Source organism: Paraburkholderia jirisanensis (assembly GCF_054782355.1).
The window spans coordinates 562,425-676,505 of the sequence record NZ_BAAGSQ010000026.1 but is presented as its reverse complement, the minus strand read 5'-3'; the positions used below and the strand labels follow the sequence as shown (position 1 = coordinate 676,505).

General features: G+C 63.3%; 103 protein-coding genes (2 of these 103 running past the window's edge). 58 read left to right on the top strand and 45 right to left on the bottom strand.

The genetic code is table 11. From position 1 onward, the window contains the following. The 3 genes in view from ACYVNQ_RS19405 to ACYVNQ_RS19395 are tightly spaced (at most 35 nt apart) and all read left to right on the top strand, a layout consistent with a single transcriptional unit that may run on beyond the window. On the top strand, nt 1–1,452 hold the 3' portion of the coding sequence (locus ACYVNQ_RS19405) for a nitrite/sulfite reductase (protein ID WP_460904185.1). It extends 348 nt beyond the left edge of the window; the window shows 1,452 of its 1,800 coding nt (coding positions 349–1,800); the start codon falls outside the window, past its left edge; it ends in the stop codon at nt 1,450–1,452. Next, nucleotides 1,449–1,859, top strand: a complete 411-nt coding sequence (locus ACYVNQ_RS19400; RefSeq protein ID WP_460904184.1) for a DUF934 domain-containing protein — start codon at nt 1,449–1,451, stop codon at nt 1,857–1,859. Before ACYVNQ_RS19405 ends, ACYVNQ_RS19400 begins: the two co-directional genes overlap by 4 nt. Nucleotides 1,860–1,894: 35 nt before the next feature. After that, nucleotides 1,895–2,389 (top strand): GAF domain-containing protein, encoded by a 495-nt coding sequence (locus ACYVNQ_RS19395; protein WP_460904183.1) that lies wholly within the window; start codon nt 1,895–1,897, stop codon nt 2,387–2,389. Nucleotides 2,390–2,475: 86 nt separating this feature from the next. Here the strand turns inward: ACYVNQ_RS19395 and ACYVNQ_RS19390 are convergent, their stop codons facing one another. From ACYVNQ_RS19390 to ACYVNQ_RS19380, 3 genes are all read right to left on the bottom strand, one after another. Next, entirely contained in the window at nt 2,476–2,850 is a 375-nt protein-coding gene (locus tag ACYVNQ_RS19390; protein ID WP_460904182.1) for a DUF4148 domain-containing protein, read from the bottom strand. 71 nt (nt 2,851–2,921) lie between these two features. Beyond that, nucleotides 2,922–3,200 (bottom strand): DUF4148 domain-containing protein, encoded by a 279-nt coding sequence (locus tag ACYVNQ_RS19385; protein WP_460904181.1) that lies wholly within the window; start codon nt 3,198–3,200, stop codon nt 2,922–2,924. 211 nt (nt 3,201–3,411) lie between these two features. After that, on the bottom strand, nt 3,412–4,281 hold the full coding sequence (locus ACYVNQ_RS19380; RefSeq protein ID WP_460904179.1) for a LysR family transcriptional regulator: 870 nt from the start codon (nt 4,279–4,281) through the stop codon (nt 3,412–3,414). Nucleotides 4,282–4,387: 106 nt separating this feature from the next. On the opposite strand from ACYVNQ_RS19380, the gene ACYVNQ_RS19375 reads away from it, so the two are divergent. Beyond that, nucleotides 4,388–5,374, top strand: coding sequence for a zinc-dependent alcohol dehydrogenase family protein (locus ACYVNQ_RS19375; RefSeq protein ID WP_460904178.1), 987 nt, complete (start codon nt 4,388–4,390; stop codon nt 5,372–5,374). Between the two features lie 66 nt (nt 5,375–5,440). Here the strand turns inward: ACYVNQ_RS19375 and ACYVNQ_RS19370 are convergent, their stop codons facing one another. Beyond that, complete coding sequence (locus ACYVNQ_RS19370) at nt 5,441–6,838, bottom strand: discoidin domain-containing protein (protein ID WP_460904962.1); 1,398 nt, start codon at nt 6,836–6,838, stop codon at nt 5,441–5,443. Nucleotides 6,839–7,369: 531 nt separating this feature from the next. On the opposite strand from ACYVNQ_RS19370, the gene ACYVNQ_RS19365 reads away from it, so the two are divergent. Next, nucleotides 7,370–8,173, top strand: coding sequence for a hypothetical protein (locus ACYVNQ_RS19365; protein ID WP_460904177.1), 804 nt, complete (start codon nt 7,370–7,372; stop codon nt 8,171–8,173). A gap of 9 nt (nt 8,174–8,182) precedes the next feature. On the opposite strand, the gene ACYVNQ_RS19360 is transcribed toward ACYVNQ_RS19365, so the two are convergent. Together ACYVNQ_RS19360 and ACYVNQ_RS19355 are read right to left on the bottom strand one after the other, a co-directional pair. Next, nucleotides 8,183–9,475 carry a hypothetical protein gene (locus tag ACYVNQ_RS19360; protein WP_460904176.1) on the bottom strand — a complete coding sequence of 431 codons (1,293 nt, stop codon included), beginning with the start codon at nt 9,473–9,475 and terminating at the stop codon, nt 8,183–8,185. Next, nucleotides 9,472–10,860 (bottom strand): sigma-54 dependent transcriptional regulator, encoded by a 1,389-nt coding sequence (locus ACYVNQ_RS19355; protein WP_460904175.1) that lies wholly within the window; start codon nt 10,858–10,860, stop codon nt 9,472–9,474. Before ACYVNQ_RS19355 ends, ACYVNQ_RS19360 begins: the two co-directional genes overlap by 4 nt. Nucleotides 10,861–11,071: 211 nt before the next feature. Between ACYVNQ_RS19355 and ACYVNQ_RS19350 the strand changes: the two genes are divergently transcribed. Further along, entirely contained in the window at nt 11,072–11,857 is a 786-nt protein-coding gene (locus ACYVNQ_RS19350; protein WP_460904174.1) for a Crp/Fnr family transcriptional regulator, read from the top strand. On the opposite strand, the gene ACYVNQ_RS19345 is transcribed toward ACYVNQ_RS19350, so the two are convergent. The 4 genes from ACYVNQ_RS19345 to pgaA are packed head-to-tail and all read right to left on the bottom strand — an operon-like array spanning nt 11,805 to nt 18,311. Beyond that, nucleotides 11,805–12,446 (bottom strand): Biofilm PGA synthesis auxiliary protein PgaD, encoded by a 642-nt coding sequence (locus ACYVNQ_RS19345; protein WP_460904173.1) that lies wholly within the window; start codon nt 12,444–12,446, stop codon nt 11,805–11,807. The genes ACYVNQ_RS19350 and ACYVNQ_RS19345 overlap by 53 nt on opposite strands. Continuing rightward, nucleotides 12,439–13,695, bottom strand: coding sequence for a poly-beta-1,6-N-acetyl-D-glucosamine synthase (gene pgaC, locus ACYVNQ_RS19340; RefSeq protein WP_460904961.1), 1,257 nt, complete (start codon nt 13,693–13,695; stop codon nt 12,439–12,441). Before pgaC ends, ACYVNQ_RS19345 begins: the two co-directional genes overlap by 8 nt. Next, complete coding sequence (pgaB, locus tag ACYVNQ_RS19335) at nt 13,692–15,776, bottom strand: poly-beta-1,6-N-acetyl-D-glucosamine N-deacetylase PgaB (RefSeq protein WP_460904172.1); 2,085 nt, start codon at nt 15,774–15,776, stop codon at nt 13,692–13,694. Before pgaB ends, pgaC begins: the two co-directional genes overlap by 4 nt. Nucleotides 15,777–15,794: 18 nt before the next feature. After that, nucleotides 15,795–18,311 (bottom strand): poly-beta-1,6 N-acetyl-D-glucosamine export porin PgaA, encoded by a 2,517-nt coding sequence (gene pgaA / locus ACYVNQ_RS19330; protein WP_460904171.1) that lies wholly within the window; start codon nt 18,309–18,311, stop codon nt 15,795–15,797. A 150-nt stretch (nt 18,312–18,461) separates the two neighbouring features. Between pgaA and ACYVNQ_RS19325 the strand changes: the two genes are divergently transcribed. The 4 genes from ACYVNQ_RS19325 (at nt 18,462) to grxC (ending at nt 21,767) form a co-directional block, all read left to right on the top strand. After that, nucleotides 18,462–19,286, top strand: coding sequence for a hypothetical protein (locus ACYVNQ_RS19325; RefSeq protein WP_460904170.1), 825 nt, complete (start codon nt 18,462–18,464; stop codon nt 19,284–19,286). 207 nt (nt 19,287–19,493) lie between these two features. Beyond that, nucleotides 19,494–20,129, top strand: coding sequence for a hypothetical protein (locus ACYVNQ_RS19320; RefSeq protein ID WP_460904169.1), 636 nt, complete (start codon nt 19,494–19,496; stop codon nt 20,127–20,129). 209 nt (nt 20,130–20,338) lie between these two features. Beyond that, the gene (locus tag ACYVNQ_RS19315) at nt 20,339–21,343 is read left to right on the top strand and encodes an AraC family transcriptional regulator (protein ID WP_460904168.1); all 1,005 of its coding nucleotides are present in this window, start codon (nt 20,339–20,341) and stop codon (nt 21,341–21,343) included. Between the two features lie 157 nt (nt 21,344–21,500). Continuing rightward, the gene (gene grxC, locus ACYVNQ_RS19310; protein ID WP_460904167.1) at nt 21,501–21,767 is read left to right on the top strand and encodes a glutaredoxin 3; all 267 of its coding nucleotides are present in this window, start codon (nt 21,501–21,503) and stop codon (nt 21,765–21,767) included. A gap of 47 nt (nt 21,768–21,814) precedes the next feature. On the opposite strand, the gene ACYVNQ_RS19305 is transcribed toward grxC, so the two are convergent. The 8 genes from ACYVNQ_RS19305 to ACYVNQ_RS19270 form a co-directional block, all read right to left on the bottom strand. Continuing rightward, entirely contained in the window at nt 21,815–22,834 is a 1,020-nt protein-coding gene (locus ACYVNQ_RS19305; RefSeq protein ID WP_460904166.1) for a S1C family serine protease, read from the bottom strand. A 164-nt stretch (nt 22,835–22,998) separates the two neighbouring features. After that, complete coding sequence (gene folE / locus ACYVNQ_RS19300; RefSeq protein ID WP_460904165.1) at nt 22,999–23,649, bottom strand: GTP cyclohydrolase I FolE; 651 nt, start codon at nt 23,647–23,649, stop codon at nt 22,999–23,001. A 142-nt stretch (nt 23,650–23,791) separates the two neighbouring features. Further along, nucleotides 23,792–24,820: an ABC transporter ATP-binding protein gene (locus ACYVNQ_RS19295; protein ID WP_460904164.1), complete on the bottom strand. Its 1,029-nt coding sequence runs from the start codon at nt 24,818–24,820 to the stop codon at nt 23,792–23,794. Continuing rightward, nucleotides 24,817–25,812, bottom strand: a complete 996-nt coding sequence (locus ACYVNQ_RS19290; RefSeq protein ID WP_460904163.1) for an ABC transporter ATP-binding protein — start codon at nt 25,810–25,812, stop codon at nt 24,817–24,819. Before ACYVNQ_RS19290 ends, ACYVNQ_RS19295 begins: the two co-directional genes overlap by 4 nt. A gap of 1 nt (nt 25,813) precedes the next feature. Continuing rightward, on the bottom strand, nt 25,814–26,722 hold the full coding sequence (locus ACYVNQ_RS19285; RefSeq protein ID WP_460904162.1) for an ABC transporter permease: 909 nt from the start codon (nt 26,720–26,722) through the stop codon (nt 25,814–25,816). A 4-nt stretch (nt 26,723–26,726) separates the two neighbouring features. Continuing rightward, on the bottom strand, nt 26,727–27,665 hold the full coding sequence (locus ACYVNQ_RS19280) for an ABC transporter permease subunit (RefSeq protein ID WP_460904161.1): 939 nt from the start codon (nt 27,663–27,665) through the stop codon (nt 26,727–26,729). 16 nt (nt 27,666–27,681) lie between these two features. Beyond that, a complete protein-coding gene (locus tag ACYVNQ_RS19275; protein ID WP_460904160.1) occupies nt 27,682–29,316 on the bottom strand; it encodes a peptide ABC transporter substrate-binding protein in 1,635 nt (544 codons plus the stop codon). A gap of 122 nt (nt 29,317–29,438) precedes the next feature. Then, entirely contained in the window at nt 29,439–32,096 is a 2,658-nt protein-coding gene (locus ACYVNQ_RS19270) for a TonB-dependent receptor plug domain-containing protein (protein WP_460904159.1), read from the bottom strand. 1,068 nt (nt 32,097–33,164) lie between these two features. Between ACYVNQ_RS19270 and ACYVNQ_RS19265 the strand changes: the two genes are divergently transcribed. The 8 genes from ACYVNQ_RS19265 (at nt 33,165) to ACYVNQ_RS19230 (ending at nt 44,345) form a co-directional block, all read left to right on the top strand. After that, nucleotides 33,165–33,776: a MotA/TolQ/ExbB proton channel family protein gene (locus tag ACYVNQ_RS19265; RefSeq protein WP_460904158.1), complete on the top strand. Its 612-nt coding sequence runs from the start codon at nt 33,165–33,167 to the stop codon at nt 33,774–33,776. A gap of 24 nt (nt 33,777–33,800) precedes the next feature. Beyond that, nucleotides 33,801–34,220 (top strand): ExbD/TolR family protein, encoded by a 420-nt coding sequence (locus ACYVNQ_RS19260; RefSeq protein ID WP_460904157.1) that lies wholly within the window; start codon nt 33,801–33,803, stop codon nt 34,218–34,220. Further along, a complete protein-coding gene (locus tag ACYVNQ_RS19255; RefSeq protein WP_460904156.1) occupies nt 34,217–34,987 on the top strand; it encodes an energy transducer TonB in 771 nt (256 codons plus the stop codon). The genes ACYVNQ_RS19260 and ACYVNQ_RS19255 overlap by 4 nt, the downstream gene beginning before the upstream one ends. A gap of 103 nt (nt 34,988–35,090) precedes the next feature. Beyond that, nucleotides 35,091–36,995: an extracellular solute-binding protein gene (locus tag ACYVNQ_RS19250; protein WP_460904155.1), complete on the top strand. Its 1,905-nt coding sequence runs from the start codon at nt 35,091–35,093 to the stop codon at nt 36,993–36,995. Nucleotides 36,996–36,999: 4 nt separating this feature from the next. Further along, nucleotides 37,000–38,052, top strand: a complete 1,053-nt coding sequence (locus ACYVNQ_RS19245; protein ID WP_460904154.1) for a microcin C ABC transporter permease YejB — start codon at nt 37,000–37,002, stop codon at nt 38,050–38,052. Further along, complete coding sequence (locus ACYVNQ_RS19240) at nt 38,006–39,136, top strand: ABC transporter permease (protein ID WP_460904153.1); 1,131 nt, start codon at nt 38,006–38,008, stop codon at nt 39,134–39,136. Before ACYVNQ_RS19245 ends, ACYVNQ_RS19240 begins: the two co-directional genes overlap by 47 nt. After that, nucleotides 39,133–40,797, top strand: a complete 1,665-nt coding sequence (locus ACYVNQ_RS19235; protein WP_460904152.1) for an ABC transporter ATP-binding protein — start codon at nt 39,133–39,135, stop codon at nt 40,795–40,797. Before ACYVNQ_RS19240 ends, ACYVNQ_RS19235 begins: the two co-directional genes overlap by 4 nt. Before the next feature lie 368 nt (nt 40,798–41,165). Further along, nucleotides 41,166–44,345: an enterotoxin A family protein gene (locus ACYVNQ_RS19230; protein ID WP_460904151.1), complete on the top strand. Its 3,180-nt coding sequence runs from the start codon at nt 41,166–41,168 to the stop codon at nt 44,343–44,345. 75 nt (nt 44,346–44,420) lie between these two features. On the opposite strand, the gene ACYVNQ_RS19225 is transcribed toward ACYVNQ_RS19230, so the two are convergent. The 5 genes from ACYVNQ_RS19225 to ACYVNQ_RS19205 form a co-directional block, all read right to left on the bottom strand. Continuing rightward, nucleotides 44,421–46,007 carry a methyl-accepting chemotaxis protein gene (locus ACYVNQ_RS19225; protein WP_460904960.1) on the bottom strand — a complete coding sequence of 529 codons (1,587 nt, stop codon included), beginning with the start codon at nt 46,005–46,007 and terminating at the stop codon, nt 44,421–44,423. Between the two features lie 231 nt (nt 46,008–46,238). Next, nucleotides 46,239–47,528, bottom strand: a complete 1,290-nt coding sequence (locus ACYVNQ_RS19220; protein WP_460904150.1) for an MFS transporter — start codon at nt 47,526–47,528, stop codon at nt 46,239–46,241. Between the two features lie 249 nt (nt 47,529–47,777). Next, on the bottom strand, nt 47,778–50,819 hold the full coding sequence (locus ACYVNQ_RS19215) for an FAD-binding and (Fe-S)-binding domain-containing protein (RefSeq protein ID WP_460904149.1): 3,042 nt from the start codon (nt 50,817–50,819) through the stop codon (nt 47,778–47,780). A gap of 39 nt (nt 50,820–50,858) precedes the next feature. Then, entirely contained in the window at nt 50,859–51,635 is a 777-nt protein-coding gene (locus ACYVNQ_RS19210; protein WP_460904148.1) for a 2-keto-4-pentenoate hydratase, read from the bottom strand. Continuing rightward, a complete protein-coding gene (locus ACYVNQ_RS19205; RefSeq protein ID WP_460904147.1) occupies nt 51,632–52,852 on the bottom strand; it encodes a pyridoxal-phosphate-dependent aminotransferase family protein in 1,221 nt (406 codons plus the stop codon). The genes ACYVNQ_RS19210 and ACYVNQ_RS19205 overlap by 4 nt, the downstream gene beginning before the upstream one ends. Nucleotides 52,853–53,014: 162 nt before the next feature. Here ACYVNQ_RS19205 and ACYVNQ_RS19200 point away from each other — a divergent pair, with 162 nt between their 5' ends. Next, entirely contained in the window at nt 53,015–53,755 is a 741-nt protein-coding gene (locus ACYVNQ_RS19200) for a GntR family transcriptional regulator (protein WP_460904146.1), read from the top strand. Between the two features lie 189 nt (nt 53,756–53,944). Then, nucleotides 53,945–54,229, top strand: coding sequence for a hypothetical protein (locus ACYVNQ_RS19195; protein WP_460904145.1), 285 nt, complete (start codon nt 53,945–53,947; stop codon nt 54,227–54,229). Nucleotides 54,230–54,393: 164 nt separating this feature from the next. Here ACYVNQ_RS19195 and ACYVNQ_RS19190 read toward each other — a convergent pair whose 3' ends face one another. Beyond that, nucleotides 54,394–55,701 (bottom strand): MFS transporter, encoded by a 1,308-nt coding sequence (locus tag ACYVNQ_RS19190; protein WP_460904144.1) that lies wholly within the window; start codon nt 55,699–55,701, stop codon nt 54,394–54,396. Between the two features lie 279 nt (nt 55,702–55,980). On the opposite strand from ACYVNQ_RS19190, the gene ACYVNQ_RS19185 reads away from it, so the two are divergent. The 5 genes from ACYVNQ_RS19185 (at nt 55,981) to otnI (ending at nt 60,755) form a co-directional block, all read left to right on the top strand. Continuing rightward, on the top strand, nt 55,981–56,811 hold the full coding sequence (locus tag ACYVNQ_RS19185) for a FadR/GntR family transcriptional regulator (protein WP_460904143.1): 831 nt from the start codon (nt 55,981–55,983) through the stop codon (nt 56,809–56,811). A gap of 141 nt (nt 56,812–56,952) precedes the next feature. Next, nucleotides 56,953–57,933 (top strand): D-erythronate dehydrogenase, encoded by a 981-nt coding sequence (denD, locus tag ACYVNQ_RS19180; RefSeq protein WP_460904142.1) that lies wholly within the window; start codon nt 56,953–56,955, stop codon nt 57,931–57,933. Nucleotides 57,934–57,958: 25 nt separating this feature from the next. Further along, a complete protein-coding gene (gene otnK / locus ACYVNQ_RS19175) occupies nt 57,959–59,263 on the top strand; it encodes a 3-oxo-tetronate kinase (RefSeq protein WP_460904141.1) in 1,305 nt (434 codons plus the stop codon). Then, entirely contained in the window at nt 59,260–59,922 is a 663-nt protein-coding gene (gene otnC, locus ACYVNQ_RS19170; RefSeq protein ID WP_460904140.1) for a 3-oxo-tetronate 4-phosphate decarboxylase, read from the top strand. The genes otnK and otnC overlap by 4 nt, the downstream gene beginning before the upstream one ends. 53 nt (nt 59,923–59,975) lie before the next feature. Next, nucleotides 59,976–60,755: a 2-oxo-tetronate isomerase gene (otnI, locus tag ACYVNQ_RS19165; RefSeq protein ID WP_460904139.1), complete on the top strand. Its 780-nt coding sequence runs from the start codon at nt 59,976–59,978 to the stop codon at nt 60,753–60,755. Nucleotides 60,756–60,846: 91 nt separating this feature from the next. On the opposite strand, the gene ACYVNQ_RS19160 is transcribed toward otnI, so the two are convergent. Both ACYVNQ_RS19160 and ACYVNQ_RS19155 read right to left on the bottom strand, forming a co-directional pair. Next, entirely contained in the window at nt 60,847–61,647 is an 801-nt protein-coding gene (locus ACYVNQ_RS19160; protein WP_460904138.1) for a class I SAM-dependent methyltransferase, read from the bottom strand. A 38-nt stretch (nt 61,648–61,685) separates the two neighbouring features. Then, complete coding sequence (locus ACYVNQ_RS19155) at nt 61,686–61,934, bottom strand: hypothetical protein (RefSeq protein WP_460904137.1); 249 nt, start codon at nt 61,932–61,934, stop codon at nt 61,686–61,688. On the opposite strand from ACYVNQ_RS19155, the gene ACYVNQ_RS19150 reads away from it, so the two are divergent. From ACYVNQ_RS19150 to ACYVNQ_RS19140, 3 genes are all read left to right on the top strand, one after another. After that, the gene (locus ACYVNQ_RS19150) at nt 61,929–63,284 is read left to right on the top strand and encodes an NAD(P)/FAD-dependent oxidoreductase (protein WP_460904136.1); all 1,356 of its coding nucleotides are present in this window, start codon (nt 61,929–61,931) and stop codon (nt 63,282–63,284) included. The two genes, ACYVNQ_RS19155 and ACYVNQ_RS19150, sit on opposite strands and share 6 nt — an antisense overlap. A gap of 530 nt (nt 63,285–63,814) precedes the next feature. After that, entirely contained in the window at nt 63,815–65,083 is a 1,269-nt protein-coding gene (locus ACYVNQ_RS19145) for a PQQ-dependent sugar dehydrogenase (protein ID WP_460904135.1), read from the top strand. A gap of 35 nt (nt 65,084–65,118) precedes the next feature. Then, the gene (locus ACYVNQ_RS19140; protein ID WP_460904134.1) at nt 65,119–65,406 is read left to right on the top strand and encodes a c-type cytochrome; all 288 of its coding nucleotides are present in this window, start codon (nt 65,119–65,121) and stop codon (nt 65,404–65,406) included. A 97-nt stretch (nt 65,407–65,503) separates the two neighbouring features. On the opposite strand, the gene ACYVNQ_RS19135 is transcribed toward ACYVNQ_RS19140, so the two are convergent. Further along, complete coding sequence (locus ACYVNQ_RS19135; protein WP_460904133.1) at nt 65,504–66,223, bottom strand: dienelactone hydrolase family protein; 720 nt, start codon at nt 66,221–66,223, stop codon at nt 65,504–65,506. Between the two features lie 247 nt (nt 66,224–66,470). Between ACYVNQ_RS19135 and ACYVNQ_RS19130 the strand changes: the two genes are divergently transcribed. From ACYVNQ_RS19130 to ACYVNQ_RS19115, 4 genes are all read left to right on the top strand, one after another. Then, nucleotides 66,471–67,262 carry a COG4705 family protein gene (locus tag ACYVNQ_RS19130; RefSeq protein ID WP_460904132.1) on the top strand — a complete coding sequence of 264 codons (792 nt, stop codon included), beginning with the start codon at nt 66,471–66,473 and terminating at the stop codon, nt 67,260–67,262. 130 nt (nt 67,263–67,392) lie between these two features. Further along, nucleotides 67,393–67,680, top strand: a complete 288-nt coding sequence (locus tag ACYVNQ_RS19125) for a DUF4148 domain-containing protein (protein WP_460904131.1) — start codon at nt 67,393–67,395, stop codon at nt 67,678–67,680. Nucleotides 67,681–67,831: 151 nt separating this feature from the next. Further along, on the top strand, nt 67,832–68,494 hold the full coding sequence (locus tag ACYVNQ_RS19120) for a response regulator (protein ID WP_460904130.1): 663 nt from the start codon (nt 67,832–67,834) through the stop codon (nt 68,492–68,494). Next, nucleotides 68,491–69,855, top strand: a complete 1,365-nt coding sequence (locus ACYVNQ_RS19115) for an ATP-binding protein (protein WP_460904129.1) — start codon at nt 68,491–68,493, stop codon at nt 69,853–69,855. The genes ACYVNQ_RS19120 and ACYVNQ_RS19115 overlap by 4 nt, the downstream gene beginning before the upstream one ends. 108 nt (nt 69,856–69,963) lie before the next feature. On the opposite strand, the gene ACYVNQ_RS19110 is transcribed toward ACYVNQ_RS19115, so the two are convergent. The 8 genes from ACYVNQ_RS19110 to ACYVNQ_RS19075 all read right to left on the bottom strand — a co-directional run bounded on the left by ACYVNQ_RS19110 (nt 69,964) and on the right by ACYVNQ_RS19075 (nt 78,408). Then, nucleotides 69,964–70,989, bottom strand: coding sequence for an MBL fold metallo-hydrolase (locus ACYVNQ_RS19110; protein ID WP_460904128.1), 1,026 nt, complete (start codon nt 70,987–70,989; stop codon nt 69,964–69,966). Nucleotides 70,990–71,006: 17 nt separating this feature from the next. Further along, on the bottom strand, nt 71,007–71,873 hold the full coding sequence (locus ACYVNQ_RS19105; RefSeq protein WP_460904127.1) for a quinoprotein dehydrogenase-associated SoxYZ-like carrier: 867 nt from the start codon (nt 71,871–71,873) through the stop codon (nt 71,007–71,009). A gap of 70 nt (nt 71,874–71,943) precedes the next feature. Continuing rightward, entirely contained in the window at nt 71,944–72,843 is a 900-nt protein-coding gene (locus ACYVNQ_RS19100) for a quinoprotein relay system zinc metallohydrolase 2 (RefSeq protein WP_460904126.1), read from the bottom strand. A 182-nt stretch (nt 72,844–73,025) separates the two neighbouring features. Then, a complete protein-coding gene (locus tag ACYVNQ_RS19095) occupies nt 73,026–74,039 on the bottom strand; it encodes a LysR family transcriptional regulator (RefSeq protein ID WP_460904125.1) in 1,014 nt (337 codons plus the stop codon). Nucleotides 74,040–74,157: 118 nt separating this feature from the next. After that, the gene (locus tag ACYVNQ_RS19090; protein WP_460904959.1) at nt 74,158–74,958 is read right to left on the bottom strand and encodes a hypothetical protein; all 801 of its coding nucleotides are present in this window, start codon (nt 74,956–74,958) and stop codon (nt 74,158–74,160) included. A gap of 14 nt (nt 74,959–74,972) precedes the next feature. Continuing rightward, nucleotides 74,973–75,890 (bottom strand): substrate-binding domain-containing protein, encoded by a 918-nt coding sequence (locus ACYVNQ_RS19085; protein ID WP_460904124.1) that lies wholly within the window; start codon nt 75,888–75,890, stop codon nt 74,973–74,975. A 120-nt stretch (nt 75,891–76,010) separates the two neighbouring features. Beyond that, nucleotides 76,011–76,424 (bottom strand): c-type cytochrome, encoded by a 414-nt coding sequence (locus ACYVNQ_RS19080; protein WP_460904123.1) that lies wholly within the window; start codon nt 76,422–76,424, stop codon nt 76,011–76,013. A gap of 175 nt (nt 76,425–76,599) precedes the next feature. Next, nucleotides 76,600–78,408, bottom strand: coding sequence for a methanol/ethanol family PQQ-dependent dehydrogenase (locus tag ACYVNQ_RS19075; RefSeq protein WP_460904122.1), 1,809 nt, complete (start codon nt 78,406–78,408; stop codon nt 76,600–76,602). Between the two features lie 395 nt (nt 78,409–78,803). Here ACYVNQ_RS19075 and ACYVNQ_RS19070 point away from each other — a divergent pair, with 395 nt between their 5' ends. From ACYVNQ_RS19070 to ACYVNQ_RS19030, 9 genes are all read left to right on the top strand, one after another. Then, entirely contained in the window at nt 78,804–79,190 is a 387-nt protein-coding gene (locus ACYVNQ_RS19070) for a 4a-hydroxytetrahydrobiopterin dehydratase (RefSeq protein ID WP_460904121.1), read from the top strand. 185 nt (nt 79,191–79,375) lie between these two features. Further along, complete coding sequence (locus ACYVNQ_RS19065; protein ID WP_460904120.1) at nt 79,376–80,407, top strand: beta-ribofuranosylaminobenzene 5'-phosphate synthase family protein; 1,032 nt, start codon at nt 79,376–79,378, stop codon at nt 80,405–80,407. Nucleotides 80,408–80,545: 138 nt separating this feature from the next. Then, on the top strand, nt 80,546–81,472 hold the full coding sequence (locus ACYVNQ_RS19060) for an NAD(P)-dependent methylenetetrahydromethanopterin dehydrogenase (protein WP_460904119.1): 927 nt from the start codon (nt 80,546–80,548) through the stop codon (nt 81,470–81,472). Nucleotides 81,473–81,511: 39 nt separating this feature from the next. After that, a complete protein-coding gene (locus ACYVNQ_RS19055; RefSeq protein ID WP_460904118.1) occupies nt 81,512–82,702 on the top strand; it encodes an ATP-grasp domain-containing protein in 1,191 nt (396 codons plus the stop codon). Next, nucleotides 82,686–83,801, top strand: a complete 1,116-nt coding sequence (gene mch / locus ACYVNQ_RS19050) for a methenyltetrahydromethanopterin cyclohydrolase (RefSeq protein WP_460904117.1) — start codon at nt 82,686–82,688, stop codon at nt 83,799–83,801. Before ACYVNQ_RS19055 ends, mch begins: the two co-directional genes overlap by 17 nt. Beyond that, a complete protein-coding gene (locus ACYVNQ_RS19045; protein ID WP_460904116.1) occupies nt 83,798–84,829 on the top strand; it encodes an ATP-grasp domain-containing protein in 1,032 nt (343 codons plus the stop codon). The genes mch and ACYVNQ_RS19045 overlap by 4 nt, the downstream gene beginning before the upstream one ends. Further along, complete coding sequence (locus ACYVNQ_RS19040) at nt 84,816–85,685, top strand: triphosphoribosyl-dephospho-CoA synthase (RefSeq protein ID WP_460904115.1); 870 nt, start codon at nt 84,816–84,818, stop codon at nt 85,683–85,685. The genes ACYVNQ_RS19045 and ACYVNQ_RS19040 overlap by 14 nt, the downstream gene beginning before the upstream one ends. A 134-nt stretch (nt 85,686–85,819) precedes the next feature. Then, nucleotides 85,820–86,329: a formaldehyde-activating enzyme gene (fae, locus tag ACYVNQ_RS19035; RefSeq protein WP_460904114.1), complete on the top strand. Its 510-nt coding sequence runs from the start codon at nt 85,820–85,822 to the stop codon at nt 86,327–86,329. Between the two features lie 169 nt (nt 86,330–86,498). Further along, entirely contained in the window at nt 86,499–86,924 is a 426-nt protein-coding gene (locus tag ACYVNQ_RS19030; protein WP_460904113.1) for a hypothetical protein, read from the top strand. Between the two features lie 158 nt (nt 86,925–87,082). Here the strand turns inward: ACYVNQ_RS19030 and ACYVNQ_RS19025 are convergent, their stop codons facing one another. Next, nucleotides 87,083–87,613 (bottom strand): dihydroneopterin aldolase, encoded by a 531-nt coding sequence (locus ACYVNQ_RS19025; protein ID WP_460904112.1) that lies wholly within the window; start codon nt 87,611–87,613, stop codon nt 87,083–87,085. Between the two features lie 379 nt (nt 87,614–87,992). Here ACYVNQ_RS19025 and ACYVNQ_RS19020 point away from each other — a divergent pair, with 379 nt between their 5' ends. From ACYVNQ_RS19020 to ACYVNQ_RS19010, 3 genes are read left to right on the top strand one after another with little or no spacing between them, the layout of a single operon-like run. Next, nucleotides 87,993–90,119 carry a sigma-54-dependent Fis family transcriptional regulator gene (locus tag ACYVNQ_RS19020; protein WP_460904111.1) on the top strand — a complete coding sequence of 709 codons (2,127 nt, stop codon included), beginning with the start codon at nt 87,993–87,995 and terminating at the stop codon, nt 90,117–90,119. Nucleotides 90,120–90,137: 18 nt separating this feature from the next. Beyond that, nucleotides 90,138–90,764, top strand: a complete 627-nt coding sequence (locus ACYVNQ_RS19015; protein ID WP_460904110.1) for a flavoprotein — start codon at nt 90,138–90,140, stop codon at nt 90,762–90,764. Next, nucleotides 90,743–92,125, top strand: coding sequence for a DUF6513 domain-containing protein (locus tag ACYVNQ_RS19010; RefSeq protein WP_460904109.1), 1,383 nt, complete (start codon nt 90,743–90,745; stop codon nt 92,123–92,125). The genes ACYVNQ_RS19015 and ACYVNQ_RS19010 overlap by 22 nt, the downstream gene beginning before the upstream one ends. 52 nt (nt 92,126–92,177) lie before the next feature. Here the strand turns inward: ACYVNQ_RS19010 and ACYVNQ_RS19005 are convergent, their stop codons facing one another. The 5 genes from ACYVNQ_RS19005 to ACYVNQ_RS18985 all read right to left on the bottom strand — a co-directional run bounded on the left by ACYVNQ_RS19005 (nt 92,178) and on the right by ACYVNQ_RS18985 (nt 97,349). Then, complete coding sequence (locus tag ACYVNQ_RS19005) at nt 92,178–93,050, bottom strand: phosphoribulokinase (protein WP_460904108.1); 873 nt, start codon at nt 93,048–93,050, stop codon at nt 92,178–92,180. Nucleotides 93,051–93,159: 109 nt separating this feature from the next. Further along, the gene (locus ACYVNQ_RS19000) at nt 93,160–94,284 is read right to left on the bottom strand and encodes a class 1 fructose-bisphosphatase (RefSeq protein WP_460904107.1); all 1,125 of its coding nucleotides are present in this window, start codon (nt 94,282–94,284) and stop codon (nt 93,160–93,162) included. Nucleotides 94,285–94,294: 10 nt separating this feature from the next. Then, entirely contained in the window at nt 94,295–95,311 is a 1,017-nt protein-coding gene (gene cbbX, locus ACYVNQ_RS18995; protein WP_460904106.1) for a CbbX protein, read from the bottom strand. A 66-nt stretch (nt 95,312–95,377) separates the two neighbouring features. Continuing rightward, nucleotides 95,378–95,794 carry a ribulose bisphosphate carboxylase small subunit gene (locus ACYVNQ_RS18990; RefSeq protein ID WP_460904105.1) on the bottom strand — a complete coding sequence of 139 codons (417 nt, stop codon included), beginning with the start codon at nt 95,792–95,794 and terminating at the stop codon, nt 95,378–95,380. 64 nt (nt 95,795–95,858) lie between these two features. Next, the gene (locus ACYVNQ_RS18985) at nt 95,859–97,349 is read right to left on the bottom strand and encodes a ribulose-1,5-bisphosphate carboxylase/oxygenase large subunit (RefSeq protein ID WP_460904104.1); all 1,491 of its coding nucleotides are present in this window, start codon (nt 97,347–97,349) and stop codon (nt 95,859–95,861) included. Between the two features lie 398 nt (nt 97,350–97,747). Between ACYVNQ_RS18985 and pqqA the strand changes: the two genes are divergently transcribed. The 3 genes from pqqA (at nt 97,748) to ACYVNQ_RS18970 (ending at nt 99,422) form a co-directional block, all read left to right on the top strand. Beyond that, complete coding sequence (gene pqqA / locus ACYVNQ_RS18980) at nt 97,748–97,822, top strand: pyrroloquinoline quinone precursor peptide PqqA (RefSeq protein ID WP_013342881.1); 75 nt, start codon at nt 97,748–97,750, stop codon at nt 97,820–97,822. A gap of 159 nt (nt 97,823–97,981) precedes the next feature. Continuing rightward, a complete protein-coding gene (locus ACYVNQ_RS18975; protein WP_460904103.1) occupies nt 97,982–98,611 on the top strand; it encodes a DUF447 domain-containing protein in 630 nt (209 codons plus the stop codon). Nucleotides 98,612–98,687: 76 nt separating this feature from the next. Beyond that, a complete protein-coding gene (locus ACYVNQ_RS18970; RefSeq protein WP_460904102.1) occupies nt 98,688–99,422 on the top strand; it encodes a (5-formylfuran-3-yl)methyl phosphate synthase in 735 nt (244 codons plus the stop codon). On the opposite strand, the gene ACYVNQ_RS18965 is transcribed toward ACYVNQ_RS18970, so the two are convergent. From ACYVNQ_RS18965 to ACYVNQ_RS18955, 3 genes are read right to left on the bottom strand one after another with little or no spacing between them, the layout of a single operon-like run. Then, complete coding sequence (locus ACYVNQ_RS18965) at nt 99,403–99,993, bottom strand: amino acid kinase family protein (RefSeq protein WP_460904101.1); 591 nt, start codon at nt 99,991–99,993, stop codon at nt 99,403–99,405. The genes ACYVNQ_RS18970 and ACYVNQ_RS18965 overlap by 20 nt on opposite strands. A gap of 25 nt (nt 99,994–100,018) precedes the next feature. Next, nucleotides 100,019–101,191 (bottom strand): hydantoinase/oxoprolinase family protein, encoded by a 1,173-nt coding sequence (locus tag ACYVNQ_RS18960; protein ID WP_460904100.1) that lies wholly within the window; start codon nt 101,189–101,191, stop codon nt 100,019–100,021. Then, complete coding sequence (locus tag ACYVNQ_RS18955) at nt 101,188–102,285, bottom strand: ATP-grasp domain-containing protein (protein ID WP_460904099.1); 1,098 nt, start codon at nt 102,283–102,285, stop codon at nt 101,188–101,190. Before ACYVNQ_RS18955 ends, ACYVNQ_RS18960 begins: the two co-directional genes overlap by 4 nt. A gap of 12 nt (nt 102,286–102,297) precedes the next feature. Between ACYVNQ_RS18955 and ACYVNQ_RS18950 the strand changes: the two genes are divergently transcribed. The 11 genes from ACYVNQ_RS18950 (at nt 102,298) to ACYVNQ_RS18900 (ending at nt 113,226) form a co-directional block, all read left to right on the top strand. Then, on the top strand, nt 102,298–103,050 hold the full coding sequence (locus ACYVNQ_RS18950; RefSeq protein ID WP_460904098.1) for a HisA/HisF-related TIM barrel protein: 753 nt from the start codon (nt 102,298–102,300) through the stop codon (nt 103,048–103,050). 313 nt (nt 103,051–103,363) lie between these two features. Next, complete coding sequence (locus tag ACYVNQ_RS18945) at nt 103,364–104,758, top strand: molybdopterin-binding domain-containing protein (RefSeq protein ID WP_460904097.1); 1,395 nt, start codon at nt 103,364–103,366, stop codon at nt 104,756–104,758. Continuing rightward, entirely contained in the window at nt 104,755–106,503 is a 1,749-nt protein-coding gene (locus ACYVNQ_RS18940; protein ID WP_460904096.1) for a formylmethanofuran dehydrogenase subunit A, read from the top strand. Before ACYVNQ_RS18945 ends, ACYVNQ_RS18940 begins: the two co-directional genes overlap by 4 nt. 16 nt (nt 106,504–106,519) lie before the next feature. After that, a complete protein-coding gene (fhcD, locus tag ACYVNQ_RS18935) occupies nt 106,520–107,503 on the top strand; it encodes a formylmethanofuran--tetrahydromethanopterin N-formyltransferase (protein ID WP_460904095.1) in 984 nt (327 codons plus the stop codon). After that, nucleotides 107,500–108,396: a formylmethanofuran dehydrogenase subunit C gene (locus ACYVNQ_RS18930; RefSeq protein ID WP_460904094.1), complete on the top strand. Its 897-nt coding sequence runs from the start codon at nt 107,500–107,502 to the stop codon at nt 108,394–108,396. The genes fhcD and ACYVNQ_RS18930 overlap by 4 nt, the downstream gene beginning before the upstream one ends. 164 nt (nt 108,397–108,560) lie before the next feature. After that, a complete protein-coding gene (locus ACYVNQ_RS18925; protein ID WP_460904093.1) occupies nt 108,561–109,127 on the top strand; it encodes a cytochrome b in 567 nt (188 codons plus the stop codon). Between the two features lie 58 nt (nt 109,128–109,185). Next, the gene (gene pqqB / locus ACYVNQ_RS18920; RefSeq protein WP_460904092.1) at nt 109,186–110,106 is read left to right on the top strand and encodes a pyrroloquinoline quinone biosynthesis protein PqqB; all 921 of its coding nucleotides are present in this window, start codon (nt 109,186–109,188) and stop codon (nt 110,104–110,106) included. A gap of 75 nt (nt 110,107–110,181) precedes the next feature. Beyond that, nucleotides 110,182–110,904 carry a pyrroloquinoline-quinone synthase PqqC gene (gene pqqC, locus ACYVNQ_RS18915; protein ID WP_460904091.1) on the top strand — a complete coding sequence of 241 codons (723 nt, stop codon included), beginning with the start codon at nt 110,182–110,184 and terminating at the stop codon, nt 110,902–110,904. Further along, on the top strand, nt 110,901–111,206 hold the full coding sequence (pqqD, locus tag ACYVNQ_RS18910; RefSeq protein WP_460904090.1) for a pyrroloquinoline quinone biosynthesis peptide chaperone PqqD: 306 nt from the start codon (nt 110,901–110,903) through the stop codon (nt 111,204–111,206). The genes pqqC and pqqD overlap by 4 nt, the downstream gene beginning before the upstream one ends. Next, complete coding sequence (gene pqqE / locus ACYVNQ_RS18905; protein ID WP_460904089.1) at nt 111,203–112,384, top strand: pyrroloquinoline quinone biosynthesis protein PqqE; 1,182 nt, start codon at nt 111,203–111,205, stop codon at nt 112,382–112,384. Before pqqD ends, pqqE begins: the two co-directional genes overlap by 4 nt. Nucleotides 112,385–112,500: 116 nt before the next feature. Next, the gene (locus tag ACYVNQ_RS18900) at nt 112,501–113,226 is read left to right on the top strand and encodes a response regulator (protein ID WP_460904088.1); all 726 of its coding nucleotides are present in this window, start codon (nt 112,501–112,503) and stop codon (nt 113,224–113,226) included. Here ACYVNQ_RS18900 and ACYVNQ_RS18895 read toward each other — a convergent pair. Further along, on the bottom strand, nt 113,133–114,081 hold the 3' portion of the coding sequence (locus ACYVNQ_RS18895) for a histidine kinase (protein ID WP_460904087.1). 110 nt of this gene lie beyond the right edge of the window; only the last 949 of its 1,059 coding nucleotides appear in the window; the start codon falls outside the window, past its right edge; its stop codon occupies nt 113,133–113,135. The two genes, ACYVNQ_RS18900 and ACYVNQ_RS18895, sit on opposite strands and share 94 nt — an antisense overlap.

Here is a 114,081-nt window from a genome sequence, read left to right as displayed (position 1 = left end):
AACTGGATTCCGCTCGCGAAAGCGGCCGACGTGATGGATCTGCTGGCGAGCGTCGACATGCATGGCATCCAGACCAGCGGCAATTGCATCCGCAACATTTCGTGCGACGAGCGTGCCGGTGTCGCCCCGGACGAAATCGCCGATCCGCGGCCGTTTGCGGAAATCATGCGGCAGTGGACCACGCTGCACCCCGAATTCGCATTCTTGCCACGCAAGTTCAAGATCGCGATTACCGGTGCGACGGAAGATCGCGCGGCAACCGACTGGCACGACGTCGGGCTGCGGCTGGTGCGCAGTGCCGATGGCGAACTGGGCTTTCGCGTCGCGGTAGGCGGCGGCATGGGGCGTACGCCACTGACGGCAACCGTGTTGCGCGAGTTCTTGCCGTGGCAGCACATCATGAACTACATCGAAGCGGTGGTACGCGTGTACAACCGCTATGGCCGGCGCGACAACAAGTACAAGGCACGCATCAAGATCCTCGTGAAAAGCGAAGGTCAGCGCTATATCGACGACGTCGAAGCGGAGTTTCGCCAGGTCGTCGAGCATGACGGCGGGCCCCATACGATTGCGCAAAGCGAACTGGACCGCGTCCGTGCGTCGTTTGTGGCGCCGCTGGTGCAGCGTGCCGAAGGCGGCGGCCATCATGACGAAGCGGCCGCGCGCGACGCACTGGCCGCACATGCCCAGGCGCATCCGCGTTTCGCCGGCTGGCTGCAGCGCAATGTAGCGCCGCACCGGGATCCGGCGCTACGCATCGTCACGCTATCGTTCAAGCGTCTGCTGCAGGCGCCCGGCGATGCATCGGCCGATCAGCTCGACGTGGTAGCGGATCTCGTCGACCGCTTTTCGGCCGGCGAGGCGCGCGTTACGCATACGCAGAACGTGGTGCTGCCCTGGGTACACGCCGACGACCTGTTTGCGCTGTGGCAAGCAGCGAACCACGCAGGGCTGGCCAGTGCGAACGTGCAGTTGCTGACCGATATGATCGCGTGCCCCGGCGGCGACTTTTGCGCGCTCGCGAACGCGCGTTCGCTGCCGATCGCCGAGGCGATCACTGCGCGCTATCAGGATCTCGACGAACTGGAAGACATCGGCGAAATCGATCTGCACATCAGCGGCTGCATCAACTCGTGCGGCCATCATCACAGCGGCCATATCGGCATTCTGGGCGTCGACAAGGATGGCAGCGAGTGGTATCAGATCACGCTCGGCGGTGCCGATGGTTCTGCGGCCAGCGGTGCTGCGCGGCCCGGCAAGGTGATCGGGCCGTCGTTTTCGGCGCACGAGGTACTGGATGTGATCGAGGCTATTTTGTCTACCTACGTGACGCTGCGCGCAAACACCGGTACGCGCGCTGAACGGTTCATCGAAACACTGCAGCGCATCGGCGCCGAACCATTCAGGAATGCGGCGAACGAGGCGCGCGCCAAACTGGAGAATGTGGCATGACGAGCACTTCAAGCACGACAGGCACGACCGGCGCTGCGAGCATCGCGTTGCTGACTGCCGCAAGCCCCACCGAAGACGTCGACACGTGCGTGGTGCAACTCGCAAACGACGACGATCCGCTCACGCTGCAGCATCGAATCGACGCGATCGATCGCATCGAGCTGCATTTCCCGAACTTTACGGATGGGCGTGCTTATAGCCAGGCTTATCTGCTGCGCCGGCGGCTGGGCTTTCGCGGCGATTTGCGCGCGACCGGCGAAGTGCTGGTCGATCAGTTGATCCAGATGCAGCGGATGGGCTTTTCGAGCGCGGTGTTGCAGAACGAATCCGACCTCGAGGACGCGCAACGCCAGCTAGAACGCTTCGCCGGGTTCTATCAGGGCGACGTCGCGCGACATATCGGATAATGATCGCCTCAGTACCCTGAAGAGAGATCATTGCGATGTTCGAAGGAACCGTTTCCGCCGCTTTACCGAAGCGCGAATTCTATGCAGAGCTGGAACAGCAGGCGCGTGCATTGCTGGCCGGCGAGCCGAACCGCGTGGCGAACGCGGCGAACTTCTCCGCGCTGCTGTTTCATGCGATGCCGCAGCTGAACTGGGCTGGCTTCTATTTTCTGGTGGACGGCGAGCTGGTGGTCGGCCCGTTCCAGGGCAAGCCCGCGTGTGTGCGCATCGCGCTTGGCCGCGGCGTTTGCGGCACGGCCGCGCAAACGCGGCAAACCCAGCTGGTGCCGGACGTGCATGCGTTCGCGGACCACATTGCATGCGATGCCGCGTCGCAGTCCGAAATCGTGATACCGTTCGTCACATCGACAGGTGAACTGATCGGCGTGCTGGACCTGGATAGTCCAGTGCTCGCGCGCTTCGATGAAGAAGATCGAGCCGGCCTTGAAGCCGTGGCAAAGGTCTTTATCGAAACGCTCGAAACTGCCTGATACAGGCGCTCGAAACAAGCGGGAGCACAGCCGGCTCCCGCTCTTCCCATCGCAATTGCAGTTGCGGTTGCACTTGCATGGTCACCTCAGCCGCCGAAGTACGGCGTGCAGAAGTCCACCGGTCCCACGCATTGAATACTACGCGCCCGACGATCGTCCATCGGCGCGCCGCTCATGCTGCTGCCCGCACGTTGGCCACCAACGGCATCCGCCGCGCTGGCCGTATTTGCCGCGGTAGCACGCGCTGCATCTTCGGCGGCGACCTTCGCTTCAGCGGCCTGAATTTCGGCCGGATAATTCGTTTCGTCACCGCTTGCGGGGTTGTAGCCAGCCTGCTCGAGACGCAGTAATTCCGCACGCACTTCGGCGCGCGTCACCGGTCCATTCGTGTTCTGTGCAAACGACAACACCGGGGTTGCGATTGCGCCGAGCGCGAGTACTGCATAAAGAAGTGCTTTCATGATGTGACTCTCCGTGTTTCATCAAGAGACAAGTTTCAAACACTGCGTGGCTCGTACGACAGGTACCGTGGCTAGCTGCCGAAATACACGTTGCAGAAGCTGACCGGGCCCGCGCACGATTGTGGGTACGCCATGTTGGAGGACGTGGTCGGGCGATGGCCGCTCATGCTCGAGCCCATCGTTGCCGGACCTTCACTGCTGTTGGTCGCTTGAGTCTGTTGAGGTGCGACCTGTTGCTGATAACTCGGCACGGCGTCCGGACGCGTCGTGTCCTGCGCAAAAGCGCTCGAGAACAGCGTGGTTGAAGCGAGAACTGCGGCGGACATCGTAAGCAATGCAAGCGTCTTCATTTTCGAACTCCTTCGGTGGTGGTTGAGTGCTGCGTTCACCTGGATGAACATCGCCAGCTCACCGCTTATTCCGGTGTCCAAAAATAAATCGCGCAATGGAACCGATTTTTTTCATCGCGCACCGCATCGGATCTGGTGCGAAAAAAAATGCAGAAAAAATTCGTTGTGTACGGGAATAAAACGAAGCGCAGAACGGTATATATCTTGCGCGTCAGTGGTTCGACAACTGTTCGAGCGTGGCGTCGAGCAGCGCGCGCAGGCGCGCAAGACGGCGCAAATCGCGGTGATAGCCGAGCCACACCTCGCGTCCCGGCGGCGCTTCCTTCAGATCGATACGACGCAACCCGGGCGTGGCGTCGCCAAGCGGGCAAGGCAGCACCGCGAAGCCGCCGCCTGCGGCACACATACGCGCCTGGGCGTCGCGATTGTTGCTGCTAAAAGCCATCTGCGCCTGCGGCAGCATGCGTTTGACCCATACGACGTCGGGCAGCGTGCCGAAGCCGCTGTCCATCGTGATCAAGCGGCAACCGGCTCCGTCGCCGGCGCGCGGCGGCTTGAGCGCGGCGTGTCCGTATAGCGCATAGTCGACCTGCATCAGCTTGCGCTGCACGACGTCGGGTTCGTCGAACGGTGTAATGCGAAACGCGAGGTCCGCTTCACGGCGTGCGAGGCTGTAGCGGCGCGCGTCGGTCACGAGTTCGATCGCGACCTGCGGATACCGTTCGTTAAAGCGCGCAAACAGCGGCGTCAACACGTGCACGCCGAACCAGTCCGACGACGCGACGCGCAGCGTGCCCGTCAGTTCCTTCGCTTCGCCCGCCAGCGTGCGCGTCAAACCCAGTGCTTCTTCTTCCATGCGCTCCGCGTACCCCAGTACGGCAGTCCCCTCGTCGGTCAGCACGAAGCCGTCGCTGGTGCGTTGAAACAATGCGTGTCCGAGCACCTCTTCCAGTGCGCGCAGGCGCCGGCCCATTGTTGGCTGGGTCTGGCCTAGCGCGCGCGCCGCAGCACCGAGTGTGCCGCTGCGGGCGATGGCCAGAAAGATCCGCACATCGCTCCATTCGAATTCGACAGTATTCATTTTTGTTTGACAGTCATGCCAAAACGTTGATGTACATTCATTTCAGCATAGACCATGATGAGTTCGTCAGCTCGATCTACTCAATCCACTCATCGGGGAATTCGCCATGTCGATGCAAGCGCTGCTGCTAAACCGGGTCGACGGCCCGCTGGAACTCGTCGAATTGGCGCAGCCGGCGCCGTCCGCTGGGCACGTGCTGGTACGCGTTGCCGCCAGCGGTCTCAATCCGCTCGACACGAAAATTCGTGCGGGCAGCGCTGCGCATGCACGCCATCCAATGCCGGCTGTGCCCGGCATCGATCTCGCAGGTATCGTCGAAGCAGTGGGAACCGGCGTCACCGCCTTCAAGGCAGGTGACGCGGTGTTTGGAATGACAGGTGGCGTCGGCGGCATTCAAGGGTCGCTCGCGCAATACGCCGCGGTCGATGCCGACCTGCTGGCGTTGTGGCCCGCCAATCTGTCGATGCGTACGGCGGCAGCACTGCCGCTCGCGTTTATCACCGCGTATTCAGGAATTGTCGACCGCGCGCATCTGCAGCCCGGGCAAACCGTGCTGGTGCATGGCGGTGCCGGCGGCGTCGGCCACGTGGCCGTGCAGCTCGCGGTGGCGTTGGGCGCGACCGTGTTTGCTACGGCAAGCGCGCGCGACCTCGATACCGTCGCGCGGTACGGCGCGACGCCAATCGACTATCGCGCGCAAAGCGTCGAGCAGTACGTCGCGGCGCACACACGCGGCAAAGGCTTCGATCTCGTGGTCGACACGGTCGGTGGTGCGACGCTCGATGCGTCGTTCGCAGCGGTCGCGCACTATGGCCACGTGGTCAGCGCGCTCGGCTGGGGCACGCATGCACTTGCGCCGCTGTCGTTTCGTGAAGCGAGCTATTCGGGCGTGTTCACGCTGTATCCGCTGCTCACCGGGCAGCGGCGCGCGCATCACGGCGAGATGCTCCGCGTGGCGGCGCGCCTCGCCGATGAAGGCAAACTCACGCTGCGCGTCGATCCGCGCCGCTTCGATCTGCGCACTGCGGAGCATGCCTATGAGGCATTGAGCGACGGCACGGCACGCGGCAAGATCGTCGTCGAAATCGAATAACGTCCCGCTACGTGCCGCGCAACGCATGGGCGCTTGCTACACGCCCGCTGCGGATTCAGGCGGACTTTACGAACCCCACACCTGCATTTCGTCCAACGAATAACCCCACGCCGTTGCGCGCTGTGTGCCGTACATGCGCACGTAACGGCCGGTGCCCTTCAGGTTCGCAAGCGACACGTGACCCGAGCCGACGCCGCTGGTCGTCGAGTAGATCGTGGTCCAGTTCGCGTTGTCGGGCGACGTCTGGATCTGGTAGGACTTCGCGCCCGCATCCCAGTACAGGTCCACGCCCGTCACGCTCTTCACCGCGCCCAGGTCCACCGTCAGCCATTGCGTGCCGGCTGCATTGCCTTCGATCGAATCCCAACGGGTGTTCGTCGTGTTGCCGTCGAACGCCTTGTCTGCGGTCAGGCTCGAGTTGTAGCTCGACGATGCGCTAGCAGGCTTGCCTTGCGACAGCAGGGTCTTGTTCGGCTGCGTGGCGCTGCTGTTGCCGCTCCAGTAGTTCGAACCGAGCTTGGCCTTGGTGGTGTCGTTGTTCACGCCGAACTGCGACAGACTCCAGCGCTTGCCGCTGCTGACGTCGGCCACATACAGCTGATAGCCACCCGCCGTGGTCGACGAGAAGAACAGGTAGTTGGTGCCGTCGACCGGCGCCGGATCCGAGTTGTTGCCCTTGCAGTCGTTGATCGAAAGCTGGTTCGGCGTGTCGCCCGGATTGACCTTCGAGTAGATCTGGTCGGCCTGGCTCGCCGCGTCCTTCCAGCGTGCATAGAACACGGTGCCGTCCTTGCGCACCATCGGGTAGTAGGTCTCGAGACCGGTGCCCGCATCGAATGCGACCTTCTGATGCGTCGCAATCGTTTCCTTGTAGATGCCGAGGTTCGCGCCGGTGCCGGTTGCGAAGTACACCGCGCTGCTATCCGGCGACGGGAACGGCATCGAGCTTTCGATCGACGGCGCCGTGTTCGTGATGTCGACGACCGACGTAAACGTCGGACCGCCGCTCGTGAACGACAGCGTCGCGCGCATCACATCGCCGGTCTGCTTGAAGAACAGCGAGTTGCCGTCGGCACTGAATTTCGGATCTTCGTTACGGGTTTGACCCGTGCTGTTGGTCATGTTGACCGGCGCATTGTTCGAGCCGACCTGCCAGATGAACACGTTCCAGGCGTTGTTGGTTTCGCCCATGAAGGCGAGCCACTTGCCGTCCGGGCTGAACACCGCATTCATCGGATCCTTGATGCCCCACGAGCTCTTCGATACCTGGGTCAACTGCTTGGCCGAAAAGTCGTAGATGAAGATCTGGCTGGTGCCATCGCCATAGCTGACGTAGCTGTGATACGCAAGCTTGCCGGTGAGCGTGCTCGGAAACGTGGAGTTGGATTGCGCGGCGGGGGAATTCACACAGGCTGCATCAACCTGGCCAGCGAAAGCGCCAACAGCGGTAGCAACTGCGAACAGGGGGGCGAGACGGGCGGAGAGAGATTTCAGACGCAAAATTCAGTATTCCTATGATAAATGGCAAAACCAATCCGAGAGGCGGTTTAGGTAGAACTTCCCGACTTCCTTTTTCAAAGGAAAAAGCTCCGCCACCTCGGGATCGAGCCGAGGAAAAAAACGCCTAGTCGTGGAAACCGGCGAAGCTGAAGGAAAGGTGTTCGGATTCGTCTGCCGAAAGTGGCGGGAGTGAATCGTCGTACCTTTCGCGCTGGAGGTCGAGTTTCGTAGCAGATGGGCTACGAAAAAGACCTAAAGACAGACGAAAGAGCCTGGAGGATACCCGGAGATATCTAAAAAATAAACCCTTGGGAATGGAAAATGCTCGTAGGCATTCTGAAATTATGACCTGCGCGAGGGTCGGAACGGAAAGGATTACGTAGCACCCCTATTATTATTTCTTTAGGGGGGAAGCCTCATAACAACACATGTTTCGTCTCGAAACCGGCTTGTGTCTGCTAGAGTGAAATGTGACAAAAACGCAGGTGCGCCGAGATGAAAATGCCCATCGCGATCCGTAGCTACCTTGCTTCTGCTAAAAAAACTTTTCGTCGTCGCAATCGCGCCCCACTTGAAAATACGCATTTCAATAGCGCCGATTGCATTGGTTTCGACGTCGATGACGTTTCACCGCAATCATCTAAAGAAAGACTTGGGTTCGCATTGCCTGGCGGTGCAAATCATCGGTTCGATCACAATCCGTTCACTAACGGCATTGGTACGAACAATGATGCGGCGGCATGGATGGCGCTAGGTGTCGCGGTCGGCGCGTTTGTGCTCGTGTTCGGTGGCTATGTCGCGATCGCGGGAATGGGAGATCCTGAACGGATGTTGAGAGAGTCCCAGGAACTCGCGAAGCGCGGCACGGTGGTCGGCATGCGATGGTTACCGGGTGACAGCGCCTCGCTGCCTGAGTTGCCGCTCGCGGTCGTGGCTCCGCCGGTCATCGCGGCGTCCGAAAGCGCGCTCGTCGCAGACTTCGGCGTAACACCGAAGCCCGCCGACAAGGTGGCCGGCGCGCCCTCCCCACGCGCGTCGCAGGCCAAGGTGGCCGCAGCTCCCGTTGTACGCCGCGACGCGCGCCTGCGGCCTGGCGACACGTGCGTCGATAAGAATCAGCGCGGCTGCTTTCGTCGCTATGCAACGAAAGCACCATCTGCCGATTCGATCAACAGCGCCCTCGCTGCACATCACTTGCTGAACGACTTCGATCAGGGTGGCTCCGCGGCTGAAGCCGAGCGGATGCAACACACGCCGTCGACTTACCTGCATCACGCCGCCACTTATCAGCACCACTGATTCGATCGGTCATTGCGCCGCGCGCGCAATGCAGCGGTCTGCCGGCGAGGCCGCAACCTCGTTGTGCGTATCGACGTCCACCTCGCGCAAGCCCTGCGGCGATAGTGAAACGAAATGCAGCTCGTCGGCACCGTTGGCAATGCCGATCGCGCCGGTGTTGCCCCATGCGAAAGGCACGCGTTGCGTGCCGCGCAGCCTGATGCGGTCATCCGCGAGCGTGAGCGCCATCAGCCGGCCATCCTGGGTCGGCACATAGACCGCGTTGCCGTCGACCGCAATACTGCTTTCGCGCACCAGTGCAGGCAGACATGCGAGCTCGGCCGTGCGACGTCCCTGCGCGTCGATCAGAAACGCGATTGCGCGGCCGGTATCCTGCGTCGCCACGAGAATGAAGCGCTGGATCGCAGGCACATAGGCCGCCGCGTACACGTAATACTCGACGCGAGATACGTCGACACTGTCCTCAGGTCGAACCAGCTTGCCGGTGGCCGGATCGAACAGCGCATATTGAAGGGACGCGATGGTGCTGCCCGGAATGTATTTCTGCCACACCAGTAACGCCTGTTTCGGTGCTCCGGCAATCACCGGCCACCATTCCCGCACACGATCCGCGACGTTGACATGCCGCAGCATACGACCGCGCCCGTCATAGACGTTCGCATAAACGCCGTTGCCGGTGCCCAGATTGTCGACGCCGCCGCCCTGCACCCAGTCCGCCGAATAGAACACCACGAACTGCTCGCCGACCGCCGCCACATGCCCGGAATGCCCACCCGACTCCACGTCGCGCGGATAAGGCCGGATCGCTTTCAGACGGTTGTTATACACACCGTAACGCTGGCTCACATTGCGCGGCGCATTCCAGCCATCCTCAAAGGTGATAAAAATATTGCCGCTGTCGTTCTGTGCAACCGAGACCGGCTCCTGCGCCTCAGGCCGCTTGATGAACGTACGCACATTCGCCACGTGTGCCTGGCCCGCGCTCCACTGTCCGACGTACACATCGTGCGGCCAGCTGCGATCGCGATCTGCGCCACGCGGCGGCAAGCCCGAACTGCTGAAAAACACCCACGTCTTGCCGTTACCCGCATCGGCCTGGCCGATGCCGTGCATGAAGCGTCGTTCGTCGCCCACGCCCGGTGCAGGCACGGCCATCACCGCATTCGGTGGCGCAATGCTTCGTGCATCGCTGGTGGTGCTCGCTAGCCAGGCAATGACGATGGCTATTGCTATCGCTGCCAACGCCGGAAACAGGCTGCGCACGATCGCGAAGATTCTGCTGTGTTCGTTCCCAGGTCTCACTTGCGCCGCTCCGTAAAGTCTTGCGACGCGAGCCCAGCAATGTTCTGCAGACCGTGCCGCACTCTCAATCGATAAAGCGTGATGCGTGAAATGTCGAGCTCTACCGCCACCTCGCTGGAGCGGTTGCCGTGCGCGAGCAGCGCTTCGATCAGGCAGCTGCGCTCGGCTTCGTCGCGCGCATCGGCGAGCGTCAACGCACGCCGCGCAGGCGGCTCGACCAGGCCGAGATCGGTCGCGCGAATATAGGCTCCATCGGCCATCACGATCGCGCGCCGCACGCGGTTCGCCAGTTCACGCACGTTGCCCGGCCAGTCGTGCAACAGCATTGCGCGCAGCGCAGAAGGCGCGAAGCCGTGAATCCGAGACTTGCGTTCGCCCGCGTACAGACCCAGCAAATGAAAAGCGAGCAAATGGATATCGGTGCTGCGTTCGTGCAAAGGCGGGACGTCGATACGCAGAACGCACAGCCGGTGGTAAAGGTCGAAGCGAAACGACTGGCTGCGCACCGCGGCTTCGAGGTCGACGTGAGTCGCCGAAACAATGCGAACGTCAAGCGGTATCACGACGTCGCTGCCGAGCCGCTGAATCGTGCTGTCCTGTGCAAAGCGCAACAGCGCTGTCTGGCATTCGAGCGGTAGATCGCCGATTTCATCGAGAAACAGCGTGCCGCCGTTGGCCGCCTCGATATGGCCGATCTTGCGGCGCTCGGCGTCGGTAAACGCGCCGCGTTCATGGCCGAACAGTTCGCTTAGCACCAGAGTTGGCGGAATCGCACAGCAGTTGATCGCGACGAACGGTCCGTTCGCGCGAGCCGATGCGTCGTGCACCGCACGGGCGGTCAGCTCCTTACCGCTGCCCGATTCGCCGGCGATAAATAGCGGTGCATCCGTATAGGCAACTTTCTGGATCTCGCGCCGCAAGGCCAGCATTGGCTCGCTGCGCCCGATCAACGTTTGACCACCGGCAACTGGCGGCATTGGCGGCACCCCGCGCATCAGCGAAGCAAAACGCAACGCGCGCCGCAATGCTGCATCGACGAGATCGAACGCGTATGGCAAGTACACGTAATCGAGGCAGTAGCAGCCGATCAACTCGCGCGTTGCGGCACGCCGCAACTGGTTCGCAGTGACGGCCGCCACCCAGTGCATCTGCAGCGCGCCGACGCAGAATTCGGCGATGCTGCCCATCGCGCCGGTGTGGTCGTCGCCGGGCTCGAGCAAGCCGACGTTCGGCGCCGATGTATGCCGCAGCGTGCGCTCCAGTTCGTGCGCGCTGCCGATCAGCTCGACCGACCAGCCGCCTTCCCGCAAACGCTCGCACAGCCGCGCATCGTGTGCGGCGGACGCATATACGAGAGCCGGCGCCTCACGTGTCCTTTTCGGCACGACGACATCCTCCTCACGGATCCATTCTTTTGAGCCACGACAAAAGAATGTGTTCAGTTCGCATCGGGTTGTTCGCGCGCACAATGACGTTGTTGCGAAGCACGCTTATCGGTATGACAAAACTCCATGCCACGGTCAGACTGCTTTAGCGTGTGCGCCTGAACATCGCCGCTTAAACATCACCGCTTGACCTTCACCTAAGCCAGGCATCATGAATCGAGACAAGCTGCTTGCCCCCGCCCAGTTGAAGCATGTGTCCGAACCTTCGGCGCCCGGTGTGCGTTTTGCCGATTACGACAGCGTGTTGAATCTGCTGTCGCGGCGACTGCATCTGATCGAACGTGTCGACGACTTCGTATGTATAGAGCTGCACGCAGGCCAGGTGGTCTGCGATTGCAACGAAGTCTTTCACCATGTCTACTTTCCGCTCACCGCACGCTTCGCGCACGAGTGCATCCTCGACGACGGCCGCTCCATCGAACTGGTCACGATAGGACGCAACGGCTTTGCAGGCTGGCCGGTCATCATGCGCACCGGCTCGATACCGTTCAGAACCATCGTCACGTCGTCGGGTACTGCATTTCGCTGCAGCGAAGCGGCCTTGCTCGCCTGCCTGAAGGAAGAGCCATGGGTCGAGGCGCGCCTGCTTCAATACGTCGAAACGATGTTTGCCGAGATGTCGCAAATGGCGGCCTGTGCACGGCTTCATTCGATCGAACAGCAGGTGTCCTGCCGTCTGCTCGCGCTACTGGACGGCAACCGCGGCGCGAGCGTTCCGACCTCGGCCGTGGCGCTCGCCCGCGCGCTCGGCGTCACCGCGCGATCGGTGCGCTCCGCGTTGCACGCGCTCGGTGCGGCACGGATCGTCACGCACGACCGGCACGGCGTAACGATCCTGCAGCGTGATGCCCTCGCGCAACGCTCGTGCGAGTGCTACCGCGTACTCAAAGCTCTGTATCGGTCACCGGACGGCTCCCCATTACATAGCGAACCCTGATCGGTACGTGCATCGGCATATGCAGCGGCTCATCGTGCGGCGCGCCGAGCGATACATCACGCCGCCGCGCAAGCGCCGGATCGGCACCGATCGGCGTGTCTTCCGGTCCTTCGTCGTCACCCTCGACTTCCGGTTCGGACATGGCCCGCAATGCTGCGATCAGGCCGTTCGCATCATGCGAGGCCACGAATATGCGCGCCACGGCGCCTCGACATTTCAATGACGCAGCGGCAAACGGTCCAGGCTCGACGGTGAGACCGGCCGTGCGCCGCACCAGCCGCTGCATGCGCGAACGCGACGCAAACGGGTGAGCCACACGCGACACGATCATCCACACGATCAGCGCCGCAGCGATCGTTGCAATCGCCGCCATGTACGACATCAGCTGCTCGAGCGGCAGCTCCGCTTCGTTGAACGGCATCAGATACCGATACGTATAGACGCCGATCGCCGCCCATAACGAACCGACCGTGGCCGGACGTATCAGGCGAAACCACACTACCTGCAGCAACCCGAGTTTGAGGCCTTTGTCGGCGATGATCTCGCTGGGCGTGCGCAGTGACAGGTCGATGACAGGGGCGTTATTCATGCTGGATTCCTCGGTCTGGGCTGGTCCATACCGCGCGCTTGCCGCGCCGGCGCAGGACGATGGAAGGCAACGCAACGACAGTGGTGATCATGTTGATCACCCAGAACGCAAGCGGGTACCACACGGTGTCCATAAAGTAGAACAGCAGTTTCTCGTCGTACTGACGATCGATCATGCAACCGATAATCAACTGCAGTACGCAGGTCGCGACCAGCAGCATGCCGTGCCAATGCGGCAGCAGCGAAATGTGCCATTCGGAGGGCAGCGGCACGAGGAGCCCGATCAACCCAAGCAGCATCACGAAGGTCATCGAGTAGGCCCAGGCAATGCCGAGCAGGTATTCGACGAACAGCGGCCACATCATCACCATCGACGGCCGGGCGATGTGCGGCGCGTATTTCATCAGCACCTGGATGCCGCCTTTGGCCCATCGCAAACGTTGACGGTATAGGCCTGTCAGTGTTTCGGGCATCAGGATCCAGCTCAGCGCGTGCGGCTCGTATGCGACGCGCCAATCGTGCGTTTGCAGTTTCCAGCTGATGTCGATGTCCTCGGTCAGCATGTCCGAGCTCCAGTAGCCGACGTCGGCGAGCGCGCTCTTGCGAAACATCGTGATCACGCCCGACACCGTGAAAATCCGGCCATACACCTGCTGGGTACGCTTGATGAGCCCGACAATCGACGAAAATTCGCCGACCTGCATCCGCCCGAGCAACGACGTGCGGGTACGGATCCGCGGATTGCCGGTCACCGCGCCGACGTTCGGATCGGAAATGAAGTGCTCGAGGGTCCATTCGATCGCATCGCGGCCGAGCAGCGAATCGCCGTCGATACACATCAGGTACGGCGCATCGCTGACGGTCGCCGCCGTCGTCAGGCCGATTGCCTTGCCTTCGTTCTTCGAATGGTGGATCACCGTCAGACGCGGAATTTCTGCGGCAAGCTCGTTGAGGATCGCGCCAGTGTTGTCCTTGCTGCCATCGTTGACCGCGATGATGTCGTAGTTTGCGTAGCCGAGATGCGCGAGATGATGAATCACCCGGCGCACATTCGACTCTTCGTTGAAGCACGGCACGATCACCGACACTTTCGGCATGCCTGCGGCCACCAGTGCGCGGTGCGACCTTGCGCGTCCTTTCTCGAGCGCCAGGTAATGTACGACTCCTCCGATCATCCAGAAATACGACATGAAAAAGGGGTAGAAGAAAATGAAATCCTGCAGGCGGCTGATCAGTTCGTGCGTCATCAGCGGGTCACTCCTTTGTTCTGGGCCTGAAGCAGCGCATTGATCGCGGTTGGATCGAGGCGCGAGCGCAGCGACATCACATCGCGCATCGCATTGAGTTGCGGCGTGTTGGTGGCAAAGCGGTCCGGGTAGTAACCAAAGTTCACGACACCGCGCTGGCGCAGATAACGCATCTCCTCGAGTAGCCGCTCAGTCGGCACCGCGATGTTGGTTTGCGGATCGACCACCGGCAGCTGGAAGATGGTTTGCCGCAAACCATTCGGTACCGACGACGCGAGATCCGCCAGCGTGTCTAGCCTGGCCGTTGCGCTGCCGTACCGTTCGCCGCTCGGCATGGCGAGCAGACCGACGAAGTCGTATGCGCGCATGAAGCCTTCGAAGCTCTGCGAAAAGCGGGCTTCCGCGTTGCGGTCGAGCAGTACGTCGGCATACAGGTCGCGCACGGTCAGCACGTCGCCGCCGTTCTGGCTGTCCAGCACGAGCTTTTCCAGTTGCGCGGAGAACTCGATCAGATACTGGGTCTTCGCTTCGGTCCAACGTTTCATCAACGCGGGATTGGCGCGAATCGTGCCGATGTCGGTCGGCAATCCCCACCCTTTGAACGTTTGCGCCGCGTTGCGGCCAGCGTCCTCGTAGTCGTCGAGCATTGCGTCCCCACCGAACAGCAGGCCGGTAAATGCCGAATACTTGCCCAGATCCTCGTACACGTCATGAACGAAGGCACGGGCTGCCGGATCGAACGGGCTCAACCGGTACATATTTGCCGCGCGCCGGTCGCCCGGTGCGCCCGGCGCCGCGCTGACCACCTCGATGCGTCCTGCCTGCGCCGGCGGCAAACGGAATGCGAGCAGCGGCATCCACGCGAAAACCTGCACACTCGCACGCGTGTTCAGCTGCCACGCAGCGCGTGAAAACAGATCGGCGCGCATCGGCATATGCCGGTTCGGGAAATACAGCGCTTCCGCTACGCCGGTCTCGTTCGGATCGGAATACGCCTGCAGATAGACCGAGCTCGGCTGCATCCGGTAGATACGCTCGATCAGATCGCCAAGCTTTTTCTCCTGCACGGCTCCGTCAGGGTCGTATACATCGTCGAGGTCCACGCGCACGATCCGTTCGACCGGGTTGATCGCACCGCGGTTGGTTGCGGGCTCACGCATCGACCGCTCGAAGCCGCCGACATCGACGTCATACGTCATCAGAATGCGGCGCAGACGGTCGAGCGGCACATCCGGCGTGTTTGGCCCCGCTTCGAGGCTGAACTGCGTGCGCATGCCGAGCTGCGTCGAAATCTTGCGCACCGGCATATTCTCCGCACCGTATGGCCAGACCATCGAACGAATCGTCACACCCGTGCGATCGTGCAGCTTACGAATGCTCTCGCTCAGGTCGTGTTGCACGCGCGCTTCGAATTCCGCATCGGTCTCGTAGCGCTTTTCGTTCTGAAGATACAGATGCGACGTCGCGGCCGGCAGCTCGTTACCCTGAGGATTGGCAATCGCGCCGTGATGCAGATCGTGCGTGTGCGACGCGAGTTCGACGTACTCGGATTTCGACAGCTTCTCGACGTCCTCCCAGTACATGAATGTGTCGCGCGGCACTTCGAGGTTGGCGGACAGCCGGATCTTGGTATCCGCCGGTACGTCGACCCACGACGTGACGATACCCATCACCGCGGGAAAGCGGAAGCGCTCGAGCAGCGGCAGCACTTTCGTGTAGTGACTGCGAAAGCCGTCGTCGAACGTCAACATCACCGCGCGCGGCGGCAGCGGCTTACCACCGCTGCGCGACGCTTCGACGTCCTTCACCGTGATCGGGTGATAGCCATTGTATTGAAGCCACGAAAATATCGATGTGAGCGTCCCTGTGTCGACGGCGAACGGGTCCATCATGTTCGTCGTTTTGAAGGAAGTCCGCAGATTGTCGCGGACGTCGTGAAAGCAAATGACCCTGAAGGTCTTGCCGTCTGCCGGATCGGACGGTGGCAGAAGATCGATCAGCTTGGCCGGCGCCAGCGCCGGGAATAACGAACAGCCCGCCATCGCTCCAAGACAACCACAAATAAAACGCCTGCGCGATTGCATCGTCGAACCCCCAAAACGTTAGAACGGTACGGTGAGCAACACATATGCAGTTTCCGATGTTTCCTGCTCTCCATCGTAGGCATGGCGACCGATGCCGATGCCGTAGGTTAACGTGATGTCGCGGCTGAAAGTCCATGCATGTTCCAGCCGCGCAGCCCAGAATCCGCTGGTGCCAAAACCTCTTTCGTTGTATGCACCGCCCGAAATGTAAAAACGTTGCAGCAATGAACGCTCCCCGCTTCTCCAGACCGACCATTGATGCATCACACCCAGTTCAGCTGAATAGTCGCGCGACGGGCTGTAATACACGACATTGTTCTCGCTATTGCTGCTGGTCCCCAAACGCACCGTGGCATTGATCAGCTGATTCGCAGAAGTAAAGATGCGTTGCGAACCGCCCGCGGCGATTTCCTGGCGGAAGTTTTCGTCGCTATAGCGGCCTGCGCTATAGCTGATGTCTGCCGAACGGCGATCGCCGTCGGTATAGCTGAACGCAACTCGCCCCGTGCGCCCGAAGATGTGAGCGACATAGGCTTTGGACGGCAGTTCATTCGAATCGCTATCGAATTCCGCCGTTGCCCTGAAGTAGTCGTTAAACGCGTATTCAACCTGACCATTACCGCCAGTGCGACCATCGCCGCCTAGCGAACGCGACACTTCACCTGCGATCGTCAGCGGCCCCCGCCGGTAGTCGCCGCCGGCGCCGCTGCGGACCCGATTGATCTTGCCGATATCAGTCGTCGCATACATGTAGAACGTATGCGCGAACACCCGGTAATTGTCGTACATCGGCGGCGAGTAAATGTACGTATCTGCGCTGAACTGATCGTCCGCTACCGCCGAAGCACCATGCTCGCCGTTCGTTTCTACCGTTACTGTCGGCGCGCGCCACGCGTTGTAATCACGTCTGAAGTTTCGCACCGAGCCATTCTCGGGGAAGGTCGTGGCGAATGCGTCGTTGATCTGCCTTGCGTTCGAATAGTCTCCGGTATTGAGCGACGTACGGCCCAGACCGGCCAGTGCCTCGATGTTGTCCGGATGGTCGTTCAGCGTTGCGACATACATGTCCCTTGCGGCGAGATTGCGCCCCTGGCTTAGCGTGGCATCCGCCTCGGCATTGCGCACTTCTGCGCTGAACGGCACCTGCTCCTCAAGGCGCTTCAGCTCGGCCATGCCCGCCTCGGGCTTACCGACGTATATCAGGTACTGTGCCCGCAGACGATTCAGTTTCAGATAATCGTCGTTTGCTATGTCGCCCGGTCGCACCTGATCGGCGGGCGGCAAGGCTGCACTGATGTCGTCGAGCACCTTGCCCGCTTCAACATACTTGTTCTGGTCGGTGTACGCATAGAACAGGCCTTCGCGCAAATCGATCGGCCGGGTACGCGAACCGTACTGATAACCACGTGTAGCCGGATCGGCGTTGGCGGCAGTGGCCTGCTCGACTGCGCGCTTGAACGCAACCTCAGCTTTGGCGGGCTCATTCATGTATGAGTAGGCATCGCCTACGGCAGCCAGCGCCTCGATGGAGACCGGCTGGCCTTGGGGAATCAACTCATACGACGAAACCGCCTTTTCCATTTCGCCACGCCCCGCATAAGCCACGGTGCGGTCGCCCGCTAGCGCATCGCGCACCTGCGCATACTCCGGCGTGTTCGGCAAACGCGCTTCAAAATCATCCGCTGCCTTAAGCGCGGTGTCGAGACCTTCGAAGCGATCGGGGCTTGTCATCGCGCGTGCCTTGTCGCGGCCGCCTCGAACCTGCTGACGAATAGAAAGTTCTTCAAGCTGTGCAAGATCTACTGGACTGAAGACATCGGGGCGAGCCTTGGCCTCTTCAAGCGCCTGCACTGCGCCACCACCTGTCGCCAGCCCAAACACTTCAGTGCGCACCGCACTCGGCGTCTGTGCTGCAGCTGACGGTTGTGTCGCGAGTGGCGTCCCTTGCGTCGGCGCAGGCTGAGCATCGGGCTGCGCCTGCTGGCTCGGTACGGCAGAAGGCATCTGTTGCGCCGGCATCGGCATCTGCGGTTCAGGCTGTCCCTGTTGCAATTGCAAAGGCTGTCCCTGTGGTTCAGGCTGCACCGCCTGAGTCGGTTCGGTTTGCTGTACGAGCTGAACGGTCTGCCCGATCGATGTATCCCGTGGTGTTTCTACCGCTTGCATCGCCGGCGCTGAAGTCGGCGTGATGGCCTGCGCTTCCGCCATTTCATTCGGGTCCCGCGCTCCGCCGTTATCGGCCTCCACTGCTGAGCACATCGACGAGAGAAATAACAACATAACGGGTGCGCAGGTCGCTAGCGAAATGCAGTTGGCCGGATGAAATTTCTTCGGCTGGGCAAGCACTGCATAAAGACGCTTATGTTGAGCGTTCACGATACGTCCTTGACGTTGATTGCTTTGTTCTGAAGGACAGCTTTTATTGGCAAGCGTACGACCGCGCTGTACAAGCGACATCCATGCCACTGCGCACCCAGCGCAGCGCAAACGAATCTGGAGGAGGTAAGTATTCAATTCGTGCTGCTTGCGTTTCATTTGCGATACAGCCCCAACGGGAGTTACGCGCACCGTGTTTTAAAGGCTGAACAATGAAAGTGCGAAGCGCACCGATAATTCGGAAACATCGAACAGACGGTCACGTCCGGTGCGTGTTAGCAAGCGTCGCGTTGTGTGGGATGCCGCGCAATGTGGGCGAACATTCACCGCGCAAGGACCGCAGACGTACTATCTTTTTCGGGTTCGCGCGCAGCAGCGAAGTTGCGAATCAAAGGAATTCGAACGGATCGGTTGTGCTTTTCCCAGCCTGCTCAAGATGTTTCATTTTTGACTCATCGTGGCAGACACATGACTGGATCGGATTCGACGCTGTTGAAAATCCGCCGCCGGGTAACCTTTCGTTACAACCGGCACGCCTTGGATAGATGCTTTAAAACCGTTGATGCTACGCATGCCTTAATAATAAGAAAGAAAATATTTCTGATCCTTTTTTGTTTGCGTTTTAGCGTGCCTATCCGTATTCTTTGTTCTCAACGATCTAGGGAGGTCGTCATGTGTACCGTGGGATGTGCCGCCAACAAAGCGGTATATGCGTTGAAGAAAGCGCGCTCGCTGGTGATTGTGGCAGTAGCGCTCGGCGGTACCGCTTTTGCAGCATCGCAAGACACACCGGCTTCCGATGCCGTCGCCGCAAACGCTGGTTCCGATGCACAGGAAATGCTCTATTACGTGTGCGGCGAAGCCGGCCTCGAGAAAACCGTGACGTCGCCAGATCCAAAGCATCCTTTCAACCTTGGCGTGTCGTTCGTTACGCAACAGAACGGCGCGCCGGCTTCCGACGTAGCAGTTCGCCTGCGGCGTCATGGGCGTGTATTGATGGACTTCGTCGCAGGTGGTCCGCGTTGCCTTTTTTCCGTGCCGTCGGCAAGCTATCGGATAGAAGGTACGTTCCACGGCGAAATGAAGTTTGAGATTGTCGAAACAGGAACTTTCGATACGCAGATCAAGTGGTAAGCAGCATCTAGCGCGCCGTCGATACCGCGCGCGTGGCGACGCCCGAAGCAACATCGGGTATTCGCCACGCCGCGGCATCCCGGCAAAAAAACGTAGCCTCTCGTTAAGTTCGCACGCGCATTCGCCTAGAAGAAGCAACCCAGGCTGCCAGACTCTGCCGGCGCCCTCCGTTGCCGCAACGATGCGTTTGCCTGCCGGAGCAATGCTGTGACAACCGACAGACTTTCTTCAGACACGCCGCCGTTGAGCACGGCAGCCGATCGACCCGCCGCCACCGTCAACCGGCCGGCGCAGGTCAGACTCAAACGTTGGATCGCATGGGGACCTGGCAGCAGCGCGGCGCTGAGTATTGCGTGCTTTGTCGTGATCCTCGCCTCCGTAATCGGCTCGCAACGCAGTGGGGCAAGCCGCAGTGCCCGTCAGGACACCTCGCAAGCCGCGCCGGATACGGTGCGCACCGAGTCGCAACCGGGTGCCGTCGCCGAAACGGTAAGTGGTGCATCGGCGGGCCTCGCCATGCCGGTGGCCGCTAAAACCACCAGCACCGCGTTGCCGGGCCCCGGGCCGGCAGTCGAAGCGACGCTTGCGCGGGCACGCGCTTGCGCAGCCGCGGAACGCTGGAACTGCGTGCTCGATGCATCGAACAGCGTACTGACGATGCAGGAAGGCAATGTGGAAGCGCAGTCACTTCTGCAAAGAGCGATCGTCCACGGTGGTTGGGCCAGCAGTACCACCGCGGCCGCCCAGCAAGCCGCGACGAATACAGGCGGTGCCGAGGCAGTACCGGTATCGCGCTCGCACAAGCCATCGCGCAGGCATTGGAATTCGGCGTCTCGCGAGTAATCCGCCTTTTCCCGGCCTCATACGCCACCGCGGTCCAGGGCTCGCCTGCACGAGCCCTGCCGCGGCGCGCTGTCTTTGAAACCCCTTGCTGCGTCGCGTCCTGCGTTCCAGTAAAATCCGGCGATGCCTTCCATCCATGCATGACGCACACGTCGTTATGTACATTGGATGCGAACTCCCAGACGACTACTACAACGCAAACGGCTCATATGGATTTGTTAAGCCGACTTCTTTCGCTGATGCCTGTCAGCGGCCGACTCGAGATACGCTGCCATTTCGGCGCGCCTTGGGCGATCGAAGAAGACACAGCCGGTGTTCGCGAGATTCCGTATCACGTGCTGCTGTCCGGCACCGCGGTCGTAGAAGACTCCAATGGCCCTCCCGAGCGGATGACGGCTGGCGATATCGTGCTGTTTCCTGCGGGCAAACCGCATCGCATCCATGACGGCAGCGGCGACGCCCCGAAGCCGTCAGTGGGACGGCAAAGCGAATCGCTGCTGATCGTCGAGAACGGCGAATCGGGTATCGCTGCCGATCTGCTGTGCGGCCGCTTTCTGATCGGCGCGGTGCCGGACAGATTGTTGCGCGATCATCTACCCGGCCGGCTGATCGTGCATAGCGCACGCCAGCATCACGACGCAGCAAACGGCAGCCAGACCGATGCAGCCGCAACCGACGCCGAGCCGGCCGCCACCCAATCGCCCAGCGCCAACACGCGCCTCACGCGCCTGATCGAGCTGATGCGCGAGGAAGCGATCGACCAGGGCCCGGGCAGCGAGACGCTGGTCAACCATTTGTCGGCCGCGCTGTTCGGCCTGACACTGCGTTTTGCCACCGAAACCTCGCAACCACCGCATGGTCTGCTGGCACTGGCCGGTCGGCCGCGCCTGCAGCCGGCCATTTCGGCGATGTTCGAAAAACCCGGCGAAGCATGGACGCTCGATCAGTTTGCCGCGCTGTGCAACATGTCGCGCGCAACCTTCGTGCGGCAGTTTCAGGAAGCGATCGGCCGCTCCGCCACCGACGTGCTGACTGAAGTGCGCATGACCATCGCCGGCCGTCTGCTGATGCAGACCACGCGCCCGGTGGCGGATATCGGCGAAAAGGTCGGATACCAGTCCGATGCCGCGTTTCAACGCATTTTCAAGCGTCATATCGGCATCACGCCGGCACGCTGGCGCGCGTCGGGCGGCAACCTGCAAGCACGGGAATAGCAGGTGCGGCGGCCAGCGTGCACGTCCGCCAGGTATTGATCCGATCGAGCATACGAATGATCCGCTGCGAGCTTCACGCCTTTGCAGCGCGTCCCTAAAGTGGAGCCATGCCGTTGAACACGGCACCCCACTTACGCCTGGACAGGGTCACGACACCATGCCTTCCATCACGATCTACACGCAGCCGGATTGTTCTTACTGCACTGAAGCCAAGGCGCTGTTGAAGCGCAAAGGCGCCCATTTCCATGAAATCAGCATTGCCGGCAGCCGCGCTTCAGCGGTGGCGCTGTGGCAGCGCGACGTGCATCGCACCGTGCCGCAGATCTATATCGGCAGCTATCACGTCGGCGGTTTCGACGATCTGCAGGCACTCGAAGACGCAGGCCGTCTCGATGCGCTGCTCGAACGCGACACGGTGCTGTAAAGCAGCAGCGACAGACGATGCGACGTGGTGCAAGTCACGCGCGCGCATCAACCAGTCTGTTCGACCGGCGTCACGGTGAGTTCGAGCCGTCGCGCGCCCCGCAGCACGGTCACACCGATGGCACGGTCGATACGCGAGAAATCGAGCATGCGCTGCAAGGTATCGACTCCGTCCACCGGCAGCGCGTCGATCGCAACGATGCGATCGTCGGTGCGAATATCTGCAAGTGCCGCAGGGCTGCCCTTCACGACTTCCATCACGTGCACCGCGCTTTCGGACGGCAGGTCGAAAAAGCGTTGCATGCGGCGCGGCAACGCGATCGAGGTGCCCGCCACGCCGATATACGCGCGCCGTACGTGGCCATACGCGAAGATCTGCATGATCACCCACTTCGCGGTGTCGATTGCCGTGGCGAAACAGATTGCCTGCGCACCCGGAATAATCGCGGTATTCACGCCGATCACCTGGCCTGCGGAATTGACCAGCGGCCCGCCGGAATTACCCGGATTCAGCGCGGCATCGGTCTGGATCACGTCGTAGATCATCCGGCCTGAACTGGCGCGCAGCGAGCGGCCTAGCGCGGACACCACGCCGGTCGTCACGGTTTGCTCGAGGCCGAGCGGGTTGCCCACGGCAATCGCAATCTGGCCGACGCGCAGCGCGCCGGAATCGCCGAGTTCGACGTGCGGCAGCGGTTCGGCCGAGCCGATGCGCAGTACGGCAAGATCAGTATGTGGGTCGTCGCCGACCAGATCGGCGTCGAATTTCGCGCCATCGGCCAACGTCACGCGAATATGCGTCGCGCCGTGCACTACGTGGCTATTGGTCAGCAGATAGCCGTCGGGCGTGAACAGAAAGCCCGAGCCGGTCCCGGCGCGCGCACTGCGGCCATCGGGCATGCGCCTTTCGACAGCGATGAACGCGACCGCCGGGCGCACCCGGTCGAGCGCGCCGATCACCGTGCGCGAGTACGAATCGAGCAGCGCATCGTCGTGCGGCGTGGTCGAAAGCGAGGCGCCCGGCGCGGCGCCCGATAAATCGTCGATGAAGCGGGGACGGCTTCCCATGGCATGACTCCCGGTTGCATGGATGCGCACATGGGGGGCCAGGCCGCAGTTTTTCAAGTGCAGCGGTGGGCGCGGGCGCGGCACCTGAAAAACCGCGCTGCAGCAGCGGCCTTTATGCCGATGCATATCGTGCCCTGGCGCCACGCCCGCGCATCGAATCCCCATCACCCCCTGATCGCGCGCAAGAATTCGGCGCGCGCGTTGTTGTCGGTCGCGAAGTCACCGGCAAACGACTGCGTCACCACCCGTTCATCGCCACGCCGCACCTCGCCAAGCAGCAGGCACAACTGTTCGGCTTCGATCACACAGGCCGCGCCGCGCGCCAAACCGTGCTCAGTCAGCGCGCGGGCGATTGCGTCGGTGGCATGCTCCTGGTAGATCAACCGGTGACACACGGTATCGACCAGCCGCGTCAGGCTGCCGAAGCCGAACAGCCGCCCACCGGGCAGATACGCGAGATGCGCTAAGCCACGAAACGGCAGCAGATGATGCGGACACATGCCGTGCACGGTAATGCCGCGCATCATTACCATATCGTGACGGTGGTCGTCGAAGCCGCTACCGAGCGCCGCGGCAGGGTCGCTCCGATAGCCATCCAGCAGACGTGTTTGCCATAGATCACGCACGCACGACGCAGCGCTCTGCAAATGCTCGTTTTCGACGTCGAAACCGGCCGCTGCGAGCATGCCGGTCACCGCTGTCTCGAACGCAACCGGATCGAAGCGCCGCACGGGTTCGATGCCGATGCCGGGTAGCGGCGCGTGCTCGTGCTCCTGCTCGCGCTCGCCGGCGGGCTGAAAAGATGGGTCAGACATAGCTTGTTCCTCCGCGCAATGACGGCGGCCGCAGCCACCGCCCCGGCTTGCTCCGGGATTACCAATAACGGGCACGGGCGGGGGATATTCCTTCTGCAAGCCATGAATGGCGGCCAACGCGATCTCGCAACGCTCCCGGCAGCTACGAAGCCCCCACGCGAATGCAAGCCACTCTGCTAGCCGGCTGCGCACGCACCACCGCACCGGGCACCTCGCCCGCGCACGCATCGATCGCTTGCGGGCAGCGTGTGCGAAACACGCAGCCCGACGGCGGATCGAGCGGCGACGGCAGTTCTCCGCGCAACAGCACATGCTCACGTGTGCGTTCGATTGCGGGGTCAGGTGTCGGCACCGCGGCCAGCAGCGCACGCGTATACGGGTGCTGTGGCTCCCCATACACCGCCTGTTTCGTACCGAACTCCATCACACGGCCGAGATACATGACGAGCACCCGATGGCTGATCGCCTTGACGACGGCCAGATCGTGCGCGACGAACAGCAACGACAGCGACAACTCGCGCTGCAGATCGCGTAGCAAATTGACGATCTGCGCCTGAATCGATACGTCGAGCGCCGACACCGGTTCATCGCAGATCACCAGTTGCGGCTCGGCAATCAGCGCGCGCGCAATGCCGACCCGCTGGCACTGCCCGCCGGAAAATTCATGCGGATAGCGCTGCAGGTGATACGCATTGAGGCCGACCCGCTCGAGCATCGCCAGCACGCGCGCGCGCAGGTCGGCCCGACCGATGCCGGATCGATGCGTACGCAACGGTTCGGCGACGATCTGCTCGATCGTCATGCGTGGATCGAGCGACGCAAGCGGATCCTGAAAGATCATCTGCACATCGCGACGCAACTGCGCGACGTCGCGGCGTGCGCCGTTTACGGTTTGCGCACCGCGCCAGCGAATGCTGCCAGACGTCACCGGCGCGAGGCCGATCAGCGCGCGCGCGAGTGTCGACTTGCCGCAGCCGGATTCACCGACGAGCCCGACCGTCTCGCCGCGCCGCACGTCGAACGACACGCGTTCGACCGCACGCACCGTCGCCTTCGGCGACCATGGCAACGCACGGCGTCCGCCGTGCGGCACGCTGAAATGCACGGTCAGATCGTCGACTGACAGCAGCGTATCGTCACCGCGCAGTGATGTTGAAACGGAAGTCGTCATGCCTGCACCTCGACGCGGAGACCCGCGATTTCGCCGGCCGGTTTATGGCACGCACGCGCACCGCCTTCATACGTTTTTAGAACCGGGCGCTCGCGCCGGCACAGATCGAGCGCATGCGCGCAGCGCGGCGCGAATGCGCAGCCCGCGCCCGCCATGCCCGGCAGCGGCGGATTACCGGCAATCGTGCGTAGCGGCGCGTCGCTCGCATCGGTTAGACGCGGCAGCGCATTGAGCAAGCCCACTGTGTACGGATGACGAGGCGCGGCAAACAGCGCGCGCGCGCTGGCCTGTTCGACGGTACGCCCCGCGTACATCACCATCACGTCGTCGCACAGTCCCGCCACCACTCCCATGTCGTGCGTAATCAGAATGATCGCCGTGCCGCGCTCGCGGTTCAGCTCGCGCAACAGTTCGATGATTTGCGCCTGCACGGTAACGTCGAGCGCGGTGGTCGGCTCATCGGCGATCAGGATGTCCGGCTCGCACAGCAGCGCCATCGCGATCATCACGCGCTGGCGCATACCGCCGGAGAACTCGTGCGGATACATGCCGATGCGCCGCGCCGCGTCCGGAATGCGCACGCGCTCGAGCGCTTCGATCGCGCGCCTGCGTGCCGCGCGGCGCGGCATTTGCCGATGCAGTTGCAAGGTTTCCGTCATCTGCCGTTCGATCGTCAGGAACGGATTGAGCGACGTCATCGGGTCCTGAAAGATCATCGCGATGCGTTCGCCGCGAATGCGGTTCAGCTCGCCGGTCCGCATCTGCAGCAGATTCTCGCCGCGATAGCTTGCCTCGCCGGTCACGGTGCCGTTCGGTGCGATCAGGCCAAGCAGCGCCATCACAGTCTGACTCTTGCCCGAACCGGATTCGCCGACAATGCCCAGCGTGCGGCCGCTCTCCAGCGCAAACGACACGTCCTGCACCGCATCCACGGGCCCTCCGTCGTGGCGCGCAAAACGCACGCCGAGCTTGCTGACTTCGAGCAGTGCCATCTCAATGCTCCTTCGGGTCGAACGCATCGCGCAGCCCGTCGCCGACGAAGCTCACGCAATACAACGTCACGCATAGCATCGTGGCGGGACACAGCAGCAGCCAGGGCATCGCTTCGAGCTTTTGCGCACCGTCCTCGATCAGCACGCCCCAACTCGTCATCGGCTCCTGCACGCCCAGGCCGAGAAACGACAACACGGATTCGGTCAACACGATCGACGGCACCGTCACGCTGGCGTACACCACCACCACGCCGAGCAGATTCGGCACGATATGGCGCGCGACGATCGTCAGCGGCTTGACGCCGGTCGCGCGCGCCGCGTCGACAAACTCGCGGGTGCGCAGCGTCAGCGTCTGGCCGCGCACCACGCGCGCCATGTCGAGCCACGAAAACGCGCTGATGGTCAGCACCACCAGATAGAACGCGCGGCCGAACAGCGTCATCATCAGGATCGCGATCAGCATGTACGGAATCGCGTACATCATGTCGACGATGCGCATCAGTACCGCATCGATACGGCCGCCGGCATACCCAGCCACCGCACCGTACGCCACGCCGATCAGCCCCGACACCAGCGTGCCGAGCAGCCCGACCTCGAGCGACACACGGCCGCCCTCCAGCGAGCGCACCAACAGGTCGCGGCCGAGTTCGTCGGTGCCGAACCAGTGCGCGCCTTGCGCGGTCGGTGCGAGGCTGATCGCAGACCAGTCGCTGTCGATCGCATTGTTCGTCAGCAACAGCGGGCCCGCGAAGCAGGCCAGCACGATCAGCAACAACAGCGCGAGTGCGGCAAGCGCCGCCCGGTTGCGCAGGAAACGCGCACCCGCTGCAGCGAACGGGCTGCGCGAACGCGGTGCGTCCGCCACTGCCGCAAGCGTGGCTGCGCGCCCGGAAAGAGAGAAGCGATTCATGGATTCAGTAGCGAATGCGCGGGTCGAGCCACGCATAAGCGAGGTCGACGAGCAGGTTGAACAGGACGGCCGCGACCGTCGTCAGCACGACGAGGCCCAGCACCAGCGTGTAATCGCGATTGATCGCACCGTTCACGATCAGCTGACCGAGGCCAGGCAGCGCGAACACCGATTCGGTGACGATCGCCGCGGTGATCGACGCAATGCATACCGAGCCGAGCAGCGACACGACCGGCATCAGCGCCGGCTTCAACGCGTGGCGCAACACGATCGTGTGCATAGGCAGCCCCTTGGCGCGCGCAGTGCGGATGAAATTGCCGCCCAGCACTTCGATCATGCTGCCGCGCATCACGCGCGCGATGGTTGCCATGTTGATCACTGTGAGCAAGGTGATCGGCAGCACCCGGTATTGCCACGCGCCATCGCCCCAACCGCCCGCGGGCAACCAGCCGTGACCATGCGCGCCGCGCAGCAGGATCGCGAAGATCCACACCAGCACCGGGCCGATCACGAACGGCGGCACCACGTTGCCGACATTGCCGAGCACCATCACGCCGTGATCGATCAGGCTGCCGCGCCGCACCGCGGCCACCGTGCCGAAACCGATTCCAAGCACGCACGCAATCGGCACGGAGATGCCGCCGATGCCGAGGCTCACCGGCAACGCCTTCCACACCAGGTCGTTGACCGACCAGTCGTTATAGCGGAACGAAGCGCCGAGGTCGCCATGCAGCAGCGCGAACAGATAGCGCAGGTACTGCCGCCACAGCGGCTCGTCGAGGTGATACTTCGCGTTCAGGTTCTGCAGCACCGCTGCCGACAGCTGTTTTTCCGTATCGAACGGGCCACCCGGCGTCAGATGCAGCAGCAGATAGCACACCGTGATCACCGCCAGCACGGTTGGAATCGCCCACAGCGTGCGGCGCAACGTATAAGCGAACATGGCCAGGCTCCGTCGCTTAATGCTTGATGATGTACAGGTCTTGCGTAGCGCGCTGGTCGACGTAGTTGGTCAACGTGTAGCCGCCCACGTAGGGTTTGACGAGCCGGTCGCCCGAGTACTGGAACAGCGGGATCAGCGGCGTATCGGCCATCGCCAGCGCCTGTGCCTGCGTGAGCAAGGCCGTGCGTTGCGCGTCGTCGAGCTGGCGGTTGCCTTCGTCGATCAACGCATCCACCTTCGGGTTGCAGTACCGCTGATCGTTCTGCACGCTGTTGCAGCGGATCAGATCGAGAAACGACGTGGCATCGTTGTAGTCGACGTACCATCCGTCGCGCGACATCTGCAGCTTGCCGTCGTGCCGCTGCTTGAGCATCACCTTGTACTCGAGGTTGTCGAGCTTCGCATTGACGCCGAGCTTGGTACGCCATTCGGAGGTGACGAACAGCGCGACTTTCTTGTGCAGGTCGTTGGTGTTGTACGTGAAGGTGAACGTGAGCGGTTTCGCGTCGGAATAACCGGCTTCCTTCAGCAGATCGCGCGCATAGTCCACGCGTTTGGCCATCGGCCACGCGGCCCACTCCGGCACATACAGCGCGGCGGCTTTGGTGCCCTGCACCGTGAGGCCGTAGATCGGTTTTTCGCCGGCTTGCGTGAGGCGCGAGGTCAGCAGGTCGCGGTCGATCACCATCGAAAGCGCTTGCCGCACGCGCTTGTCCTTGAAGGCCGGGTCGTCGTTATTCATGCTGTAGTAGTAGGTGCCGAGCACCGGGCTTGCTTTCAGCTCGGCGCCGAACTGCTTCGACAGCGATGCAAACAACCCGGATGGAATCCGGTATGTGTAGTCGAACTGCCCGCCCTGGTACATGCGCAGCGAGGTTTCGTCGCTTTCGATCGGCAGGTAGGTAACTTTCGTGATCGCGACGTCGCGCGCGTCCCAATACCTGTCGTCCTTCACCAGCACAATGTGGTTGTTCGGCTGCCAGTCGGCCAGCACGTACGCGCCGTTACCGATCAGGTTGCCCGGGCGCGTCCATGCATCGCCATACTTGGCGAGCGCGTCGCGGTTCACCGGCGCCATGTCCGCTTTCGATACCACTTCGGCGAAAAATGCGGCAGGCGTCTCGGTTTTCACTTCAAGCGTATACGGGTCCACTGCGCGCACGCCGAGCGTCGTGGGCGCTGCCTTGCCTGCAAGAATAGCTTTCGCATTCTTGACACATTCGACCAGAATTGTATATTTCGAACCGGTCTTTGGATCGACGAGTCGCTGCCACGCGTACACGAAGTCCGCGGCGGTCAACGGCTGGCCATTGCTCCAGCGCGCATCGTGGCGCAGCTTGAACACCCACGTATCGGCGGCTGGGCGCGTCCACGACTGCGCGACGCCGGGCACGACATTGCCGGCCGCGTCGATGCGCGTGAGCCCTTCGAAAATGTCGATACCGATCTGGTTGGCCATCACCGATTCGATATGCGCGGGGTCCAGCGATTCGACCTCGATATCCGCATGGCGCGTCAGCTCCTGCTGCGCGGCCAGTGTGACGTTAGCCGGCACGGCAGCCGCCGCCGGGCCGTCCATCGCAACGACAAGCGCCGCGAGTACCGCGAGTGCCGTGGCCGACAGGTGTGTCAAATTCAGCTTCAGATTCATGGGCGATTTCAACCGGAGAAAAACCGGCGGTGCGCGCAGCACCGCCGTCAAAACTCTTTCCGCGAAGCGGAAAGAGCGAGAGGAGCATCACTACCATCGTCCTGCGTGCAACGTCGCGCCGATCAGAAACGATACGTCGCGCCGATCTGGAACGTGCGTCCCATGTCGGTGTACAGCGACTGGTCGTAGCCGGTGATGTCCGGTTGCGACTGCCATTCGACGTCGAACGGCGGCGAGCGGTCGAACAGGTTGGTGATGCCGCCGTAAATCGTCCAGTGCTTGAAGCCCGTGTAGCGCGCCATCAGGTTGAACTGGCTATACGATGCGACCGCCAGCGTGCCGCCATCGCCGGACTCGGCCGCCACCGCGTTGGTGTACGGACCGGTGTACTGCCATGTCAGCGTGGTGGTGAACTTGCGGTAATCCCACGACAGGCTCGTATTGCCCTTCCAGCGCGGATTGCTCGCACCGAACGGCTGCAGGAACGCGAGGTTGTTGCCCGCGAAGTCCTGCGTCGGCTGGCCCGGCGAATTCAGCTTGAAGTGCCACACGTAGGCCCAATCGCCAGCGAGCGTAAACGTGCCGTACTTCGTGCCGACCGACTTGCGGAAGTTGAAGTCGAAGCCGTCGGTATCCAGCGAACCGAGGTTGATGTACTGCTGCGTGATGAAGCGGATCGAACCGTCCGGATTGCGCACCACGCGGGTCGGATCGTTCGCCTCCAGCACCGCATCCGGATCGTCGGTGCCGATCACACCGTCGATGTGGATCTTGTAGAAGGCCGCACCGAAGTCGGTCGAATTGTCGGGCGACAGCTCAAAGCCGATGTTGTAGTTTTTCGTGTGCTCCGGCTGCAGATTCGGATTGCCGTTCACCTGTTCGGTGGTGAAGTGCTTGGTCGGCGTGCCGCTCGGATCGTTCGGATCGGTCAGATTCTGGTGCTGCACGGTGACCGTCTGCGAGTTCTCGATCAACGTCGGTGCGCGGAAACCGCGGCTATACGATGCGTAAGTCGTCAGAGCCTGAACCGGCTGGAAACGCAGCGCGAAGTTCGGCGAGAACGCACCGCCGAAGTCGCTGTAGTGGTCGTAGCGGCCCGACTGCGTAAACGTCAGGTTGTGCAGCAGCGGAATGTCGACCTGGTAGTAGACCGCCGCGACGTTGCGATCGCCATCGACCGTCTGCACCTGGCCCGGCGTCACGATGCCCAGCGAGGACAATGTGCGCGGATTGATCAGCGTGCTTTCGTGGCGGAATTCCGAACCGAAGCCGAGACCGATGTTACCGGTGGGCAACGTGTACAGATTGCCGGTCGACATTTTCGCGGTCACGCTATCGACTTTCGAAATCGCCTGCTGGTTGTCCGTTGCAAACAGGCCTGCGGTGCCGTTAGGCGTGGCCGCCGGATTCGCAAAGTTGAATACACCGTTGGCAAGGATGTTTTCCGCGCCGGCCACCGTCAGCTCATTCGAGTAGCTCGTGTCGACCGTGCTTTGCGAATGCCCATAGTCGACTGCCCAGTCCCAGTCGCCGACCTTCGGCGTGGTGAAGGCGCCCTTCACGCCGGTCGATGCCTTCCAGAAAGTCGACACCGTATCCGCGACGATGGTGTGACCCGGGAACGTGTAGTTGATGCTGGTCGGAACGCCGAACGGGTTGAACGGGTTGGTCGCCGACACGGTGCGATCCAGCGGGGACACCGAACCGGTTGCCGGATCGAACACGTTGGACAAGCTGCTGATCGCAGCCGGCCCCTGCAACTGCACCGTCTCGTCGCGGCTCAACCACAGGTCCGCGTACGCCTGGACATCCTCGTTGACCTTGAAGGTGCCATGCAGCTTCGCGTTTAGACGCGTGGTAGCGGGAATCAGCGAGGTCTGCGAGGCCGGATTGTGCACGCACACCTGGCCGTTCGAACCCGTGTTCGGCGGACACGGATTGATCGGCGCGGTGCTGCCGTCGGGCAGCTCCCAGTTCGACTGCTGGTTCGGCCCAAGTGGCCCGGCATGGCCGCCGGGGAACTGCGAAAAGTCCTGATTCGCCGTCATCGAGCGGTCGCCAAGCGTCGAACCCGAATCGCGATACCAGCTCGCCGCGGCGGTCACGTTGAAGCGGTCCGAGTTCAGGTCGCCGAAGCCGCCGAGCACGCTGAAGCTGCCTTGCCCGTCGCCCGGATGCTGCGTCTTGCCGGCCTGGGCGTCGATCTGCAGGCCCTGGAAATTCTTCTTCGTGATGATGTTGACCACGCCCGCAATCGCGTCCGAGCCGTATTCGGACACGGCACCGGTCTTCACCACTTCGATGTGGTCGACCACGTTCAACGGAATCGCATTGACGTCGAAGAACGTATCGGTGAAGTTCACGGCCATCGCGTAGTTCGCCACGCGTTGCCCGTCCACCAGCACCAGCGTGTACTTCTCGCTGAGGCCACGCAACGCGAGACCCGCACCGCCCGGTGCCGAACTGTTCATGGTCGATTGCGACCAGCTGCTTCCGGAGTTCGCCGACATGCCGCGCAGAAAGTCGGCCACCGTCGTATAGCCGCTCTGTTCGATTTCCTTCGGGGTAATGGTTTGCACTTCGACGTTGCCGGTCTTGTCCGAGGTGCGGATCAACGATCCGGTCACTTCGACTTTCTCCAGCTTGGCTACCGGCGCCGTCGGCGCTGCTGCACTGCTTGCCGCTGTGGGTGCGGCCACGCTGTCAGGCTGGCTTTGCGCATAGGCAACCGGAACGCACGCAGCCGTCAGCATCAGCTCGGCGCCTATGATTTTCGTCATGGCCGAGACCAGTTTCTTCTTTTTCACTTGCTCTCCTGCTTGTTGTGCATTGAACGATCTGCCCGATGCGCGAGTCGCGCATCGGGCAGCCGTGCGAAGTCCGATGTGATCGGCGAGTTCGTCGCCGCCGGAATCTGTTCCCTGGTCTCGCACGTCCCGTCCAGTGCGCATTGCCGATCGTGTCGGACGCGCGCTGGCTTTTTAAAGCGAGCGCAGCAAAAGCAGAAGGCATGCCAACAGAAATTGGCTCGAGCTGCCTGAGCTCGCTTTAAAGCGCCTTAATCGCAAGGCAAAGCATTGACGGAATTGAATTTAATTAACGCTCAAAGAAAAACGTCATATGCATTGCACAGCGATCCGCGCGCGTACCATGCCGCCTCCCAGCCGGTCAGCAATTTTTCATAAATTTAGAGGGCTTGCTCTACTGTCGGCTGGTGCGCCTTTCGCACCTTTAAAAGGCGTGAATTGCCGAATCGGTGCATTTAATAAATGTTTGCATGTCGCGCGTTTATTCACCGAAAACGGGCAATAAAGCAATCGATGAAAGTATCGTAATTTATTGCGGATAGCCTTACTAAACAGGTTGTAAGCAACGGCTGACGCCCATATTTTCTGCCCATCGGCGCGTCATACATCTGAAATGTTTGTAATAATAAAACTCTCATCAAATGCTCAATTCGCACCATTACATTGCGCTTAAAAACATAAAGCACCAAATCGGTTCGATAAAAGACGACACCTGGTGTTTACCAGACTACTGATCTGCATTGCGGTGTATTCACACAGCTGGTTTGATCTTCCATTAGCGTCGACGAGAAACCCGATTTAAACCATGCACAATGCATTGGCATACCACGCATTAATCGGCTATCTCCGTAATTTAAAAGCGCTTATGGATCCCGGCGGAACGACAATAACCTCTCTCTACGCACGATACCCGCGCCGCTCGCAAGTCGCCTGGTACGGCCTTTGCATTGGTGCCCGCGCTTTTAAGCTGGCAACCCACAAGGGAGCCAACAACGAGAAACCCGCCGTTATGCAACGGCGTTGCGCAAACAGGAGTCCGCAGTGCTGAACACGCTCATCACCTACTCGATCCAGTCGCTGGGTCTGATCCCTCTGCTCGCCTTTATCTTCCTGATCGGCATCGCGATCATCATCGAACGCTTCATGTTCTTTACGCGCGCCGTGCGTGCCGGCAACACGCTGGAACACGACCTGAAGCTGGTCGACAGCAGCAACCTCGAAGACGCCGCGAAAGTCGCCGACCACTACCGCCAGACCGTGCAGGCCGAGCTCGTCAGAAGCGCGATCAAGGCCAAAGGCAAAAGCGAAGCGGCAGTGGAACGCGAAATCGAAGAAACCATCATGTTCCAGTTGCCACGCCTCGACCGTAACCTGTGGGTTCTTGACACCGCTGTCACGCTCGGGCCGCTGCTCGGCCTGCTCGGCACCATCATCGGCATGGTCGAGTCGTTCAACGTGCTGGGCTCGAGCGGCACGGCCAACCCGAACGGCGTAACCGGCGGCATCGGCCACGCGCTGACCGCCACCGCGTGTGGCCTGACCATCGCGATCATCTGCGTGGTGTTCCTCAACTACTTCAACAAGCGCATCCGCATGACGGTCAACCAGTTCGACCTGATTAAGTCGCTGCTGGTTTCGCGTTTCGCCGCCTGACGCCCGTCGAGGAAGGAGAAGATCATGCGCAACCATCGCAGCCACTATCTCGGCGGAGAAGAGAAAGCCCGCATCGAGATCATTCCGATGATCGACATCATGATGTTCCTGCTGGTGTTCTTCATGCTCGCCACCCTGAAGATGATCCAGGGCGCAGGCATCAAGCTCGACTTGCCACAGTCGAGCACCGCGGAACAATTGCAGCAGACCATCAAGGTATCGATCGGCGTCACGAAAGCTGACCAGCTCTATCTCGATGCAAAGGAAATCACACCCGAAGCGCTGACCGCGCATCTGCAGGAGCTCGTGCACGAATCGAAGAAAGTCGACGTCGCGATCGCCGGCGATGAAGGCACCAGCTACAAGAACATCGTCAAGGTGATGGATCTGGTGCGCGCGGCGGGCATCAGTTCGGTTGCGCTCGCCACGAATCCGACGACATGAATACGCCGGCCCTCGAGATGAACGATCCGCAACGCCCGCTCGCCGGCGCGCTATGGGCATCGTCGCCGCCCACGCGTCACCACGGCATGTCGATGAAGACGGCCATCGGCGCGGCCTTGCTGGTGGAAGTGCTGGTGGTGGCCGGCCTGTCGCAGGTCAGATTCCAGCAGGACGCGCCACCGCCGCCGCGGGAAATGCGCGTGCAGATCGCGCCACCGCCACCGCCGCCGCCCGAGATCAGGAAGCTGGAACCGCCGCCCGCGCCGGAGCCGCAAAAGACCGTGCCGAAGACGGTTCAGCCCAAGCCTCTGCCGACGCCTAAACCACCGCCCGCGAAGCCTGCGCCGGCGCCGAAGGAAGCTGCGATTCCAGCCGCCGCGGCACCCGCGCAAAACGCGCCCGCACTGGCCACCGCGCCGGCCACCGCTTCGCCTGCACCTGCCACCGCGGCAGTGGGCGCCGCACCGGTCGCGCCACCGGCGCTGCATGGCGTGGTCGACGGTCGCGGCCACTGCCAGTCGGTGCAGCCGCAGATTCCGCGGCGCGCGCTCGAGCAAGGCATTTCGGCGAGCGTGATCGCGCATCTGGCGATCAATCCGGACGGCAGCGTCAGCGACGTGAAGATCGTGCGCGTCACGCCACCCACCTCGGTGTTCAACGAGGCGGTGATCGCGGCAGGCCGCGCCTACAAGTGCGAGAAGAACGCGGAACCCTATGTGGGCGAAGTCGAATTTTCGTTCAAGACCACAGCATCCGAAGACGAGTAGCGCACCTCGCGACTAAGGACGCGGGGGCGGCTATCCGCTGCCCTCGCGCGACTCGGACCACGCGCGCGCCGGCTACAAGCCGGCGCGCGACCCAGGCACGGGCATGATGAGCAGAGAAGACTGGACAAGGAACGCGCAGCACGCGTTCGAACGACGTTTCGCAGCGTTTGCGACGACGGGTGCCATTGCGCTGTCGCTCGCCGCGGCAACGCTCGATGCGCCCGATGCGCTCGCACAGCCGTCGCTAGCGCAATACGACACACCGAAATACCCGGCAGATTTCAGCCATTTCGATTACGCCAATCCGAACGCACCGCTTGCCGGAACGCTGAATTTCCAGAACTACAGCGAAGCGCAAAGCTACGATTCGCTCAATCCGTTTCTGCTGCGCGGCTCGCCGGCACCGGACATCCAGCGTCTGATGTTCGACACGCTGATGCAGCGCAGCTGGGATGAACTCGCGTCCGAATATCCGCTGATCGCCGACGACGTCGAGCTTGCGCCCGACGGGCTATCGGCTGTGTTCCACATCGATGCGCGCGCACGCTTTTCGAATGGCGAGCCGATTACTGCCGCCGATGTCAAATATTCGTTCGATACGTTGACCAGCTCGCAAGTCTCACCGCTGTTCAACTCGCAATTTGCGGTGCTCAAGGAGGCCACCGTATTGGACCCTGCGCGCGTGAGATTTACGTTTCGCCGCGCCGAGCGCGCGGCCGCGCTCATCGCCGGCGACCTGCCGGTGTTCTCGCCGAAATGGGCAATGCAGGACGGCAAGCCCGCGCCATTCGATCAGTTGAGCAATGTCGAGCCGATCGCGAGCGGCCCCTACCTGATCGAACAACGCAAGAACGACAAGCAGATCACCTATCGCCGCAATCCCGCGTACTGGGCTTCGAATCTGCCGTCGCGGCGCGGCATGTATCGCTTCGCGCGCGTCACCTTCAAGCTGTTTCTCGACCACTACACGCAGCTCGAATCGCTAAAGGCCGGCGAAACCGACGTGCAGGTCGAATACAGCTCGTCGCAATGGGCGCGCAAATACGTCGGCAAGAATTTCGACAACGGCACACTGCAACGCAGTGCGTTTCCGAACCACGGTGCGCAGATGCAAGGCCTACTGTTCAACCTGCGCAAGCCAATGTTCGCCGACCCACGGGTGCGTGCCGCGCTCGTCTATACGTTCGACTATGACTGGATGAACCGGATGGCGTTTTATGGCCAATACCGGCGCCTGAACAGCTATTTCGACGACAGCCCGTTTGCCGCCAGCGGCACGCCGGGCGCGGGCGAACTCGCGCTGCTCGAACCCTATCGCGCGACGTTGCCCGTCGGCGTATTCGGCGAACAGAGCGCGCAACCCGACACGCTGCCGCCACATTCGCTGCGCGATAACCTGCGGCACGCCCGCGACCTGCTTGCACAAGCCGGCTGGCAGGTGCGCGACGGCCAGCTGCGCGATGCGCACGGCACACCGATGTCGATCGAAATCATCGACGACCAGCCCGGCATGGACCGCGTGATCCTGCCGATCGTGCGCAACATGCAAACGCTCGGCATCGACGCGCACATGCGTGAAATCGACAGTGCGCTGTATCAGAAGCGCATCGACAACTTCGATTTCGACATGACCACCTACATCTATCCGACCGTGACGATTCCCGGCGCCGAGCTCGCACGGCGTTTCGGCAGCGCCGCCGCGACGCAACCGGGCTCGGAGAATTACATCGGCATCCGCTCGCCGGCAGTCGATGCGCTGATCGGTGCGGTACAGCGCGCGGGCACGCTTGCCGAACTGGAAAACGCTACCCGTGCGCTCGATCGCGTGCTGCTGAATGCGTCCTACCTGATTCCCGAATACCGCTCGCCGGATGCGCGAATTGCATACAAACGCGCGCTCGGTTTTCCGCCGGTATTACCGCGCACCTATCAGGCCGAAGACTGGGTGCTCGGCTACTGGTACTGGAAAGACAGCGGCGGCCCGCGCGCCGCTGCGCCTGGAGGGTAATGCGATGCTCATCTACATCCTGCGCCGCGTGCTGCTGATGGTGCCCACATTGCTCGGCGTGATTACACTGACCTTCGTCGTCACCCAGTTCGTGCCGGGCGGCCCGGTTGAGCAGCTGGTCATGCAATTGCGCCACGGCACGCCGCACGGTGGCGAAGGCCGCGCCGCAGCCGGCGGGTATCACGGCAGCCAGGGCGTCGACCCGCAGCAGATTGCACAGATCAAGCAGCAATACGGCTTCGACAAACCGCCGCTCGAGCGCTACTGGACCATGCTGAAGCATTACGCGAGCTTCGATCTTGGCCAGTCGTACTATCAGCACCGCAGCGTCTGGCAGGTGATCCTGTCGAAGCTGCCGGTATCGCTGACGCTCGGCATATGGACCGTGCTGCTCACCTACGTGGTGGCGGTGCCGCTCGGCATTGCGAAAGCCGTGCGCAACGGCACACGCTTCGATACCGCGACCAGCGTGCTGGTGCTGACCGGCTACGCGATTCCCGGCTTCGTGTTCGGCGTGCTGCTGCTGATGCTGTTCGGCGGCGGCACGTTGTGGCAGCTGTTTCCGATGCGCGGCCTCACATCGGACAACTTCGACGACCTGTCGGCAGTGGGCAAGCTGCTCGACTATCTGTGGCACATCGCGCTGCCGGTAAGCGCGGCGGTGGTCGGCAACTTCGCGATCGTCACGATGCTGACGAAGAACACGTTTCTCGAGGAAATCGGCCGGCAATACGTGCTCACTGCGCGCGCAAAGGGTGTCTCGCAGCGCGGCGTGCTGTGGAAGCACGTGCTGCGCAACGCGGCGATTCCGCTGTTGACCGGCTTGCCCGCAGCCTTCGTCGGCGCTTTCCTGAACGGCAACCTGCTGATCGAGACGCTGTTCTCGCTCGACGGCATGGGCCAACTGTCGTACGACGCGGTGATCCGCCGCGACTACCCCGTGGTGCTGGGCTCGCTGTTTCTGTTCACGCTGCTTGGCCTCATCACCAAACTCATTGCTGACGTCTGCTATGCCATTGTCGACCCGCGCATCCAGTTCGATCGCCACGACCGCTGAAGTTGCGGGCGCAACCACCTTGCACGACGCCGCGGCATCACTTCCGGTGTCGCCGTGGCGCCGCACGTGGCAACGCTTTCGCCGCCAGCGGCTCGGCTACTGGAGTCTGGTGATTTTCTGCACGCTGTTTGCACTGAGCCTGTTAGGCGAAGTGCTTTCCAACGAAAGGCCGCTCGTCGTGCGCTACGACGGCCACTACTACTTCCCGATCGTGCGCGACTATCCGGAGACGCGGTTCGGCGGCGACTTCGCCGCGCGCACCAACTATCTCGATCCGTATCTTCGCGACAAGCTGGAAACCAACGGCAATTTCGCGATCTATCCGCCGAACCGCTACTACTTCGACACAGTCGACTATTTCGCCACGCGGCCGTACCCCGCGCCGCCGTCCGCGAGCAACTGGCTCGGCACCGACAAGTTCGGCCGCGACGTACTGGCGCGCCTGCTGTATGGCTTCCGCCTCTCAGTGCTGATGGCGCTGGCGCTGACCGTGTCCGGCGTCGCACTCGGCACGCTGGCCGGCGCAATACAAGGCTTTTACGGCGGCCGCACCGATCTGATCGGTCAGCGGCTGATCGAAGTGTGGAGTTCGATGCCGGACCTGTATCTACTGATCATCTTCGCTTCGATCTTCGAGCCGGGGTTGTGGCTGCTGTTTATTCTGCTGTCGATGTTCGGCTGGCTCGTGCTGTCGGACTACGTGCGCGCCGAGTTCCTGCGCAACCGCGCGCTCGATTACGTCAAGGCGGCCCGCACGATGGGACTGTCGAACTGGCAGATCATCTGGCGCCATGTGCTGCCGAACAGCCTGACGCCGGTCATCACGTTCCTGCCGTTCCGCATGAGCGCGGCGATTCTGGCGCTGACGAGCCTCGATTTTCTCGGCCTCGGTGTGCCGCCGCCGATGCCGAGCCTCGGCGAATTGCTGCAGGAAGGCAAGGACAATCTCGACGCATGGTGGATCCCCGTGTCCGCGTTCGCGGCGCTGGTGATCACGCTGCTGCTGCTCACGTTCATGGGCGACGCGCTGCGCAATGCGCTCGATACGCGCTCGCGCGGTTCGGCGTTCGGAGGCCGGCGATGACTGCAAAGATCACTGCGATGGCAACTGCGCCGCTGCTTGAAATCGAGCATCTGACGCTACATTTCGGCGATCGCCGGGTAGTCGACGACCTGAATCTGCGCATCGCACGCGGCGAACGCGTTGCGCTGGTCGGCGAATCGGGGTCCGGCAAAAGCGTGACTGCGCTATCGATACTGGGCCTGCTGGAACACGCGCATGCGAGCGGCCGCATTCTGCTGGAAGGCGACGATCTGCTGAAGAAGTCCGAACAGCAGATGTGCGGCCTGCGCGGCAAGGACATCGCGATGGTCTTCCAGGAGCCGATGACCGCGCTCAATCCGCTCTTCACGATCGGCCGGCAAATTGCGGAAAGCCTGCGGATTCACGAAGGGTTGCGTCCCAATGCGGCGCGCTCGCGCGGCATCGAGCTGCTGCGGCGCACCGGCATTGCCGAGCCGGAGCGGCGCATCGACAGCTTTGCGCATCAGTTGTCCGGCGGCCAGCGGCAGCGCGCGATGATCGCGATGGCGCTGGCGTGCCGGCCGCGCCTGTTGCTTGCGGACGAGCCCACCACCGCGCTCGACGTGACGGTACGGCAGCAGATCGTCGAGCTGCTGCTCGAACTACAGCAGCAGGAGGCGGCCGAACGCGGCATGGCCGTGCTGCTGATCACGCACGATCTGCATCTGGTGCGACGCTTCGCACAGCGCGTTGCGGTCATGGAGCGCGGCGTGCTGGTGGAGACCGGCGCGACCGATGCGCTGTTCGCCAACCCACAGCATCCGTATACGCAAAGGCTGCTAAACAGCGAACCGCATCGCGCAATCGAACCCGTTGCACCGCACGCGCGGCGCGTGCTCGATGTGCAAGGTCTCGACGTCGACTATCGAACCCATCCGAAAGGCTGGCGCGCGCTATTCGGACGCGCGTCCGCGGGGGCGTCATTCCGAGCGGTCGAAGGCGCAGAGTTATCGCTGCGGTACGGTGAAACACTCGGCATCGTCGGCGAATCCGGTTCGGGCAAGTCGACGTTGGCAGCGGCCGTACTTGGGCTGAAAGCGCCTACCGCCGGGCACATTCATATCGACGGTGCACCGCGTTCTCTGCTTTCGTCCGCCATGTCGCGGCGCGCGTTATATCGCAGGATGCAGGTCGTGTTTCAGGATCCGTTCGGCTCGCTGTCGCCGCGTCTGACGGTCGGGCAGATCGTCGGCGAAGGCATTGCCGTGCATCGGCCCGAAGTCGCGGCGCGCGACAGACGTCAACGCGTGGCCACCTTGCTGGAAGAAGTCGGCTTGAGCGCCGATGCCATGCAGCGCTATCCGCATGAGTTTTCCGGCGGGCAGCGGCAACGCATCGCGATTGCACGCGCACTCGCAGTCGAACCCGAACTGCTGATTCTCGATGAGCCCACCAGCGCACTCGACGTATCGATCCAGCAACAGGTGCTGACGCTACTGACGAAGCTGCAGAAGAAATACGCATTGAGCTATCTGTTCATCACGCACGACCTCGCCGTGATGCGCGCGATGGCGCATCGCATCGTCGTGATGAAGGCAGGGCGCATCGTCGAATCTGGCGAGACGCTGCAAGTACTGCGGCAACCGGCACATCCCTATACGCGTTCACTGGTCGAAGCGTCGATGAATCGCGAAACGATCGCGCCGGCGATATCGCAATGAGCCGTCATTACATGCAGTACGCGGATGCATGCTGAAATCGGCGGCATCGCTTGCTCGTCGATTCGACAGGTACCGCCATGCACATTCAGCCCAACAGCCCGACTGCTGCCGGTTTCGCGCAAGAACCGCTGGACGACCCACCGCTTCGACACCCACACGCACGCGCGCCCGACACGGTTCGGGAACCACCCACAGCGGTTCGACACGAGCACGCATCGCGTGCGGCCGACGAGAGCAGGCGCACCGCAGCTGTACCGACAGCCGCTGTATCGACAGACCCCACGCGCATCGCACGCGGTGGCAACCAGGGCAAACCGGAAGACCAATCGCCATTTCGCGAGCGTGGCGGCGGCGAAGCGCTCAGGCGGATGGCGTTCGCCTACTATCCGTTCGATCAGGCCAACTACTCAGAAAGAATCGCCGACGGTCGTCGTGGCTCCTGTGAAGGCTGGGTACGGGAAGCAGCACGTTTCCTCGACCGCGACCCAACCGTGTTCCCGTCTTTGCTCCAGGCCGTGTACGAAATGGAAACCGCGGCAAACACGCGCTCCACCAACACCGCACACGATCTGTTCGGCCGCATCGGAGCATTCCAGCAAAGCTCGACCTCGCTGGGATTTCGCCGCTATTCGGCAGACGGTGCACCCGTTGCGTACCAGAACCCGTTGCGAGGCACGGGCGAAACACCTGGCGTCGCGGTCACGCGCGTGCTCACGGTCCACCGGATGCTCACCGACCTGACGACGCGCCTCAGACAAGGAGACATCGCGCATATTCGTCTCGATGCGGGTCCGGTTGCGGGTCAAAGCCGACGCGTCGGACATGCGTTGCTGATAGAGCGAATGCTGGACAACCGCTACGCGTTGTTCGATCCGAACAACGGGGTGTTCGTCTTTGCCAACCCGATGAGAATGTACGACGGGCTCCGGCAGTACATCGAAGACGCCTTTGTCAGCGAAGGGCATCAGTTGACGCCCGATCAGATCCAGTTCTACAGCTTGTCGAGCCCAGGCAGCGCCGTTCCGCAACCCGGTTCGGCGCAATGGATACAGCCTGCGGATAACCGGGAAGAGCCGATACCGGCCGATCCGTTACCCGCATCGGCAACACGTGAAGCGTATCAGGTCTCGTCGGATGCGGCGAACCGTCTGTCGCGCGAAGCAATCGCCGCTGCTGCAGGCGGCTCGAACCCGCCCATTGCCGGTCCCGGGCTACCGATGTACGCGTTGAACGAAATCGCACAAGGCAGCTCCCCCGATCTCACACACGCAACCAGGCGCACCTGGCGCCAGTTCACCGACCCGATCGACAGGATAATCGCGCGCTTCGACATGACGGCCCTTCAGCAGGCCAACGAACATGGGCTGGTCGGTGAGCTGGACGGTTATTTGCGGCGCGACGGCATTGAGAACGCCGCTTCGGCAGACCGCCTGGTTCAGGACCTCGAGCGCGCCTTCAGCCGGCCGCATCGTGGCGACGTCGCACAGATTGGCTATCGGACCGACTTCGCGGTCGTCAGCCTCGGTTTTCGCCAGGCCCCGGACGATGCCGGCCTCGCCGCCGGCGAAACTCGCGCGAGCGCTGCCGAGTCTCACGCGGTGATCGTGCAGCGCCTGCAACGAACCACCGATTTCAGGACCGACCAGTACGAAATTTACGACCCGGACGTAGGTGTATTCCGATACGACAACTTTGCTGAGATGGCGTCCGCATGGCGCGGCATATTCGGCTATGGCTATGCGGATTTTGGCGGCGTCAACCGGGCCAGCACGAGTTATTACCTGAACACTGCCGCTTCAGGCAACAGTCCTGCGCCTGCCCCAGACAGCTCCGCGGAACGCACCGCGTCAGGCGGCATCGAACTGGGCGCCGTCGAACGGCTGCTCGGCAACACCGAGGTACTACCGCATTTCGCACCGCCAACCGCGCCCGCGCCATTGCCGCTGTTCCCTGAAGCAGACGACACGCGGCACGACGAAGTTCGCCGTGCGTCAAACGCCGACCATAGCCGACAACCGCCGTGTACGTTTCGGCCGTCGACCGTCAGTCCAGCGGACCTGAAAAAATCCAGTGGTTTTAGTTGCGAACGCACGAAACTCGCCAACATCAATCTGCAATTGCACAACGCCGACGTGGCCGCACATCCGTATCTGATCGACAGTGCCGGCTATCTCGGCACATTCCGTAGCGAACAGACTGCGCTCAATCGCCTACCCCGCGTGTCGCCCGAGCGCGACTGCTTCGTCTACTTCGTCGCGCCGACCCCGAACATGGTGGACGTCAACGACACGCTCGGCAGGTACTCGAAAGGCCAGGCCAATGACGAGATCGCGGCAATGGGCCGCCTCGAATACGCGCAGATTCGCGGCTGGAGCGTCGTCAGGAACGGCGTGCCTGGCCCCTATGTTGCGAACCCCGACTACCGGTGGGACATCTTCGACCAGACCTCGACGTCCGGAGCACAGCCTCAACTCGCGCGCTTTCCTATCGATAGCGATGTATGGCAGGCGCCTTCCTTTGCACCGTACGTACTGAATCCGTCCGGCCCGGTTCCGACTCGCGCATTCAGAACCGGGCCAAATTTCTCACACGCGCTGTTCTACGATCACGCATGGCAGAAGGTGCGCGATATCGCGAGCCGCCAACGGGCCAATCTCGACTACCGTGGGTTAATGAAGCTGCAGGCTTATAGCGCGTACGACTGGTCGCAAACGCAAATCTATCTGAACGGCCAGAACGACGTCTACGTGAACACGATGTACGCGCCGTCTGCACAAGCGAAGGACAACAAGCATTTCTTCGTACTGTCCGACGCCGGCCGCCTTCATGTTGCAGACGCCCCCAACAAGGTCCTGCGGGTAGACAGCAATGGCTATGTCTATGCAGGACCGCCGCCCACAGACAATGCAACGCTTAACGGCATATTCGAATATGTCCGCGGACATCTGGTGCATCAGGAAGACGGCAAATACCTGACAACCGGCTTGTCGTCGTATACACCGTTCGTGGACTACGATCGCGGGCCGCGAAGTCAATGGAGTTTCAAGAAGGCCGACGGCACCAACGTAGCGCCGCCCCGCGTCAATACACATACTTTCAGAAGCAGATCCGTGGGCAGCGCAAAACAGCTCTATGCGTTCTACACAGACCCGGATAGTGCACTGCCGCGCTCGGCGACACACTTCGTTACCGCGATACCAGGGGGCTCCATCGATCAACGCTTTCTCGACTACCTGCCGCGCTTCGCCCCTGCCGAAATGCGCAAAACCGCAGATTGGCTGCGCGCGCACAACGCGGCATGGCTATTCAAAGATGGCTTCTATGCCGTATCCGAAGCGCCCGGAACACTGGAGGTCCGCACGCTCGGCGGCACATCGGCGGTTCGGGCCGAGCGCCTGTCGCCGGACGCTGGCCAGGCGCACTTCACTCGCACGATCGCTACCTCGAACTATCGGGTGCCGGACGAGACATGGGAACTCGTGCGCAAATACGAGCAGCGCCGGGCATCGACGTTAGGCGCCTTGCAAAACCATGCGCCGCCCGCGTAGCGTCATCCCGGCACTGGGTATGTGTGCCAACGCCGGGTCAGACACAGCGCAACCGCGTACCCACCGTGCAGCCTCTCAATGCAGCGCCGGCACGTTCGCACGCGTGCCGCCCAGTTCGAAAATCGCCACCGCTGCATTCAACCGGTGCGCCTGCTCTTCCAGCGCACCGGCTGCCGCCGCGGCCTGTTCGACCAACGCCGCATTCTGTTGCGTCACCTGGTCCATCTGCGCGATCGCGACATTGATCTGACCGATGCCCGCGCTCTGCTCCGAAGACGCGGTTTCGATCTCGTTCATGATTGCGCTGACGCGCGAGATCGCGTCGAGAATCTCACGCATCGTGTCGCCCGAACGCGACACCAGCGCCGAACCCGCCTCGATGCGTCCAGTCGACGCGCCGATCAGATCCTTGATCTCCTTGGCCGCCGATGCGCTGCGCTGCGCGAGCGAACGCACTTCGCTCGCTACCACCGCGAAGCCGCGGCCGTTCTCGCCGGCGCGCGCCGCTTCGACCGCCGCGTTCAGCGCCAGAATGTTGGTCTGAAACGCGATGCCTTCGATCACACCGACGATGTCGCCCACCTTGTGGGAATCGGTGACGATATGCGCCATCGCGCCCACTACATCGCGCGTCAGTTCGCCGCCCTGGCTCGCAAGCGACGACGCCCCGGTGGCCAGCGAACTGGCGAGCTTCGCGCTGTCGGCCGTCTGCTTGAGCGTCGCACTCAACTGTTCGATGCTTGCGACTGTCTGTTCGAGCGACGCGGCCTGCTCTTCGGTGCGCTGCGACAGGTTTGCGTTGCCCGCTGCAATTTCGCTGACGCCCGTATGAATCGACTGCACACCGCTGCGCACGTCGCCGACGGTCGCGATCAGCGCTTCCTGCATGCGCTTCAATGCGGCAGTGAGCACGCCCATTTCGTTGCTGCTGGCCACCACGATCTGGCCGCCCAGATCGCCCGCGGCGATCCGCTCGAAATGCGCGACTGCCGCGTCGGCGGGTTTGACGATGGCGCGCGCCAGCACGAAGCGCATCAGCCATGCGAGTGCGAGTGCCGCCACGAGACCAGCCGCGACCAGCGTCGTGACCAGCGAGAACTGCTGCTGTGCGGTGCGGTAACGGTCCTCGCCCTGATCCATTTGCACTTTCTCGACGGCGAGCATCGCCTTTTCGAATGCGCTGTACAGCGACGGCAGCTTGTATGCCTGAATCTGCAGGAAGGTGTCTTTGTCGCCGCCGCGCAACGCTGCAAGTGCGGGTTCCACGCCTTGCTTCAACAACGTGTTGCGCGCGTCCTGCATCTGCTGGATCAGCGTGCGCGCCGCGTCGCTGTCTACCGCGACGGCAAGAAATTTCGCCAGCTTGTCGTTGGAGATTTCGAGGTATTTGTCCGAACGCTTCAGCACCGCGTCGGCACCTTTGGCATCGTGCAGGTCATTCAGCGACGAGTAGGTGGCAAGTGCAAGACGCAAACGCAGCAGTTGTCCTGCGCTGTTTTCCAGATTCGCGACCGCCGGCGTATCGACTGTGTAGGTTTGTTGAAGTGCGTGGTTCTCAGCGCGCAGCGCGGCAAGTCCGATCGCCGCGCCGATCATCAGCGTAACGGCGAATGCGACCACCATTAGCGTCAGGCATGTTCTTATCGACAGATTTCTTCGCATGGTCATCCGATGTATACGATCGATGCCGCGTACTCCGTAGTCGTCTCCGCGCGGCATACCAGCGTGTCATCGGCACGCTTACAATAAACTTTAGCGAAGTTTCAGTGCCTGAATGCGCAAGGCACGCCACTCGACACTCCACTCGTATGCTGTCCGAATAACGATGCGGGCCTCGGTGGACCCGCATCGGTCTTGAAGCATTCGTCCTGCTCAAGATCTGGGAAATTCGGCTTAGACGAACTTGCGCGCGTCGGCCGCTTCCGCTTCGCTCGGCTCGACGCCGAGCACGCGGTCAGGCCGCATCGTGAACGACAGCAGGATGCCAAGCGCCATCAGCACCATCGACACCGTGAACGGCAGGTTCCAGTTGCCGGTGCGATCGATCATCCAGCCGCCAACCACTGGGCTGATGATCGCCGCCAGCGCCGACCCCGAGTTCATGATGCCGCTCGCCGTGCCCGCATGTTTCGGTGCGATGTCCATCGGCACGGCCCACATCGGCCCGATCGTCATTTCGTTGAAGAAGAAACCGCCGGACAGGCAAACCGCGGCCAGCGTGATCGACATGTTCGACACCAGCATGATCGGTGCGAGCGACAGCAGGGTCAAAAACATGCAGACGCCCACCATCACGTTACGCGCAAGACGCACGTTGCCGCTCTTGCGCAGAATGCGGTCGGTGATCGAGCCGCCGAACCAGTCGCCGAGCACACCGGCGAAGAACACACCGGAAGCGAACAGCGCCGATTTGCCGAGCTGCATGTGATAGTTATGCAGGAAGTACTGCGGAATCCAGCCGAGGAACAGCCACAGCACCCAGCCGTAGCAGAAATACACGGCCGTGACGGGCGCCATGCGGCCGAGCAGTGCTCGCCACGGCACCGGCACGCGCTGCTTGACGCCGCTATACGAAGAGAGCGTCGCGCATTCGGTATCGGTGATACGCGGATGCTCGCGCGGGTTGTCGCGGAAGTACCAGATCCACACGACCGCCCAGAAGAAACTGATGATACCGATGATGATGAACGAGCCGCGCCAGTTGGTGGCAAGCATCAGCCAGACGATCAGCGGCGGCGCTACTGCATTGCCAATACGCGATGCGGCGTGCGTGATGCCTTGCGCGAAGCCCCGCTGGTCGGCGCGCATCCAGTTCGACATCGCGCGCGTGGCGGTCGGGAAGGTGGCGCCTTCGCCGAGACCGAGCAGCACACGGGCGAGGATCATCGAAGCGAAGCCGCCGGCGAGACCGGTCAGGATAGTTGCACCGGCCCAGATCACCGCGCACACGCCAAGCGTGCGGCGCGGCCCGAAACGATCGCCAACCCAGCCGCCGATGATCTGGAAGATCAGGTACGGATACGCAAACGCGGAAAACACAAAGCCGACCTGCGTATGATTCAAGCCCAGTTCCGCGCCGAACTGGCTCGCGGCCGTGCTGACGTTGACCCGGTCGATATAGGTGATGAAATACATCGCGCATAGAAGCAATAGCACGCGCGTCGTGGCTCGACGGAACATCATCCTCTCCTTGATAGTGTGTGCGCAGCCCCGGCACGCGACGTGCCATAACGGGCTGCGGTGAAACCGACTGCTCAGGCGGACTGCGCCGGCGCGCTGGCGCGCGGCGTGTGATGCGGCGGAATGCTACGAGCTGCTAGGAGCTGCCGATGCGGGAATAACGCGTGCGTGTCATGACTGTGTCTCCATTGCGCGGTTTATCTAGGTGTATCCGCTGTGTGTGTGGGTGCAGCGATGTTACAAGTGCGGGATTCAGTTGTCCTGCAGCGCCGCGGCCAGCACCCGTGCGACATGCATCGCTTCGGTATTGGCGCCATCGGCGATCTGATGGCGGCAGCTCGTGCCGTCGGCGACGACGATCGCGTCGCCTGCCTTGCGTACCGCGGGCAGCAGCGACAGTTCCGCCATTGCGCGCGATGCCGCATAGTGCTCTGCTTCATAGCCGAAGCTGCCGGCCATGCCGCAACACGACGATTCGACCGCTTCGACCTGCAGTTGTGGAATCCAGCCGAGCACGGTCTGCACCGGGCGCATCGCATCGAATGCCTTCTGATGACAATGGCCGTGCAGCAGCGCCTTGCCTGAAGCGAGCGGCTTGAGCGCGAGCGTCAGGCGGCCGGCTTCTTTCTCGCGCACGAGGAATTCCTCGAACAGGAACGATGCGCTTGCCAGCCGCTCGGCCGCTGCGCCATAGCCGTAGCCGAGAAACTCGTCACGCAGCGACAGCAGACACGACGGCTCCAGGCCGACGATCGCGACGCCGCGCTCGACATACGGCAGCAACGCATCGAGCGCGCGGCGCGCCTCCGCTTTCGCTTCGTCGACGAGGCCTGCGGCGAGGAAGGTACGGCCGCAGCAGAGCGGCCGTTCGCCGCGCTGCACGTTGAAATGCACCGTATAGCCCGCCGCTTCGAGCACGCGCTGCGCGGCGCGCGCGTTGTCGGGCTCCATGTAGTTGTTGAATGTGTCGACGAACAGCAGCACTTCCTTGGTGCCCGCTGCTGCTTGCGCCTTTGCGTTCGTTGCGAGGTTACCTTGAGCGGCGGACAGGAAAGGTTTCTTGAAACGCGGGAACGAGCGCTCAGGCGCGAGGCCGAGCCGCGTCTTGACCCAGCGCGCAAGTCCCGGCATCCGTTCCAGCGAGCCGGCCAGCGCCGGCATGCTGCTCGCGTAGCGTGCATAGCGCGGCAGATAGGCAATCATCCGTTCGCGCAGCGTCGTGCCGTGCCGTGCGTTCCATGCTGCGCGCGCTTCGATCTTGACGCGCGCCATGTCGACACCGGTCGGGCAGTCGCGCTTGCAGCCCTTGCACGACACGCACAGGTCCAGCACGTCCTTCACGTCGCGGCTCGCGAGACCATCGTCGCCAAGTTGCCCGGACATCGCCAGACGCAGCGTGTTGGCGCGGCCGCGCGTCACGTGCTGCTCGTCTTTGGTCACGCGGTAGCTCGGACACATCGTGCCCGCGTCGAACTTGCGGCAATGGCCGTTGTTGTTGCACATCTCGACCGCTTTCGCGAGCCCGCTTGCGCGATCGCTGCCGGAACCGCGCGCGCTTTCGACGCCCGTCAGCGGATCGCGCGTCACGTTCCATGCGGACCAGTCGAGCTGCGGCTGCCATTCCCGCTCGCGATACGTCGGCGGAAAACGGAAGTTGCTGGTGTCGTCCATCTTTGGCGGATTGACGATGCGGTCCGGGCTCATCCGGTTGTCCGGATCGAATAGCGCCTTGATGTCGCGAAACGCCTGATTGATGCGCGGGCCGTATTGCCACGCAACCCATTCGCCGCGACACAGGCCATCGCCGTGTTCGCCCGAATACGCCCCTTTATATTCGCGCACCAGCGCCGCGGCCTGCTCGGCGATCGCACGCATTTTCTGCGCGCCGTCGCGGCGCATGTCGAGAATCGGCCGCACATGCAGCGTGCCGACGCTCGCATGCGCGTACCACGTGCCTTCGGTGCCGTTCTGATGGAACACTTCGGTCAGGCGGCTCGTGTATTCGGCCAGATGCTCGAGCGGCACCGCGCAATCTTCGATGAACGACACCGGCTTGCCGTCGCCCTTCATGCTCATCATGATGTTCAGGCCGGCTTTGCGCACTTCCCACAAGGCCTTTTGCGCGGCGGCGTCCGGCATTTCAACCACCGAGCCGGGCAGGCCGAGGTCCGCCATCAGTTCGACTAGCTGAGCAAGCTTCGCGAGCTGCACGTCTTTATTCTCGCCGGCGAATTCGACCAGCAGCACCGCTTGCGGCTCGCCGACCAGCGCCTTTTCGACCACCGGCCGAAATGCCGGGTTCGACATCGCGAGATCGATCATCGTGCGGTCGACCAGTTCGACTGCGACCGGGCCGAGCTTCACGATGTGCTGCGTCATGTCCATCGCGCCGTAGAACGTCGGGAAGTTCACCACGCCGAGCGTTTTGTGCGCGGGCAGCGGCGACAGTTTCAGCGTCAGCGTGCGGCTGAAGCCGAGCGTACCCTCCGAACCCACCAGCAGATGCGCGAGATTCGGCTCGCCGTCCGCGGAAAACGGCAGCGGGCTCTGGCAATCGAACAGGTCGAGGTTGTAGCCGGCCACACGCCGCAGCACCTTCGGAATATGCTCGCGCATTTCGTCCTGCTCGCGCTGCGCGATCTTGCGGATGTCTTCGACCAGCGCGCGCGTGCGCGCATCGGCGGTCATCTTCGACAATGCTGTAAAACGTGCCTCGTGGCCGTCGGCGAGCACCGCGTCGATCGCTTCGACGTTGTGCACCATGATGCCGTATTCCATCGAGCGCGAGCCGCACGAGTTGTTGCCCGCCATGCCGCCGATCGTGCACTGCGCGCTAGTCGATACGTCTACCGGAAACCACAGGCCGTGTGGCTTCAGCCATGCATTCAGGTGATCGAGCACGATGCCCGGCTCGACCGTGATGGTGCGTGCGTCCTTGTCGAAGTGGACCACGTTGTTCAGCCACTTGCTGGTATCGATCACCAGCGCTTCGCCGATCGTCTGCCCGCATTGGCTGGTACCCGCGCCGCGCGCGAGCACGGGCGCCTTGGCATCGCGTGCGATATCGAGCGCGAGCGTCAGGTCCGCCTGATCCTTCGGCACCACCACACCGAGCGGCACGATCTGATAGATCGACGCATCGGTCGCGTAGCGGCCGCGCGCCGCGCGATCGAACAGCACGTCGCCCTTCAGCTCGGCGGCAAGACGCGCAGCCAGCGGCGTCGGTTGCGCACGCGCCGCGGCAGGCATCAGATGGATCGGCTTGACGAGTGCTTCGGGGCGAGAGTTCAGCATCGGCATCGCAACAGTGGGTAAGTGGGGAGCGGCTTGGGTTCAGCTCAGCGTCAGTTGCAGCGGCGGCAGACCTTCGATCGCGCCATGCACTGCGCCCGCCGTATCGGGAAAGTACATCCCCGTGTATGAGCCCGTGGTCAGCACGGTGCCCGGCTCGAACGTCACGCCGCGCGACGTGCCGTGATTGATCAGCCAGACCAGCAGCCGGCGCGGATCGCCGGCCGGGTTCGAAGGCTTGCCGTCGAACACCTGCGCGCCGTCGAACGTGAAGTGCAGCGACGGCGCTTCAAACGGAAAACGGCCGTCGTACGGCACGCCATCGCCGACGATCAGCGCACCATGATTTTGCAAGTCCGCGAGCTGCCACAGCTTGTCGACATTGGGCCACGCGCTGTAGCGGCTCGACACGATTTCGACGGCCGCATGCACGGATTCGATCGCGTCGAGCACCTGTTGCTCTGTGTATGGCGCATCCGCCGGCGCGAAACGGCGCCCGAGCGAGAACGCGATTTCCAGTTCGAGCCCGGCCTTGCCGAATTCGCGCCGCGCGAGTTGCGCGCCGCTGCGATGCACGCACGAAGCCGGCAGCGGCGAGCCTTGCGCCGGACCGTCCGGCGATTTGGCGCCGACCTTCCAGCCGGCCGCTGCTTCCTGCATCAGATCGAGCGTCGCGAACTGCACTGCGTACGCTTCGTCCTGGTTCGCGGGCTGTAAGTCTTCTGGCAGCGTGTCGAGCATCACGTGTTGCGTGCGCGCGTTCAGGATCAGCTGCGCGAGCGCCGCGCCCGGTGCATGCATCGGCAAACGCGACGTCATGCGGCCGCCTTCAATGCGGGCTTCGCGACATGACTCGTCAGATAGTCCATCGCCGCCGTCACGCCGCTCGCCTTCAGCGATACGCCAGCCAGTTTCAGGCCCATTTCGCAGCCGGACAGCGTCGCCATCAGCGTCAGGTCGTTGCATTCGCCGAGGTGGCCGATGCGGAACATGCGGCCCTTCGCCTTGCCGAGCCCCGTGCCGAGCGACATGTCGAAGTGTTCGTAGATCAGCTTGCGCACCGCATCGGCATCGACGCCTTCGGGCATCATCACGCCGGTCAGCACCGGCGAATACACGGCCGGGTCCGCACATTGAATCTCGAGGCCCCACGCGCTGACCGCCGCGCGGCACGCAGCCGCCAGCCGCTGATGCCGGGCGAACACCTGCTCGAGCCCCTCGCCAAGAATCATGTCGAGCGATTCGGACAGCGCGTACAGCAGGTTCGTGTTCGGCGTGTACGGCCAGTAGCCCTGCTTGTTCATCTCGACGATTTCGGTCCAGTTCCAGAACGCGCGCGGCAGCTTTGCGCTCTCGTTCGCCTTCAGCGCCTTGGGCGACAACGCATTGAAGCTGATGCCCGGCGGCAGCATCAAACCCTTTTGCGAGCCGGAGACCGTCACGTCGACGCCCCATTCATCGTGCCGGTAATCGGCCGAAGCCAGACCCGAAATCGAATCGACCATCAGCAGCGCCGGGTGGCCTGCCGCATCGATCGCGCGGCGCACTGCGGCGATATCCGACGTGACACCCGTCGAGGTTTCGTTGTGCACCACGCACACCGCCTTGATCGTATGGCCCGCGTCCGCACGCAGCCGCGCTTCGATCATGTCGGCCTGCACGCCGCGGCGCCAACCTTCCGCGCCCGGCAAACCGAGAAACTCGGGCTTCAGGCCGAGGGCCTCGGCCATCTTCTTCCACAGCGTCGCGAAGTGGCCGGTCTCGTACATCAGCAGCGCGTCGCCGGGGCTCAGCGTATTGCACAACGCCGCTTCCCACGCGCCGGTACCCGACGCCGGATAAATCACCACCGGCTGCGACGTCTTGAAGATCTTGCGAATGCCGTCGAGCACCTTCAGACCGAGCACGCCGAACTCGGGGCCACGGTGATCGATGGTCGGATAGCTCATCGCCCGCAGGATGCGATCCGGCACCGGGCTTGGCCCGGGGATCTGCAGAAAGTGGCGGCCGGCGGGATGGAAGTCGAGTTTCAGCATGGGCGCATCCTCGGTTTGGAATTTTGCATGCAAAATACTCTAGCGCACGTCGCCCGTCGATCAAAGCGAAAATCGGCCTTTTTCGCCAGGTAGAAACCCGATGACGTCTTTTACAGCCCGCCTGCGCTAAAATTGCCGCGATCCCGGATCTTGAGGTCTTGCATGCAAAATGCTGACATGCCGAAAGGCATGCTTCCCCCGTCCTTGCCCAAGGTCGAGCGGCAGCGCCTGCACGACACAGTCGTCGACCACCTGCGCGGCTTTATCGTCGAGGGGCTGCTTGCGCCTGGCATGAAGCTGAACGAGCGTCTGTTGTGCGAGACGCTCGGCATTTCGCGCACGCCATTGCGCGAGGCGCTAAAGGTGCTGGCTGCCGATGGGCTGATCGATATTTCGCCGAATAAAGGCGCCACCGTGTCGCTGATGAGCGAAGCGGAAATTCGCGAGATGTTCGAGCTGATGAGCGGGCTCGAAGCGTTTTCCGGCGAGCTGGCGTGCGAACGCATCACGCCGGTCGAGATCGCCGAGATCAAGGCGCTGCATTACGCGATGCTCGCGTGCCGTGCGCAGAACGACCTGTCCGGCTACTACAGCCGCAACCAGACGATTCACGACAAGATCAACGAAGCGGCGCGCAATTCGGCGCTGCGGCAAACCTATCTGTCGATCAACCGGCGCCTGAAGGCGCTGCGTTTTCGCTCCAATTTCCAGACACCGAAGTGGGATGCCGCGATTCGCGACCACGAGCAGATGATCGAAGCGCTCGAGTCGCGCGATGGTAAGCGCATGAGTGCGATTTTGCGTGCGCACCTGCTGGCCAAGCGCGATGCGGTGCTGGCCGAGCGCACGATGTCGACGGTCAAGCCTGCGGTGCCCGGCGCGTCGCCTTCCGCCGACGAGTGATGGGACGCGGGCTCGTGCGTCGCAGCTGGGAGCAGCGCGTCACACTTGCGGCTTCGTTGAAAGCGCGCAATGTGCGTCTTCAACGGGTGCATCGCCATTAGCAGTCGCCACAGGATCGCGGGCACGCCGCATGCGCGAACTGTAATGCGGGCGCAGCGTCAGAGCGCGCCGGCATTCTGGGAGGCGGCTATGAAGAAATTGACAGCGGTATGGTGTGTTGCTGCGCTTGTCGGCGGCATAAGCACAACGGCGATTGCTCAGACCAACTCGACCGGCGGCGCGGCAGCGGGCTCGAGCGAGCAGGGCGCAGCGCGAGGCATTCAGCCGGGCAAGGCTGCGGGCAGCATGGATCAGATGACGGATCCGGCGAACGCGGGATCCTCTGCGCAAGGCTCGCTGATGCAAAAGCGCGAGCAGGGCATGGCGAAACCGCAAGGCACGGAACAGAACAAGACGGGAGAGATGAAGCAGTAGGCCAGAGATGCAGGCGCCTTGCCGCAGTTGCGGCGGGCTCTGCTTGTGTGCGTCTCATGCAGGGGTGCTTATAGACCTGCTTGAAGACCGCTGCGACCTTTTGACAACGCGCTGCACCGCCGCTTCCCGGCGCAATGCAGCGCGTTTTACACGCTAACCGGCGATCAGCGGTTCACAACTTTAGCTGGCACCCTGAACGTCAATAGCGTGCCGACGAACAGCGCGCCCGCCATCACATACAAACCCAGGTTCGTGCTGTGCGTCGTGTCCTTGATGAAGCCGATCAGATACGGGCTGACGAACCCAGCAAGATTGCCGCACGAGTTGATCAGCGCGATACCGCCCGCCGCCGCCGAGCCGCCGAGGAAAGCGGTCGGCAGGCTCCAGAACATCGGCAGCGTGCTCAGGCCGCCCATCGCTGCGAGCGTAAGGCCGATCATCGCGAGCACCGGCTGGTGACCGAAAGCGGCCGACATAATGAGCCCCACACCGCCAAGCACCGCGGTAAATGCAAGGTGCCAGCGTCGCTCGCGCTTGCGGTCCGCGCTGCGCGACACGAGCAGCATCGTCACAACCGCCGCGCCGTACGGAATGGCCGTGAGCAGGCCGATCGTCAGCGGATCCGTGACGCCTGTCGAAGCGATCAGCGTCGGCAGCCAGAAACCCACCGTATAGAAGCCGCAGATCATGCAGAAATAGATGGCAGTCAGCAGCCACACGCGTCCATTGATGAATACCTCGCGCAGCGAGTGCTCGGCCTTGTGGGCTGAATCTTCATTGATGCGCTGGGTCAGCAGTTCGCGCTCTTCGGTGCTCAGCCACTTCGCCTTGCTGATACCGTCGGTAAGCAGAAAGAACGCCGCAATGCCCGCTGCGATCGAAGGCAGGCCTTCGATGAAAAACAGCCACTGCCAGCCCGAGTGATTCATTGCGCCACTGAACGCATGCAGCACCCAGCCGGACAACGGCCCGCCGATCAGCCCCGAAAGCGGCACGGCCGCGGCAAATGCCGCGAACATCTTGCCGCGCCGGTGCGACGGATACCAGTACGACAAATACAGGATCACGCCTGGATAAAAACCCGCTTCCGCGAGACCCAGCAGAAAGCGCATTACGTAGAACGCGGTCGGCGTGCTGACGAATGCCATGCCCGACGAAATCACGCCCCACGTAATCATGATGCGCGCCATCCACAGCCGCGCACCGACCCGATGCAGGATGATATTGCTCGGAATTTCAACGAGGAAATAGGCGATAAAGAAGATGCCGGCGCCAAGGCCGTACACCGTATCGGAGAAGTGCAGATCGGTCGACATCTGCAGCTTGGCGAAACCGACATTCACGCGGTCCAGATACGCGACCAGATAGCAGAACATCAGGAACGGCACGATCCGCCATGTAACCTTTGCGTATGTGCGCGCTTCGAAAGACTGCGCACCTTGTGTGACTATTTCGACTGCTTCGCTCTGCACCCTGCTGTCTCCTTGCGACGCGCTTTGCGCCTTCCGCTTTGAAGTCCGTTTTGAAGTTCGCTTCGGACTTCGTTTTGAACTTCGAGTTGATCTTGTAGATACCCGCTTTCAGCCCTTGCCCCCAAGGAATCTAAGGGAATGACCCGCTGGCGAAACCCGCAACCAATTTGTATGATAACCATACGTGTTATCTATGCCGCATCGATCATAGGTAGAAAGTGATACCGTGTCAAACGCGCAGCCGTTGCGCGAATCCTCCAACGTCCTACCGATACCGACATGGCCAGTTCGACCTCCTTGCCCCGCTCCGCCGCTTCGTTCGACGCGCCTGTCATCACGAATGTCGGCACGCTCGCCGACCGGGTCACGGCCGTGCTGCTCGACAAGATCAAGGGCGGCGAATTTCCGGCGGGTACTCGGCTGCCCACCGAACAGGTGATTTGCGAGCGCTTCGGCGTAAGCCGCACCGTGGTGCGCGAGGCGATCTCGCGGCTCAAGTCCGACGGGCTGGTCGAAGTGCGTCAGGGCAGCGGCACCGTGGTGCGCGAACCGAACCGCACCACCGCGTTCCGGCTCGACGTCGACCCGCAAGACTCGGTCGATGCGGTGCTGCGCGTCACCGAACTGCGCCGCGGCGTCGAAGCGGAAGCGGCGGCGCTTGCCGCGCAGCGCCGCACGCGCACGCAGCTCGCCGACATCAAGCGCGCGCTCGCGGCGATCGACGCGGCAGCCAAACAGCAACGTGACGGCGTCGATGAAGACCTCGCCTTCCATATGGCCATTTCGCGTGCGACCGGCAACCCGCTGTATCCGTCGCTGATCGAGTTCATCAGCCAGTTCATCCACGCGGCGATCCGCGTGACACGCACCAACGAAGCGCGGCGCGACGATTTCTCGACGCAGGTGCGCAACGAGCACCGCGCCATCTTCGATGCGATCGCCGCGCAAGATGCATCTGCGGCGCGGCAAGCCACGATCACGCATATCGACAATGCGGGCGCACGCATCCAGGAAGCGGATTCGTCGTTCTGGGAAGGCGTCGGCAGCGCCGCGGTACGCCCGCTGATCAACGAAGAAAAGAAGGCCGCCAGACGCGGCTCGCGCAGCTAGAGAAGGCGCTGCGAAGTACCCGCCTGGCCGCGCCGGCCGCTTTTTGAGGTTTGCTTCACCCGCCATCCTAAGATAACATCATCATACAACTTTCGCGGCATCCCACGCCGCGCATCTGGTTCGTCGAGTACGGAGACATCTATGAAAGTGTTGGTAACGGGTGCGGCAGGTTTCCTCGGCCGCCGTCTGATTGGCGCGCTGCTGGCGCGCGGCGAATTGACCGGTCCGGCCGGCACGCCGGTCGCCATCAAGCAGATCGACGCCTTCGACGTCGTGCCGCTCACCGGCATCGACGACCCGCGCGTGCGCCCCGTCACCGGCGACATTACCGATCGCGCGCAGATCGAGCGCCTGATCGACGCCGATACCCACGCGGTGTTTCACCTCGCGGCAATCGTGTCCGGCCAGGCCGAGCAGGAATTCGATCTGGGCATGAGCATCAACTTCGACGCGACGCGCATGCTGCTCGAACGCATTCGCGCGGTCGGCACGCAAGCGCGCTTCGTGATGACGAGCTCGGTCGCGGTATTCGGCGGTGCGCTGCCCGCCACCGTGCCCGACACGCAGGTGTGGGCGCCGCAAAGCTCGTACGGCACGCAAAAAGCGATGGCCGACCTGATGCTCGCCGACTATTCGCGGCGCGGCTATGTCGATGGCCGCAGCCTGCGCATGCCGACCGTCGTCGTGCGTCCGGGCAAACCGAACCGCGCGGCATCGAGCTTCGCAAGCGGCATCATTCGCGAGCCGGTGAACGGTGTCGATGCCGTGTGCCCGGTCACGCCGGAAACCATCTTGTGGCTGATGTCGCCGGACCGCGCGATCGACAACCTGCTGCACGGCTACGAACTGCCGAAAGACAAGCTGGCTAACGGCCGCGTGATCAACATGCCGGGGCTGTCGGTGTCGGTGCAGGACATGCTTGCATCGCTGCGCCGCATTGCCGGCGACGCCGTGGCGAACCGCGTGCGCGTGGAACGCGACCCGGCCATCGAGCGCATCGTCAATTCGTGGCCGGGCAATTTCTCGGCCGATTACGCACGCTCGCTCGGCTTCGTCTTCGACGCGGACTTCGACAGCGTAGTGCGCGCGTTCATCAAGGACAACGCCGCGCAAGCAGCGTAACCGTCACGATTTGCGGAATTCGACCATGACCTCTTCCACTGCCCTGCTCGGCTGCATCGCCGATGACTCCACGGGCGCCACCGATCTCGCGAACATGCTGGTGCGCGGCGGCATGCGCACGGTCCAAACCATCGGCGTGCCCGACGGCCCGCTCGAGACGCCCGCGGAAGCGGTCGTGGTTGCGCTGAAATCGCGCACCGCGCCACGCGAGCAGGCAGTGGCGGAATCGCTTGCCGCGCTCGCATGGCTGCAGAAACTCGGCTGCAAGCAGTTCTATTTCAAGTATTGCTCGACCTTCGATTCGACCGACGAGGGCAACATCGGGCCGGTTGCCGATGCGCTGATGAAGGCGCTGAACGCGCCGTTTGCAATCGCCTGCCCGGCATTCCCGGAAGCCGGGCGCACCGTGTATCGCGGCAGTCTGTTCGTCGGCGATCTGCTGCTGAACGAGTCGGGCATGCAAAACCATCCGCTCACGCCGATGACCGACGCGAACCTGGTGCGCGTGCTGCAACGGCAAACGTCGACCAAGGTCGGGCTGCTGCGCTACGACACCGTGCAGCGCGGCGTGGCTGCATTGGGCGAAGCACGCGCGGCACTGCAGCGCGACGGCGTCGGCCTTGCGATTGCCGATGCGATTTCCGATCAGGACCTGTACACGCTCGGCAGCGCGTGCGCAGACGATCTGCTGCTGACCGGCGGTTCGGGCCTCGCGCTCGGCCTGCCTGGCAATTTCGCCCGCGCGGGGTTGCTGCCGGCGGCGCAGGAAAGCGGCCAGGTGCCGCGTGTCGAAGGGCTGTCCGCGGTGCTGTCGGGCAGCTGCTCGCGCGCGACGCAGGGCCAGGTCGCGCATTGGCGCGACAGCGGTCGCCCGGCGTTCCGCATCGATCCGCTCGCGCTGGCACGCGGCGACAAGGTGGTCGATGAAGCGATGGCGTTCGTCGAACCGCGCCTCGCCGAAGGCCCGGTGCTGGTGTATGCGACCAGTGCGCCGGAAGAAGTGAGCGCAGTGCAAAAGCAGCTCGGCAGCGCGGCTTCCGGTGAACTGGTCGAGCAGGCGCTCGCCGCGATCGCGCAGCGCATGCATGCCGCAGGCGTGCGCCGCTTCGTCGTGGCCGGCGGCGAAACCTCGGGTGCCGTGGTCAATGCGTTGCAGGTCAAGGCGCTGCGCATCGGGCCGCAAATCGATCCGGGCGTGCCGTGCACCGTATCGGTCGGCGCAACACCGCTCGCGCTCGCACTGAAGTCCGGCAACTTCGGCGCGGTCGACTTCTTCAGCAAGGCGCTCGGCATGTTCGAGCAAACCACGACCACCAAGGGCCACGCATGAGCGCGACCGTTGCATCCGCGGCGGCGGCGGAAAGCCGCGCCCGCGAAGAGATCGCGCGTATCGGCGCCGATCTTTATCAGCGCGGCTATACGGTCGGCTCGGCAGGCAACATCAGTGCGCGTCTTGCGGACGGTTGGCTGATTACGCCGACCGATGCATGCCTCGGCCATCTCGACCCGGCGAAGATCGCAAAGGTCGGCAGCAACGGGGAGTGGTTGAGCGGCGACAAGCCGTCGAAAACGCTGGCGCTGCATCGCAGCGTCTACGACACCAACCCGGACATGCACGGCGTCGTGCATACGCACTCGACAAATCTGGTTGCGCTGACGCTATCCGGCGTCTGGCAGCCGAACGACGTGCTGCCGCCGATCACGCCGTACTACGTGATGAAAGTGGGCCACATTCCGCTGATTCCGTATTGCCGGCCAGGCGATGCGAGCGTCGCCGAACGGGTGCGCACGCTTGCCAGCGAAGTACGCGGCGTGCTGCTCGAGCGGCTTGGGCCTGTAGTGTGGGGTGCAAGCGTATCGCAGGCGGCATGGGCGCTCGAAGAGCTGGAAGAAACCGCAAAACTGTGGCTGATGACCGAACCGCGCCCGGCACCGTTGAGCGAAGCGCAGATCGACGAGTTGCGCACGACGTTCGGCGCGCGCTGGTAGTTCATTCACAGTCATTTCAACTCAACGCATCGACCGTATCTAGCGAACCGACCATGCCACGCTTTGCCGCCAACCTGACGATGATGTACCGGGAACACGAATTCCTCGAGCGCTTTGGCGCCGCCGCGGCGGACCGCTTCAAGGCAGTCGAATATCTGTTCCCGTACGACTACCCTGCGGCGCAGCTCGCGGGCTTGCTCAAGCAACACGGCCTCGAACAGGCCTTGTTCAACGCGCCGCCGGGCGACTGGGCAAAAGGTGAACGCGGTATTGCGTCGCTGCCGGGCCGTGAAGACGAGTTCAAGCGCGGCGTGGAAACGGCGCTGCAGTACGCGCACGCGCTCGGCAACCGCAAGATTCATGTGATGGCGGGCCTGCTCGGCGCTAACGAAGATCGCGCGCAGCATCGCGACGTCTATCTGCGCAATCTTGCCTACGCGGCGCAGCAGGCTGCGGCGCACGGCCTGATGATCGTCATCGAGCCGATCAACACGCGCGACATGCCCGGCTATTTTCTGAGCCGCCAGGGCGACGCGCAGCAGATCTGCCGCGAAATCGGCGCAGCAAACCTGAAGGTGCAGTTCGACCTGTACCACTGCCAGATCGTCGAGGGCGATCTCACCATGACGCTCAAGCAGTTGAGCGCCGATATCGGCCACATCCAGGTAGCCGGCGTGCCGGACCGGCATGAACCGGATCTCGGCGAAGTGAACTTCCCGTATCTGTTCGAGCAGATCGATGCACTCGGCTACGACGGCTGGATCGGTTGCGAATACATTCCGAAGGGCGCTACTTCGGCGGGCCTTGGCTGGGCCAAGCCCTGGCTTGGTTAAGCTCGAGCGCGTAACGGCGCACCGATACAAACGTGCAAGCTGCCGCGGCCGGCTATAGCTTTTAACCGGCCGCGACGCGAAGCTACGCGGGTCATTGCGCCCCGCTGCGCCTCGCAATCACCGTATCGAACTTCAGCATGCCCGAGCCATGCGATTGCAGCGACACGAGTTCATAGCCGTGTTTGCCCATCAACGCCAGCAATTCTTCTGGCGTACGCTGCGCAAAACGCAGGATGGTTTCCCGTTTCACGTCGCTAGCGGAATTGCGCATCGTGACGTGCGCCGTATGCCGGCGGTCTTCGTTGAACGTCCATGAATACCGGCAGTGGTAAGTGACGCCATCGTGCGTGTTTACGTAGTCGTGATCCTTCGGGCCTGCCACCACACTCGCCCAGTCGCGCAGATTGAACAACAGATGGCCCCCGGGCCGCAGCACGTGGTTCACACCCGCCAGACATTCGCCGAAGTACGCGTCATAGTCCGACACCGAATCCGGGTAGCTATAGATCGCGTAATTGATCAACACGCAATCGAAGCTGGCCGACCAGGGCTCGATCTGCTTCAGGTCCGCAAATGCGCTCTGCCGGTAGGCATCCGCCGGTATGCCGGCCTTCGCACCGGCGGCCCGGGCGCTGCGCAACATGCTCTCGCTGTAGTCCGCGCCGGATACGCGATACTGCTTGCCGGTCTGCCGCGCCGGCAAGCCGCGATGCAGTGCGATCATGTGGAACCCCATACCGCAGCCGGCATCGAGAATCGAAGCCCGATCCGGCAACGAGTTGACGATCCAGTCCGACATCACCGGGTCGTGGATGTCGCGCGCCAATACCTCTTCGGGTGAGACCATCGACAGATACAGATCGTTGATGTCGCGGTAAGCATCGTCTTTCATGTCTGTTGTGATTGCGTCTTGCTGAATGGAAAAGGCGATTACATTACGAGGCGCGTCAATTTCCCGAAAAAAGAACCGTCGAACCCGTAAAGCTTTTGCCATCGCGCGGCACGGCTCGCTTCGTTGCGGTATAAAACCTGAATCCGCTGCGACCGCTCGTCGCAGCATCGGCTGGCGCGACGAACTGTGACCTGAACCATCACGCCGGACTGTGCATACGGTCCCGCGTCTTGCACGCATAAAATCGCTTCCAGCATGATTACTTTGTCTGGAGAACGAATATGCATCGATTGCTTATCGTCGGCGGAGGTGCCGGAGGTCTGGAACTGGCAACGCGTCTCGGCGATGCATTCGGTGCAAGTAAAACGCGTCAGCGCATGGCCATCACGCTGATCGATCGCAATCCCACCCATATGTGGAAGCCGCTGCTGCACGAAGTGGCGGCCGGCAGCATCGATCCGTTTACGCATCAGCTCGAATATGCGGCTCAAGCGCACTGGCATGGCTTCGAATTCGAACAGGGCGACCTGGTCGGCATCGATCGTATCAACCGGCAAGTGATCGTCGGCGCCCTGTGCGACGAGCACGGCGATCACATCCTGCCGGCGCGCACGCTGCCGTACGACACGCTGGTGCTGGCGGTCGGCAGCACCACGCATTACTTCGACGTCAAAGGCGCAGCCGAGCATTCGCTTGCGCTCGATACCGTGCCGCAAGCGGAGCGCTTCCGGCGCCGGCTGATTGCAGCAGCCATGCGTGCCGGCCACAGCGACCTGCACTGCGGCACGCGCGCGGCGGGCGCACCAGGCGCGCCTGGTACGCACGGTGCACGCAAGCCGCGCGTCAACATCGCGATTGTCGGCGGCGGCGCAACAGGCGTCGAACTGGCTGCCGAACTGCGCAGCGCAACGGACGCCCTCGCCGCGTACGGACTACACAAGCTCGACCCGCTGCGCGACATCCGCATCGTGCTGATCGATTCGGGCCCACGTATCTTGCCCGCGCTGACCGAACGCGTATCGGCCGCTGCGTTGGAGGTCTTGCGCAAACGCGGCATCGACGTGATGGTCGACGAGCGCATCACCGAAGTAACGCGCGATGCGTTGCACACCGAAAATGGCGAGGTCATTCCCGCCGATCTGACCGTATGGGCTGCCGGTATCCGCGCGCCCGCCGTGATGGCGCGGCTTGGCTTGCCGATCAATGCGCTCGGCCAGGTGCTGGTGCGCCCGACGCTGCAAACCGACGACGAAAACATCTTCGCAATCGGCGACTGTGCCGCCTGCCCGCTGCCGAACGGCAGCCGCAACGTGCCGCCGCGCGCCCAGGCCGCACACCAGCAGGCCAGCTTTCTGGTGAAGGCGATGAAGTGCCGGCTGGATGGCGCGACGCTGCCCGCGTTCCACTATCGCGACCTTGGTTCGCTGGTGTCGCTCGGTCATACCAGCGCGGTTGGCAGCCTGATGGGCGGCCTCGCCGGCGACAGCCTGTTTATCGGCGGCATCGTCGCGCGGGTGATGTACAAGTCGCTGTACCGGATGCACGTTGCCGCGCTGCATGGCTGGAAACGGATGGTGCTGAACACCATCGCGCACCGGCTGCGGCGCGCCACCGTGCCGCGCGTCAAACTGCACTGACGCAGCGTTGCCCGCGGTGTTGCCTGCACCGTCGCAGCACCGGCACGCGCGCGCGTAGCCTTCTCAATACATAGCCTCATCAGAGGTTGCGACAGCTCGTTCGATACGGATTCGCTGCGCGCACACCATGCCGGCCGCAACGTGTCGCCGGATGTCGAGCCACATCCAAAACCCGTGCGCAAGCCCCGGGCATTCCTGACGTTGCAATTTCCATTATTTCATTTAGCCTACGCAAAGATGCGCATGAAGTTCATGCCACTGGCCGCGACATCGTCTATAACACTAATGATTTGCGCATATAGAGAACAAGAAATCGTGGAGCGAAGACATGTCCATTGCGCAGCACCTGTTGCAGGGCCAGGCGTTCCTGACGTCACCCCCTCTTTCCGCTTTCCCGCTGTTTACCTCCGCTCATCAAACCCTCGCCTGCCGCCCCCGCGCAGCGCCCGGCATCTGATCTGACCGTACCTGTTGCCGTCCACGCAGTTGCAGTTCCGTCAAGCCAAAGCAAATTCCATGGAGACACCTAGATGAACGCAATGCCCAAGCTTTTGCCGTTCGCCGTCGCCGCTGCGGTTTTCGCTACGTTGCCGTCTGTGCAGGCGGCCGACAACGTCAATACGCTTTCCAACTTCCAGCAGACCGGCAACACCACGCCGCCTGAGCAGGTACAGCAATCTGGCCAGCGTGCCGATGCGCTGCGCGAGAACCTGAAGCAGATCAAGCTGCCGCCGGGCTTCAAGATCGAGTTGTATGCGGTGGTGCCGGATGCGCGTCATATGGCGATCGAGCCGTCCACCGGCGTGGTGTTCGTCGGCACGCGCAAGGCGCGTGTCTGGCAGGTCACCGACCGCACCAAGCGTCGCGTGGCCGACGACGTCGTGTCGTTCGCGAGCTCGGTAACGTTCAAGGTGCCTAACGGCGTGTGCTTCTCGCCTGACGGCGTGCTGTACGTGGTCGAACAGAACCGCGTGCTCGCATTCCCGGCTGCACAATTCTTCGGCGAAGGCGGCCCCGACGTTGCGGCGGCCGTGGTGGTGCCGCAAGGCAAACTGATTCCGACGCAATTCGAAAGCTTCAATCACGGTGCGCGAGTCTGCCGCATCGGACCGGACAAGAAGCTTTATATCGCGCTCGGCCAGCCGTGGAACGTGCCGCCGAAAGACAAGCTGGCCGAGCTCGACAAGAATGGGCTAGCCGGCATCATCCGCATCGATCAGGACGGCAAGAACCGCGAGGTGTATGCGCACGGCGTGCGCAATTCGGTCGGCATGGATTTCAATCCGAAGGACAAGTCGCTGTGGTTCACCGACAACCAGGTGGACGGCATGGGCGACGACACGCCGCCGGGCGAGCTGAACCATGCGACCAAGGCCGGCGAGAACTTCGGCTTTCCGTGGTACGGCGGCGGCCACGTGCGCACCGAGGACTACAAGAACAGCAATCCGCCGGCGGGCGTGGTGTTCCCGCAGGTCGAATACGCTGCGCATGCGGCCGATCTGGGCATGTCGTTCTATACCGGCAAGATGTTCCCCGCAAAGTATCAGGGCGGCGTGTTCGATGCCGAGCACGGTTCGTGGAACCGCACCAAGCCGATCGGCGCACGCATCATGTTCACGCCGGTCAACGACGACGGCAGCGTCGGCACCACCGAGGTATTCGCCGAAGGCTGGCTCACGCCGACCGGCGAATACATGGGCCGCCCGGTCGACGTGCAGCAGTTGCAGGATGGCTCGCTGCTGGTGTCGGACGACTATGCCGGTGCGATCTACCGGATCTCGTACTCGGGGGCGAAATGATGCGTGCGTGGCGTGCTGGGGCAGTGGCTTGCGCGATGTTGACGGCGCTCGCGACATTGCCCGGCACGGCGCACGCCGCGGATATCGCCGCCGGGCGCGCGAAGGCCGTGCAGTGCCAGGCTTGCCATGGGCTCGACGGCATCGCGAAGATTCCTGAAGCGCCGAATCTGGCAGGGCAAAACGAGGACTATCTGGTGAAAGCGCTCAACGACTTCAAAAGCGGCGAGCGCAAGAACGACATGATGTCGCTGATCGTCAAGCCGTTATCGGATACGGACATCGCGAATCTCGCGGCGTTCTACCACAGCCTCGGGCAGAAATAGCGTCACGCCCGATGCACCACGATGGCGCGTTCGCACACGCCTCGTTATGAAAGGCGTACGCCGGTCAGCGGCGTGCGCCTTTTGTTTTGCCACCTGGTTATGCGGTTTTTTGCGCCCACAGCGTGCGGCCGAGGAACGTCAGCGAGCGGTCCCACGATTGTTGCGCCCACACCGGATCGAACTGCGTGCCGGCGATGCGCGTCGTGCCAACCGCCGTTTCGTTCGCAAAAGCATGATGTGCGAGGTAGCGATGGAAGGTGGCATCGACGTTGGCTTCGCGCAGTTTGGCTTCGAGCTTGTCGACGTTTTCGGCCGCGAAGAACGCGTCCTGGGTGCCCCAATGCGCGAGCACCGGCACCTTGATCAACGATGCATCGATATATTCGAGCGGCGGATGGCCGTACCAGATAACGCCGGCCGACAGTTCCGGCGTATGGCATAGCGCGAGCCACGCGAGCGCGCCGCCCATGCAATAACCGATCACGCCGACGCGCTCCGACTGTTGCTTCAGATACTGAACCGCGCCGCGAATGTCCTGCGACGCGGCATCGCCGAAATCGAGGCCGCTCATCAGGTGATGCGCCTCTTCTTCTTCGACCGTCGATTTGCCGCGATACAGGTCGGGCACCAGCGCAACGTAGCCAGCCAGCGCGAGACGATCCGCGACGCCGCGAATCTGGTCGTTCAAACCCCACCATTCCTGCAGCACGACGATCGCCGGTGCGCCCTGCGCTTGCGCGGGCTTCGCGAGATACCCGCTTACTTCTTTGCCGTCCGGACGGCGGTAACTGATCATGGAGCCTGCTGGCGTTTTCATCGGAAAGGTCCTTGGTGACGGGAAACGACGGGAAAGCAGTAGCATAGCGCCCGCCGCGAGCCGATGCAGCCATCTGAACAACGAAAGGCCGCAACACGAAACCGCAACGCAAACAGCAGGCCATTGCGTCGCGCCTTCGAACGTCATCGGGCAAAACTCGCCGGATAAGGAACTCTTAAGCCCGCTCGGTCAGCATCGCGGCTTTGCGAAGGCATGGTGCCCGCAAACCGCCGATGGAGGAATGACCGTGACGCGATCCACTTATGCGCCTTTGCAGCCGCAAAGCGCGCTCAGCAAGGTGCCCGAGGCGACCGCCGTATTCTGGATAGTGAAAATTCTGGCGACCACCGTCGGCGAAACCGGCGGCGACGCGCTTTCGATGACGCTCGGCCTCGGCTATGCCGTCGCAACGCTGGTGTTTCTGGCATTTTTCGCCGTGACACTGACGTTACAGGTGCGCAGCGACCGCTACCAACCGGCGATCTACTGGGCGGTAGTGGTGGCCACCACCACCGTGGGCACGACGATGTCCGACTTTCTGGACCGTACGGTCGCGCTCGGTTACGTGAGTTCCTCCGCGCTGCTGCTGCTCGCCGTGTTGCTGGTGCTCGCGAGCTGGTATGCAGTAACGGGCCGCATCGAATATCAGCACATCGTGCGCTCGCGCGACGAAGTGTTCTACTGGCTTACGATTGTCGTGTCGAACACCCTGGGCACCGCGCTCGGCGACTTTGCCGCGTCCAGCGCAGGCCTCGGCTTCGAGCGCGGCGCGCTGGTTTTCGCCGCGCTGCTTGCGGTCGTGGCACTGGCGTGGCGTGTGACGCGGCGTGTTCCGGCGAGCGTGCTGTTCTGGGCCGCGTACGTGCTGACCCGTCCGCTCGGCGCAACCTTGGGCGATACGCTGACCAAACCGTACGCGGAAGGCGGTCTCGCACTCGCGCGCATTCCCGCGTCGCTGACGATACTCGCTGTGCTCGCCGCGGTGGTTGCGCTGCAATGGCGGCATGCACGCGGCACGCGTCATGCATCTGCAAGTTAGCCGCCGACCTGACCATCAAACGATCTGACGCGCATTTTCTGCAGATGGTTAAGGGATTTATAAGGCGGTAGACCTAATCTTATGTAAGCGGGCGCCGTTCGATTGCCCGCCAACTCAAGGAGAGCAGCAGATGAAATCATTGTTACCCGCAATCCTGTCGGCATCGCTTTTGCTCGTTCCGGCCCTGTCGTTTGCGCAAACCAGTAACGGCGCAATGCCTGGCGCGCCTTCCGGCATGCAGAGTTACAACGGCCAGGACAGCACCACGCAGCCAAACAGTGCGCAACGGCCTGCCGACGTATCGTATTCGGCCCCGCGCGGAACCTCTGAATACGGCATGGGCACGCAAGGAAGCTGGCAGTCCGGCAGCAAAGGCATGTCACACACGTTGACCGAACCGGTGTTCGGCCATCACTGATCGATCTGCCGCCAGCGCGCCGCAATCGATGAACCTCCAGTCGATGAACCGCAGCGCCGCCGTGCCTGAGGGTGCGCAGGCGGCGCCGCGGTAACATTGACGGTCGCGCCGAATGGCAGGCCACTTATACCGAATCACCACGGAGCAACGCATGCGTCTATTGCTGGTCGAAGACGACGAAATGATCGGCGAGACCGTAGTCGAGGCGATGCGCCGCGCCGGCTACGCTACCGACTGGGCGCGCGACGGCCGAGCCGCGGTGTTATCGCTCGGCAACGGCGTATACGACCTGGTGCTGCTCGATCTGAGCTTGCCGAAGGCCGACGGCATCGACGTACTGAAAACGTGGCGCAACGCAGGCGGCGATGCGCCCGTCATCATCCTCACCGCGCGCGACGCGATCGAAGACCGCGTGCGCGGCCTCGACGCCGGTGCGGACGACTATCTGGTCAAGCCGTTCGATCTCGACGAACTGGCCGCGCGGGTACGTGCGCTGTCGCGGCGTCGCGCTGGCCGCACGCAGCCGGTCTTCACGCACGGCGAACTGAAACTCGATCCGGCCGCACATGAGGTAACGATGAACGGTACGCCGGTCGCGCTGATTCCGCGCGAATTCGCGCTGCTGCATGCGCTGATCGAAACGCCGACGCGCGTCTTCACGCGCGCGGAACTCGAAGAAAAGCTGTACGGCTGGGGCGAAGAAGTAGGCAGCAATACGATCGAAGTACATGTGCACAGCGTGCGTCGCAAGCTCGGTGCGGACCAGATCGTGACGGTGCGCGGCGTCGGCTATCGGCTCAAGAGACACGAATGACGTCGATCCGGCGACGCCTGCTGGGTTGGCTGATCTGCGGCTTCGGTGCGGCTTCCGCGGCGGCCGCGTATGGCATTTTTCACACTGCGCGGCTCGAGGCCGGCGAACTGTTCGACTACGAACTGCGCACCGTGGCGCTGTCGATGCCGGCCAACTTGCAGGCTGCCGGGCAGCATCCGGACGACATGCTCGGCAGCATTGCCGACGACCGCATCAATATCGAGGTATGGGACCACACGGGCCAACTCGTCTATCACTCGCCGCACGCGCCGCTGCTGCAGCGGCACGGCGAAGGTCTGCACACTGCCGAATACGACGAAGTGCATTGGCGGGTGTTCGGCGTGCAGCAGTCGTCGCGTTACGTGCAGGTTGCACAACCGCTCGTGGTTCGTAACGATCTGGCCGCGAAGCTCGCATTGCATACGTTATGGCCGCTGTTGCTGATGGTGCCGGGCGCGATCGTGCTGGTGCTGCTGGTGGTTGGGCGCGGTCTCGCGCCGATCCGGGGACTGTCGGATTCGCTGGCCAGCCGTTCGCTCGACGCGCTCGAGCCGCTGCCGATCGATGCGCACACACCGATCGAAGTACGGCCGCTGGTGCTTGCATTGAACGACCTGCTGGAACGGCTGCACACTGCGTCGCAAACGCAGCGCATGTTCGTGTCGGATGCCGCGCATGAACTGCGCTCGCCGCTTGCCGCGTTGCAGTTGCAATTGCAGGCGGCCGCGCGCGACGGCACGCTGACCGGTTCGGAGCAAACGCTCGATCGCGTGCAGGAGCGCCTGAAGCGGCTGATTCACCTGGTGCAGCAACTGCTGACGCTGGCGCGCGAAGACGCGGCCGCCGCAACGCCGCGTGCGAGCGTGAGCGTGCGGCGTGTGGGCGAACAGGTGGTCGGCGAATTGTCGCTGCTGGCCGAGGCGAAACGCGTCGACCTCGGGCTCGAAGCGAGCGCGCCGGCCGGCACAGACGATGCGTTCATTGCGTTGACCGAATCTCACGCGTTAGTGCTGCTGCTGTCCAATCTGGTCGACAACGCAATACGCTATACGTCTGCAGGCGGCACGGTCGACGTCGTGCTCGCGCGCGACGCGGGCACGATCCGCATCGAAGTGCGCGACACCGGCCCAGGCATTCCCGACGACGAACTGGAGCGCGTGTTCGATCGCTTCTACCGCGGTGCCGACGCGCAGGCACAGGGCAGCGGGCTTGGGCTCGCGATTGCCGCGCGCATCGCGAACCGGTTAGGCCTCGCGTTGACGCTGCATAACCGCAGCGATGGGCACGGGTTGTGTGCTCGCATCGACGGTTTGCAGCCGGTGATGGAAGCAGAGAACGTAACGCGTGCTGCTGCCGGATGAGGCGGCGGTCTTTCGCAGCCGCCGCATGTGGACGAGCAAAACGCTGCGGCCGGTTGCAACTGCAACGATCGGGGCTTCACATGCCGTGCGATGCGAGTACGCGTGCCGTTACTGCTGTTTTTGCTTCTCCATCTGCAGATACAGATGCTCGACGTTTTGCGGCTGCGCGGTGCGATAGAGCTTGTCGTGGCTGAATGCAGGCACTTGTACGCGATGCATCGCTTCGGTCAGCCCAACGCCTGCGTCGAATGCGCGACGCACGCCGGCTTCGAGCTCCCGTAGATAAGTCGCCAGATGCTCGAGGTCGCCACGCTTCGCGAGGCGGCCGAAGGCCGGCACCATCACCGGAACATCGAGCGCTTTCAGCTTGTCGAGTGCCGCGAGCCAGCCCGGTATCTGCTCGTTGCGCAGTTCGGGCACGCGACCGACGCTGACGAGGCCGCCCACGAATAGCGCCCCTGTCGCGACGTCACGCACGACGAGGTCGCCGGGCGTGCTGGCCGGCCCGAAATACAGCAACTCCAACGCGCGGCCGCCGCTGTCGAGTTGCGTGGTGCCTTCGACGGTGCGATCCGGCACGGTCACGCGCGAGCCGGCCATTTCATCGTCGCCGAGCGTGCGGATCAGGTTCTTCAGGCAAATCGCGCAGCGCTCGCGAATCAGTTCCGCGGCGCGCTGCTGCGCGAGAATCGGCACGCCACGGTCGCGGTAAGCTGCCGCGCCGAATACGAACTCCGGCCCCTGGTGCGTGATGATCACCAGTTGCACCGGTAGCGGTGTCACCTTGCGGATCGCATCGAGCATCGCACGGCCATAGCGGTACGACGAGCCGGTATCGACCACCGTCACGCCGCTGGTGCCGACGATGAAGCCGTTGTTGGCGACGATGCCGCGATTAGCCGGCGCGACTGCGTCGCCGTCGCCGAACATCACGTAGACGCCGGGCGCCACCTGCACCGGTGCCGGCGCGCGCAGCGGATCGTTGCTTAAGGCAACCGCGGCAGATGCAGCAGACGCAGATGCAGTTGGCGAGGCCGGCCCTGCCGCTGAAGCCGGCACGACCAGACTCGCCCACACAACGCCCGCCAGCAACAATGCAGGCAGCGCAGGCCTCCAGCGCCAGCGGACACCCACGTTTGCCACCCGCTGCCTCACAGCTTCGATGCCGCGCTTTGCTGCGCGCTCGCTTGCGAATTGACCGCGACAGCGGCATCGAACTCCTTGCTCTTCGTATCCTCGACGCGCGCCTTCAGCTCTCCGCTGCCACTCGGCACGAACCAGAAGCGGAAATTCGGATTCTCGCTGATCGAGAAATTGACGTCGGCCACCATCACTGGCTTGTCCGCATAGCTGACCGTCACCTTGCGCACGAAATAGGCGGTCGCATAGTTGCGTGTCACCTGGTTCATCGCCATACCGGTTCGGTTCGGATGTCTGACCATCAACTGTGCGAGCTGCGGCTTGCCGGGCACCGTCTGGCCTTGCAACGTGAGGCGCACGAGGCCAGCGCCCGCTTCCGCGGCTGCGTCGTCCTTGCCCGCGGGAGCCGAACAGCCGCCCGAGGCCTTCACGAAACGCACCGAGCTGTACAGGCGTCCATCATTGGTTTCCGCGATCGCGCGCATAAACGTGTAGTCCTCCACGCGCACCCGCGTTTCGATCGTCGCGAAACCCGATTCAGGTGCGAACGAAAAAGAACCGGCATACGGCTCCGGGTTCTCATCGATGAACAGGTAGATCTTCTTGATGTAACGCGTGGGCGTTTGCGCAAACTGCGCGGCAATCGCAATCGGCACCACCGCACCGTCTGCCGCGCGTGCGGGCGCATCGAGCTTGATCACCGCATCGCCGTGCGGATCGACCGCGCGACCCTTGAACATGCCGCTCTTGAAGTCGAGCCAGCGCGCCGGTGTTTCGGGGTTGTCTTCCGCATGTTCGTCGGCGCGCGCGAGTTGCGTCGCGAACATCGTGGCCAGCGTCAGCAACGCTGCACAGGTGCTTCTTGCGATCGTGTTCATGTGTCCCTCCGTCCCTCTGCAGTGGCGCCGCCTGGTGTGCGCGGCTGACATCGCCGCGCTTGCAGCACATTCACTGTTCCCACTCGAGCTCCGCATACGCGGCGGTCACGTTGCGGCGGTGATAGATGTCGTAGAGGCGCCATTTTTTACGCTCGCCAAGACCTATCGTGTCCACCGCCCGCTGCATCGTCTGGCCCTGTTTGAGCGCGGCGCGCACATCGCGTACGAGGTTTGCCAGATACTGCTCCTCGGCGGCCAGTGCCGGACGCCACGGCTGGTCGAGCGCCCCATGCCCCGGCACCATGCGCTGCGGATTCAGCGCGCGCAGCGCCGCGATGTCGTCGAGCCAGCCGAGCACGCTGCCGTCGATCACCGGAATACAGCCGACAAACAGCAGATCGCCCGTCCACAGCATGCCGCTAGCTTCATCGTAGACGGTTAGATCGTTGTTAGTATGGGCCGTTTTCCACGTTTGCAGGCGCAGCATCCGGTGGCCGATATCGAGTGTCTCGCTGCCGGACACGCTGTGCGTGGGTGAAACGATGATGCTGCCTTGCGCAAGCGGGCCCAGCTCGCGTTTCAGCACGCGCAGGTAGCTTTCCGCGTGAGACGCTTCGGCTTCGCCGAGCGTCGCGCTGCCGACGAACTGCGGATGATCCGCCGTAAATGCTGCATTGCCGAAGATGTGGTCGGGATGCATATGCGTGTTGATCACGTAACACACCGGCAATGGCGTCACCTTGCGGATCGCGGCACGCAGCGCACGCCCTTCGGCCAGCGTGCCGCCGGTATCGATCACCGCGACGCAGCGCGTGCCGACGATAAAGCCGATGTTCGCAATATCGCCGCGGTTCGCGCGTGTCGCGACGTTATCGTCGCCACGGTGCACGTATGCGCCGGCGGCGAGCCGGATCATCGGCAATGGCGTGACTGGAGGCAGCGCCACCTGCGATGCGTCGCGCTGTTGCATCGATGCAGGTTGCTGCGCCGTATCGCCGCGATTATCTGCAACTGCCTGTAACACCGGTGCCGCGCTTGTCACATCGGCCGAAGCCTGCACGTTCGCGACATGCGCGCATAACTGCAGAGCGAGCAACCCCGTACCGACGCAACGGCAAAAGACCCATGCAACGCCGCGCCGCCCGCCCTTCGTCACGGAGCCGCAGCCAGATCCGGCACGCCGGCATCGCCACGCCTGTCGCTCGCGCCGCGCCGCGCACTGCTACGCGCAGCCGCGATAAAAGGCGCGTACTCCCGCTCCAGAAACGGCTCCGCATGTTCGAGCATGAAGCGCCGGAATGCCACGCAGGTCGGCGACAGCTGTTTCGACGTCAGATGCACGATTTGCCAGGTGCGCTCGATCGGCGTGCTGTTTACGTCGAGCAGCGCGATTTCGCCGGCGCGCAATTCGAGCGCAAGCGTATGCAGCGACAACAGGCTTACGCCCATACCCGCCATCACCGCCTGCTTGATCGTTTCGTTGCTGCCCAGCGTCACGCAGCGCGCGGGCGTGAACAGATGCTGTCTGAACATATGCTCGACCACCGCGCGCGTGCCCGATCCCGGCTCGCGCAGCAGGAATGTGTCGCCGGCCAGCTCCTGCAGGTCGAAGCCTCGCGCGCCGCACAACGGATGCGTCAGCGGCGCGACGATCACATGCGGATGCCGTGCAAGCGGTTCGGTCGTGGTGCCCAGTTCCGGCGGCGGGCGGCCCATGATGGCAAGATCCGTCGCGTTGTCCTGCAGCAGACGCAGCAGCGTCTCGCGGTTGCCGACCGAGAAACGCACGTCCACCTTGGGAAACTGCTGTGAATATTGCGCGAGCAGTTTCGGCGCGAAATAGGTTGCCGAACTGACGATGCTCACCGCGATCGTGCCGCTATCGGCCTGCGCAAGCGAGGTCATCGTGTCCTCGATATCCTTGATCTCGCCGATGATGCGGCTGGCATGATGCGACAGCCGTTCGCCCGCCTCGGTCAGCGTCAGCCGCCGCGCGATGCGCTCGAACAGCGGCAGGCCCACTGCTTCTTCGAGCTGGCGGATCTGCATCGACACCGCGGGCTGCGACAGATGCAACTCTTCCGCCGCGCGCGCGAAGCTCGGCAGGCGGCTCGCGATCACGAAAATCTGCAATTGCCGCAGCGTCAGCGAGCGGATCAGGTTCACGGCGCGTTCCGCGACCACGCGGTCCACAACCGCTCACTGCGCAGCGGCACCGCTAACGCCGTCGCCGCTCGCCGCGGCGCAGCGATCATATGGCCGGCGAGCGCGGGTGCCATCGCGTTCAGCGGCTCGCCCGCGGCCCGTTCGGGGGTGGCGGTGCCGGTGTGCCCTGCGGCGACGGCAGCTTGTGCACGGCCGCCTGGAAGCTGAGCGTCTCGGCTATGCGCGGATGCGCGAAATCGTTGTTGTCGCCGGGCACCTCGGTATGGATTTGCGACACCCCGCCGGGCACCTCGTCGGCGAACAGAAACGTATAGCGCTTGGCGACATATTGCGGAAAACGCTGCGCATTCGGGTCGCCCAGATACGGCTGGATCTCGACCTTGCGCGCCTTCACCTGCTTGCCGTTCACATTGGCGTTCACCTGCACGATCGGCGGATTGGCGGCCAGTGCGATGCGCACGCGCTTCTGGAAATAGCGGCGCTGCCCGCCGGTCAGTTGTTCCATCTCCGCGATGTCGTGCTCGAGAAAATACAGCACCACCGGATTGCACGGCAGATCGCCGGCCGGCACCGGCACCTCGCCCGTGTGATCACTGACACTCGCATTGTGGCTCGCGTTGTTTGCGCTCGGTACCAGCACGCGCACCGTATCGTTGACTTTCTCGGGCGGCCCCGACGCGATCAGCGAGTAATCGAGTTCGGTTTGCGCCGCGACGCCTTGCAGATGCGGCGTCATGAACAGTAGCCGCTCGGCCGGCGCAATCGGCGCCGCGGCCGGTTCGCTGGCAGGGGCGGCGGCGCGCACGATCGACGGCGCGGTCCATAACGCAGTGGCGACAAGGCACGCGGCCGTGCTTGCCAGGATGCCAGCGCGAATCCCGGCACCAACTTCGCCACTCACGCCGGCACGCGCATTCATTGCAATCATGCGGCTCATTGCGGTGCGGTCGAGGCAACCGGTGCGCTCGCAATCGGCAGCAGCGGCACCTGATAGCTGGTCAGGATCGAATCGATCTTGTCCTGATGCGTGGCGATCCATTGATCGACCTTGTCGTGCCAGGGCTTTTCGCCATAGCGCGTGCCCATCGCGATCTCATAGTCGAAGCGGATACCCGGCTGAGGCGCGAACGGCACGACCTTCACGTCGTCGCCGGCGAGCTTCGCGTAGTAGCCCGCAATCGGGCCCCACACGAACACCATGTCGACGTTGCCCTGCTTCAGGTCGTGCTGGATCATCTCGCCGGGGAACGCCTGCGGGTCGCCGCTCTGCGCGGAATACGACACCGCCTGCTCGATCAGGTTGTTGTTGAGCAGCCAGTCCACCGCCGGCGTTTGCGCGAAAATGCCGAGCTTGAGCTTCTTCAGCTGATCGGGCGGCAGCTTCAGCAAATCGGCCGGCACATTGATGCCGGCAAACTCCGGCTTCTTGACGAACACCATCGCGTAGGTCGAATGCAGATACGAACGCGTGGTCGACGTCATGTCGTAGCCGTGCGGCACGCCGATGATCAGATCGCACTTGTAACGATCGGTATTCGGTTCCTTTTCGCGCAACGTATGTCGCACGAAGCCCATGCGCTGCGGAAAATACGTGTACTCGACCTTGTAGCCGAAATCGCTCGCCATCGCGGCGGCGATCTTGTTTTCGTAGCCTTCACCCTTGTCGTTCGACAACGGCATGTTGTTCGGGTCGGCGCACACGCGCAGTATCTTGTCAGCACCGTCATTATTCGGTAGCGCAGGTGCGGCGGCATTCTGCTGCGCCTGCACGGCATACGCTGCGCCGCCAAGGGCGACGCACGCGAGCGCGGCGCGGACAATCGGGGCGATGCGGGTTGTGCGAGCAAACATGGCTATCTCCGGGAACAGGAAACGGTTGCGGCCGTTCAGCACGGCGCGGCACACCGGTCAAACGAGTTGACGTCACTCACAGCGCAACCCGCGGCGCGAGCGGCCGCGCGGCGCCTCGCGTCATTTCGCATCCATCGACTGCAGATCGCCCGGATTGATCTTGCCGTCGGAACGCCCTTTCAGGTACGCAAACAGGTTTTCCCAATTCTTCTGCATCATCGTGCTCGTACTGAAGTCGGGCATACCCTTGTCGATGCGCCCGCCAAATACGGTGCGATGAAATTCGTTCTTGTCGAGCGTCTTGAATGCGTCGATCAGCGACGGACCGACCAGGCCTTCCTGCTTCGCGCCGTGACAACGTTCGCACGCCAGCGCACGCCACGTTTTCCATCCGAGATACGTATCGGGGTCGACCTTGTTGCCGTCCACGACCTTGTAAGCAACGGGTTTCATCTGCGCGGTATTGGTCTGTCCATAGGCGACCGGCCACGCCAGCAAAGCAATTGCAAACGACAACACCAAACGGCCTTTCATGCGTTCGTCTCCCATCCACTTTCGATGCGCGCTTGAGTGGCGCGCTGAGGTTTCCATACGGCAACTTGCCGCAAACGGGGCTTCGTCACGCGGCGCACCTGTTGCATTGCATGCGCCGCGTGCCGCGTACGGCACGACTGGAAAAATCCAGTCATGCCGTACGATTGCCACGCGTTTAGCCCGGAACAGCAAAGATGAACAGCGTGCCGCCTAGCGCGGTGTACTTCGCCAGTTCGCGGTAGCCACCCACTGCGCCCAGACCTTCAGTCGACTTCTGCAGGCCTGCTGCCATGCCGATACCGGCCCAGCCGCCAATGCCCGAGTAGACGCCGATAAACTGCTTGCCCTGGTACTGGTACGTGAACACGTTGCCGATAATCCCGGACGGCGTCTTGAACTTCCACAGTTCCTTGCCGTCCTTGATGCGCACTGCCTTGATGTAGCCTTCAAGCGTGCCGTAGAACGCCACGCCGCCAGCCGTGGTCAGCGCACCGGACCATACCGAGAATTTCTCCGGCTTGGACCAGACCACCTTGCCCTTGCTGGCATCCCACGCGATGAAATTGCCCATCGCACCGTTCTCGTTCGGCCCCGGGAACATCGACAGCGTCGCACCCACATACGGCTGGCCGGACACGTAATCGACATCGAACGGCTCGTAGTCCATACACACGTGGTTGGTCGGCACGAGGAACAGGCCCGAGTTCGGATCGAACGACGCCGGTTGCTGGTCCTTCGAACCGAGCGCGGCCGGGCAGATGCCCTTCACGTTCTTGTCGGCACCGGCAGCTTGCGTCGAGTAGGTGACGTTGCGAATCGGCAGGCCGGTCTTCACGTCGACGCGGTCGGCCCAGTTCACCGCCGGATCGTACTTGTCGGCAACCAGCAACTGGCCCGTTTCGCGGTTCAGCGTATACCCGAAGCCGTTACGGTCGAAGTGGACGATAGCGGGGACTTTCTTGCCGCCTACCGGGAGGTCGGCGAGGATCATTTCATTGACCCCGTCATAGTCCCATTCGTCGTGCGGTGTCATCTGATAGACCCACTTCGCCTTGCCGGTGTTCAGGTCACGCGCGAAGATCGACATCGACCACTTGTTGTCGCCTGGCCGCTGCGACGGGTTCCACGTGCCGGGGTTGCCGGTGCCGTAGTAGACGAGATTCAGCTTCGGATCCCATGCATACCAGCCCCACGTGGTGCCGCCACCGAGCTTCCACTGATCGCCCTTCCAGCTCTTGAGCGACGAATCGGCGCCAACCGGCTGCATCTTGCCGTCCGCCCAGGTCATGGTCGAATTCGGATCGAGCAGCATCTCGTTGTCGGGACCGGTGCTGTAGGCCTTCCAGACCTCCTTGCCAGTCTTGATGTCGTACGCGATCAGGCGGCCGCGCACGCCGAACTCGCCACCCGAGATACCGGTGAGCACCTTGTCGCCGAATACGTGCGGCGCGTTGGTGTTGGTTTCACCTGCTTTCGGATTGCCGTTCTGCGCGGTCCACACCACGTCGCCGGTCTTCGCGTTCAGCGCGACCAGTTTAGTGTCGGCCTGCTGAAGGAAGATCTTGTCGTCGCCGTACGCGAGACCGCGGTTCACGGTGTCGCAACACATCACCGAGATCACCTGCGAGTCCTGCTTCGGCTCGTATTGCCAGATGAAGGTTTGATCCTTCAGGTTGATCGCAATGACCTTGTTAGGAAATGGCGAGTGAATGTACATCGTGTCGCCGATCACGAGCGGAGAGCCTTCGTGACCGCGCAGCACGCCCGTTGACATCGTCCATGCGACCTGCAGTTTTCCTACGTTAGCTTCATTGATCTGCTTGAGCGGGCTGTAGCGGTGATTCGCATAATCGCCCGCCTGTGCCGCCCAGTTGGATGGGTTCTTGATCAGCGAATCGAGCTGCGGGTCGGCATGTGCCAGGAAAGAACTGAGTGCCGTTGCCGCAACCACCGCTAGTCCGAGAACCAGGGTGCGTACGTTCATGTCTCCTCCAGAATGGGTAAACCGTCCACCTCACGATGTGACACGCTACCGCGCTCAACCAGCCGCGCCGTCCGGATGCGGGTAACGAGCGATTGCTGCGCCGGGTTCATTGCCCGACTCATGCGTATGAAGGCTGATCGCATATTCCATGCCGACCGTGCAGTTTGTGTGTGTATGAGGGAATCGCGGCATCGGGCGGCACGCGGCGGCGTCAACGTGTGCCGCTTCGCTTCGGATCACGATACAACCTGTGTCAAAACCGCGATACATTGGTGGAACCCGTTGCGCGCACACTCACGTGCAAGCATGCGCAACGCCCGCGGCATGATGGGCCGGAATCGCGTAGCCTCGTTTGCGCGCGTCGTCATGTCGTTCACATCGAATGGAGGTTTCCGATGGCACAAGCCGAACAGGTGTATTCGGACGAAGAAGTACAGCAACGCCTCACCGGTGCGCTGCAGCACTGGTATCTGGAAGACGGCTGGCTGCGGCGCAAGTACCGCACCGAAGGCTGGAAGGGCACGCTGATGGTGGTCAACACCGTGGGGCACCTTGCGGAAGCCGCATGGCATCACCCCGATCTGACGGTGTCTTATGCGTTCGTCATCGTGAAGCTGAAAACGCATACCGCAAAGGGCATCACCGACAAAGACCTTGCGCTCGCAACCAAGATCGAGGAAGTGATCCACTGGCAGCCGGGCAAGGAAGGTGGCGCGCTCGAGGGCACGCCTGCGGACGATCAGCGATTCCGCTATCTCAAGTACGACGCGCCTAAGGGTTGACACGGTGCGCGGTCGGGCGCGCGCATGCGTGGTACGGCTCTTGCCTTGTTTGAGCGGTTCGCCGGATGCGCGCCGGGTTCGCCGGACGCGCGCCACTCACGCCACCGCGCGCGAGGCGAGCCGCCGGCGACAGCGTCGCTGCCACCGGCATACCGGCCCACGACCCGACCAAGGACGCTCCTGCAATGCGGATCCACACCGATCGCTCCGCGCCGCTGTCAGCGGTGACTGTCGACGCGCCTGCCCGTTTGCATATGGGTTTTCTCGATCCGAGCGGCTCGCTCGGCCGCTGCTTCGGCAGCATCGGCCTCGTGATCGATGGGCGCGGTACACGTGTTAGCGCGCGGCTCGCCGACGACATGCAGGTGGTGCGCGCACAGTCCGACACGCAACGCATGCGCATCGAGCAGTATCTGGAGCGTCTGCACGCCGCATGGGGTGGACCCGCGCTCGCGATCGAAGTGGAACAGGCGCCTCGTTCGCACTGCGGCCTGGGTTCCGGTACGCAGCTCGCATTGGCGCTCGGCACCGCGTATGCGCGGCTCGCCGGCGTGCCGGCCAGTACCGATGCGATCGCGCGGCTGCTGGGCCGCGGTGCGCGCTCGGGCATCGGCGCGCTGGGCTTCGATTATGGCGGGCTGATCGTCGACGCCGGCCCAGGCGGCCCGGGCGGTCGTGGCCCGGGTATGCCGCCGCTGCTGTTTCGCCAGCCCTTCCCCGATGCATGGCGCGTCGTGCTGGTCGACGACCTGTCGCGCGAAGGCCTGCACGGCGACGAGGAGCGGCGCGGGCTGGCGGCGCTGCCCGCATTTCCGCAAACGCTCGCGGCCCATCTGAGCCACCTTGTATTGATGCGCGTGTTGCCCGGCCTCGTCGAGCATGATTTCGACGCATTTGCCGAAGGCATCAGCGCAGTGCAGCAGACCATCGGCGAATACTTCGCGCCCGTGCAAGGCGGCGTGTATTCGAGCCCGGCCGTCGCGCACGCCATGCAGGCGATCGCGTCACGACAGAAGGCTGCGCTCGGCCAGACCTCGTGGGGCCCCACCGGTTTTGCGATCGTGCGCAGCGCCGAGCAGGCCGAACGGGCGCTGGCCGATGTCCGTGCGGCCACGCGCGATGCGCCGGCCATCACCTGTGCCATTACCAACGCGCGCAATCGCGGCGCCGCGCAAAGCGTCGAGCACGCGCGCAGCTGCGGCGTCGATATCGGGTGACGCCGCGCGCCGCGGTCGGCTGGTATCCGCCGCACGCGTGACAGGCTGCGCCGCGGCATGCCACAGCCCGTCGCATCGGCAGCGGGCCTTGCCACTCATTCGAACCCTTCCGCTAACGTCTTTTTATCCTTCACTGCCATGTCCGAAGCTACCGAAAGGCCATACATCCTGCATATGTTCACGGCCACGCCGCAGATGAGCCCGTTCGACGTCAACATGGCGGCCGATGCGGGTTATCAGATCGTCGTGCCGTACTGCAACGTCGACGCAGCCAGCGTCGTGCAGCTCACGCAAGACGCGATCTTCTCGCGCGGGCCGAAAGGCGTGTCGCGCACCGGCATCTTTATCGGCGGCCGCGACGTGATGCTCGCCGCCGATATGCTCGATCTCGCGCGCCAGGCGATGGTGCCGCCATTCGAGGTCTCCGTGTTCGCCGATCCGAGCGGCGCGTACACGACCTCCGCGGCGCTGGTTGCGCTGGTCGAGCGGCATCTGAAGACGGAGCATAGCGAGACGCTCGGCGGCAAGCGCGTGCTGATTCTGGGCGGCACCGGCGCGGTCGGGCGTATCTCGGCCGCGCTGGCGGCGTCGCTCGGTGCGGACGTGGTGCTGGCCAGCCACTCGAACGAAGCGCGCGCGCAGCAGGTGAGCCACGAAGTCAATCAGCGCTTTAGCGCCGCCACCACCGGTGTCGGCACCACCACGCCCGACGCGCTGCATGCGGCGCTCGCACAAGCCGACGTGGTGCTGGCGACGGCCGCCGCCGGTGTGCAGATCGTCGCTAGCGGCGATCTCGCGCATGCGCGACAGCTGCTGGTCGCGGCCGACGTCAACGCGGTGCCGCCGGAAGGCATCGCGGGCGTCAACGTGATGGATAACGGCAAACCGCTGGCTGGCGCAGCGCGGCCCGATGCAGTGGGCATCGGAGCATTGGCGATCGGCAACGTCAAGTATCAGGTCGAGCACCGGCTGTTTTTGCGCATGCGCACAAGCGGCAAACCGGTGTATCTGGGTTTCGCGGAAGCATTCGACGAAGCTCGCGCAATCGTTGCCGGCCGTGACTGACGGCGCGCGATGCTAGACCGGCCTCACGCTTGCCGTGCGATGCACGCGCCATTACACGTCGCGCCGGCACGCGCGTCGTTCGTTGCGATCGCCGGTTTGTCGGCGCGGCTTTTCACGGAATCGGCGGTACGCGGCGGCCTGAACGTCGCGGCGCTGGACGTGTTCGGCGATCGCGACACGCGACAGCGCGCGAAGCTGTGGCTCGATATCGGCGGCGCGCCGTTGACGGTCGATCGCGACAAACTCTTTGAGGCGCTCGCGCGCATCGCGCGCTTGCCGCACATGCTCGGCTTTATCGCAGGCAGCGGGCTCGAGCCGTTTGCCGCGCTGCTGCACGACAGGCCACGGCTGCCGAGGCTGATCGGCAACGATGCGCAGGCAACTGCCGCGGTGCGCACGCCACAGCGGTTCTTTGCGTTGCTCGATGAACTGGGCATTGCCCATCCGCAGGTGTCGTTCGTGCAGCCCGAGCAGCCTGCCGGCTGGCTCGGCAAGCGCGCCGATGGTTGCGGAGGCACCCATATCCGCGCGGCCGCCGATCTGAGCGCAGCGCCGGATTATTTCCAGCGCATCGGCACGGGGCGTTCGATGTCGGCGCTGTTTATTGCCGCGCGCGGCTCGGCACGCATCGTCGGCTTTGCCGAGCAGTTGACGGTTGCGCTCGGCGCGCTGCCTTTCGTCCACGCCGGGTCGCTAGGTCCGATCGATTTGCCGCCACCCGTTGCCGCGCAAATCGATGCGGCGATCCAGGCCATCGTGGCGCGCACCGGGCTCGTCGGTATGAACAGCCTCGACTTTCTGCTCGACGGCGATACCTTCAGCGTGCTCGAGATCAATGCCCGCCCCTCCTCTAGCGCGGCGCTCTACGAACTCGCTGCGCCTGCTTCATGGCCGCGCGGTTTGCTGGCCGCGCATATCGACGCGTGCCTGAAAGAGCGTTTGCCGCCGCCGGGCGCGCTGCGCGTGGAACGTTATGCGGCGCAGCGCGTCGCCTTCGCGCCGGCCAGCCTCACCGTCACTCCACGCCTGAGCGATGCGCTGTTCGCGGCACCGGGCTACCGCGACGTGCCGCTGCCAGGCGTACGCATTGCCGCCGGCGAGCCGGTCTGCACGCTCGTGGTCAGCGCCGCGAGTGCCGGCTCGCTGCGCGGCGAACTGGAACGGCAACAGGCCCGTCTTATCGAACTGATCGTCACTTGCCGCGAGTCCCACGATGACTTCATCACCTGAACGAACTGGATCTGCAGTTCAATCCGTCTATGGCACAGCAAGCGTCAATGCGCTGGCCGAACCGTTGGTCGCGCAACTCGTCGACGATGCCGCCCGTCTGCGTGTCGCGGTTTCCCGCACTGCAGCAGGCACGCAGATCATCGATGCGGGTGTGGCGACGCAAGGCAGCATCGCTGCCGGTGTGCTGATCGCGCGTATCTGCATGGGCGGCCTCGGCGACGTTGCGCAGCGCGTCAGTTTCGAACGCGAGCCGCTATGGCCTGTGCTGCTCGAAGTGCATACCGCCACGCCCGTGCTTGCATGCCTCGGCAGCCAGTACGCGGGTTGGAGCCTGTCGGCCACCAAAGAGCAGAACAACGGCAAGAAGTTTTTCTCGCTCGGCTCCGGCCCGGCCCGCGCGCTGGCCTGCAAGGAGCCGCTGTTCGCGGAGCTCGACTATCGCGACCGGCATCCGCACGGCGTGCTGGTGATGGAGGTACATCAGTTGCCGCCGCAAGCCGTAATCGACAAAGTGCTGAACGACTGCGGCCTCGCCGCCGATGCATTGACGATCATCGTTACACCCACGCATTCGCTTGCGGGCACGACTCAGGTGGTGGCGCGCGTAGTCGAAGTGGCACTGCACAAGACACATGTGATCGGCGTGCCGCTCGACGCGATTGTCGAAGCCAGCGGCATCGCACCGCTACCGCCGCCGGCGCCGGACGGCCTCGCCGCGATGGGCCGCACCAACGACGCGATCCTGTACGGCGGCCGCGTGCATCTGACCGTCACGCAAGATGCACTCGCGCGGCGGCTCGCTAGCGAACTGCCGTCATGGAATTCGCGCGATTACGGCCGGCCGTTCGCAGATGTGTTTGCGTCGTTCAATCACGATTTCTATCAGATCGACCCTGCGTTATTCGCGCCGGCGGAAGTGTGGGTCAGCAGTCTTGAAAGCGGCGCGACGCATTACGGCGGCAGGCTCGATGGGGCGTTGCTGCATCGGCAATGGGATGCGGTAGTGGATCCGCTTGCGGCGTCGACGTCGGCGTCGGCGTCGACGTCCGCGGCTGCGCCTGCGCTTGATAACCCAACCACCAATACGGACACGCAATGAGTGAAGTGCCGTTCGGCGCGGGCCTGCGCGTCGCAATCATGACCGACGAAACCGGCTGGCACACCGGGCGCCTGAAAAAAGCCTTCCGCGCGCGCGGTGTGGATGCGCGCTGCATCGACCTTGCCACTTGCCGCATCGATACGACGTGGCAACCCTATGGGCTAGCGCTGCCCGGCTTCGGCCACACATTGCCCGATGCGGTGTTCGTGCGCGGCATCGCGGGCGGCACCTTCGAACAGGTGACCTTGCGCCTGGGGATCCTGCACGCGCTGCGCGAATGCGGCGTGCCGGTCTATAACGATGCACGCGCGATCGAGCGCAGCGTCGACAAATCGATGACGAGCTTTCTGCTGCATCGCAGCGGCGTGCCGACACCGGCCACCTGGGCGAGCGAATCGGCGGCCTTCGCACAGCGCGTCGTGATGCGCGAAAGTGCGGCGGACCGTCAACTCGTGCTGAAACCGTTGTTCGGTTCGCAAGGCAAGGGGCTGCGCCGACTCGGCGCGAGCGCGCGACGCGACGGCACGCTGACACCGCTGCCGCCGTTGCGCGGCTTCGGGCAGGTTGCCTATTTACAGCGCTTTGTCGGCACGCGTCGCAGCGCGAGCGCGCGAGCCGCTCGCGCAGGCTTCGACTGGCGCGTGCTGGTGATCGGCGGGCGAGCGGTTGCTGCAATGCGGCGCATTGGCGGGCGAGGCTGGATTCACAACGTCGCGCGCGGCGCACACTGCGAGCCCGCTGAACTCGATGACGCGCTCGCGCAGACCGCGATACGCGCAACCGCAGCGTTGGGACTCGACTATGCGGGCGTCGATCTGATTCCCGCGTCCACCGACCCGCGCGACATGACTGCCTCGCCGCTGGTACTGGAAGTAAACGGCGTCGCCGCATGGCGCGGGCTGCAATCCGTCACATCGGTCGATATCGCCGCAGCCCTCGTCGACGATCTGCTCGACCGCAAACTGGCCAATGCCGCCGATGCTGCAGCGCCGCTATCTCTGGCACTAACGCTCCATGCAAGCCGCTGACGATCCGCTTGCACGCGGCCGCAACGCATTTTTGCGCGCCTGCACGCTGGATGTGGCAACCGCCAAACCGGGCAACGTCAGCGTGCATAGCGCCGGACACCGGATGGAAGCCGCCCAGTTCATCGCCAGTGCCACGGCAGCAGCGCCAGCGCTGTTCCAGCATGGCACGCCCGTCGGCGCACGCATCCTCGATGCGGTGATGCGCACGCAAGAGGCAGCCGGCTGCAATACGAATCTGGGCATCGTGCTGCTGGTAGCGCCGCTGGCAGCCGCACTCGAAGCCCCGGGCAGCCTGCACAGCGCCGCGCACTGGCGCGCGGCCTGCGAGCACGTGCTGCAGCGCCTGTCGGTAGACGATGCATGCGCGGCCTATCTGGCGATCCGCGCGGCGAACCCGGGCGGCCTTGGCAACGCGTCCGAACAATCGGTGCACACGCAACCGACCATCGACCTGCGCGCGGCGATGTCGCTCGCCGCCGCACGCGACAGCATCGCGCGTCAATACGAAAACGGCTTCGCCGACGTATTCGAGACCGGTCTCGCCGCAGTTGCATCGTTGCCGGACGCCCCCCCCGAATCCATCACGCTCGACGTGTTCCTGACGTTCCTGTCGACTTGCCCCGACTCGCACATTGTGCGCAAGCAGGGCGTGACGGTGGCGCAAAGTGTCACGAATGAAGCACGTCTGCAACACGCTCAATGGCGTGCCGCGCCGCACGTTTCCCAGTCTCCTCAGCTCGATGCATGGGATGCCGAACTAAAGAAACAGGGCGTCAATCCGGGCACGAGCGCCGACCTGACGGTCGCCACGCTGTTTGTCGCGAGCTGTCTCGCACCGCAGCGTTTTGCGGCTTAGCGCACTGCGTGCCCGATTGGCACGCTTCCTGTTACTCCCGACGGTGGTGCATTTCACGCGCTCGCCGTGCGGCCAGGCGCCGTGCGCCACGAGCACACCTACGTCGACAGATCCAACCTTCATCGGAGAACAGCATGGCCAAGATTAACCGCGTCCTGGTAGGCGAGTCGCTAGTCGGCGATGGCAACGAAGTCGCCCACATCGATCTGCTGATCGGACCGCGAGGCTCCGCAGCAGAAACCGCGTTCTGTAACGCGCTGACCAACAACAAGGACGGCTTTACGTCGCTACTCGCGGTGGTCGCACCGAACCTGCTGACCAAACCGAACACGGTGATGTTCAACAAGGTCACCATCAAGGGCGCCAAGCAGGCTGTGCAGATGTTCGGCCCGGCACAGCACGCCGTGGCGCTGGCGGTGGCGGACTGTGTCGAAGACGGCACCATCCCGAAGGACGAAGCCGACGACCTGTTCGTCTGCGTCGGTGTTTTCATCCACTGGCAGGCGGATGACGACAAGAAGATCCAGGAGTACAACTACAAGGCCACGCGCGAGGCGCTGCAGCGCGCGGTGAAGGGCGAACCGAGCGCGGCGGAGGTAGTCGCGAAGAAGGCCTCGGCGGCGCACCCGTTCGCGCCGAACTAGGCTGAGCTCAGGCAATACAGTTTGTACAGGTAGTGCAGGCGATGTGCCGCGCCGGCTTTGATGCCGCGCGCGGCACGCTTACGCGGATGCAGCTTTATGCGGCGACAGCGTGGGGCGAAACGCATCACATCGCATCGACAGTGCAGGTGTTTCGACTAAAGGGTTCGGCATGATTTCACGTTGTCGCACGCGGCTCGCGATCGTCTCTGTCGCATGTGCCGTGCTGTTGCCGGCGTTCGCGCTGGCCGCGGGGCCGTCGGATACCGCGGCAGGCAAGGCGGCGCCCGCACAAGGCTATAACTATCCAACTGAAGGGCGCGTCGAGTATGTGCTCGGCTGCATGGACGATAACGGCCACGATTTTGCCAACGTCTACAAGTGCTCCTGCACGATCGACAAGATCGCGTCGGCCGTGCCTTACGACGATTACGTCGAACAATCGACGTTTTCCAAGTACGCGACGATGGGCGGTGAAGGCGGCGCCGAGTTCCGCATGGACAAGGCGCGCGCGCAGACCAAGAAATTCCGCGCAGTGCAGCAAAGCGCTTATGAGGCGTGTGGGTTGGTGAAACCGGCGGCCTCGGCCGCGAAGTAGCGCGGCTTGCGTTGCGTTTGCGTTGTGCCGCATTGCCGCTATGCGGCGCGGTTCGCGCCGTAGAAAAACACCGGGCATGTTCGGATGCCCGGCGTTCCCCGTCGCTATGGTCCGCGTTCGCCGCTTACCGCGCAGGCCGGCTGCGCGGCCTGCCGGCCTCAATCGGGTATCAGCCCTTCTCCCAACGAGCCCCATGCGCCCCACCGGTGGCGCATTGCATCGCGCCGGCGCTCGATCAACACGCCAACCGCGGTGACGTCGTCGAATTTAGCCGGCTTGCTCAACGACACGCGCACCCAGTGCGCACCGAACTCGCCAATCATCAGCTGCGCAATCTGCTCCGCGAGCGCCTCCAGCAGTTGTACTTTGTGCGTTGCAAGAAGCGTATGCAGCGCAGTGCGCACGGCCGCGTAGTTGACCGTATCGGTGATGCAATCGGTATGGCACGCACGCAGCGAAGGCACGCCGACGGCCAGGTCCAGACGCACCGGCTGTGCGGCATGGAGCTCTTCCTTGTCGATGCCGATCACGGTGTTACCGGTAAAACCCTCGATATAAACGATATCCAGCGCCGTGCGCGCGGGCGCAAACGCGAGACCGTCGTCCGTCGCGAGCCACTGCGGGTCGCGCTCGGCATAGGGTGCGTCCATGGGTGCCCGCATCGCGCGGATTGCATCGAAACGCTCCATAAGTTCAACTCCGCTGCCAGACTTCGGCTTGATGTGAGACGGTTAGAGAATGGCGAGCTAATCGGTGCGCACGCCTGCGATTTTGTGCGCACTGCATAAAGCCTTGAAAAGACATCCTTCTATGCAAAGCAAAAACCGCGCGCAATGGCAAAACCTTATACGACTACTTATTGATGGCGAACGATAACGGAGGTAGAGTGTTTAAGGTGGACCTTATGTAGCGGATGCCTACAATGGTTTGCCTTGCATCGCTGTAGTTGCATGGCGTATGTGCGCCGCAGATGCGCGCAGCGCTGAAGGGGAACAGAGGAACATACATAAATGCGTCAGTCCGCCGCTCTAAGGCGCGGGCAGCGGAACGCAATGGAGACGCCCCCAAATGTCATCGCTCGCTGACATCAATTCGCATGTCCGTGATGTTCTGAACACTGTCCACAACCAGTCGGCTACGCGGCCGACCAGCGATTCCGTCGCTCAGTCGTGGACACGCTGCCTGAACGAGTTCGGTCTCGATCCGGGCCGCTTCATCATGCCGCCGGTGCTGACGCAGCATGAACTCACCGAGCGCCGTGAGGCCGCCAGCGATCTGATCGCGTGCTCGAAGCTCGAAATGACCACGCTCTATCAGCAGCTCGCCGACCCCGATCTCGCCGTCGTGCTAACCGATGCGGATGGCGTGATCGTGCATCAGGTGTCGTCGGTGCCGTTCGGCGAAGCGGTCGCAGCAGACGGCTTGCGTGTGGGCTCGGTATGGAGCGAGCGCACCGCCGGCACGAACGGCATGGGGACGTGTCTGGCCGAACGCGAGTGCCTCGCGGTCTATCAGCATGAGCATTTTTATCCGCGCTATACGTCGCTGACCTGCTCCGCCGCGCCGATCTTCGACGATCGCGGCACTGTAGCTGGCGTACTCGACGTGACGAGCCGCTCTCGGCTATTACAGCAGCACTCGCTGGTGCTGGTCGGCATGTCGCGGCAGATGATCGAAAACCGCCTGATCGACTCGCGCTACCGGCGTGCGAACATGATTCATTTTCACAGCCGCCCGGAATTCGTCGGCACGCTGCACGCGGGCAAGCTCGCCGTAGACGACGAAGGAACCGTGCTGGCGGCGAGCCGCAGCGCGCTATTTCAGCTCGATCTGCGCTCGCCTGACCAGCTATGCGGCAAGCGCATCGAAGAAGCCTTCAACGCAAGCCTCGAAGACATGATCGCGCGCAGCATCCGCGGCTCGTTCCACCCGGTGACGGTGTACGGCGCGCATACCAATACCCGCTTCTTTCTGGTCGCGCAGACGCCGCGCGATGCATCGACCTTTGCCAGCACGGTGACACCGTCGATCGCTACGCGCGGCATAGCGGGCACGACGGCAGCGCCCGACGCAGCGCCGGTTGCACGCAGCCGGCCCGCGCGCAACAAGGAAAGCCGCGCGTGCGCATCCGCAGCAGCGCCCGCTTCCGGCCGGCTCGACAAACTATCGCAGCTCGAATTCGGCGACCCGCGCATGGCCTCGCAGATCCAGCTCGCCGGGCGCGCCATTCAACGCAAGATTCCGATCATCCTGCGTGGGCAAACCGGCACCGGCAAGGAAGTGTTCGCCAACGCGCTGCACAGCATCAGCCCGAATAGCGCGGGCAGCTTTGTCGCGGTGAATTGCGCGTCGTTGCCGGAGAACCTGATCGAGAGCGAGCTGTTCGGCTATCGCGCGGGCGCCTTCACTGGCGCACAGCGCGAAGGCCGGCGCGGCAAGATCGTGCAGGCGAACAACGGTACGCTGTTTCTCGACGAAATCGGCGACATGCCGATGACGCTGCAAGCGCGCCTGTTACGTGTGCTCGAAGAGCACGAAGTCACCCCGCTCGGCACCGAAACCACGCAGAAGGTGGACTTCCAGCTGATCAGCGCGAGCCACCGCAATCTGCTCGAACTGGTGCAGCGCGGCCTGTTCCGTGAAGACTTGTATTACCGGCTAAGCGGCATCGAGATCAATCTGCCGGCGCTGCGCGAGCGCGCGGACATCGGCGCGCTGATCCAGCATCTGCTCGACAGCGAATCCGACGATCCGCCCACGCTCGCCGCCGAAGCGCGCCAGGCGCTGCTCAGCTATGCATGGCCCGGCAATATTCGGCAGCTGCGGCATGTGCTGCAAATGGCGGTGGCGCTATGCGACGGCGACGAAATCCGCTGTATGCATCTGCCGCCTGAGATCACGCAGACCGGCGGTAATGGTCATGCTGCCAATGCCGCGGCCGTTGCGCACGCAACCGATGCGCCCTCCGCGATGAACGGCATGCTCGCGCTACCCGACGATTGCGACATGTCGAGCCTGAACGCGATCCAGATCCGCGAGCGCGAAACGGTGCTGGCGATGCTCGACGAACACCGCTGGAACGTCAGCAACGTCGCGAAGACACTCGGCATTAGCCGCAACACCTTGTACCGGAAGATGCACAGACTGTATATCCGTCTGTCGCACGACAACACACCTCCGTTGAACGATGCGTAAGTCTGGCCGGAGCCGCCTATGAGCGCACCGGAACCAGGGCAACCGACGCACGCACCGGAACCGGCGCGCCGCCCCGGCGAATTTCGCCCCGACGCTCATTTCGCGTGGTGCGTGACCGGCTCCGGCCACATGCTCGAGGAGTCGATCGAGCTTGCGTTGCGCTTGCCGGGTGTCGATATGTTTCTGTCCGCGGCCGGCGAAGAAGTATTGCCGTTGTACGGCTGGCCGATCGCGAAGCTGCGCGAGCGCGTACGCGTATTGCGCGACAACAGCGCGAGCGGCGTGCCGGTCGGCATGCTGTACGAAGGCCTCTATCACACCGTGGTAATCGCGCCCGCCACCAGCAATACCGTCGCGAAATGCGCATTCGGCATCTCCGATACGCTACCCACCAATCTGTTCGCGCAAGCCGGCAAGCAATGCATCCCCGGCATCGTTTTCGCATGCGACACGGAGCCGAGCGTGATTACGCACAGCCCGCACGACTGGGTCGAGGTGCGTCCGCGCGCGATCGAACTGGAAAACGTCGAGCGGCTCGCGCGAATCGAATACACGACGGTGGCGCGTTCGCTCGACGAGCTGCGCGCCGCGCTGCAGGCACGGCTCTCCACTCTCGGGCTCGCATGGAACACATCGTCTTCCTGACTGGCAGGCTCGCTGAAAAGAGCCTCGTGCAGGTGCTCGAAGGCATCGATGACGCATCGTTTACGTGGGAAGTGCGTGAAATCGGCCTGCAGGTCGCAGGACTGATGACCGCCGACATGATCAGGCGGCGCGTGACACTGCCGCTCGCCGCGCAACGGATGATCGTGCCTGGCCGCTGCCGCGGCGATCTCGATGCGCTATCCGCGCATTTCGGCGTGCCCGTCGAGCGCGGCCCGGAAGAAGTGAAGGATCTGCCGCAATTCTTCGGACGAGCCGCGCGCCATATGGACCTGTCGCGTTACGCCACGCAGATTTTCGCGGAGATCGTCGACGCGCCGCGCCTCGATCTGAACGGCATCGCCGAACGTGCGAAACAGTACGCGGACCAGGGCGCCGACGTGATCGACGTCGGCTGTCTGCCCGATACGCCGTTTCCGCATCTGGAAGACGCGGTGCGCATGCTGAAACAGGCGGGCTATCGAGTCAGCGTCGATTCGATGCTCACCGACGAATTGCTGCGCGGCGGCCGCGCCGGCGCCGATTATCTGATGAGCCTGAATGTCGATACGCTGTGGATCGCCGATGAGGTGGCCGCCACACCAGTCCTCGTCGCGCGCGAACCTCGCGACATGGCATCGCTGCATCAGGCGATCGACACACTGCTCGCGCGCGGCAAACCTTTTCTCGCCGACCCGATTCTCGATCCGATTCCGTTCGGCTTTGCGGCTTCGGTCGCGCGCTATGTGGCGCTGCGCGAGCGCTACCCGCAGATTGCGCTGATGCTCGGCATCGGCAACGTCACGGAGCTGACCGAGGCCGACACCACCGGCATCAACGCGCTACTGCTCGGTATGGCGACGGAGCTGAACGTAGCGGCCGTGCTGACCACGTCGGTGAGTCTGCATGCGCGCCGCGCGGTGCGCGAAGCGGATGTCGCACGCCGCATCATGCACGCCGCGAACGAAGCCCAGATGCTGCCCAAAGGCATCTCGACCGACCTCTGCGCACTGCATGCGAAACGTCCATTCCCCTATAACTCGCGCGAAATCGCTGAAATCTCCACCGGCATACGCGACCCGAACTATCGCGTGCAGGTATCGGACGACGGCATCCACGTATACAACCGCGAGCTGCACGCGATCAGCGGCGATCCGTTCGAGCTTTACCCGCAACTCAAGGTCGAACAGGATGGCGGCCACGCGTTCTACCTGGGCGTGCAACTGGCGCGCGCCGAAATCGCATGGCAGCTCGGCAAACGCTTCGACCAGGATGCGCCGCTCGACTGGGGCTGCGCAGTCGAGCGGCCTGCCGAAGACCTGAGTGCGTGGCACGTGCCCGGCAGCACGAAGAAAAAAGGCTGACGCCCAGGAGGAGAGAGCGGAGCGCCAGCCGCGTGAAACATGTGCGCATCGCTCAGGCTCGCGCGCAGCGGTCGCGAAGTTGCAGGATCATCGGTGTGAAGATCAGCTGCATCGCGAGGCCCATCTTGCCGCCCGGCACGACGATCACGTTCGGCCGTGACATGAACGAGTCGTGCAGCATCGTCAGCAGATACGGGAAATCGATGCCCTTCGGCCGCGCAAAGCGGATTACGACGAAGCTCTCGTCAGGCTGCGGTATTTCACGCGCGGTAAATGGGTTCGACGTATCCACAGTCGGCACCCGCTGGAAATTCACATGCGTACGCGAGAACTGCGGGCAGATGTAGTTCACGTAGTCGGGCATGCGCCGCAGGATCGTATCGACCACCGCTTCATGCGAATAGCCGCGCATGTTCTGATCGCGATGCAGTTTCTGAATCCATTCGAGATTGATGATCGGCACAACGCCGACCAGCAGATCCGCATGTCGCGCGACGTCCACCGTGTCGGTCACGGCCGCGCCGTGCAGACCTTCGTAAAACAGCATGTCGGTGCGCGGTGCGATGTCCTCCCACGGCGTGAAGGTGCCGGCCTCCTGCTTGAAACTTGCCGCGTCCGCTTCGTCGTGCACGTAACGGCGGAACTTGCCGGTGCCCGATTCCGCGTAGTTCGCGAACAGCTGCTGCAATTCCTCCAGCAGATTCGCCTCGGGACCGAAGTGGCTGAAATGACGCACATTGTCCCGTTCGGCGCGCTTTAACGCCTCGCGCATGCCGAGCCGGTCGTAGCGATGGAATGCATCGCCTTCGACGATCTGCGCATTGATCTTCTCGCGCCGGAAAATATGCTGAAAACTCTTCATCACGGTGGTCGTGCCGGCACCGCTCGAGCCCGTTACCGCGATAATCGGATGTTTGACTGACATGCGCGCGTCTCCCGGGATGCCCGTTTCCGGTGCATCCATCGATGATGTAAAAGCGGATACGACGGTGCGCCTATGCAAGCACCAGGCGAGCACAGCCACTACGCACGCATCATGCCGACGCCTCGGGCAAAAACAGCGAGCGCTCGCGAAACAGCGGCGATGTAAATGGCCGGTCCGTGCCGAGATCGTGCTCGCGGTGATAGCGCTCGAGGCGTTCCACCTCGTGCTTCGAGCCGAGTATCACAGGCACACGTTGATGCAGTTCGTGCGGCAACACATCGAGAATGCGTTCGCGCCCGGTGCTCGCCGCGCCACCCGCCTGCTCGATCAGGAAACTCATCGGGTTCGCCTCATACAGCAGACGCAAGCGGCCTTGCTGCGTGGCGGGCGCGCGAAAATCGCGCGGGTACATGAACACGCCGCCGCGCATCAGGATCCGATGTACCTCGGCGACCATCGCAGCAATCCAGCGCATGTTGAAGTCTTGATCGCGGCAACCGCTGCGACCGTCCTTGCACTCCTGCACGTAACGGCGCACCGGCGGCTCCCAGAAGCGTTCGTTCGATGCGTTGATCGCGAACTCGCGGGTTTCGTCCGGAATGCGGATGGCCGAATGGGTGAGCACGAAGTTGCCGACATCGCGCTCGAGCGTAAAACCATGCGTGCCGTTGCCGATCGACAGCACGAGCATCGTCGCGGCACCGTAGATCGCGTAGCCGGCCGCGACCTGCTCGTGGCCGGGCCGCAAAAACGCGGCGGCGCCGATGGGCGCAATGGCAGCAGCGCCAGCGGCGGCGCCCTCTTCCTGCACCGGCGCACGCAGCACCGAAAAAATCGAGCCCACCGTGCCGTTGATATCGATGTTCGACGAACCGTCGAGCGGATCGAACGCGAGCAGATACTCGCCGCGCGGGTAACCCGGCGGAATCGCATACACATGCTCCATTTCCTCCGACACCATGCCGGCCAGCAAACCGTCCCACTCGCAATGCTGCAGGAAGATGTCGTTGGTCAGCACGTCGAGCTTCTTCTGATCCTCGCCATGCACGTTCGCGCTGCGCGCCGAGCCGTAATTGCCGTCGAGCGCGCCGCGCGTCAGCGCCGCCGCAATCGTCTTGATCGACGCGGCCACGTCGATCAACAGCGCCGCAAGCCCGCTCGAACCGCGCGGCGAACCTTGACGGTCGAGCGCATCGATCAGGAATTTGGAAAGCGTAGTTCGTCCGTCGCGCATCGCATGCTCCCTATGAGGCAATCGACTGGCCGGCTGCAGGATGCGTGCCGGGCGTCAGACGCTCGAACACACGGCTCGCACGGATATCGCCCGTGGTGATCAGGGTCAGCGCCGCCGGGTCGGCCGGTTGTGCGCCGTCGAGTGCCGCCGCGAACAGCCGGTTCGCCTGGCGCAGCCGCGCGCGGTCGAGCGCATTGCGCACCGAGCGCGCGTTCGCAAAGCTCGGCTGCTTGACCCGTCGCGCCAGGTAGTCTTCGAACGCGAGGCGCGAGTCGCAATCGAAGCGGTAATGCATCGTGTCGAGCATGCGTTCGGCGATGGCCAGCAGCTCTTCCGCGCCGTAATCGGGAAACGTGATGTGATGCGCGATGCGCGAGCGAAAGCCCGGATTGCTTTGGAAGAATGTGTCCATCCGCGTCGCGTAGCCGGCGAGAATCACCACCAGGTCGTCGCGCTGGTTTTCCATCGTCTGCAGCAGGATTTCGATCGACTCCTGGCCATAATCGCGCTCGTTCTCCGGGCGATACAGGTAGTACGCCTCGTCGATGAACAGCACGCCGCCCATTGCGCGCTTGAGCACCTCGCGCGTTTTCGGCGCAGTATGGCCGATGTATTGACCAACCAGATCGTCGCGCGTAACCGAAACAAGATGATTGCGCCGGATATAGCCGAGCCGGTGCAGCACGTCGGCCATGCGCAGCGCGACCGTCGTCTTGCCGGTGCCGGGGTTGCCGGAAAAGCACATATGCAGCGTCGGGGCGCCGGTTGCGATGCCGAGCTGTTCGCGCGCACGTTCCACCAGCAACTGTGCGGCGATCTCGCGAATGCGCGTTTTCACCGGAGCAAGGCCAACCAGATCGCGGTCCAGTTCGGCCAGCACGTCGGCAATGCCCGACTCGCGAAACAGCGTGAGCAGGTTCACGTGAGAGGCGTCGTGCGGGGTATTCGGCTGCGGTGGTTCGAGCTTTCCCTGCGGGCTTGCGTGCGGCGCGCTGCGCACCCGCAATTCGAGCGTATCGGCAATCATGGTCGTCTCCGATTGATGGAAATTCTGTAGAGGCGCAGTGCCGCTGCGCACGCGGCCTGGTGCGGCTCAATGCGGCGCGTCGCGCCGCGCGCCGCCGGCGCGCGACTGCAGCGCATAACGCTGCACGCGTCCGCCGCTTTCCTGACGTTCGAGCCACAAGGTCGCCTCAACCTCCGGTCGATTCACGATGAACGACAGCCGCATCGTCTCGAAGCCGCGCACCGAGTCGAACGCATTGACCTTGATGTAGTGCTGCGGATTCGCCGCGCGACAGGCGTTCACCTCTTGCATGACACCCGCCGCATCGCGCAGATCGAACAGCGGCTGGCCCCACATCTCCCAGTACGTGTTGCGTGGATGCGGGTTATCGGTGAATTCCACCGAGCACGCCCAGTCTTGCGCCAGCGCATAGTCGATCTGCAGGCGGATTTCATCGTCGGTCAGTTCGGGCAGGAAAGAAAAGGTGCCTTGAGTGATGCGCATGGCAATGCCTCGCAAATAAGGTTGAACTCGTGATTCGTGATTCGGCGTGCGCGGCGGCAATACGTCACGCGACACTCGGCGTCGCTGCAAAATCCGGCGTATCGGTGGACGCGTAATTGAACGTGACGTCGCGCCATGTATCGAGCGCCTGCTTCAGCGGCAGACAATGACGCGCCGCCGCCTCGAGCAGTTCGGGGCCTTCATGCGCGATGTCGCGGCCCTCGTTGCGTGCCTTCACGATCGCTTCGAGCGCAACCCGGTTGGCTGTCGCACCTGCCTGAATGCCGCCCGGATGGCCAATCGTGCCGCCGCCGAACTGCAGGATTGCGTCGTCGCCGAACAGATCGAGCAGTTGATGCATTTGCCCCGCGTGAATGCCGCCCGACGCCACCGGCATCACCTTGCGCAAACCTGCCCATGGCTGATCGAAGAACAATCCGCGCGACAGGTCGACCGGATTGCGCGCCTCGCGCAGCACGTTGTAATAGCCCTGTACGGACAGCGGATCGCCTTCGAGCTTGCCGACCGCCGTGCCCGCATGCGCATGATCGACACCCGCCATACGCAGCCACTTTGCGATCACGCGAAACGAAATGCCGTGATTGCGCTGCCGCGTGTACGTGCCGTGTCCGGCGCGATGCAGATGCAGGATCATGTCGTTCCTGCGCGCCCAGCGGCCCATCGACTGGATCGCGGTCCAGCCGATCACGAGGTCGATCATCACGATGCACGAGCCGAGTTCCTTGGCGAATTCGGCGCGCTCATACATGTCTTCCATCGTCGCCGCGGTCACGTTCAGGTAGTGGCCCTTCATTTCACCGGTCTCGGCTTGCGCACGATTGACCGCCTCCATCGCGAACAGATAGCGGTCGCGCCAGTGCATGAAGGCCTGCGAGTTGATGTTCTCGTCGTCCTTCAGGAAATCGAGGCCGCCTTTAAGGCCCTCGTAAACCACCCGCCCGTAATTCTTGCCCGACAGACCGAGCTTCGGCTTCACGGTCGCGCCGAGCAGCGGGCGGCCATACTTGTCGAGACGCTCACGCTCCACCACGATGCCGGTCGGCGGCCCTTGAAACGTCTTCAGATACGCGACGGGAATGCGCATGTCTTCCAGACGCAATGCCTTGAGCGGCTTGAAACCAAACACATTGCCGATGATCGACGCGGTAAGGTTTGCCACAGAGCCTTCTTCGAACAGATCCAGATCGTAGGCAATGAACGCGAAATACTGCGGCTCGACATCCCCTGCGCCGGTGCCCGGCACCGGATCGACGCGATACGCTTTGGCCCGGTACATGTCGCACGCGGTGAGCCGGTCGGTCCACACCACCGTCCACGTAGCCGTCGACGATTCGCCGGCCACCGCAGCCGCTGCTTCTTCCGGTTCGACACCGGGCTGAGGCGTGATGCGAAACAGCGCGATCACGTCCGTGTCTTTCGGCGTGTAATCCGGCTGCCAGTAGCCCATCTCGCGATACTTCATGACACCCGCGTCGTAACGGGCGCGCTTTGCCGGCACGGCGGGCTCGATGGCCGCCTTGCTGAAATCGTTCATCACCTGACCTCCGGAAAGACGGCGCGTATGAATGGGAGATACGCCGTATGGGGAATGCGCTGCGGATCACTGCTGCTGTGAGGTCAATGTAGGCGCGCTGCTGCGCGAAGGGAATTCACGATTTTCTTGCGCTGGCTTAAGCGATGCATTAACACTGATGACGGAGCGATCAATTGCGCTCACAATGAGCGTTCGGCCCGTGCAACACTTTGCTGCGATGTCGCGACAGTAAGCCGTGTAAGCCCGAAGCCGGTCGTTGCGTATGCACCAGCAGGTATTGTTCGTACGCAATGGGCGGCGGTGGGCATGCAGCTTGCGTCCTCGTAGCGGGTCGACGCGATCGGATGCCGATGGCGTCGGTGCCTTAGGCAATCGCCTTTCACTCAAGGAGGATGACTATGCAGTGGACAACCCCGAGCTACACCGATATGCGTTTTGGTTTCGAAATCACGATGTATATCGCTACTCGTTAATCGACGAGCCCGTGCGGGCCACCGTTCGCGGCGGTCCGCACTTCATGGTTTTCCCTTAATGTTTTCCCCGTAGTTTTTTCTGCACCTGTCGTTTCATCCGCCCGCGAAATGCCGGGCATCGCGCAACGCCACCTGCCGGCATAACCTGCGTTCTTCGCCATGATTCACGAAACGATCGTCACCACTGCGGCTCGCGATGGCCAGGTCCATATCGCACCGATGGGCGTGCGTTTCGAAGAAGGCTTTGCGATTCTCGCGCCATTCCGTCCGTCGACCACGCTCGACAACATCCTTGCAAGCGGTTGCGCAGTCGTCAATTTCACGACCGACGTGCGCGTGTTTGCCGGCTGTGTGACCGGCACGCAGCGCATATGGCCCACTGTTGCGGCAAGCCGCGTGGCGAGTGTGCGACTCGCGCAAGTGCTCGCTCATACCGAACTGAGCCTGGCCGAGGTGCGCGAAGACCCGCAGCGTCCGACGCTGCGCATGCAGTGCGTGCACAGCGAAACACACGCGCCGTTCGGCGGTTTCAATCGTGCCCAGGCGGCCGTCGTGGAAGGTGCGATTCTGGTGAGCCGTCTGTTCATGTTGCCGGCCGACAAGATCGATCACGAACTCGCGTATCTGCAGATTGCCATCGACAAGACCGCGGGCCCCGACGAGCAAACGGCGTGGTCGTGGATCGTTGCGGCGATCGAGCGTTATCGCGCAACACATGCCGCTAGCGGTAGCGCGCAAACAACTGGCACACCTTCTGCTGTAACACCCACGTTGCACGAAACGCGTTGACGCTCGCCTGATTCGCACGCATTGCATGCGATGGCGCAGCAGTGCGCGCCTACACTTCCTTCCCCCGGAGATCCCAATGACCGCGTTGCTCGCGAGCGTTCGCTCGGCAGATGAAGCATTCGATGCTGTAGAAGCCGGCGCCGAATTGATCGACCTCAAGGAACCGTCCGGAGGCGCGTTGGGTGGCGTGGCCCCCGGCGAGATCGTGCGGATCGCGCAGCAGTTGCGCGCGCGCTATCCGGTCAAGCCGATCAGCGCGACGATCGGCGACCTGCCCGCGCATGCGTTCGACGAGATCGCGGCACGCGTGATCGATGTCGGCGCGAGCGGCGTGGACTTCGTCAAGGTCGGCGTCAAGGCGGACGCAAGCGCACGCGCCGAAGCACAGGCGTGCCTGTCGCACCTTGCCGGCTTACCCGCTCCGGTCCTGCCGGTATTGCTCTGCGACGAAGGCATCGACGCGCAAGTGGTCGCGCATGCAATCAGTCTCGGGTTTGCGGGTTTAATTTTCGACACCGCTGTAAAAGACGGCCGCACGCTGTTCGATTGCGTCGACGCGAAGACGCTGGCCGCGCACATGGCCAACATACGCGCCAAAGGCGCGATGGTCGGCATGGCGGGTTCGCTCGGCTGGGCGCAGCTCGCGCAGATCCGCGCGCTCGCACCGGATATTGCAGGCTTTCGAAGCGCGCTGTGCAGCGGCGGTCGCACCGCGCGCCTCGACCCGCAACGCGTCGCGCAATGGGCCGACGCACTGCATCATCCGCAGGGGCAGCCGGATGCCGCGCTCGCTACGCAGCCGGCGTATTGAGTAGCCGCTCGCGCATCAGTGCAACATCGCCCTTGTTGAACAGCTCGACCACGTAGTTCGCGTCGTTCACATAGTCGACGAAGCGTGCGTCGAGCACGCCGGCGGACGCCAGCGCGTCGAGCGGTGCGTCCGCCTCCAGCTCGCAGGACTTCACGACCAGCAGCCGCTCCGCATTCAGCGACTTCGACAGCCACGCAGCGAGACTATCCGACGTGGTGTCCCAATTGGTCATGTCATTGGGCGTTGCGCTCATCAGGCCGATCGGCATCCACACGGCCACCTGGCCGTTACGCAGCGTGCGCCGGATCATGTCTTCGCTGGTGGCGAGCACAAGGTCCGGCAGCACACCCTGCATCATCAGCGCGTACTGAGTCATGGCCAGCAGACACATGTTGTGAGCGGCCAGGTCGTCGAACTTCCATTCCTTCTGATAAACGCGCACGCGGTCCGCAAAATCGCCGCCGCCCGGCACGATCACGACGCGTCCGCCGCCCACTTCCCACAGCTGCGTGAGCCAGTCGCGCAGCGACGGGTCGTGACTCAGGCTTCCCCCGATCTTCACCACCCACATGTTTGCCTCTCTCTGTTGCCTGTTGTCATGCGGCATGCGCGGTAGCGTTCGCGGGTGACGCGGCCGCCCGCAGATCGCCGGCTTGCACGGCCATCAGCAACGCTACGGCGACACTGGGTGCGCAGGTCGCAATCCATTCGGCCGAGGTGTCGCTGCCGTCGTGCGGTGTGGATGCGCAGGCGTGCTCTGCCGGCGTGTCCATCAAGGGCCCCGTCAATGCGCTGAAGTCGACGTAAGCGCGTGCCGTTTCGCGCGCCAGTGCCGCGACCAGAAAGCGGCCGCAACCCGCACCCACCAACGGCGCTGCGGCCAGTTGCGGATGGGCTTCGCTCACCTGCGCAAGGCAGGCGCCAATCGTGCGCAGCTGTTCGTGTCGCCACGTGTAGGCGAAGCTGCGCCATTCGTCGATGCTTGCATCCGATGCGTCGCGACCGATGGTCCGCGCGAGCCGCGCGCAACTCGCCCCGATGGTTTTCGCGCCGTTGTCCGCGCTCGGGTGCTGATCGTGCGGTGGCCATAGCTCGCCGGTCAGACGATAAATGTCGGCGCTCGTCGCGAACCATTCGTTCATCACGCCAGCGCTCTCGCCGCGAAACGCGATGCGATGCGCAATGCCGCACAGCGGCGTGCGCACCACGCCGTGATACGCAAGCTCGCCGGTTACGAGGCGAGTCGCGTCGTTCACGCCGCGCGCTGCGACGCGCGCGTGCACGATTGGAACGATGTCGGTGGTGGTGCTGCCGATGTCGATCAGCAGCGCATCGGGCATGCGCGCCGCGACCCATTGAGCAGTCGCCAGCCAGTTTGCCGAGGCCACCGTGCGCCAATGCGCGATCGCTTCGTCCGTAGCGAGCCAGCCGTCGCCGCCGGCAAAGAAGCGAACCGCGCCGCCCAGCCGCGCGGCAAGCGTGTGCACCAGGATTCGTACGCCTTCGGCACGGTCCGCGAACAGGTCGACCATCTCGCCGGACATCGTCACCGCATGGCGCGTATCCGGCGCCGCAGCCGATGGCCAGCGCGCCAATACTTCGTCGATTACGCGCTCGAGGTGCGCCAGCCCCTGCCAAAGCGGACACGCCCATTGCACGACGTCGGCGAGCTGTCCTTCAGCGCTTGCCGCGGAAACCTTCACATGCGCGCCGCCCACGTCCCAGCCGAATACCGCGGGCGCCGCTGCATTTGCGGTATGGTCGCTCATGACGCGGCCCTGCCTGCGAACACCGGCACGCGCAGCATATCGTCGCCCGTTGCAGGCGCAAGCTTCACGCCGTGCGCGGCCAGCACCTGGGCCGCGAGATTGCGTTTGAGCCGCGCCGACAAGCCTACGTACGCCATCGTCACGCGCGGATTGACCTCGATCACCACCGGCTCTCCGTCTGGCCGCCAGACCACGTCGATACCGACGAAGCCGCGCAGGCCCGGCAACGCGGCCGTGACGCGCTGTGCGAGCGCCGCGAGCGTGCGGCCCTGCGCGCTGCCTTGCTCGATGCAATCGACGTCGACGCCGTCGAACTCGATCACCCGCCCCGCGTGTCCTGCCGCCGGCGCATCGGCCACGCCGATCCGCTGCCGGTTGATGCTGATCAGCTCGTTGCCCGCCGCGCTGCAGATCAGCGACAGGCTCAGTGCGTCGCCATTCACCCATTGCTGCAGAACAGGCTTTCGGCCAGCCGCAAGCCGCGTAGCGAAGTCCGCACGGGCTTCGGCGAAGTCGTCGAACAGATAGGTGTCGAGGCCGCCGGCGCCGTCGTCCGGCTTGACCACCCAGGCCGCCGTGCCATCGGCATAAGCATCGCCGCGCCGCGCCGCCATGCCATCGAGCGCCATGCCCGCGGCATCGAGCGCGGGCGTCACCGCAATACCGTGCGTCGCGAGCAACGCGGCAGTCTGCCGCTTGCTCGAACACAACGCGATCGCGTCCTTCGTGCAACCGAGCCAGCGCGCAGTGCCAACTGCATCGGCAAGCTGCAGCATCAGCCCATCGCATTCAGGCGCGACGATCCACGCATAATCGTGCTCGCGCGCCGCGCGTGCGACGAACTCCATCATCGGCTCGCCGGGCGCGGCGCAGTAATGCTGCAACGGCGAACGCGACGCAGCAGCCGCCTCGAAACGCGAACTCGCAAAGCTCACGTCGATGCCGCCGAGATCGCGCAGGTCCTGCACCATCGCATCGCGCATCGCGCGCCCTTCGACGATCAGCACGCTCAGATCCGCGATACCGCTTTCGCCGGCCAGTTCCGGGTCGATGCCACCGCCGGTGAGATACTCGTACACAAACAGCCTGATCAAGGAAAGTCTCCGATGCGGGTCATCCCGGTTCTCGATCTTCTCGACGCTCACGCGGTGCGTGCGGTACGCGGCGAACGCGCGAACTATCGCCCTATTCAGTCCACTCTGTGCGCGACCAGCGAACCGCTCGCCGTTGCGCGTTCACTGCTTGCGGCAAGCCACGCGGACACCTTGTACGTCGCCGACCTCGATGCGATCGTCGCGCAGCGCGCCGATGCGGCGACACTTGCCGCGCTGTGCAACGGCCTGAATCCGCCCGGCGCCTCCGGCCGCCGTGTGCAGATCTGGCTCGACGCGGGCTTCAGCGATTGCGCGTCGATGCTCGATCATCTGGCGCGCCTCGTCAGCCTCGGCGCAGCACGCGAGACGCTCGTGCCGGTATTCGGCTCGGAGTCGTTGCGCACACCTGCGGCGCTGCGTGAAGCACGCGATGCCGGCTACGCACCGATCCTGTCGCTCGATCGCCGCCAGGGCCACGCGCTCGCCGCGCCCGGTGCCGTCGATGCATTGCACGACACGCCTGCGCTGTGGCCCGAACGCGTCATCGTGATGACGCTCGATCGCGTCGGCGCCTATCAAGGCCCCGACCTCGACACCTTCGACACGATCCGCAAACGCGCCGGCGCGCGCACCTTGATCGGCGCAGGCGGCATCCGCAATCGCGCCGACCTCGATGCCGCTGCACGCAGCGGCGCGCACGCGTGGCTCGTCGGTTCTGCCCTGCACGACGGCAAAGTCGCCGCACCAGACAGCGCATCCAGGTGAACCGCAAACACAATATCCATGCCAAGCAGCCTGTCGCGCTACTGCCGCAATCCAATCGCAAGGAACGCGTTATGCGGCTCGCGCGGGTGACACTGTGTTACGGCGCGACGCACATACTGTGTTGCGCATGCTGACTTCGCGCTGCGGGTAAAACGGCTGAGCGGGTGCGGTTCTTCATGCAAACGCATGACGTCACGCTGCAAAAACCGATAGCGTCCGCGCGCATGTATCATCGCGGCCCACTCGACCGGCCCCGTGCAATACGGGCGGCCACTGCCGCACGATCGGCATAGAGCTTGCTCTAGCGAGCCGCATGCACGATTCCTCCTCCCCCGCGCCGAATGCCGCGCAGACGGTCGCGCCCACGGCGCCGCCCGCGTCGGTGTCGGCGTTCGTGTCCACGACACGCGACTGGACTTGCCCCTTCTGCCCACTGCTGTGCGACGACATCGCGGCCTGCGTACGCGCCGACCAGACGATCGCTGCGCCCGCCACCGACTGCGCACGGCTAGCGCAGGCGCTCACGCACTTCAGCGCCGCGGACAGCAACTGCCAGCCGCTGCTCGATGGCCAGCCCGTAGCACGCGAAGCCGCTCGCGCGCGCGCCGCGCAGATGCTTGCGCAAGCACAACGGCCATTGTTTGGCGGATGCGCAACGGATGTCGCCGGCGCACGTGCGCTGTATGAGCTGGCCGCCAACTGCGGGGCGATTCTCGACACACTGCACGGCGAAGCACTCGGCGCTGCGACGCTCGCGCTGCAAGATCGCGGCGCGTTGTTCACGACGCTCTCGGAGGTGCGCTCGCGCGCCGATCTGCTGATCGTATTCGGCTGTGCACCCGGTGCAGGCCATCCACGCTTTTACGAACGGACCCTCGCGGACAGCACGCGGGCACGCGATATCTGTTTCGTTGCATGCGCCACCGATCCGGCAGCAAGCAAGATTGCGCACGCCCGTTGTGACGCGATGCTCGAACACGCATCGCCTTATGACGTACTCGCGCTATGGTCCGCACTTGCCGAAGGCCGCAATCCGGCCGCCTTCGACAGCAGCCCCGAAGATGTCGCACAGATGGCGGCGCAACTCGCCGCACTGATGACGCGCATCGCGGCAGCGCGTTACACGGCCGTGATCTACGAACCCGCGGCCTTGCCGCAACCGCATGCGGCACTGCTGATCGAAGCGCTGCACCGCATCGTCAAGGCACTCAACCGCACGACCCGCGCGGGCGCGCTTGGGCTGGGCGGCGCGGATGGCGCGCTGACGGTCAACCAGACCGTCACCTGGCTGTCCGGCCTGCCGCTTGCCACGCGTGTGGCACGCCTCGATCGGCCTGACGGCGCCGCACCGCTCGAGCATGACCCGTATCGTTACCGCACCGCGCAATTGCTGGCCGCGCGCGAAATCGACGTGCTGCTGTGGGTGGCGAGCTTCGAACCACACCCGTTGCCCGATGCACTCGATCCGCAGGTGCCGGCTATCGTGCTGGGGCCGCCCGCGCTAGCCAGTCACATCGTGCAGCGCACCGCGCCTACCGTGTTCATACCGGTCGCGACGCCGGGTATCGACAGCGGCGGCCATCTGTTCCGGCTCGACGCGTCGGTGGTCGCGCCGCTTGCGCCGGCACGCCACGTGAATCTGCCCAGCGTGGCCGAACTCGCGACGGATCTCGCAGAGCGCGTCGGCGCGCAGCGGAGGTCGTCATGACGCTTGCGCGACTCGCCGGCGGCATCGTCTACGATCCAGCCAATGGCGTGAACGGCGAACGCCGCGACCTGTACTTCCGCGACGGCCGCATCGTCGATGCACCGCAAGGTGCGCAAATCGACCACGACTACGATGCGCGCGACATGATCGTGATGGCCGGCGGCATCGATCTGCATTCGCATATCGGCGGCGGCAAGACCAATCTGTCGCGTCTGCTGCTGCCGGAAGACCATCGCAACGACGCGCCACGCGACGCCGCTTACGAAGCGGTGCGCGACACACAAGGCCGCTATCTGCGGATGCCGTCGTGCGGCGTCTGCACGCCGGGTACCCTCGCAACCGGCTACCGTTACGCCGAAATGGGCTACACGGCCGCCTTCGAGCCGGCGATGATCGCGTCGAACGCACGCCATGCGCATCTGGAAATGGGCGACACGCCGATCATCGATCACGGCGCCTACGTGATGCTCGGCAACGACGAACTGCTGCTGCAGATGCTCGCCGCGCGCGAAGACTTCGACAAGCTGCGCGATTACATCGGCTGGACCATCAATTCGAGCCGCGCGCTCGGTGTGAAAGTCGTGAACCCCGGTGGCATCTCGGCGTTCAAGTTCAACCAGCGTTCGCTCGACGTCGACGAAGCGCACACGCATTACGGCATCACGCCGCGCGATATCCTGCGCACGCTGACGCGCGCACTAACGGAGCTGCGCGTGCCGCACCCGCTGCACGTGCATGCGAGCAACCTCGGCGTGCCCGGCAACGTCGCATCGACGATCGCGACGATGGATGCCGCCGACGGCCTGCCGATCCACGTGACGCACATCCAGTTTCACAGCTATGGCACCGAAGGGCCGCGCAAGTTTTCGTCCGGTGCGCGCGAGATTGCCGAAGCGGTGAATGCACGGCCCAATGTGACGATCGACGTCGGCCAGATCATCTTCGGGCAGACCGTCACCGCATCCGGCGACACGATGATGCAGTTCAAGAACGCGCCGCTCGCGCAGCCGCGCAAATGGGTGCTCGGCGATATCGAATGCGATGCGGGCTGCGGCGTCGTGCCGTTCCGCTATCGCGAGCAAAGCTACGTGAATGCGCTGCAGTGGATCATCGGGCTCGAGATCTTTCTGCTGGTCGACGATCCGTGGCGCGTGTCGATGACCACCGACCATCCGAACGGCGGGCCGTTCACCAGCTATCCGCATCTGATCCGGCTGCTGATGGATAAATCGTTCCGCGACGAGCAACTCGACCGGCTGCACCCGGAGGCGAAAGTCGCGAGCGCGCTGCCCGAACTGAAACGCGAGTTGTCGCTGTACGAGATCGCGATCATCACGCGTGCCGGCCCGGCGCGGCTACTCGGTTTGAGCGACCGCGGCCAGCTCGGAGCGGGCGCCGCCGCCGACATCGCCGTGTACCGCAACGACCCGGATCGCGAGCGGATGTTCACGTCGCCCGCGTATGTGTTCAAGGACGGCACGCTGGTCGCGCGCGACGGCAACCTGGTGGCCACCCCGACCGGCGGCATTCACTACGTATCGCCCGATTACGACCGCAGCATCGAAAAGACCGTGCGCGCGTACACCGATGAGAACCTCGTCGGCGGCTTCGCGCATACGGCCATCAGCGACGACGAAATCTGCGCCTGCTGCCGCGGCGGCCGGCTGCTGCCAGTCGAATGCTTCGAGCACGGCGCGCAGCCGTCGGCGCCTCGCGCGGCGCGGCCCGCCGCCAGCCCGCCCTGAGCGCCGCGAGCCGACGATGCAGATCAACCATACCCTGATCGACGACACCTTCGCGGAAGCCTTCCCGATGAAGGCCACGCGGCTCGTGATCACCGCGCACACCGCCGCGTGGGCGCGCGCCTCGGCGCAATCGCTGACCGGCTTTGCGACTTCGGTGATCGACTGCGGCTGCGAAGCGGGCATCGAGCGCGACCTGGCGCCAACCGAAACGCCCGACGGCCGGCCGGGCATTTCGGTGTTGATGTTCGCGGTGTCGTCGAAAGAACTGGCCAAACAGATCGCGCGGCGTGTCGGCCAATGTGTGCTGACCTGCCCCACCACCGCGGTATTCAGCGGCATCGATCCGGCCACCAGCCACGCACCGCTGTCGGACCGCGCACCGCTCGGCAGTGCGCTGCGTTTTTTCGGCGACGGCTGGCAGATCGCGAAGATGCTCGACGACACGCGCTACTGGCGGGTGCCGGTGATGGACGGCGAATTCGTCTGCGAAGAAACCACCGTGACGGTGAAAGCGGTGGGCGGCGGCAACCTGCTGCTGCTCGCGCGCGACACCGACCATGCGCTCGCCGCCGCCGAAGCGGCGGTGGTTGCGATGCATCGTCTGCCGAACGTGATCACGCCGTTTCCGGGTGGCGTGGTGCGCTCGGGGTCGAAGATCGGCTCGAAGTACGCGGGCGCGGTCGCATCGACCAATGACCTGTTCTGCCCGACGCTGATCGGCGTGGCCAAACGCACCGAGCTGACTGCAGAGGTGGGCTGCGTGCTGGAGATCGTGATCGATGGGTTGACCGATGCGGACGTCGGCGCAGCGATGACCGCAGGAATCGAAGCGGCTTCGCGCGCGGGCAGCGGCGTGCTGCGGATTTCGGCTGGCAACTATGGCGGCAAGCTCGGGCCGTATCACTTTCAATTGCACCAGCTGGCGGCGACGCTCGCGGGGCAGGACGGCAACGGCGCGCACACCGGCGATGACCGCGGCCCCGCCGGGAGCCCGCGATGACCATCACGACGCTGCGCATCAAGGCCGCACCGGGCTTTCGCGTCGACGGTTCGCTATTGCAACCTGCCGCGCTGGCGACGCTATCCGCAGCGGATGTGGCGCACCTGCTGCTGCCGGCCGGCAACGAGGCGTGCGCAGTAGGCGACCTGTTCGACATCGCGCACGCGCAGGAAAACGGCGCAGACGCAGCGCACGAAGCCAGTTTGATCATCGAAGGCGACGCGCACTGGCTAGACCGCATCGGCGCCAACCTTGCTGAAGGGCGTATTCATGTCAGCGGCAACGCTGGCGACTACGCCGCACTGCGCATGGCCGCCGGCACGCTGCAGATCGATGGCAACGCCGGTGCGTTTGCCGGCGCCGAGATGAGCGGCGGACAGCTGACGGTGGCCGGCGACTGCGGCGACTTCGCAGCGGGCGCGCTGCCCGGCGACATGGAAGGCATGACCGGCGGCCTGCTTGCCGTGCAAGGCAACGCCGGCGCACGACTGGGTGACCGCATGCGGCGCGGCAGCGTGCTGGTGGCTGGCGATGCCGGCGACTTCGCCGCCACGCGGATGGTGGCCGGCACGATCGGCATCGCGGGGCGGCTGGGCGCGAACTATGCGTACGGTATGCGCCGGGGCACGCTGCTGCTGCTGCACGAACCGCCGCGCATTCCGCCCACTTTCGCGGCCGGCGGCCGCGGCTACGACGTGTTCTGGGCGCTGTTCGTGCGCATGTTGGCCGCGCAGCGCGACACCCTCACTCGCGCATTCGGCAATGCCACGCTGTTTGCGCCGTTCCTGACGCTCGCCGCCAGCGCACTGCCGCGGCGCCATGCAGGCGACCTGGCGGTGGACGGACGCGGGGAATTGCTGATCGCCAGCGCGCGCGGCCAGGCGGCAAACTGAACACGAGCAGTTGAACCCGCGACACCGCAGCAAAGCAAGACATCAAACCCGCCCTGCATAAAAAAGCGGAGACAACGCGCAGTACAGCGACCACCGCGTGAACTCAGGCGCACGCAATGCGCCAAAGAAGGAAAGAACCACGCTGTGCGACTGGGAGAGACAACATGAACGCAACGCATACGAGCAGCGCGGCGCAAGCGGGACAAACCGCCAACGAGCGCTTCTCGCGACCGCTGATTGCGCTGCACTGGATCATCGGCGTTGCGATCATTGCGATGCTGGCGATCGGCCTGTACATGGTCGGGCTGCCGCGCGGCCTCGAATTCAAGGCTTCGCTGATCAACTTCCACAAGTCGCTGGGCATGACGATTTTCCTGCTTGTGCTGATCCGCATCGTGGTGCGGCTGGTCTACGGCAGGCCGCCGCTACCGCCGATGCGACCGTGGCAACGCGCCGCCGCGAGCGCTACGCAGGGTCTTTTATACGTTGCAATGGTGGGGATGCCGCTGACGGGCTACCTCGGCTCGTCGTTCAACAAATACGGCACGCGCTTCTGGGGCATCCTGCTGCCGAAGTGGGGCTGGGACGATAAGGGTATGCGCGCATTGTTCTTCGGCATTCACGAGGTGTGCGCGTGGATTCTGATCGCGCTGATCGCACTGCATATCGCCGGCGCGCTCAAACATCAATTAATCGATAAAGACGGACTGCTGCGGAGAATGCTACCGTGATACGTATGACGTTTCTGTATGACGTTTGACCTGCGAATCACGACGCAAGGAAAGGAAAATGAAAATCAAGGTGCTCGGTTCGTCGGCAGGGGGCGGCTTCCCACAGTGGAACTGCAACTGCCACAACTGTAGCGGCGTGCGCAACCAGACTATCGTCGCAGAGCCGCGCACGCAGTCGTCGCTGGCAGTCAGCGTCGATGGGGTGGCGTGGCTGTTGATCAACGCCTCGCCGGATATCCTCGCGCAGCTCGCCGCGAACCCTGAGCTACAGCCGGCGCGGCATGCGCGCGACACAGGCATCGCCGGGGTGCTGCTGATGGATGCGCAGATCGACCATGTCACCGGCCTGCTGATGCTGCGCGAGCACAACGCGCCGCTACCGATCTATGCAACCGAGCCGGTCTGGCAAGATCTTTCCAGCGGTTTTCCAGTGGCCTCGATTCTGGCGCACTACTGCGGCGTCGAACGCCATACGATCGCGCTCGACGATGCACCGCTCGAAGTGCCCGCGCTGCCGGGCGTGCGCATCGAAGCGCTGCCGCTGTCGAGCAAGGCGCCGCCGTATTCGCCGCACCGCAATGCGCCGGTGCGCGGCGACAACATCGGCCTGTTGATCACCGCGCTCGATTCCGGCAAGCGTGCGTTCTACGCGCCAGGGCTCGGCGTGCTGGAGCCGCACGTGCGCGATGCGATGCGGCGCGCGGACCTGCTGCTGGTCGACGGCACGACGTGGACCAACGACGAAATGATTCGCCTCGGCCTGTCGAAGAAAACCGCAGCCGATATGGGCCATCTTGCGCAATCCGGCCCGGGCGGCATGATCGAAGTGCTCGATGCACTCGATCGCCCTGCTGCGCGCAAGGTGCTGATCCACATCAACAACACCAATCCGATTCTGGTCGAAGACGGCCCCGAGCGCCGCGTGCTCGCACAGCACGGCATCGAGGTCGCGCGTGACGGCATGCTTTTCGACCTGTGAGCCTGATGCATCGGTGAACGCATAAACGTATCAGCGGCGCATGCGCCGTACCCACGGAACTCGAGGAAATCCCTGATGAACAGCCTTGGCGCGAACCGCGCAACGCACGCCGAAGCGGCGTGGACCCGCGAAGAATTCGAAGCACAGCTGCGCGCAAAAGGGCGCGCGTATCACATCCATCATCCGTTCAACGTGAAGATGAACAGCGGCGGTTGCTCGCGCGAGCAGATCCGCGGCTGGGTGGCGAACCGCTTCTACTACCAGATCAACATTCCGCTTAAAGACGCGGCGATTCTCGCCAATTGCCCGGACCGCGAGACGCGTCGCCGCTGGGTTCTGCGCATTCTCGACCATGACGGCTATGGCGACGACGAGGGCGGTATCGAAACGTGGGCGCGCCTGGGTGACGCGGTGGGCCTGTCGCGCGACGAACTGTGGTCGCTCGAGCACGTCGTGCCCGGTGTGCGCTTCGCGGTGGACGCTTATGTGAATTTCGCGCGCCGTGCACCGTGGCAGGAAGCGGTGTGCTCGTCGCTGACCGAAATCTTCGCGCCGCAGATCCACAAGGACCGGCTCGCCACCTGGCCCACCTACTACTCGTGGATCGAAGCGGAAGGCCTCAATTATTTCCGCTCGCGCATCTCGCTCGCGCAACGCGACGTCGAGCACGGTCTGGCCGTCACGCTCGACTATTTCCGCACGCGCGAGCAACAGGAGCGTGCGCTCGACATCCTGCAGTTCAAGCTCGACATCCTGTGGAACATGCTCGACGCGATCGAAAAGGCCTTCCCATCATGAACGATACGAACCCGAACGCTCGGCCGGGCGCACCCGATGCTGCGTTGCAACCGAAACTGAACCGGCTGTTCCGCCTGCAATTCGAACCTGCCCAGGACGCGCACGTATTGCTATATCCGGAAGGTATGGTGAAACTGAATCAAAGCGCTGCGCAGATTCTTTTGCGTTGCGACGGCACGCGCAATATTGCGGCGATCGTCGCCGATCTTGAACAGACGTTCAACACAACCGGCCTCGCGCCCGAAGTGGAAACCTTCATCGCTCATGCAGTCGAGCGCGGCTGGCTGGAGCCCTCAGCATGACTGATCTATCTGTCGCAGTGCAGCACGCCAAAGCCGATCGCGCCGGCATTGCGCCACCGCTATGGCTGCTTGCGGAGCTCACGTATCGCTGCCCGCTGCATTGTGCGTTCTGCTACAACCCGGTGAACTACGCGGAGCAGCGCGGCGAACTCAGTACCGACGAGTGGCTGCGCGTGCTGCGCGAAGCGCGCGCGCTCGGCGCCGCGCAACTCGGCTTTTCCGGCGGCGAGCCGTTGCTGCGCGACGACCTCGAAGTGCTGGTTGGCGAGGCGCGCAAGCTCGGCTTCTATACGAACCTGATCACGTCGGGCGTCGGCCTGACCGACAAACGGCTCGATGCGCTGAAGGAAAGCGGCCTCGATCATATCCAGCTGTCGTTTCAGGACTCGACCCAGGAGCTGAACGATTTTCTCAGCAGCACCAAGACCTTCGACCTGAAAAATCGCGTGGCGCGCTCGATCAAGGCGCACGATTTCCCGATGGTGCTGAACTGCGTACTGCATCGCTACAACCTGCCGCACGTCGACAAGATCATCGACATGGCACTGGCGATGGGCGCCGAATATCTGGAGCTGGCGAACACGCAGTACTACGGCTGGGCGCATACGAACCGCGCGCAACTGATGCCGACTGAAGCGCAGCTGCGCGAGGCGGAAGCGGTAGTCGAGCGCTATCGCAACGAGATCGGCAACCGCTGCAAGATCTTTTTCGTGGTGCCCGACTACTACGAAACGCGACCGAAGCGTTGCATGAACGGCTGGGGCTCGGTGTTTCTCGGCGTGGCGCCGGATGGCGCGGCCTTGCCCTGTCACTCGGCGCGTTCGTTGCCAGGCCTCACGTTTCCGAATGTGCGCGACACGCCGCTTGCGGACGTCTGGTACGAAAGCGATGCGTTCAACCGCTTCCGAGGCTTCGACTGGATGAAAGAGCCGTGCCGCAGCTGCGACGAGAAAACCCACGATCTGGGCGGCTGCCGCTGCCAGGCGTATCTGTTGACGCAAGACCCAGCCAATGCCGACCCGGTGTGCGACAAATCCCCGCACCACGAAAAGGTGGTACGGGTCGTGCGTGAAGCAGCGCAACGCGGCGCGGCGCTCACACCGGACGAACAGCCGGTGATTTTCCGCAACGACGCGAATTCGCGTCGATTTGCAGCCGAGGCCGCGCACAAGGACTGATAGCAGCGGGCATCACGAGTCACGCATCACGAACAGGGCATCGCGAATCACGCACAACCTATAAAGCGCAACAGATAAAGCTCAACAGATAAAGCTCAACACAAGGGAGCGCGCAGATGAGTACCGCCGATATCTCCGTGTTGCTGGTCGACGATCACGCGGTCGTGCGTGAAGGGTACCGGCGTCTGCTCGAATTGAGCCCGGATGTGTGCGTGGCCGGCGAAGCGGCCGATGCGGCACAGGCCTATCAGCGCTTCTGCACGCTGCAGCCGGATGTGGTCGTGATGGATCTCGCGCTGCCCGGCGCAAGCGGAATCGAAGCGATGCGCCGCATGCTCGCGCGCGAGCCGGATGCACGTGTGCTGATCTTCAGCGTGCATGAAGAGACGCTCTTCGTGCGGCGCGCACTCGATGCCGGCGCGAGCGGCTATGTGACGAAGGCGAGCGCGCCCGAGGTGCTGGTCGAAGCGGTGCGTGCGGTCGCGCGGCGGGTGCGTTATCTGAGCGCGGACGTGTCGCAGGCGCTGGCGCTGCGCACGATGTTCAGCGAAGGGCCGCCGGGGCGGCAGTTGTCCGCGCGCGAATTCGAGGTGCTGCGCTTGCTGGTGCAGGGCTACACGTTGCCGGTAATCGCCGAGCGGCTCGGGCTCAGCCAGAAGACCGTCGCGAATCACCAGTCGGCGATCCGCCAGAAATTCGGTGCGAACAACGGCGTGCAGCTCGCGCAGATGGCAAGCCGGCTCGGCCTTCAGTTTGGGGATCTGACCGCGCCGGCGACGTCCGGCGTGCCCAGTGTGGCGCTCGGTTCGTTCGGATCCCTTGGTTCCGGCAGTCCGGCCTGACCCGGCAGCCGCGCGCACAGCATAAAGCCCTCGTTCTCACGGCTGGCAATGTGAAACTCGCCGCCGAGCGATTCGACCCGCTCGCGCATACCGACCAGTCCAAGCCCCGCGCGCGGCTTCCATAGATCGACGCCCGGGCCATCGTCAGCCACCGTCACGACGATTTCGCCGGCGCGCTCGCTATCGGCAGGTGTGCGCACCAGGTAAATCTCCACGCGCGCCTCGCGCGCAAACTTCGAGATGTTGGTCAGTGCCTCCTGAACCAGCCGGTACAGCGTCACATTCAGCGCATCCGCCAGGCCATTGAAGTCCCCTTCCACCGTCAGCGCAAACGACGCGTCGGGCAAGCGTTCGCGCCAACTGTCCACGCAGTGTTCGACCGCGCTCGGCAAGCCGAGCTCGTCGAGCCCGATCGGCCGCAGCCGGCGGATCATGCCGCCGATCTGCCGGTACACGAACGACGCGCTTTGCATCACCGCCAGCGACGCACGATGAATCTCCGGCTCACCCGCGGCAGACAAATCGCGAATGCGTGCGGCATCGAGTGTGATTGCGTTCAGGTATTGGCCGAGTTCGTCATGCAGTTCGCGGGCGAGATGACGACGCTCCGCCTCCTGCACTTCGATCGCCTGGCTTGCGAGGCGCCGGTTTTCCTCCAGCAAGCGCTCGGCTTGCTCCTCAAGCGCTCGGCGGTGCAGCAGCTCACGGTGCGATTCGCGATAGCGCCGCCATGCGAACCATGTGAGGCCCGCTGCCAGCACGAATAGCGTGACCGGTAGTTCGTCGAGCTGAAAACGCTCGGCGCTGCGGGTCCATCGATATGCGAGCTCGCTGACGTCGAAGGTCGTACACAGC

Bases quoted from the DNA above. Each gene is read 5' to 3' on its own strand.
- ACYVNQ_RS19080 (WP_460904123.1), bottom strand. From the start codon at position 76,424: ATGAAAGGCCGTTTGGTGTTGTCGTTTGCAATTGCTTTGCTGGCGTGG.
- ACYVNQ_RS19070 (WP_460904121.1), top strand. From the start codon at position 78,804: ATGGCACAAGCCGAACAGGTGTATTCGGACGAAGAAGTACAGCAACGC.
- ACYVNQ_RS19315 (WP_460904168.1), top strand. From the start codon at position 20,339: ATGGATTTGTTAAGCCGACTTCTTTCGCTGATGCCTGTCAGCGGCCGA.
- ACYVNQ_RS19085 (WP_460904124.1), bottom strand. From the start codon at position 75,890: ATGTTTGCTCGCACAACCCGCATCGCCCCGATTGTCCGCGCCGCGCTC.
- ACYVNQ_RS19055 (WP_460904118.1), top strand. From the start codon at position 81,512: ATGCACGCGCCATTACACGTCGCGCCGGCACGCGCGTCGTTCGTTGCG.
- ACYVNQ_RS18960 (WP_460904100.1), bottom strand. From the start codon at position 101,191: ATGAGCGACCATACCGCAAATGCAGCGGCGCCCGCGGTATTCGGCTGG.
- ACYVNQ_RS19295 (WP_460904164.1), bottom strand. From the start codon at position 24,820: ATGACGACTTCCGTTTCAACATCACTGCGCGGTGACGATACGCTGCTG.
- pgaB (WP_460904172.1), bottom strand. From the start codon at position 15,776: ATGCAATCGCGCAGGCGTTTTATTTGTGGTTGTCTTGGAGCGATGGCG.
- ACYVNQ_RS19205 (WP_460904147.1), bottom strand. From the start codon at position 52,852: ATGCTGAAACTCGACTTCCATCCCGCCGGCCGCCACTTTCTGCAGATC.
- ACYVNQ_RS19325 (WP_460904170.1), top strand. From the start codon at position 18,462: ATGTGGGCGAACATTCACCGCGCAAGGACCGCAGACGTACTATCTTTT.
- ACYVNQ_RS19345 (WP_460904173.1), bottom strand. From the start codon at position 12,446: ATGAATAACGCCCCTGTCATCGACCTGTCACTGCGCACGCCCAGCGAG.
- ACYVNQ_RS19150 (WP_460904136.1), top strand. From the start codon at position 61,929: ATGCATCGATTGCTTATCGTCGGCGGAGGTGCCGGAGGTCTGGAACTG.
- pqqD (WP_460904090.1), top strand. From the start codon at position 110,901: ATGAACGATACGAACCCGAACGCTCGGCCGGGCGCACCCGATGCTGCG.
- ACYVNQ_RS19240 (WP_460904153.1), top strand. From the start codon at position 38,006: ATGCCATTGTCGACCCGCGCATCCAGTTCGATCGCCACGACCGCTGAA.
- ACYVNQ_RS19065 (WP_460904120.1), top strand. From the start codon at position 79,376: ATGCGGATCCACACCGATCGCTCCGCGCCGCTGTCAGCGGTGACTGTC.
- ACYVNQ_RS19210 (WP_460904148.1), bottom strand. From the start codon at position 51,635: ATGACGTCGCGTTTGCCGATGCATGCACCGGGCGCGGCGCTCGCGCAG.
- fhcD (WP_460904095.1), top strand. From the start codon at position 106,520: ATGCAGATCAACCATACCCTGATCGACGACACCTTCGCGGAAGCCTTC.
- ACYVNQ_RS19350 (WP_460904174.1), top strand. From the start codon at position 11,072: ATGAATCGAGACAAGCTGCTTGCCCCCGCCCAGTTGAAGCATGTGTCC.
- ACYVNQ_RS19075 (WP_460904122.1), bottom strand. From the start codon at position 78,408: ATGAACGTACGCACCCTGGTTCTCGGACTAGCGGTGGTTGCGGCAACG.
- ACYVNQ_RS19365 (WP_460904177.1), top strand. From the start codon at position 7,370: ATGAAAATGCCCATCGCGATCCGTAGCTACCTTGCTTCTGCTAAAAAA.
- ACYVNQ_RS19140 (WP_460904134.1), top strand. From the start codon at position 65,119: ATGTTGACGGCGCTCGCGACATTGCCCGGCACGGCGCACGCCGCGGAT.
- ACYVNQ_RS19010 (WP_460904109.1), top strand. From the start codon at position 90,743: ATGGAACACATCGTCTTCCTGACTGGCAGGCTCGCTGAAAAGAGCCTC.
- mch (WP_460904117.1), top strand. From the start codon at position 82,686: ATGACTTCATCACCTGAACGAACTGGATCTGCAGTTCAATCCGTCTAT.
- otnC (WP_460904140.1), top strand. From the start codon at position 59,260: ATGAGCGCGACCGTTGCATCCGCGGCGGCGGCGGAAAGCCGCGCCCGC.
- ACYVNQ_RS18925 (WP_460904093.1), top strand. From the start codon at position 108,561: ATGAACGCAACGCATACGAGCAGCGCGGCGCAAGCGGGACAAACCGCC.
- pqqC (WP_460904091.1), top strand. From the start codon at position 110,182: ATGAACAGCCTTGGCGCGAACCGCGCAACGCACGCCGAAGCGGCGTGG.
- ACYVNQ_RS18930 (WP_460904094.1), top strand. From the start codon at position 107,500: ATGACCATCACGACGCTGCGCATCAAGGCCGCACCGGGCTTTCGCGTC.
- fae (WP_460904114.1), top strand. From the start codon at position 85,820: ATGGCCAAGATTAACCGCGTCCTGGTAGGCGAGTCGCTAGTCGGCGAT.
- ACYVNQ_RS19005 (WP_460904108.1), bottom strand. From the start codon at position 93,050: ATGTCAGTCAAACATCCGATTATCGCGGTAACGGGCTCGAGCGGTGCC.
- pqqE (WP_460904089.1), top strand. From the start codon at position 111,203: ATGACTGATCTATCTGTCGCAGTGCAGCACGCCAAAGCCGATCGCGCC.
- ACYVNQ_RS19280 (WP_460904161.1), bottom strand. From the start codon at position 27,665: ATGTTCGCTTATACGTTGCGCCGCACGCTGTGGGCGATTCCAACCGTG.
- ACYVNQ_RS18985 (WP_460904104.1), bottom strand. From the start codon at position 97,349: ATGAACGATTTCAGCAAGGCGGCCATCGAGCCCGCCGTGCCGGCAAAG.
- ACYVNQ_RS19020 (WP_460904111.1), top strand. From the start codon at position 87,993: ATGTCATCGCTCGCTGACATCAATTCGCATGTCCGTGATGTTCTGAAC.
- ACYVNQ_RS19135 (WP_460904133.1), bottom strand. From the start codon at position 66,223: ATGAAAACGCCAGCAGGCTCCATGATCAGTTACCGCCGTCCGGACGGC.
- ACYVNQ_RS19255 (WP_460904156.1), top strand. From the start codon at position 34,217: ATGAATACGCCGGCCCTCGAGATGAACGATCCGCAACGCCCGCTCGCC.
- ACYVNQ_RS19015 (WP_460904110.1), top strand. From the start codon at position 90,138: ATGAGCGCACCGGAACCAGGGCAACCGACGCACGCACCGGAACCGGCG.
- pqqB (WP_460904092.1), top strand. From the start codon at position 109,186: ATGAAAATCAAGGTGCTCGGTTCGTCGGCAGGGGGCGGCTTCCCACAG.
- ACYVNQ_RS19200 (WP_460904146.1), top strand. From the start codon at position 53,015: ATGCAAAATGCTGACATGCCGAAAGGCATGCTTCCCCCGTCCTTGCCC.
- ACYVNQ_RS19195 (WP_460904145.1), top strand. From the start codon at position 53,945: ATGAAGAAATTGACAGCGGTATGGTGTGTTGCTGCGCTTGTCGGCGGC.
- ACYVNQ_RS19215 (WP_460904149.1), bottom strand. From the start codon at position 50,819: ATGCTGAACTCTCGCCCCGAAGCACTCGTCAAGCCGATCCATCTGATG.
- ACYVNQ_RS19305 (WP_460904166.1), bottom strand. From the start codon at position 22,834: ATGGGAAGCCGTCCCCGCTTCATCGACGATTTATCGGGCGCCGCGCCG.
- ACYVNQ_RS19115 (WP_460904129.1), top strand. From the start codon at position 68,491: ATGACGTCGATCCGGCGACGCCTGCTGGGTTGGCTGATCTGCGGCTTC.
- ACYVNQ_RS19120 (WP_460904130.1), top strand. From the start codon at position 67,832: ATGCGTCTATTGCTGGTCGAAGACGACGAAATGATCGGCGAGACCGTA.
- ACYVNQ_RS19060 (WP_460904119.1), top strand. From the start codon at position 80,546: ATGTCCGAAGCTACCGAAAGGCCATACATCCTGCATATGTTCACGGCC.
- ACYVNQ_RS18975 (WP_460904103.1), top strand. From the start codon at position 97,982: ATGATTCACGAAACGATCGTCACCACTGCGGCTCGCGATGGCCAGGTC.
- ACYVNQ_RS18945 (WP_460904097.1), top strand. From the start codon at position 103,364: ATGCACGATTCCTCCTCCCCCGCGCCGAATGCCGCGCAGACGGTCGCG.
- ACYVNQ_RS19390 (WP_460904182.1), bottom strand. From the start codon at position 2,850: ATGAAAGCACTTCTTTATGCAGTACTCGCGCTCGGCGCAATCGCAACC.
- ACYVNQ_RS19160 (WP_460904138.1), bottom strand. From the start codon at position 61,647: ATGAAAGACGATGCTTACCGCGACATCAACGATCTGTATCTGTCGATG.
- denD (WP_460904142.1), top strand. From the start codon at position 56,953: ATGAAAGTGTTGGTAACGGGTGCGGCAGGTTTCCTCGGCCGCCGTCTG.
- ACYVNQ_RS19285 (WP_460904162.1), bottom strand. From the start codon at position 26,722: ATGAATCGCTTCTCTCTTTCCGGGCGCGCAGCCACGCTTGCGGCAGTG.
- ACYVNQ_RS19225 (WP_460904960.1), bottom strand. From the start codon at position 46,007: ATGCGAAGAAATCTGTCGATAAGAACATGCCTGACGCTAATGGTGGTC.
- ACYVNQ_RS18965 (WP_460904101.1), bottom strand. From the start codon at position 99,993: ATGTGGGTGGTGAAGATCGGGGGAAGCCTGAGTCACGACCCGTCGCTG.
- ACYVNQ_RS19125 (WP_460904131.1), top strand. From the start codon at position 67,393: ATGAAATCATTGTTACCCGCAATCCTGTCGGCATCGCTTTTGCTCGTT.
- ACYVNQ_RS19100 (WP_460904126.1), bottom strand. From the start codon at position 72,843: ATGCAACAGCGCGACGCATCGCAGGTGGCGCTGCCTCCAGTCACGCCA.
- ACYVNQ_RS18970 (WP_460904102.1), top strand. From the start codon at position 98,688: ATGACCGCGTTGCTCGCGAGCGTTCGCTCGGCAGATGAAGCATTCGAT.
- ACYVNQ_RS19090 (WP_460904959.1), bottom strand. From the start codon at position 74,958: ATGAATGCGCGTGCCGGCGTGAGTGGCGAAGTTGGTGCCGGGATTCGC.
- ACYVNQ_RS19385 (WP_460904181.1), bottom strand. From the start codon at position 3,200: ATGAAGACGCTTGCATTGCTTACGATGTCCGCCGCAGTTCTCGCTTCA.
- ACYVNQ_RS19380 (WP_460904179.1), bottom strand. From the start codon at position 4,281: ATGAATACTGTCGAATTCGAATGGAGCGATGTGCGGATCTTTCTGGCC.
- cbbX (WP_460904106.1), bottom strand. From the start codon at position 95,311: ATGATTGCCGATACGCTCGAATTGCGGGTGCGCAGCGCGCCGCACGCA.
- ACYVNQ_RS19220 (WP_460904150.1), bottom strand. From the start codon at position 47,528: ATGATGTTCCGTCGAGCCACGACGCGCGTGCTATTGCTTCTATGCGCG.
- ACYVNQ_RS19395 (WP_460904183.1), top strand. From the start codon at position 1,895: ATGTTCGAAGGAACCGTTTCCGCCGCTTTACCGAAGCGCGAATTCTAT.
- ACYVNQ_RS19145 (WP_460904135.1), top strand. From the start codon at position 63,815: ATGAACGCAATGCCCAAGCTTTTGCCGTTCGCCGTCGCCGCTGCGGTT.
- ACYVNQ_RS19040 (WP_460904115.1), top strand. From the start codon at position 84,816: ATGCAAGCCGCTGACGATCCGCTTGCACGCGGCCGCAACGCATTTTTG.
- ACYVNQ_RS18940 (WP_460904096.1), top strand. From the start codon at position 104,755: ATGACGCTTGCGCGACTCGCCGGCGGCATCGTCTACGATCCAGCCAAT.
- ACYVNQ_RS19105 (WP_460904127.1), bottom strand. From the start codon at position 71,873: ATGAACACGATCGCAAGAAGCACCTGTGCAGCGTTGCTGACGCTGGCC.
- ACYVNQ_RS19000 (WP_460904107.1), bottom strand. From the start codon at position 94,284: ATGCGCGACGGACGAACTACGCTTTCCAAATTCCTGATCGATGCGCTC.
- ACYVNQ_RS19155 (WP_460904137.1), bottom strand. From the start codon at position 61,934: ATGCATATTCGTTCTCCAGACAAAGTAATCATGCTGGAAGCGATTTTA.
- otnI (WP_460904139.1), top strand. From the start codon at position 59,976: ATGCCACGCTTTGCCGCCAACCTGACGATGATGTACCGGGAACACGAA.
- ACYVNQ_RS19025 (WP_460904112.1), bottom strand. From the start codon at position 87,613: ATGGAGCGTTTCGATGCAATCCGCGCGATGCGGGCACCCATGGACGCA.
- ACYVNQ_RS19275 (WP_460904160.1), bottom strand. From the start codon at position 29,316: ATGAATCTGAAGCTGAATTTGACACACCTGTCGGCCACGGCACTCGCG.
- ACYVNQ_RS19235 (WP_460904152.1), top strand. From the start codon at position 39,133: ATGACTGCAAAGATCACTGCGATGGCAACTGCGCCGCTGCTTGAAATC.
- ACYVNQ_RS19245 (WP_460904154.1), top strand. From the start codon at position 37,000: ATGCTCATCTACATCCTGCGCCGCGTGCTGCTGATGGTGCCCACATTG.
- ACYVNQ_RS19185 (WP_460904143.1), top strand. From the start codon at position 55,981: ATGGCCAGTTCGACCTCCTTGCCCCGCTCCGCCGCTTCGTTCGACGCG.
- ACYVNQ_RS19400 (WP_460904184.1), top strand. From the start codon at position 1,449: ATGACGAGCACTTCAAGCACGACAGGCACGACCGGCGCTGCGAGCATC.
- ACYVNQ_RS18990 (WP_460904105.1), bottom strand. From the start codon at position 95,794: ATGCGCATCACTCAAGGCACCTTTTCTTTCCTGCCCGAACTGACCGAC.
- ACYVNQ_RS19290 (WP_460904163.1), bottom strand. From the start codon at position 25,812: ATGGCACTGCTCGAAGTCAGCAAGCTCGGCGTGCGTTTTGCGCGCCAC.
- ACYVNQ_RS19375 (WP_460904178.1), top strand. From the start codon at position 4,388: ATGTCGATGCAAGCGCTGCTGCTAAACCGGGTCGACGGCCCGCTGGAA.
- ACYVNQ_RS18950 (WP_460904098.1), top strand. From the start codon at position 102,298: ATGCGGGTCATCCCGGTTCTCGATCTTCTCGACGCTCACGCGGTGCGT.
- ACYVNQ_RS19270 (WP_460904159.1), bottom strand. From the start codon at position 32,096: ATGACGAAAATCATAGGCGCCGAGCTGATGCTGACGGCTGCGTGCGTT.
- ACYVNQ_RS19030 (WP_460904113.1), top strand. From the start codon at position 86,499: ATGATTTCACGTTGTCGCACGCGGCTCGCGATCGTCTCTGTCGCATGT.
- ACYVNQ_RS19260 (WP_460904157.1), top strand. From the start codon at position 33,801: ATGCGCAACCATCGCAGCCACTATCTCGGCGGAGAAGAGAAAGCCCGC.
- ACYVNQ_RS19045 (WP_460904116.1), top strand. From the start codon at position 83,798: ATGAGTGAAGTGCCGTTCGGCGCGGGCCTGCGCGTCGCAATCATGACC.
- ACYVNQ_RS19230 (WP_460904151.1), top strand. From the start codon at position 41,166: ATGGCGTTCGCCTACTATCCGTTCGATCAGGCCAACTACTCAGAAAGA.
- otnK (WP_460904141.1), top strand. From the start codon at position 57,959: ATGACCTCTTCCACTGCCCTGCTCGGCTGCATCGCCGATGACTCCACG.
- ACYVNQ_RS18900 (WP_460904088.1), top strand. From the start codon at position 112,501: ATGAGTACCGCCGATATCTCCGTGTTGCTGGTCGACGATCACGCGGTC.
- folE (WP_460904165.1), bottom strand. From the start codon at position 23,649: ATGTCTGACCCATCTTTTCAGCCCGCCGGCGAGCGCGAGCAGGAGCAC.
- ACYVNQ_RS19250 (WP_460904155.1), top strand. From the start codon at position 35,091: ATGATGAGCAGAGAAGACTGGACAAGGAACGCGCAGCACGCGTTCGAA.
- pgaA (WP_460904171.1), bottom strand. From the start codon at position 18,311: ATGAAACGCAAGCAGCACGAATTGAATACTTACCTCCTCCAGATTCGT.
- grxC (WP_460904167.1), top strand. From the start codon at position 21,501: ATGCCTTCCATCACGATCTACACGCAGCCGGATTGTTCTTACTGCACT.